The following is a 115343-nucleotide window of genomic DNA, read 5'->3' as shown; positions in this document are numbered from 1 at the left end:
CGCGAAGGAACTGAAACGACAGCACTGTTGTGACCACCATCGCGCCGGTAACCGAGATCCCGTAGGCCGTTGCCAGCGCTTCCGAGCTGCCGAAGGAGAGGATCAGGGCGAGCACGCCGATCAGCAGCACCATGTTGACGGCGGGAACATAGATCTGGCCGGTATTCGAGGCTGATGTGAAGCAAATCTCCAGCCGCGGCAGGAACCCGAGATGGATGGCCTGGCGGGCGAGCGAGAAGGCTCCCGTGATCACAGCCTGGCTGGCGATGATCGTTGCGGCCGTCGCCAGAAGCACGGCCGGCAGCAGCGCCCAGTCTGGGAAGAGCAGGAAGAATGGATCGGAGGCCGCGGCCGGGTTCTTCAGGACGAGTGCGCCCTGGCCGAGATAGTTGAGGGCGAGCGACGGGAAGATCACGGCGAACCAGGCGAACTGGATCGGTCTGCGCCCGAAATGTCCGAGATCGGCATAGAGCGCCTCCGCACCGGTGACGGTCAGGAACACGGCGCCGAGAATGATGAGGCCGACAAAGCCTGCATGGGTGATGAAATCGAGCGCATAGTACGGATTGAGGGCTGCGAGAATGGCGAAGTCATCAGCGATGTGCAGCAGGCCGGCTATGCCCATGACCACGAACCAGACGAGGGTGATCGGTCCGAACAGCCTGGAAACGGCGGCCGTCCCGACCGACTGCATCAGGAATATGGCGAGCATGATCGCCACCGCGATCGGCAGCACATAAGGCGAGAAGACAGGCGTCACCAGCTTCAGCCCTTCGAGCGCGGAAAGGACCGAAAGCGCCGGCGTGATCATCGCGTCGCCGATAAAGAGCGCGGCACCGATGATGCCTGCGAAGAAGAAGATCGTCGCGTGCGTTTTCGTCTTCTTCATCAGAAGGGCGAGCAGCGACAGCGTCCCGCCCTCGCCGTCATTGTCGGCCGTCAAGAGAAAAAGCACGTATTTGAACGTGACGATGATGGTCAGCGTCCAGATCATCAGCGAGATCAGTCCGATGACCTCGGGCGGGGTCACCCCATCATGGGCAAAGGGCCGAAGGGCTTCGCGAAAGGCGTAGAGCGGGCTGGTGCCGATGTCACCATAGACGACCCCGATCGCACCGAGCACCAGCCCCGCGAATTGTCGCGAACCATTTGGGCTGCTGGCGTCATGGGCTGTCGCAGTCATCGGGCATCCTCGGCTTTTGGTCCAGACCAAGGATATGGTGCGGCCATCGCGTTTTGAAACGGTATCGGAGCCCAATCGATCGTCACCCGGATTCAGATGACGTGGCCTAAGCCGGCTCTTAGCCCACTCCGCATCCAAATCCAAGAAATAGCGATCTCGCCCGAAACCCGCTTGACCTACGCTCTGGCGAGCTTCCGGTTCAGCGCGGCGACGACCAGGGGCAACGCCGTGGTCGCCACGGACCCCAGAGGCAGCCGGCGGATGCCTCGCGCAACGACGAATGCCGCCGCCATCGCGCCTGCCAGCTTGAGCCATGGCTGGTCGCCGAGCTGAGCGTGGGCGCTCGCATCGGCCCAGCGGACGTTCTCCGCAACCACAGTCGTGGCCTGCTCCCTGATGACGTGAAGGCGAGCCCGGAGGTTTTCGAGCTCCTCTCTCAACTCCCGCAGCCGAGCTTCCAGCATATGATCCTCGGAAACAGGGAACAGCACCTCGACATAATCCTCGCTCGGGGGCGGGACATCTGCGCCAAGCGTGGCAAGATATGCTCGGTAATCAGCTTCGCTTGCAAACCCCTCACGCCGCAGCAGAGTGGGATTGATGTCCGCCTCATCTCCATTTGCCATTGGGATGCCGGCGTCGTCGTATCTCTTCTCTGTGCCGGCGGGCTCGTCCTTCACCATGATGCATCTCCCATTGTTTCCGGAGGAAAACGCTCAATGGCTCTAATTGATCCGCCCGCCGGCCAGGAGTTGCGCTGCAGTTTTGACCTCAGCGTTGCGATGGACTGAAGCGCCCCGGCCGGAAGCCCGCAAGCAGTGGGTGGCGGTGCCCGGTGGCAATCTCGTCCGCCAGCAGTTCGCCGGCGATCAGTCCGAGAGTGGCGCCGCTATGGCTGAAGGCGACGAAATAACGAGGAATCGACGGCAGTTCGCCGAAGACCGGCTCGCCGTCACCCGGGATCGGCTTCGGGCCGACGCCGTAATCTTCCATTTCCAGCGACGGATTGCCTTCGAGAACGTTCGAAGCCTCGCGCAGCAGCCCGTCCAGCGTCGATTGCCTGACATCATAGCTGCCGTCGGGCTTGATGCTGACCTCCTCCTCCGACCAGGCGGAATCGAGCGCGAAGCCGCCATTCGGCGTCGGGCGGATGGCGACGCGGGGCGTGTTGAGCACCGCCTTCAGCGGGTGACGGATCGGTTTCGTCCTGACGAGAAGGGCGACCGGTGTCGCATCCCCGATATGCTGGCCGGCCTCAGCCACGATTGCGGGAACCTCACCGCCCGCAGCAAGCAGCACGGCATCCGCTGCGCGGCGCGTACCACCCGCCATCACGATGCCCCGGGCGCGTCCGCCTTCGATATCCACCGTCGCACGTCCCGCCTCGGTGACGATCTCGCCGCCGAGCGAACGGAATTCCCTGGCAAGCGTGTCAATCAGCGAGGGAAGATCGACCCAGCCTTCCCCGGGGTTGAAGATCGCGCCCTGCGGCGTCACGGCGCGCGCATCGACCCCGGGCGTCGCCCCGGCAATTTTTTCCGGTGCGAGCCATTGGGCGTGATAGCCGAGATCGCGCTCGTAGCCGAAGACCTCGGCGATCTCGTTGCTGGTGTCGTCAGGATCCCAGGTCAGGCCGCCATCGAAACGAAGCCAGGAAGCATCTGGATATTGGGCAGCGAGCGTACGATAGCGGTCAATGCCGGCCAGGCGCAGCCGGTGATAGGCGTCGGAGCGCTTCCGGGCCGAGTTGAGCCAGGCAAGCGACCGGCCGGAAGCGCCGTTGGCGAGCGGCCCGTCATTGATGAGCACCGTGGCGATCCCGAGCCGTGCCAGATGGACCGCCGTCGAGACGCCAAATATGCCGCCGCCGATGACGGCGACCTTCGAGGGTTTGTTGAAGGCATTCATGTCGATAACCTTGTTTCCTGCTCTGCTTTGTTCGAATGAGATCCAGCGCATGCGTTGCGCCTGTGGTGTCAGAGGACTTCCGCCAGGAAGCGCTGAAGCCGCTCGCTTCGGGGATTGTCGAAGATCTGCTCGGGACATCCGGCCTCGACGATACGGCCCTCATCCATGAAGACGACCTGATCGGCCACCCTGCGGGCAAATCCCATCTCATGGGTCACGACAGCCATCGTCATGCCCCGGCGGCCGAGAGTGGCCATAAGGTCAAGAACGCCCTTCACCAGCTCGGGATCGAGCGCGCTCGTCACTTCGTCGAACAGGATCACTTCCGGGTCCATACCGAGCGCACGCGCGATGGCGACGCGCTGCTGCTGCCCGCCCGAAAGGCCTGCCGGCCGATGATCCCTACGCGCGGCAAGACCGACCTCGGCCAGGCGCGCCTCGGCGATGCGCTGCGCCTCCCGCCTCGGCATCTTCTTGATTTTCGTCAGCGACAGCATGACGTTCTCAAGCGCGGTATGGTCGGGGAACAGATTGAAGTGCTGGAACACCATGCCGACGCGCCTGCGCAACCTCTCCGGCTTCATGGCAAGGATGCTGTCGCCATCGAGCAGGATGTCGCCGCCCTTCGGTTCAACGAGCCGGTTCAGGCAGCGCAGCAGCGTAGATTTGCCCGAGCCGGAAGGGCCGATGATGCAGGTGACGGTGCCGGCAGCGATGTCGAGGTCGATACCCTTCAGCACGTCGAGTTCGCCATAGGCCATGCTGAGATTGCGAATATTGAGCGCGCCGCCCCTGAACCGCTGCGCATTTCCGTCGGCAGCCCCGACGGCGGGGCCGGCGGCAGCCTGCAACTCGCCGACCTCGATCAAACCGCTCGCAGCCCCTGAACCGCGCCCCTGCTTTCCCATCCGAAGCCTGGTGTCGATGAAGTTGACGAAATGGGTCAGCGGCACAGTGATGACGAGATAGAAGACGCCCGCCAGCAGCAGCGGCGACAGATTGCCGGTGACGACGGCCTGATCCTGGCCGACGCGGAAGATCTCCCGCTCGGAGGCAAGCAATCCCAGGAAATAGACGAGGCTGGAATCCTTGACGTTGCCGATGAACTGATTGACCAGCGCCGGCAGAACGCGCCGAACACCCTGCGGGATGACGATCAGGCGCATGCCCTGCCCGTAACTCATGCTCAGCGCCCGGCAGGCTTCCATTTGTCCGCGCTCGACGCTCTGGATGCCCGATCGGAAAATTTCGCCGATATAGGCGCCGGCAATCAGGCTGAGCGCGAGGATGCCGAGCGGAAAAGGCGACGGTCCGAAGATCTCCCGTCCCATCCGGGCAAAACCCTGTCCGATGATCAGGATCGTGACGATCGCCGGCAGTCCGCGAAAAATATCGGTGTAGATGCGCGCCGGCAACCGCAACCAGCGCGACTGCGAGATGCCCATCACGGCAAGCACCATGCCTATGACGACGCCGAGCACGGTCGAAGCGGCGGCGGCCGTTCCGGCATTATCGGGGTCGTGGTCGGCGATATCGAGAATGCCTTCTTCAGCCTGGCGGTACGCGGCATCAGCGATGCGGCGCGGCTTGCGGGCTACAACGTCATCATCGCCAATTCCGGCGAGAAGCTCGACGCGGAGAAATCGGCCGTCGATCTCCTGATCGGCAAGCGTGTCGATGGGCTGATCGTGACGCCGGCCCGCTGCGACGGCATGGATCATCTGCACCATGTCCGCCGCGCCGGCGTGCCCCTGCGTCCTCTTCGACCGAAGCATTCCGGAGCTCGGCGTCGACGCGGTGACCGGCGACGACCGCGATGCTGCCATCACGGCGACCCGTTACATGGTGGACCAGGGGCATCGCCAGCTGGCCTACGTCTCAGCCATGGACGATGAGGATGGCGGGCTGATCGATACCGGCCGGATTTCGAATTCCGCCGTGCGCGAACGCGTCGAAGGCTTCGTCAGCGTCCTGAAAGAGGCAGGCTTGCCGAACCCGCTTTGCTCGGTGCGGTTCGGAGCCACCGACCAGCAACAGACGGATGCCGTCCTCAGACGCCTGCTCTCAGAAGCATCGCCACCGACGGCGCTGCTGGCATCCGACAGCCTCGTCGGACTGAGGATCTTCAGGTCGCTGCAATCGCTCGGGCTGTCGATACCGAGCGACGTCTCGATGATTTCCTTTCTGGATGCCGACTGGACCAGCGTCACCGTTCCCCCGATCACCGTCATCGACCAGCGCGTCTACGACATGGGCAAACTCGCCGGCGAGCGGCTTGTCGCCCGCATCGAACGAACGCCGCTTGCCGTCGAACGCCTGCGCGTTGGCACGAGCCTCGTTGTGCGCGGCTCCGTCGCAGCACCCGGCAGGTGATGCCTGCTAATCGAAAAGCTCGCCGTGGCCGATCTGCTCCCGTTTGCCGGGCGCGTCGCTCATGTCAGGATCCTTAGCCGGATCGGGATCTTTCTTGTTGGCATCGTTCAGAAATTGCGCGGCCTTGAGAAGCGCGACCGAGATCTCCTCGGTTCCCCATCCGGCTTCGTTGGCGGCTGCAATCAGCTTTTCCAGGGCATTGCGCGCGGCAGCGGTCGCCTCTTCGAAGCGTTGCGCGGGCGCCTCGGATTTGGGCGATGGAAATGTCATCGGCGTTCCCTCCATGGATCTGACTATCGGGGATGAACGCGGCTCGACGGAAATGGATGCACCATCCGCGATGATTTAATTTGCGGATGGTCCGCCCGCACTGGGCCTGAAGGCCGGCGACAAGGGGTCAGATCACCGTTTGCAGCAGAAAGGGAGAGCGCTCCAGCGGCTGCTGGGCGAGAATCCTCAGAATCGCAGGGCCCTGTATGCCCGATGTCGTGCGCGAACGTCCGTCGTGATAGACCACCGTCATCATCTGGCTGTGAATATCGTAGCGAATCTCCGCGATCGTCCTCGTGTGAACCGGAAAGATGAATTCCTCGGTTTGAGGTTCCTGCTTCAATTTTTTCATGCTCATCGCGATGCCCCAACGAAACGATGACGAGCGAAAAGGACAGGCCCAATACCCGGCCTCCAGTCCTTCATCGGCGTCTCCAACATGCTTAAAATCGATCAAATATCGAAACGGCGAATTTCGGCGATCCAACCAAAAGCCTTTAGATCCACGCCTATCAACCACATATTGCTGCTATGGTCGCGTGACATCAGCGTGACATGCACTCAGCGCATTGGAACGCGGGCACGTACTTCATGAACTCCCAACTCCGAAGGCGCTGATGCCTCAATGCAATGTCGTGTGCAGTCCGTGTTCCGCAGCCGTCTGCGGCAAGCGTTCAGCCTTGCATGCGAGCGATCGGATGGCTTCGTCAGCGGCGAAGAGCACATTCCTGAGCCGTTCGATCTCGCAATCGAGTTCGTAGATTTCGATCTCATCGAAGCCTCCGCCATGGAGCAGGCGCATCGTCGACTCGATCAGGAGCTCCGTGCGGCCGACGATATCGAGAGTGCTTCGTATGAGGACGTCGAGCATGATTTTCCCTCGCCTGAGGGAATAAGCGTCGGTCATTATCGACAAGATGACAATCCTGAAATCTTGTTAGCCCGCCGGAGCATGCCTTGAGATCCCTTTCGGGGCGACATCCGGCGGAGGATCGTTTCCTCAGCGGTCGTCGAGGGAGAAGACCGGCCGGTAGTGGCGCTGGGCGATCAGCAAGGTCCGGTCGGGCCGGATGATGTAGATTTCCTCGACCTGCCGTCCCCATTGATCCGTGAAGCTGTGCGGGAAGGAAGAACCCACCGGCGATTTCGTCAATTTGGTGCGAGGCTGACCGTTATAGGTGATGCTGCCGGGAATGGGAGCGAGCCCCGCCGACGCATAACTGGACGAATAACTGCCTGCGCCGGTCGTGCAGCCCGTCAGCGCAACGGCCAGAACCAGCCCCAATCCTATGCTCCTCTTCATCGAATCCTCCAGCTGCTTCGGCCTCTGCCACTCGCCCGGATATAACGAGCGGACAGTGTTCCGGGAATTCCGCGACCGCACAGGCCGCTATCACCGCCGGCGTCCTGGCCTGAGGCGGTTACCGGCGAGCCTGAGAGCCGCCTCAACGCTCGTCCCTGCGACGCTTCACGGCATGCTTCAGCGCCAGCAGGTGCCTGCGCCGCTCCAACATGTAGTCGGCGTAGCCGACACAGATGAACAGCAATGTCGGGCCGGCAAGGGTGACGATGAGAGCCAATGCAAGAAGGATGAATGCGGTCGTCATGGTCTGTTTTCCCTCATAGTCGTCATCGGGAAGCGATAGGCCTCCTGCCATCGCGCTTTTCCTATCGCGTCGCGCCGCTATGTTTCCGGATGGCACGTGCGACGATTTTCCCGGGTTCCGCGAGTTAAACAATTATAGCCCGAGGAGGTTCCGCCCGCACAGTAAATCGCGTGATGGGTTCACCCGATTTTGATCCGGGAGGAACGAAGTCGGGATTTTCCGGTCTGCCGGCTGGCGCTCCCGTCGCGATGCGTCCGCTTCAGGATCGGCGGCGTCCAACAATTCGACTTTCAACGCCGACGGGATCTTGCGTTTGGCCTCGTTGGAGATCGCGGGCAAGCCTGTCGAGGCCGCAGATCCTTCGATCGCCCTCCCCCGCGCTCACGCCTCGCTGATGCTCCAGATCACCGTCCAGGGCGCAAGACCGGCACTGTCGCGATGGCCCAGACGGAAGATCGTCTCGCCCTCGTCCTGCTCTTCGGAAATAACCGCCACCTCATGGCCGAGATTGGCGCGCAGGTGAAGGCGTCTGTTGCCGGCCAGCGTCCAATCCACCGCGATAGCGTTTCCCGCCGCGCGATAAACCGCACTTCCCGCGCCATTCAGCAAGGGAATGATCTTCCGATGCCGGAGGTCAAGAAGCGTCCTGTAGAAATCGAGGGTTCTGGAGGAGGCGAGTTTCGACCAGTCGAGCTTGGCGGCGGCGAAGGTCGAGGGCGCCGTCGGGTCGAGAAGATCGTCGGCATCGAAGCCCGGCAAGCGCGAAAGCTCCTCGCGGCGGCCCTTCCTGACCTTCTCGTTCAGATCCTCGTCGAAGTCGCAGAAAAACGGAAACGGTTCTTCGGCACCCCACTCCTCGCCCATGAACAGCATAGGGATTTCAGGCGCCAGCAGATAGATCGACGTGACCGCCCTGACGGCATCGGCCGGGCTCGAAGCCATGACACGGTCGCCGAACGCCCGGTTGCCGATCTGGTCATGGTTCTGGATGAAGGATACGAAAGCGGTCGGCGGCAGATGGCCGCTCCGCTTCCCCCGGCTTCCCTCGCGATAGGGCATGTGCTCGCCCTGGAACACGAAGCCTTCCGCCAGCGCCCGGCCGAGATTGCCGGCATCGCCGGCGTAATCGGCGTAGTAGCCGAAGGTCTCGCCGGTGGCGGCGATGTGCAGCACGTGATGGACATCGTCGTTCCATTGCGCGGTGAACAGTCTCGCTTCGCCGTTTTCGTCGCGCTGCAGGAGATCGCTGTCGTTCTCCTCGTTTTCGACGATCAGGTGAACATGCCGGTTTCCGGCCGCGGCCCTGACGCGGCGCGCAAGCGCGTGGAGAAGATGCTCGGTGCTGTCATCCTTGATGGCGTGGACGGCGTCGAAGCGGAAACCATCGAGCCTGAATTCGGTGATCCAGTAGATGGCGTTCTCGACGATGAATTCGCGGATCATCTGCGAACCGTCGCCGTCGTAATTGATGCCGTGGCCCCACGGCGTCTTGTGATGATCGGTAAAGAGCGGCGCATAGGCCGGGATGTGATTTCCATCCGGTCCGAAGTGATTGTAGACCACGTCGAGGAAGACGCAGATGCCGCGTTCATGCGCCGCATCGACCAGCGCCATGAAATCTTCCGGCCGCCCGTAGCTGGCATCGGGCGCATAGGGAAGCACGCCGTCATAGCCCCAGCCGTAACGGCCGGGGAATTCGCCGAGCGGCATGATCTGCAACGCCGTGACGCCGAGCGACCTGAGATGGTCGAGCCGCTCGATGGCGGCTTTGAAAGTCCCCGCCGGCGTGAAGCAGCCGATATGCAGCTCGTAAATGACCATCTCCTCCCAGGGCCGGCCCGTCCAGGCGCCCGTCTTCCAGCGATAGGAGGAAAGGTCGACCACTTCGCTCGGCCCGTGCACATCCTGCGGCTGGAACCGCGAGGCGGGGTCGGGAACGCCGCGGCCATCCGGCAAGAGGAAGCGATAGCGCGTGCCGGGACGGGCATCCATGACCGTGCACCGATGCCAGCCGTCTTCTTCCGCCTGCATCGGGCGCGGATCATTGCCTTCGATTTTCAGCGACACGCTTTCATGCAGCGGAGCCCAGAGGCGAAACAGAGTGCCTTCTTCGGTGAGTGCGGGGCCAAACGTCATTTTGGTTAAGCGGAAACCTTCGATGAAGTGACGACGGGATTTGGGTAACTGTCACGGGCGCAAAAAGTTTCGTAGCGCGGGTCGGGTTCCGGAAGCGATCGGGTCATGCCGACGTCGCACGCAACGCCGGCGCATAAGCGCTTCTGTCAGTCGAGCCAGGTCGCCGGGAAGGGACGAAATCCTACGCTAAGCCCTCTATGAGGCCATTCTTGCAATGAGGCATGCTACAAGACCTCGCTCGTCCTCGCGCATGGCGAGTGTGAGCCGCACTCCTTGTCTTTCTGCTGCCGCCTTGGCGATCGCCAACCCCAAACCGCTGCCCTCGCTATCCTGAGGCCTTGCCCTGAAAAATCGTTCAAAGACGCGTGGCATCTCGTCTTCCGCTATGCCGGGGCCGGTGTCGCGGATTTCGATCCGTGCTTCTTGCCCAGCGACGACCACCGCGACGTCGACGGTTCCGCACGGTGGCGTGTACCTCACGGCGTTGTCGATCAGGTTACCGAGGATGATTTCGAAATCGTCCAGAGAACCGATCGCAATGGCCTTGTCCTGACGCGTGATGCCGAGGTCAATCCGGCGGTTCTCCGCGAGTGGGTTCAGGCGCGCAACACTATCGAGTGCAAGCTGGACGAGGTCTATCGGCTGCGGCGCGGGCGCGGTCTCGTGAGCGTCGTAGCGCGCGAGGCGCAAAAGCTTGCTTACAAGGCCAGTGGCCCTGCCGATTCCGGCTTCGAGCTCGGTCAAACGCTGAGAAAATCGGCCATCCCGGTCGTCGTGCCGAAGGTTATCTATTTGAATCTGCAGCGCCGAGAGCGGTGTGCGCAATTCATGGGCCGCATCCGAGATGAACCGCCGCTGTCTCCCCAGCAATGCGCGGAGCCGGGCGAGCAACCGATTGATTGAACTCACGAAGGGAATGAGCTCAGCAGGCACGTCGTCGATCGGAACAGGATCGTCCGCCGCTGCGTCTCGGGAGGCGACCGCGACTGCCAAGCGATTGAGTCGGGCCATGATCCGATCGATGATCCAGCTCAGCGTCAGCAATGACAATGGAATCAGAACGATGATCGGAAGCGCCGCTTGGAGCGCCGCATCGGTCGCCAGTTCCTCACGGACCATCGTGTCCTGGGAAACCTGAACGGTTCGATCCGGCGCGGCCAGCGTGTAGACGCGCCAATTGTCACTGCCGGTCGAAATGTCGGCAAACCCGGTCGCCTGTTGCCGAGGAATATCAACGGCGGGATGCGATAGTCGCAACGGCTTGCCGGCCACATCCCAGACCTGGATGACGAAGTCGTCCTCGGGATCGTGAGGGGCACCGCTATCCGGACCCGTTGCGGGGGATGAACGCGCATCCCCGACATAGAGCGCGATCTGCCGCAGTTGATTGTCTAGGAAGTCGGATGCCTCGTTCTGAACGAGGAAGTATGATGCTGCCGCAGCGCAGACGCCGATGGTCGCCATCAGGCCGGCGAGCCATAAGAAGGCCGTGCGTCGGATCGATATGGTGTTCGTCACTTCGGGACCATCCAGCCGGCCCCACGGACGTTTCGTATAATGTCCTTGTCGAACTTGCGTCTGACATAATGAATAAGCACGTCGACGGCGTTGCTCTCCACCTCCTCGCCCCAGCCATAGAGGCTTTGCTCAAGCTGGGCTCGGGATAGAATGGTTCCGGGACGCTCCAGCAATGCCTGAAGCAACGCAAATTCGCGCGCCGGCAATACTTCGCTGCATCCGCGATATTTCACCTCATGGCTAGATAGATCGAGTTCGATCTCGCTCGTGCAAAGGATCGAAACCGCCTGGCCGCCGTGTCGGCGCAAGACCGCACGCATGCGTGCGAGTAGTTCTTTGACCTCGAACGGCTTCACGAGGTAGTCGTCGGCCCCGAGGTCGAGCCCCGCGACCCGATCGTCGAGTTCGTCACGGGCGGTGATCACCAGGATCGGCCTCTTGTCACCGGCCGCCCGTAGCGAGCGCAGGATTTCCAGGCCCGAACGACCGGGCAAGCCGAGGTCGAGCAACACAAGACCATGCCCGCCAACGGCAACGGCTTCGTCCCCGAGTTGTCCGTCACGCACCCAGTCCGCCGACATGCCCGCATCGTCGAGGGCTTGCACGAGGGCTCGACCGAGCATGACATCATCTTCGATTACAAGAATACGCATGTTTCAAAATAACCTAAACGCGTGCAGCTGCACAGATTTTGGTGCAGGCCGATATGCCTGATCCTCTAAGCCCCTCCTAATTCTGCTGGCGTCACATAGCTTTCTCGAGTTCGCAGGAGCATCAATCATGACTGTCCGCTATCGCATATCCGCCGCATTGACCGTGCTGTTCTTGATGTCATCCGGCGCGTTTCCTCAAGCTTTGGCGCAGGAGAAACTTGTTGCGCCTGAGACGAACCCGCCGGGTGACATTCCGGACAATCAGGTCTTCATTACCTACAACTCTCCTGATGGATTTGACCTAAAGGTGCCTGAGGGATGGTCACGGACCACGATCGACCATGGCGTTCGGTTCGCCGATAAATACGATGAGATAGATGTCACCCTTGGTACTGCGAGTGCTGCTCCAACGGTTTCTTCAGCCAAGGCCCACGAGATCCCGGACCTCAAGGCAGCCGGGCACGCCGTCAAAGTCGCCGCGATCAAAGATGTGAAGCTCGCGGCCGGACCGGCTATCCGCATCAGCTATGTATCGAATTCCGCGCCAAATCCGGTCACAAATAAGCAGATCAGGCTCGAACACGAGCGCTTCATTCTCTTCAAGAATGGCAAGATGGTCACCCTTGATCTTGCCGCTCCGGCGGGTGCTGACAATGTAGACCAGTGGCAACTGATCTCCAACTCCTTGCAGTGGAGGTGAGTTCATGTCCGCTCTGGAGGCGACCGAGCTTTACCGCTTCTTTCATGCCGGCGACGACGAAGTTGTGGCTTTGCGTGGGGTTGCCCTCATCCTCAATGCAGGAGAATTCACCGCATTGAGGGGTCCCTCCGGCAGCGGGAAATCGACGCTGCTTGCCTGCCTTGCCGGGATCGATGAGCCAGACGGCGGCGTGGTGTCGGTCCTGGGCGAGCGCATGACGCGACGCCCAGAACCGGAGCGGGATCGGCTTAGGGCGCGTCATTTCGGCATGCTCATGCAGTCCGGCAATCTGTTCGATCACCTGACGGTGCGGACCAACATCCGTCTCCAGATGGAGATTTCCGGCCGCGGCCGACCGGACGAGATCGATGATCTTGTCCGCAGCCTGGGCCTTGACGGCCTTGCCGATGTACTACCTGCCCACCTTTCGGGCGGCGAGGCGGCACGCGCTGGCTTAGCAGTGGCGCTCGCGGCAAAACCGGCAATCCTGCTGTGCGATGAGCCGACCGCCGAAGTCGATGCAGCGACAGAAAAGCTCGTCATCGATCGCCTCATCGAAAGTTGCCGGAGCGGCGCCGCCGTCCTGGTCGTGACGCACAGCCCAGCGCTCGCCGCGCGGGCCGATCGCATTATCAACATCCGGGATGGAGGCATCGTGCATGACTAAGACCTTGGTCGTGGCCGCCGATCTGTGGCGCAGCTTCCAGCGCGAGCGGGGCGTCGTAGCGGCTGTTCAGGGCTGTTCCTTCAAGATTCACGCAGGGGAAACCATCGCCATCATGGGACCCTCGGGTTGCGGAAAGACGACGCTTTTGAACCTGATCGCAGGGCTGGACGTGCCAAGCTCAGGACGAATGGAATGGCCCGGGCTTGGTTCCCCCGACACATTGCGCCCCGAGCGGATCGGCGTCGTCTTTCAATCCGCGAACCTGATGCCTGCGCTCACCACCATCGAGAACGTCGAGCTACCGATCCTTCTCGGTAGCGGTACCGAAGCCAAGGCCCGCGCCCTGGCTGCGCTTGCCATTTTCGGGGTCGAAATCCTGGCGTCGAAGCTTCCCGAGCAGCTCTCCGGCGGCCAGGCCGAGCGGGTCGCCGTAGCCCGAGCCATTGTGACCAATCCGGAATTGATTGTCGCTGACGAGCCGACAGGCCAACTCGATCAGGCTGGTGCCGCGATATTGGTCGATCGGCTCCGCGCCTGGGGGCAGCAGACCGGAAGCGCCATCATCATCGCCACGCATGATGAGCGTGTGGCTGCAAAGATGAACCGCATCTGGCGGATGCGTCACGGCAAATTCGAAAGCATGGTTGAGAGGTCCGCATGTACGGGCACTGGTTGATCGGACTTGTCCGAACCCGTTCCGGCCGCCTAGTCGGCACCATCGGCGGTGTAGCACTGACAGTCGCTTTCATCGCGTGCCTTGGCGCGTTTTTGCAATCCAGCTCGGCCGAGATGACGGCCCGGTCGGTCGCCCAGGTACCCATCGACTGGCAGGTCCAGTTGCTGCCGGGGGCGGATCATGGTGCGGTCGAGGCCGAAATTCGCTCTGCCGCGCCCGTTATCGGCTCGCAGTTGATCAACTATGCCGACGTACCAGGCTTTGAGGCGAACACGGGAGGCACCGTACAGACGACAGGTGGCGGCACGGTACTTGGCATCGGACCGGGCTATTTCGAGCAGTTCCCGGGACAGGTCCGACGGCTGGTTGGATCGATCGATGGCATCTTGATAGCACAACAGACTGCCGCCAACCTGCATGTGGCGGTGGGGGATCAGATCGCCATCCACCGCGACCAGGCGCCCGACGTTAAAGTGACGGTTGCCGGCATCGTCGATTTGCCGAACGCCGATGCGATGTTTCAGGCGATCGGTGTCCCGGCTGGCGCCGCACCGCAAGCCCCGCCCGACAACGTTCTGCTGTTGCCAATATCTCTGTGGCAGCAGGTGTTCGAGCAGCAAGGCGCCAGCCGGCCCGATACCATTCGGACCGAGTTCCACATCAAGCTCGATCATCGCGATTTGCCCACCGACCCGGTCGCTGCGAGCACCTGGGCAACTGAGCGCGGCCGCAATTTCGAGGCTCGCGCCGCTGGAACCGCGCTGCTTGCAAACAATCTGGCCGCCCGATTGGAGGCAGTCCGCGAGGATGCCCTCTATGCACGACTGGTTTTCTTGTTCCTCGGCGCCCCTGGGGCCATCCTCGCCATGCTGCTTACGGTTGCGGTAGCGGGAGCCGGGCGGGACAGGCGCCGCCGCGACCAGGCATTGCTGCGCCTGCGAGGGGCAACGGTCGATACGGTTCTTCGCTTGGCCGTGTCCGAAGCGATCGTCTCGGGTGTTGGCGGTGCGATCCTTGGTATTCTCATTGCTGCTCTTGTCGCGAATTTCATTCTCGGGGTAGCTCTCTTGAGCAGCGCAGCGGTTCCGTTGCTCGGCGGCGTGGCGGTGGCCGGGATCGCGCTTTCGCTCGCAGCGATCCTGATCCCTGCCTGGCGCGATGCCCGCGGCTCGACCATTGCGGCCGCCCGGCGAACAATCGGCGAGCACCGGGTGCCGCTTTGGGTCCGCTTCTATCTCGATCTGATGTTACTGGCGCTGGCAGCGATGCTCTACTGGCGTTCGGCAGCGAGTGGATACCAGGTTGTCCTCGCACCGGAGGGCGTGGCAGCGACGGCAGTCGACTACACTGCCTTCCTCGCCCCCGTTTTGCTGTGGATCGGCCTGGCGCTATTTTCCATGCGGCTCGTCGGGGCCGGGTTGCGGCTGGGCCGGCCGATTGTCGCCAGGGGCTTGGGACCCATCGCTGGTCGTCTGGCGGATGTGGTGGCAGCCACATTCGGACGGCAAACCCCACGGCTGACCGCTGGCATCGGCCTGACGGCGCTTGCCTTTGCCTTCGCCGCCTCGACCGCGATTTTCAATGCGACCTATATGGCGCAGGCACGGGTCGATGCCGAACTCACCAACGGTGCCGACGTCACTATCACGGGGACATTCGCCGCGCCTGCATCCCAGGCGCTCGACCGTCTTTCCAAGCTGCCGGGCGTGGTTGCCGCTCAGCCGATGCAACACCGATACGCTTACGTTGGAACCGACCTTCAGGATCTTTACGGCATAGACCCGGCGCGCATCGGGACAGCCACGGCGATGTCCGACGCCTATTTCGCCAATGGCGACGCGAGCGCAACACTCACCGACCTCGCACGAACACCCGACGGCGTGCTGGTCTCTCAGGAAACGGTCAACGACTATCAGCTCAGCCGCGGCGACAGCATCAATCTTCGCCTGCAAAACGCGGCCGATCACCAATATCATGTCGTGCCGTTTCACATCCTTGGCGTGGTCCGCGAATTTCCGACTGCGCCGAAGGATTCATTTCTTGTCGCCAACGCAGCTTACATCGCGCAGCAGACCGGTTCTGCGGGAAGCGAGATTGTCCTGATCCGATCGGCTGACGATCCCGCCCGCGTCGCTCTGGCTGCCCGAAACGCGACTGCGAGCTTGCCTGGACTCAAGGTCAGTCAGATCGGCGATGCCATTGCCCTGATCGGGTCGAGCCTCACCGCAGTTGATCTGGCCGGTCTAACGCGGCTGGAACTTATCTTCGCGCTTGTCATGCTTGCCGGCTCGGGCGGACTGGTGCTTAGCCTTGGTTTTGCCGACCGCGAGGGCTCCTTCGCAGTTCTCGTGGCTCTCGGAGCCCGGCAACGACAACTCGGCGCCTTCGTCTGGAGCGAAGCGGCATTGGTTGCCGGCAGCGGCATGGTCCTGGGTCTCATCGCGGGCACGCTGATTGCCTATGTGCTCGTCAAGCTGCTGACTGGAGTGTTCGACCCGCCACCCGACGTGCTTTCGGTGCCGTGGTTCTACCTCGTTGCCCTCATCGTCACGGCAGCATGTGCCGCTTTGTTGGCCGCGACGGGTGAGGCAATGCGCAGCCGGACACACGTCACGGAGAAACTCAGAGGCGGGTGAAAACCTGCTTTCCTCGCAACTCATGTCGCCATTGCGGGAAAGATAGATATCGGCGGCCGAAACATTGAAAGGAAGAAGAGAATGAAATCGCAAATGATCATTGCCGCGATGCTGGTGCTGGCGCCGATCAGTGCCGCATTCGCTGCCCACGTGTCCGGCACGATTAGTGCAATCAGCAAGAATGCCGACACGATCACGCTGTCGGGCGGCAAAACCTACACCCTGCCCGAAGGGATCGAAGACACCAAACTCCGTATCGGCGAGAAGGTCCGGCTAACCTACGCGGACAAGGGCGGTAAGGCGGTCGTCTCACATCTGGTTCCGCAGAAGTGAGGGTTGCGGCGGCCGGTGTCATTACCGGCCGCCGCTTTCGCGCGCGATTGGCAACCGACTGATTGTTCCCGGCACCACGCCGACCTCCGCCCTAATTCTCAGCTAATTGAACCCGCGTAATCACGGTGGGCGAACCGACCGTCACCGGGAGAGCAGCGAGCGTATCGCGCTACCGCGGGCGGGCCATTCAACCGGCGAACGGAAGTGATGCCTTCCTTGCATCGCCAGAATTCAGGGGAAATCCACTGATGAGACAGATTTTTCTTGCCATCGCGCTCATCGCCGCTCCGGTGGCGGCCTTCACGAGTTTTGAACTTTACGCCAGTACCGCACCCGCCAAAACGGCGAGCCTCGGCGATCTGTCGCCATTTAAGACGATCATAGCTGATGTCCAGACCCTCGCTTCCAAAGGTGACCTCGCCGGCGCTGCAAAGCGTATCACCGACTATGAAACGGCGTGGGACCAGGCCGAGACCGCCATCCGGCCGCTAAACCAGAATGACTGGAACAATATAGACGCCGCCTCTGACGCGGCGCTGAAGGCACTGCGTCAATCCGCTCCGTCGGCTGACAAAGTCAGCAAAGCGCTCGCCGCTCTTATGGCGGTTCTCAACAATCCGGCTCAACCTGCTCAATAGGCAGGCGGCTGCTCGCCGTCGAACTGCCCTCCGAGACGTTCAGCGCCCATGCAAGGATACTCGCTATGTCTGCACCGACCACCAAAGCTGCTGTTTACAATCGCGTTCCCCGCGTCACGACGGATTTCTGGCTCATTAAACTGATGGCTGTCACCATGGGTGAAACGGCGGCCGACTATCTCAGTGTGCAGATGGGTTTAGGGCTGACGGCGACATCGCTGATTATGTCCGCAATTCTGGCGGTCGCATTGGTCTGGCAGTTTGCGCAGAAGAAATATGTTCCCGCCGCCTACTGGCTTTCCGTGGTGCTGATCAGCATCGTCGGCACGTTGATTACCGACAATCTGGTCGACAACTTCCATGTGCCGCTGCCGGCTACGACGACTGCTTTCTCGATCGCCCTGGCGCTGACTTTCCTGGTGTGGTTCCAGACCGAGCGGACTCTTTCGATCCACTCCATATTCACCGGGCGGCGCGAGGCTTTCTATTGGCTCGCCATTCTGTTCACCTTCGCGCTCGGCACGGCCGCCGGCGATCTGGTGGCCGAAAAATTCGCGCTGGGATACCTGGCTACCGGCGTCCTGTTCGGCATGATCATCATCTCGCTTGCCATCGGCTACTTCTTCTTGGATCTCGATCCGATACTTGCCTTCTGGCTGGTCTACATTCTGACAAGGCCTCTGGGTGCTTCGTTCGGCGACCTGATGTCTCAGCCCGCACAATATGGCGGCCTCGGTTTCGGCACGATCATAACGAGTGCAATCTTCCTCGCCGCGATCGTCACGATCGTAGCCTTCATGAGCGTGCGGCATGAAGGCGAGGAGCTGGCTGAGATCGACGAGGATGGCAAATTGACAAAGGCCAGCCACAGCCAAAGGTTCACTGTCGCCGAAGAAGAACTCTGAAGCGGCCTAGCGTTTCATTGTCACCGGCGCGGCGTCCGAGTTCATCAAGCCGCCGCGACTTTGCCAGACAGTGCCTTGTCCATCGCCACCTGAAGCTGTTCCTGCGTGAACGGCTTCGTCATCCTGAGCATCCGGCCGAGCGCATTGTCTTCGGAGAGTTCGGCATAGCCCGAAGCGAGGATGACGGGCAGGCCGGGGAAGGAGGAGCGAAGGTGGCGCGCGAGTTCGGCGCCGGTCATGCCGGGCATGGCATGGTCGGTGATGACGAGGTCGCAATCCTGGCCGCCGGACAGAAATTCCAGGGCCTGCGAAGCGGAAGAGGCTTCCCGCGGCAGGTGGCCGAGATCTTCCAGCATCGCCACGGTTCCTGTCCTGACGAGCGCGTCGTCATCGACCACCAGAATGGCGAGGGATCTCGACACCGGTTTCGGCGGCTCCGCCATCGGAGGCTCGGCGACAGGAGGCGCCTTCGCGAAGGCCTCGGCGACGGGAAGCCAGAGGGAAACGGTCGTGCCTTTTCCTCGCGTGCTCGATATCTGGATCGAGCCGCCGGATTGCGCCGCCAGGCCGTGAACCATCGACAGGCCGAGACCGGTGCCCTTGCCGACACCCTTCGTGGTAAAAAACGGTTCGGCGGCGCGTGAGACAGTTGCCTCGTCCATGCCTTCGCCGTCGTCCGACACCGATATTCTGATGTAATTCCCGCCCGCAAGACCGGGCAACGGCGCCTCTTCCGCCCGAGCGGCGGCCACGGTCACAGCACCGCCGCTTTCCAGCGCGTCCCGCGCATTGACGAAGAGATTGAGCAGCGCCAATTCCAGCTGATTGCTGTCCACCAGCAGTGGCGGCAGATCGGCCGGGATGCGCTTGCGGATTTCGATGCGCGGGCCGACCGCCTTGGCGAGGAGATCCTCGACGTTTTCGAACAGCCTGAGAAAATCGACCGCCTGTGGCTTCAGTTCCTGCCGGCGGGCGAAGGCAAGCAGGCGCTGGGTCAGCGCCGTGCCACGCTCGGCCGCCTGGATCGCGTTCGTCACCAGGCGTTCGCTGCGTTCATCGGCAGGAAGCCGCTTCTTCAGAAGGTTGAGGCTGCCAAGCACCGCCATCAGAAGATTGTTGAAGTCATGCGCCACGCCGCCCGTCAAGTGGCCGATCGTGTCGAGCTTTTGCGCCTCGAAAAGCTGGGCCAGCGCCTCCTCGCGCTCGCGCGTCCTCTGGTCGATCCGGTGCTCGAGATCCTCGTTGAGTTCACGCAGCTGCGCCGCCGAAGTTTCGAGTTCGGCGGTGCGCTGGCGCACCCGGGCTTCCAGATCGGCATTCAGGCGTTCGAGTTCGCGCGTCTTCCTATAGAGATCGGCAAAGACCCTGACCTTGGCCCTCAGCACTTCGGGCACGATGGGGACGGAGACATAGTCGACCGCACCCACCGCATAGCCGCGCAGCCGGTCAGGCTCGGCCAGCATGACGGCGGAAACGAAGATGATCGGCGTGTTCTGGTAGCGCGGATGCTGGCGGATCATGCCGACGAGCTCGAAACCGTCCTGCTCGGGCATGCAGACATCGACGAGGATCACGGCGATTTCGGTGCGCAGCAGGTGCTCGAAGGCCTCGCGGGCGGACTGCGCCTTGATGAGGTTTTCTTCGAGTTCTTCGAGGATAACCTCATAGCTCAGGAGTTTCGCGGGCTGATCGTCGACGAGGAGGATGTTGACGGGGTTCATGGCCAGGCCCTCAGCGATGCAGCCACATGCGAAGCGCCGACAGAAGCTGCTCGGTGTTGACGGGTTTCGCCAGATAATCCGACGCGCCCGCCTCCAGGCATTTCTCGCGGTCGCCCTTCATCGCCTTGGCCGTCAGCGCCAGGATCGGCAGCCGCCGGAAGCGCGGCTCCGAGCGGATGACCTGCATCGTCTCGTAGCCGTCCATTCCCGGCATCATGATGTCCATCAACACGATGGCGACGGAGGGTTCGTTGTTGATGACGTCAATCGCCTCGCTGCCGGTCGTTGCGGTTAGCACCCTCATGCCGCGGCGTTCGAGGACGCTGCTCAACGCGAAGATGTTGCGGGCGTCGTCGTCGACGAGCAGCACGGTTTCGCCGACGAGATCCTCGTCGGAGCTGTGCAGCTCCTGCAGCGTCGCCTGCTTTGCCGCCGGCAGGTCGGCGACGACCCGGTGCAGGAACAGCGCCGTCTCGTCGAGCAGGCGTTCGGGCGACTCGACGCCCTTCACCACCACGCTGCGGGCCATACTGTGCAGCGTCGCGTCCTCCTCTGGGGAAAGCTCGCGGCCGGTGAAGACGACCACCGGCACTTCGGCGATCTCGTCATTGTCACGTATCTGCTCCAGCACTTCGAAGCCGGACATATCGGGAAGGGAAAGGTCGAGCACGACACAGTCGGCGGAACCTTGCCGGAGAATGGCGAGCGCCTCCGATCCCGATCCGACGCTCGTTATGTCGATGTCGTCGTGCCCGAGAAGCGCTGTGACGCTCAGGCGTTCGGCTTCGTTATCCTCCACGAGCAGCAGGTGCTTGCGGCGCGGCTCGGCATAGGCCTTCAGCCGCGACAGCGCCTTGCCGAGTCCCTCAGGCGTCGTCGGCTTGCTCATGAAGGCGAAGGCGCCGCGCGTCAGCCCATGCTGGCGGTCTTCGTCGAGGCTGATGATCTGCACCGGAATGTGCCGCGTCTGCGAATTCTGCTTGAGCTGGCTCAGCACCGTCCAGCCGAGCATGTCGGGCAGGAAGATATCGAGCGAGATCGCCGCCGGCCTGTATTCCTGCGCGAGAGCGAGCGCGTCGCTGCCGCGCATCGCGACCAGCACCTTGAAGCCGTTGTCGCGGGCGAGATCGACGAGGACGCGGGCGTAATGCGCATCGTCCTCGACGACGAGCAGCACGGAGTCGCCCTGTTCGATCCGGTGACGGTCGTCCGCGACATGCTCCGTGGTTTTTTCGGCACGGCGGCTCGCCGCCGCCTCGGCGAATTCCACGACATTTGCCGGCGCAGCAACAGGCTTTGGCGCGACCGCGCCGGCGCCGACATAGGTGAGCGGCAGGTAGAGGACGAAGGTGCTGCCGACGCCCGGCGTGCTGCGCAGCTGGATCTCACCGCCGAGCAGGTTCGCCAGCTCGCGGCTGATTGCCAGACCCAGGCCAGTGCCGCCATATTTGCGGCTCGTCGAGGCATCCGCCTGCTGGAAGGCCTCGAAGATGATGCGCTGCTTCTCCGGCGGGATGCCGATGCCGGTATCGACGACCTCGAAGGCGATGACCGAGGGCGCATGCCGGAGCGAAGGATGTTCGGGCGACCAGCCACTCGTTGCCGATGCGACGCGCAGCGTGACGCCGCCCTGCGCGGTAAACTTGAAGGCGTTCGACAGGAGGTTCTTGAGGATCTGCTGCAGTCGCTTCGAGTCAGTGATGATGCTCTTCGTCACATCGGCGCCGACCTCGACCGCAAAGGACAGATTGCGGTTTTCGGCCTCGTGCCGGAACGGCCGTGCCATGACTTCGAGCAGGTTGCTGACGAAGATTTCCTCGGCATCGACCGAGACCGTGCCGGACTCGATCTTGGAGAGATCGAGGATGTCGCTGATGAGGTTCAAGAGATCGGTGCCGGCGCCGTGGATGGTCTTGGCGAACTCGACCTGCTTTCCCGACAGGTTTCCATCGGGGTTTTCTCCGAGCTGCTGGCCGAGAATGAGGATCGAATTCAAAGGCGTGCGCAGCTCGTGCGACATGTTGGCGAGGAATTCCGACTTGTACTTCGATGTCAGGGCAAGCTCGGTTGCCTTTTCCTCGAGCGCGCGGCGGGCCTGCTCGATTTCCTGGTTCTTCGCCTCGACCTCGACGTTGCGCTCTTCCAGCTGCTGCGCCTTCTGCCCGAGCTGTTCGTTGGTCTGCTGCAGTTCGCGCTGCTGCGTCTGCAGTTCGGCGGCAAGCTGCTGGGATTGCTTGAGCAGGCCTTCGGTCTGCATGGTCGCTTCGATCGAGTTGAGGACGATGCCGATCGATGTCGTCAGCTGGTCGAGGAAGGAGAGCTGCAGCTCGGTAAATTCGCCGGCGGAGGCAAGCTCGATCACCGCCTTCACCTGGCCCTCGAAATGCACGGGCAGGACGATGGCGCTTCGCGGCAGAGTGGTGAACACGCCGGAACTGATCGGGACGACATTGTCGGGAAGGTCGGTGACCAGGATGCGGCGGGCGTCGCTCGCGCATTGCCCGACGAGGCCCTGGCCGAAGTCGAGCCGCGGCGGATGCGCAGCCTCGACCCCTTGCGCATAGACCGACAGCAGCGACAGGAACGGCTGGCTCTCGTCGGCATCCACCTGGTAGATGACGCCCTGATGGGCTCCGACGAGCGGCGCCAGCTCCGAGAGCAGCATCTTGCCGACCAGCGTCAGGTCACGCTGGCCCTGCAGCATGTTGGTGAAGCGCGCCAGGTTGGTCTTCAACCAGTCCTGCTCGGTGTTGCGCTCCGTCGTCAGGCGCAGGTTGTCGATCATCGTATTGATATTGTCCTTGAGCTCGGCCACTTCGCCGCGCGCGTCGACCTTGATCGACCGCGTCAGGTCACCCTTGGTGACGGCGGTCGCGACTTCGGCGATGGCGCGCACCTGCGTCGTCAGGTTTGCGGCAAGCAGGTTGACGTTGCCGGTCAGATCCTTCCAGGTGCCGGCGGTGCCGGGAACATTCGCCTGGCCGCCGAGGCGGCCTTCGACGCCGACTTCACGCGCCACGGTGGTCACCTGATCGGCGAAGGTCGCAAGCGTGTTGGTCATGTTGTTGATGGTTTCGGCAAGGGCCGCCACCTCGCCCTTGGAGGCGACGGTGAGGTTCTGCTTGAGATCGCCGTTCGCGACCGCCGTCACCACCTTGACGATGCCGCGCACCTGCTCGGTGAGGTTGGCGGCCATGACGTTGACGGTGTCGGTCAGATCCTTCCAAGTGCCGGCAACGCCAGGCACCTGCGCCTGGCCGCCGAGCTTGCCTTCGGTGCCGACTTCGCGGGCGACGCGCGTCACTTCGCCGGCGAAGGCGTTGAGCTGATCCACCATGGTGTTGATGGTGTTCTTCAGTTCGAGAATTTCGCCCTTCACGTCGACGGTGATCTTGCGCGAGAGGTCGCCGCGGGCGACAGCCGTCGTCACCTCGGCAATGTTTCGAACCTGGGTCGTGAGGTTTGCGGCGAGCAGATTGACGTTGTCGGTCAGGTCCTTCCAGGTGCCGGCCACACCGGGAACGACGGCTTGGCCGCCGAGCCTGCCGTCGGTGCCGACTTCGCGGGCGACACGCGTCACTTCGCCGGCGAAGGAGCGAAGCTGATCGACCATGGTATTCAGTGTATCCTTCAGAAGCAGGATTTCGCCGCGCACGTCGACGGTGATCTTGCGTGAGAGATCGCCATTGGCGATCGCGGTCGCCACCTCGGCGATGTTGCGCACCTGCGCCGTCAGGTTGCCGGCCATCGAGTTGACGCTGTCGGTCAGGTCCTTCCAGGTGCCGGCGACACCCGAGACCTGGGCCTGGCCGCCGAGCTTGCCTTCGGTGCCCACTTCGCGGGCAACGCGCGTCACTTCGCCGGCAAAGGCGTTGAGCTGATCCACCATCGTGTTGATGGTGTTCTTCAGCTCGAGGATTTCGCCTTTCACGTCGACGGTGATCTTGCGCGACAGGTCGCCGCGCGCCACGGCGGTCGTGACTTCGGCGATGTTGCGCACCTGGCCGGTGAGGTTGGAGGCCATGGAATTGACGTTTTCGGTGAGGTCCTTCCAGGTGCCGGCCACACCCGGCACCTGCGCCTGGCCACCAAGCTTGCCTTCGGTGCCGACTTCGCGGGCGACGCGCGTCACCTCAGAGGCGAAGCGGTTCAGCTGGTCGACCATGGTATTCAGCGTTTCCTTGAGCTCGAGGATTTCGCCCGAGACAGACACCGTGATCTTCTTCGACAAGTCGCCATTGGCGATCGCAGTCGAAACTTCGGCAATGTTGCGCACCTGCGCCGTCAGGTTGCCCGCCATGGAGTTGACGCTGTCGGTCAGGTCCTTCCAGGTGCCGGCTACACCAAGCACGTTCGCCTGGCCGCCCAGCCGCCCTTCCGTGCCGACTTCGCGCGCCACGCGCGTCACCTCGCCGGCAAAGCCGTTCAGCTGATCGACCATCGTATTGATGGTTTCCTTCAGTTCTAGGATTTCCCCCGACACGGTCACAGTGATCTTCTTGGAAAGGTCTCCCTGCGCAACCGCGGTCGCGACTTCGGCGATGTTGCGCACCTGACCGGTGAGGTTGGAGGCCATGGAATTGACGCTGTCGGTCAAGTCCTTCCAGGTGCCGGCGACGCCGCGCACGTTCGCCTGACCGCCGAGCCGGCCCTCGGTACCGACTTCGCGGGCGACGCGCGTCACTTCCGAGGCGAAGGCGTTCAGCTGATCGACCATCGTATTGATGGTTTCCTTGAGTTCGAGAATTTCGCCCTTCACGTCGACGGTGATCTTCTTCGACAGGTCGCCATTGGCGATCGCGGTCGAGACTTCGGCGATATTGCGCACCTGCGCCGTCAGGTTGCCGCCCATCGAGTTGACGTTTTCGGTCAAGTCCTTCCAGGTGCCGGCCACACCGCGCACGTTGGCCTGACCGCCGAGCCGGCCTTCCGTGCCGACTTCGCGGGCGACGCGCGTCACTTCCGAGGCGAAGGCGTTCAGCTGGTCGACCATTGTGTTGATCGTTTCTTTCAGTTCCAGGATTTCGCCCGACACCGTCACCGTGATCTTCTTCGACAGGTCACCATTGGCGATTGCTGTGGAGACTTCGGCGATGTTACGCACCTGTGCCGTCAGGTTCGACGCCATGGAATTGACGTTGTCGGTCAGGTCCTTCCAGGTGCCGGCAACGCCCGGCACCTGCGCCTGACCACCGAGACGGCCTTCCGTGCCGACCTCACGCGCCACGCGCGTTACTTCGCCGGCAAACCCGTTCAACTGGTCCACCATCGTGTTGATGGTTTCCTTGAGTTCGAGGATTTCGCCCGAGACGTCGACGGTGATCTTGCGTGACAGGTCGCCGCGCGCGACCGCTGTCGTCACCTGGGCGATGTTGCGCACCTGGGCTGTGAGGTTGCCGCACATGGCGTTGACGGAGTCGGTCAGGTCCTTCCAAGTGCCGGCAACGCCAGGCACGAGCGCCTGGCCGCCGAGCTTGCCTTCGGTGCCGACTTCGCGCGCGACGCGTGTCACTTCCGAGGCGAAGGAGCGCAGCTGATCGACCATGGTGTTGATCGCTTCCTTCAGCTGCAGGATCTCGCCGCGCACGTCGACGGTGATCTTCTTCGAAAGGTCGCCGTTCGCAACCGCGATCGTCACTTCCGCGATGTTGCGCACCTGCGCCGTCAGGTTCGACGCCATCGAGTTCACGCTTTCAGTCAGGTCTTTCCAGACGCCCGTCACCTCCGGAACCTGCGCCTGACCGCCGAGCTTGCCGTCCGTGCCGACTTCGCGGGCAACACGCGTCACCTCAGAGGTGAAGACGCTGAGCTGCTTGATCATCGTGTTGACGATATCGGCCGAGCGCAGGAATTCGCCTTTCAGTGCCCGCCCGTCGACATCGAGCGGCACGGTCTGCAGCAGGTCCCCCTTGGCAACCGCGGTAATCGTGCGCGTGACGGCCGTCGTCGGCCAGAGGAGATCGTCGATCAGGCCGTTGATCGAGCCTTCCATTTCCGACCAGGAACCATCCGACAGGCCGAAGCGCACCCGCGTGCTCGTTCGCCCGTCTCGGCCGACGACCTGGCCCACATGTTCGAGCTGCTGGGCCATGCGCTGATTGGCGGCGATGATGTCGTTCAGCGCGTCGGCGACCTTGCCGGTGACGCCGGTGAGGTCCGAGCGCATGCGCACGGAAAAGTCGCCGCGCCTGACCGCGACAAGGACTTCCAGAAGGGCGCTGGCGTCGTCGAACGCCATGCTTTTGTGGTCATGCCCGTTGAGGCTCTCTGCCACGGCGTCGTCGCGCGAAAATTCACTGGTTTGCTTGCTCACGGAAACCCCCTGTTCGAAACGAAGTAATTAGTGCTCCACTGGAAAAAGTGTATGGGGGCTCTGCAGGGTTGCAGAGGTCGAGCTAACCCAACGTCAAGCGCCAAACTTTGCCGGTGCGGGAACAGTTTACCGCCGGTCGTCGTTCCGTTCCGACAAGGAGAACGACATGTCGAACGTCTCAAGGACAGGCAGGCAAGACATCAACAACGCGACCAGCCCGACCACCTTCGGAAGGTCGGTCGAGAGCCAGGCGCAGATGCACGATGCGGCAGCGGAAGCATCGCCCGAAACCGGCAGCGAGATGCTCAACATCTACCGGCTGGAACCGATTGCCAGACCCGACGACCCCAGATGGGGCAATGCTCCGAGCCACGGCACCATCGTCGTGGCCGCCCGGACGCCCGGCGATGCCAGGATCGTTGCCGCGGCGCGCGAACTCGACTTCATGGAAGTGGATGCGGCTCCCGCCGAGGACGTCACGACGGTCAATGCCAGTGCTTTCCGCGACGACAAGCTCTATACTGTCATCGAGATCGACCGGAACAGGCGCGATCTCAAGCGCGGCATTCTCGACGGCACGGTGTCAGTCGACACCATCCGCTCGGTCCAGCCGGAATAGGGTTCCTTCCTTTTCATCGGAGTTCTCATGAATACGGCCAATCTGCAGCTCAAGGGCCTGATCATGGCGATGGCCTCGCTATGCGACGCAATCGCCGAGAAGGAATTGCTCACGCGTGGCGAAATCGATGCCGCGCTCTCGAAAGCTCGAAGGGCGATCGAGGAGGATGACGATCACGATCTCTCCGGCGCCAACCAAGCGGCGATCTTGTTTCCGATCCGCGTGCTGCAGCTCGCCGGCGAAGCCGGCCGGAAAGGCGAAGGGGCCACGTTTTCGGATTATGCCAGGCTTGTGGGCAAGCTCGGCTGACCATGTTCGAAGGCTTTGCTTGCGGCCCCGGCGATCATAAGCCGGCGCCGGCATTCGGTTTTCGATTTTTGCGATAAGTTGATCATTTTTGTCTTGTTTTAAAGCCGCTCCTGCGGCTATACCCCCGGCCGCACATATTCACGCACCGGGATAACTACGTGACCAGCCTCAAATCACTCCTGGCCGCTTGCGGCCTCTCCGCCCTGATCGGCCTTGCCGCAACCCCGTCATTCGCCGGTTCGACGACCTATCCGCTGACGCTGGAAAATTGCGGAACTGAGGTGACGTTCAAGAAGGCGCCCGAGCGGGCGATCGGGCTTGGCCAGAACAGCGCCGAAATCCTGCTGCTGCTCGGCTTGGAGGATAAGATGGTCGGCACCGCCTTCTGGCCGAGCAAGGTCCTGCCTGAGCTCGCCGAAGCCAATGCCAAGGTCAAGCTGCTCACGGTCGAAATGCCGACCTTCGAGTCGATGCTCGCCGAAAATCCCGACTTCGGGGCGGTGGCCTTGCCGAGCCTGGTCGGACCGAACAGCAAGATCGCCAAGCGCGAAGATTTCGACAAGGTCGGCGTCGCCACCTATCTCTCGCCGAGCACCTGTCTCAGCACCAAGGACGTCAAGGACCAGTACGGCAGCCGCGGCGAGCTGTGGAATATGGATCTTCTCTACAGGGAGATCGACGAACTCTCTCAGATTTTCGACGTCGCCGATCGCGGCCAGGCTGTGATTGCCGACTTCAAGGCGCGAGAAGCCAAGCTTCGCGCGAGCGTTTCCAAGGACGGCAAGAACCTGTCCTATGTCTTCTGGTTCTCCAGCCCCAGCCCGTCGGCGGATGCCTATGTCGGCGGCAAGAACAGCGCTTCCGGCTTCATCGCCGACCTGCTCGGCGGGCGTAATGCCATCGACGCGGCGGCGGAATGGCCGACGATCGGTTGGGAAGGCATCATCGCCGCCAATCCCGACGTCATCGTCGTCGCCAGCCTCGACCGCAACCGCTGGGAACTCGACAAGCCCGAGGCCAAGATCAACGTCCTGAACACCGATCCGGCCGTCAGCCAGATCCCGGCCGTCAAGAACAAGGCAATCGTCGTCATGGACGGCCAGGCCATGAACCCGACCATCCGCACGATCTACGGCGCCGAACAGGTGGCCGAGCAACTGAAGGCTCTCGGTCTTCTGAAGTGACGGAAGCGGGCAGTCTCTTCCGGCAGTTGGGAGCGGTCACGGCACTGCTGCTCGCCTCCCTCTGCCTGATCGCGGTCGCCATTGGCGTCAGCGTCGGGATCGGCGACCTGCCGATCCCGTTGGCGACCACCTTTTCGGCCGTCACCAACCGGCTCGGATGGACCGCGGTCGAGCTGAACCGCATCCACGAGACTGTCATCTGGGATTATCGCCTGAGCCGGGCGCTCGTCGCCGCCTTCTGCGGCGCGGGCCTTGCGCTCTCGGGCGCGATCATGCAGTCGCTGCTGCGCAACCCGCTTGCCGAACCCTATGTGCTCGGCATCTCCGCCGGCGCCTCCACCGGCGCCGTTGCGATCGTCATCCTGGGCATCGGCTCGGGCGCAGTCTCGCTATCGGCTGGCGCGTTTGCCGGCGCCTTCGCAGCCTTCTTCTTCGTCGCGCTGCTGTCGAACGGCACGCGCGGCGGCGCCGACCGCACCATCCTTGCCGGTGTGGCCGCATCGCAGCTCTTCAATGCCTCGACCTCCTATATCGTCACCACCTCGGCCAATGCACAGCAGGCTCGCGACGTCATGTTCTGGCTGCTCGGCAGTTTCGGCGGCGTGCGCTGGCCGGAATTCGCGCTGGTCTCGATCGTCGTCGGCCTCGGCCTCGCCGCCTGTCTGTTCTACGCCCGTGTGCTCGACGCCTTCGCGTTCGGCGACGAGGCGGCATCCTCGCTCGGCGTCAATGTTGGCCGCGCCCGCATGGTGCTCTTCGCGCTGACCGCCATGATGACGGCGACGATCGTCAGCATGGTCGGTTCGATCGGCTTCGTCGGCCTCGTCGTGCCGCATGTCGCCCGCTTCGTCGTCGGGCCGCTCCATATCCGTCTCCTGCCGGCCTGCGCCATCGGTGGAGCGATCTTCATGGTGGTCGCCGATATCGCCGCGCGTGCCCTCATTCCCAACCAGATCCTGCCGATCGGCGTCGTCACGGCGCTGGTCGGCGTTCCCTTCTTCTCGATCATCCTCTACCGGTTCCAGCGCGCGTCATGAGCATCAAGGCCGACAACATCACCTGGAAAATTGGCAGGAAGACCATTCTGGACGGCGTTTCCCTGGAGGCGCCGCCTGGCCGGATGCTCGGCCTGCTTGGACCGAACGGTTCGGGCAAGACCTCGCTGCTCAGGCTTCTGGCCGGCCTGAAACGGCCGCACTCCGGCCGCGTCACGCTCGACCGCAGCGACATCGGCAAGATCAGCCGCCGCTCGATCGCCCGCCGCATCGCCTTCGTCGAACAGCACGCCACGACGAACGCCAATCTGAAGGTCGTCGATGTCGTCAAGCTCGGAAGGTTCCCGCACCGGTCGATCTTCTCAAGCTGGACGAAGGTCGACGAGGAAGCGGTAGAAAGTGCTCTTGCGCGCGCCGGCATGGCGGAGAAGCGCGACGATCGCTGGCAGAACCTCTCGGGCGGCGAGAAACAGCGCACCCATATCGCAAGGGCGCTCGCCCAGTCGCCGCAAGAGCTGATCCTCGACGAGCCCACGAACCATCTCGATATCCAGCACCAGATCGGCCTGATGCGGCTCGTCTCCGGCCTGCCGATCACCAGCATCGTCGCCCTGCACGATCTCAACCATGCCGCCATGTTCTGCGATGAGCTTGTTATCATGCAGCAGGGCAGGATCGTCGCCTCCGGCGCACCGCAGGACGTGCTGAGCGAAGACCTTCTGCGCGACGTCTTTTCCGTCGAAGCCCGCATCGAAGCTTCGCCCTACCATTCGCGCCCGCAGATCCACTATCTCAAGTAAGAGCGGCTGGAGCCGCTCTCACGTCACGATCTGCAGCGGCAAGGCGGTCGTCTTCTTCAGCGTCTTGAGGACAATGCTCGATTTGACCAGTGCCAGATTGTCGGTGACGCGGATCATCCTTTCCAGAAACTGGCTGAGATGTTCGAGGTCGCGCGTCATCACCTTCATCAGAAAATCGGCGTCGCCGGTCTGCGAATAACACTCCAGAATCTCCGGCGCGGTCTCGATAAAGCGATGAAGCTGCTCGTTTCCGCCTTCGGTATGTGCTCTCAGGCTGACAAGCGTATGAGCAACGACCGTGAAACCCAGTTTTGCGGGGTTGAGGATGGCAACGACACTCTGGATATATTGCTCTTTACGCAGCCTTTCCAAACGGCGCGCGCATTGCGTGGCGGAGAGATTGACCTTTTGAGACAGCTCTGCCTGCGTCAGCTCGCTGTTTTGCTGAAGGGCGGCAAGCAGTTTGATATCGAACGGGTCAAGCATAGCTCCTCCTCTAACGGTGAATTTCTGCACATCATAGCCACACCACGCAGATTGTCTGCACGGATACGTCGCCACAGGGAGATAATCGCAGAAAATCATCGCGAAATTTCAGTTAGCCTCCAGGCCAGACTTAGGAAAACGAGGTGGACTTGTGTTTGACCAACTGAACAGCCGGCCAGCCGACAGCCTGCTTGCACTCATCAAGGCCTTCCAGGCCGACGATCGCGCGGGAAAGATCGACCTCGGCGTCGGGGTCTATCGTGACGCCATGGGACGCACGCCGGTGATGCGTGCCGTCAAGGCGGCGGAGCAGTTTCTCCTGGAGACCCAGGACAGCAAGAAATATCTCGGCCCGGAAGGCGATCTGCAATTCGTCCGCCTCCTTGAGCCGATCATTTTCGGGAAGGCGCCTGATTTCGGTCATCGCCTCGTCGGCATCCAGACACCGGGCGGAAGCGGCGCTCTGCGTCTCGGCGCCGAACTTATCCAAACGGCACATCCATCGGCGACCATTCTGCTCGGGACGCCGAGCTGGCCCAACCATGCGCCGATCTTCGGCTCGGCGCGACTGCCGGTCAAGGAATACGCCTTCGTCGACCTGGTTTCGCAGCAGGTGAAATTCGAAAGCGTCGTCGCCGCCCTGTCTTCCGCCCGGGAAGGCGACGTCGTGCTGCTTCACGGTTGCTGCCACAACCCGACCGGCATCGATTTCACCATGGAACAGTGGGCGGAGATTACCAAACTCCTCGTTGCGCATCGGCTGGTGCCTTTCATCGATCTTGCCTATCAGGGGCTTGGCGATGGCCTCGAACAGGATGCCGCACCGGCACGCATGATCCTCGAAGCGGTCGACGAGGCGCTGATCGCCTATTCCTGCGACAAGAACTTCGGCCTTTATCGCGAGCGTGTCGGCGCGCTCTATGTCATGGCCCGCAATGGGGATGACCTCCGGAAGGCCGAAAGCAACATGGCGGCACATGCCCGAGTCAACTGGTCCATGCCGCCCGACCACGGGGCCGCAATCGTCAGGACCATTCTCGAGAGCGATGAGATGTCGGCAATGTGGCGCGCCGAACTCGAAGAAATGTGCCAGCGCGTCAATGGCAATCGCGCAGCACTCGCCGCCGCCGCTCCTGATCTCGCCTTCATCGCCCGCCAGCGCGGCCTGTTTTCCAATCTCTCCATGTCGAGGGATACGGCAGTCGCGCTCAGGGCGAGCCACGGCATCTACTTGGCGGATTCCGGGCGCATGAACCTTGCCGGCATGCAGCCGACGGATGCCGACGCCATCGTTGCGGCGCTTCGAGCCGAAGGCTGCCTGACATCATAGACATGGGAGCCTCCAAATGAGCAGGAAAGAAACGACCGGCCAGGCGATGACCCGTTCGCTTGTCGCCCATGGGATCGACACGGTCTTCGGCATCCCCGGCGCCCACATGTATGATTTCAACGACGCCCTCTATGGCGCGGGCGATAAAATCCGGTTCATTCATACGAGGCACGAACAGGGCGCCGGATACATGGCCTATGGCTATGCCAAATCCACCGGCCGGATCGGCGCCTATACCGTCGTGCCAGGCCCCGGCGTCCTCAATTCCGGAGCGGCTCTCTGCACCGCCTACGGCGCCAACGCGCCGGTGCTTTGCGTGACCGGCAACATCATGTCCCACCTGATCGGCCAGGGCAGAGGACAGTTGCACGAACTGCCGGATCAGCTCGCCACCATGCGCGGGATCACGAAGACGGCCGAACGCATCGATCACCAGTCCGAAACAGGCCCCGTCATGGCTGAGGTCATCGGCAAGATGCTCTCCGGTCGCCAGGGTCCGGGAGCCGTCGAAGCGCCGTGGGATGTGTTTGGGCGATCCGGCCCCGAGATTGATCTCCCCGTTGGTGTCAGAGCGCCTCATCCGGCCGTGAACCCCGACGAGATCGCCGCGGCGGCGGCGCTGATATCGGGCGCCAGGAATCCGATGATCATGGTCGGCGGCGGCGCGGCGGATGCCGGACCCGAGATCGCCGCCCTGGCGGAACTGCTGCAGGCGCCGGTTACCTCCCATCGCTCCGGCAAGGGCATCGTCGCCGACGACCACCCGAACTATCTGAATTTCGTCGCCGCCTATGAATATTGGAAGAAGGTAGACGTCCTGATCGGGATCGGCAGCCGGCTCGAATTGCAGTTCATGCGCTGGAAATGGCTTCCCAAGGGTCTGAAGATCATTCGCATCGATATCGATCCGACGGAGATGGTCCGCCTCAAGCCTGACGTCGGGATCGTCTCGGATGCGAAAGATGGAACGCAGGCCTTGATCGATGCGCTAGCAGGGTCCGGCCGCGCCGACCGCAGGCGCGAATTCGCCGAACTCAACGAAGAGGCCAGGTCTCGCTTCTCGGCGGTGCAGCCGCAGCTTGCCTATCTCGATGCCATCCGCGAAGCCCTGCCAAGGGACGGTTTCTTCGTCGAGGAGATCTGCCAGATGGGCTTTACCGCCCGGTTTGCCTTCCCGGTCTACGGCCCTCGCCAGTACGTGACATGCGGCTATCAGGACAATCTGGGTTTTGGCTTCAACACCGCTCTCGGCGTAAAAATCGCCAATCCCGACAAAGCGGTTATCTCGGTTTCAGGCGATGGCGGCTTCCTATTCGGCGTCCAGGAACTCGCCACATCAGCCCAGCACAAGATCAATGTCGTCGCCATCGTCTTCAACAATTCCGCCTACGGCAATGTGCTGCGCGACCAGAAGCAGACCTATCAGGGGCGTTATCTCGGCTCGGATCTGACCAATCCTGATTTCGTCGCCCTTGGCGAGAGCTTCGGTATTCGATCGTTCAGGGTGACGAGCCCAGGCGAACTGAGAAGCGTTCTTGAGAAAGCGCTCTCTCTCGATGGGCCTGTTCTGATCGAGGTTCCGATCGAAAAGGGATCAGAGGCAAGCCCCTGGCCCTTCATTCATCCGGCTCCGCACGCCGAATGAGGGGCCGGTGGCGCAGAGAGAGCTTGAGATTTCGTACCGCCTCCGGCTAATTTTCACCTTCCCGGGAGGTGATCCATTTGGCTGCTGACGGCACATCCGTGCTTCGATCGATATTCTTCGCCGCAACCCTGTCTGGATGCGTCGCATGCCTCGCCTCCTGGAGCATCGAGACCGATCGCTCCACGCCTGAAAAGCATGGCCTGTTCGAAATCCGCGAGGAGGCCAGGCGCTTCATCGAGCAGGAGAACGCCAGGAAGCATCAGCAATGGGACGCGCTGGAGCCCAACGCGAAAGTGCTGGTTCCCCGTTGTGCGGTGCCCCTCCAGGCACAATGGACGCCGAAGAGCCTCGGACGCTCGCAACCCAGCGTGATGGTGATCTGCCCCGCCGCCGTGCCGAATACCGTGATGAACCACTGGGATGTGCATGTTCCCGTGGAGCGGAAACTGCGGCGCCCTTGATGGCGGCATCCGAACAGGATTTGATGTAATGGATAAAAGCAGCGCGATTGCAACAGAGGCAACCCGACGTGAATCCATCGGTGGAATTGTGCTCCTATCCCGGACTTGACGAGCGGATCGTGATCGTCAGGGCGGGTGACGAAGTGGACGGCGTGTTCGTTCGGACGGAGCGGTTCAATATCCTGATCGATACGCTCGGCACGCCGGAGCAATGCAGGATGGCGCTCGATCTGCTTAGGGAAAAGGCAGAGGCTCGCCCCTTGATCGTCATCAACTCGCATATGGATTGGGATCATTTCTGGGGCAATGCCGCCATTGCCGGGCGTGCGCCGATCATCGCGCATGCCGTAGCACTCGACCGCCTGCGTGATCCCTCCACGCAGCAGGTGCTGAAAGACAAGGCGAGCCAGGAAGCCCGGTTTAGCAATGTCGAACTCATCGGCCCCGATATCACTTTCTCCGGCTCGATGGTTCTGAACGGCGGCGATCTGACGCTGGAACTCATCCATACGTCGGGACACACGCCCGACCATGTCGCCGTCTGGATTCCCGAACTTCGCATCTGCCTGGCCGTCGATGCGGTGGAATATCCCATTCCCGAAGTCTGGAGCAGACGGGCCGATGATCTTCGGCTGATCCGTTCCTCGCTGGCGCGCATCCGCGACCTCAATGCAAGACTTGTCATCCCCGCGCATGGCAGGACATCTTCGCCTTCGACGGTGGATGAGAACCTCGCCTACTTCGAAGCCCTGGCTCTTCGCGTCGGCGGTTTGAGCGAAAGCCGGCTTGCAGACCCGCAACTCGGCAGCGCAAACGGGTTCCGGCTCGAAGACTTCGTCGCCATCCCCGACGGGATGCCCGCCGATGTGGCCACGTTTTACCGGAACTGCCATGAGACGAACCTTGGCGCGACGGTTCAGGCCCGTATCGAAAGCTGAAATCCGCATAGAGGGATCGCACGCGGGAGGCAATGGCGTGAAAGAGTTGGAGGGCGGACGAACCGGGCAGATCTGGCGCAACGGCGATACCGTCGTCCGGCCGTCGGGCGCATGGACGCCGACGGTGCATCGGTTCCTGCGCCATCTCAAGCGCAGAGGCTTTCGGGGAGCGCCTGATCCCATCGAGATATCAGGGGAAGGCCAGGAGGTCGTCAGCTACGTCGCCGGGCGGGTCTGCGAAGACCTTGGCGATCCCTCTGTCGGATCGGAGCGCATGCTGATTTCGGCGGCAAGGCTTCTCAGCGATTTTCATTCGGCATCCAGAGGGTTTCTCGAAGCGGATGGCGAGGTCCAGACCTGGATGTTGCCACCACTGGAGCCGCGCGAGATCATCTGCCACGGCGACTATGCGCCTTACAACGTCGCTACCGCAGATAACGAGACTGTCGGTATCATCGATTTCGACACGGCCCATCCCGCACCGCGCCTGTGGGATCTCGCCTATGCCGTCTATCGCTGGGCACCTCTCTCCGATCCCGCCAATCCCGGCGTGGCATTCGGCCTCGACGAACAGTTGCGGCGGGCGCAAATCTTCTGCTCCGCTTACGGCGCGACGGCGGAAGACCGCCTCCAGCTGCCCGAGGCGATCTGCAGGCGGCTCCAGGCGCTCGTCGATTTCATGCTGGCGAGTGCTGCGGCCGGAGACGAGACCTTCGCGGAGGACGTCGATGCAGGAGATGCCCGGCTGTATCTCGGCGACATCACCTATATCGGCAGGCATCGGGACCGGCTGCTGGATGCACTGCGCTGATTAAAGCCACTTCCTGCGGCGGAAGAAGGCGAAAAGGCCAAGGCACAGGACGGCGATGACGCCGAGCACGACGAAATAGCCATACTGGAATTTCAGTTCCGGCATGTCGCTGAAGTTCATGCCGTAGATGCCGGCGATGGCGGTGGGAACGGCGAGGATCGCCGCCCAGGCGGCGAGCTTGCGGGCGATCGCCGTCTGCTCCGTCTGGCCGATCATCACGCTGGCCTCGAAGGCGAAGGCCAGGACCTCGCGTAGCGCATCGATATCTTCCTGAACCCGGCGCACGTGATCGGTCACATCGCGAAACAGCGACTGGAGCGTCGGATCCATGCCGGGAAGATCGATGTGCTCGTATCGCCGGCAGACGTCGACCAGCGGCACCACGGCGTTGCGCAGCCGCAGGAGCTTGCGCCGCAAAAGATAAAGCCGCTCGATATCGGACTTTCCCAGCTGTTCGCGCAGCACCAGATCCTCGAGCTTCTCGACTTCCTCCTGCACCACCTCGATGACGGGCATGTAATTGTCGACGATGAAATCGAGGATCGAATAGAGAATATAGTTCTCACCATGGGCAAGGGCGGCGGGCGTCGCCTCGCATCGCTGCCTCACCGCCAGATAGGAGGAGGATTCTCCGTGGCGAACGGACACGACATAACCGCGGCCGACGAAGAGATGCGTTTCGCCGAAGATGATTTCGTCGTCCTTCATGTGGGCGGTCCGGGCGACGATGAACATCGCCTCGCCATAGATCTCCAGCTTCGGGCGCTGGTGCGGCTGCGCCGCGTCCTCGATCGCCAGCGGATGGAGATTGAACTCGGCCTGGATCTGGTGCAGCAGCATTTCATCCGGTTCGTGCAGACCGATCCAGACGACGGCGTTCTCCCGGTTTCGCCATTCGCCGGCCTCCTCGATCCTGATGTCGCGAATGCGCTGCCCATGCTCGTAAACGGCGGCAGCCACGACACCGGGCCGTTGTTCAGGACGAGGCGACGCCGAAGCGCTGCCTTCCCGCGTGGGAACACTCTCCAGATCCTTCAGCCGTTCCAATCTGTGATCCTCCCCATTCCCAGGATCGCCTATTCGCGGTTCCCGGAGTCACGCGTCCGCGACCAACGCCGGCCAGACGTTACGCCAATCATAATGCCATTTCGTAAAACATTCATCCGTCTCGGCGCGAGCGGTCGATTGACCGTCCCTGCCAGGCAAAGCAGGGGAACCGATAGCCGAAGGGTAGCGCGCTTCCTTCTTTACCCGTCGCGACCTGAAAGCCATGCGCGGATATCCTCCAGCGAACGAATAAGGATCGAGGCGTTATCTCGCGACGGTATAAAGCCCCAATCTTGCCAAAATCGCTCAGCTTCTTCATCGATCGCCCGGACGACGATGGCCCGCCCACCGACGATATCGGCTCCGGCAACGCAGCGAAGAAAGGCATCCTTCACGAGCGCCGATCCGATGCCTTGGCCCTTGTAGCGGCTATCTACGGCCAATTGCCCGATCAAGAGGCATGGAATTGGATCAGGCGGACGTCCTGTCCTGATCTTGCGAGGCACGATGTTGGGTTCGATGACGGTTGGTGCGAGGCCGTAATAGCCAATTACCCTATCGTCGTCACAAACGACAAAGGTGCGGGTAAATCCACGCTGCTGGTTCGACCCTGCAAAGTTCTGCAACCAAGAATCCAGTGGCGGCTTGCCGCAAGAGAACCCCTGAAGTCGGTGACGCCCGTCGAGAAGTTCAACATTCGACAGCACCACCGGTCAGTTTTCCCATGGCGCCTTGCGCTGCAAGCGCTCTGCTACTTTCGACGGCGGTGCAGAGGGCGCAGCTTCGATTGCTGCAACAAAGGCATCGAAAGCATCCGGAGATAGGCGGATAACGCTTTCACTCAGGATCGCCATCTGCGCCTCATGCACCGCGGCACGTCGCATAAACTCCGTGCGTGAAAGACCGGTGAGCGCTGCACCACGGTCAATGACTGCCAGATCATCATCGCGAAAGCGCATCGATACTGGTATTTCCTTGCGGGGAGCAGTGTTTGCCATGGTTTTCCTCATGCGGCATCAGGAAACTATATAGAGAAATGTAACGCGGAACGCAATACATCGGAATGCGCTTCATCAATTCCGGCTCCTGTCATCGATGACGATGCATCGATAGACGGTTTTTGCGCTATTGGGATATCCCTGCGCAAAAAGGCGCTGGGCATTGGGGAAAGGTGGTAAAACGGCATTTTAGGTCCTGCGCAAATCGTTAAATTTTTTTTGGTAGAAATCTCCCTATCAATCCGGCCTGAAACCGGAATTTCGATTGAGGGTTCTCTATGCGCCGACCAAACATCAAATCGAGTTTGTTGTTGATTTTCAGCGGCATAGCTCTTCTTTTCGGTCTTGTCGCCTATCTTGCGGTCGACGGCCTTCGCAATACCAACGGCTCGACCGAGGAAATTGCGACCCGTTGGCTGCCGAGCGTGCAGGCTTCGCAGACGATCAATCTCAACATGACGAATTTGCGCCTTGCCTACCGCGATCACATCATCGCGCAGACGGAGCCCGAAAAGAAGACGCGCGAAGAGGCCATCGCCAGCGCCGAGAGCACGATCCGCAAGTCGGTGGACGCCTACATTCCGCTGATCTCGTCTGACCGCGAGCGCGACCTGCTCAAGACGATCAAGGAAAGCGTGGAAGGCTACATCGCCAGTAGCGCCCAGCTGCTCGTCCTTTCCCGCGCCAACAAGACAGAGGAGGCCGGGAAGTATCTGGGCGGCGAGATGCGCGCCTATTCCGACAAGCTCAAGGAAGCCACGGCGACCCTGGTCGAATTGAACGTTAGCGGCAGCAACCAGGCCGCTGAACTCAGCAAGACGGTCTTCGCCTCCATGGAATTCTACCTGGTTGCCGCGATCGGCTTTGCCGGATTGCTCGTTCTCGGCGCGGTGTTCTTCGTGCTGACGGGCATCGCCAATCCGATCGTCGGCATCACCACCGCGATGCGGCGGCTCGCCGAAGGGGACACCGCTTCGGAAATTCCGTTTGCCGGCCGCGCCGATGAGATCGGATCGATGGCGGAAGCGGTGGAGATTTTCCGCCAGGCCGCGATCACCAACAAGCGGATGGCAATGGAAGCCGATGCAAGCCGCAGCCGGACGGAGGCCGACCGTATTGCCGCCCAGAACCAGGCGGAGGCCGACGCCTCGGAACGGCTGCGCATCGCCACCTCGGGGCTTGCGGCCGGCCTGAAGCGACTGGCCGACGGCGATCTCGCCTTCCAGCTCAACGAGACCTTCGCACCCGATTTCGAGGCGTTGCGCCACGACTTCAACCAGTCCGTCACCCAGCTCGGCGCAACGCTGAGAGCGATTTCCGAAAGCATCGGCACGATCGACGAAGGCACGCGGGAAATCTCTTCGGGCGCAAGCGATCTTTCCAAGCGCACGGAGCAGCAGGCCGCTTCGCTCGAGGAAACCGCCGCCGCATTGGAAGAGATCACAGCGAACGTGTCCAACTCCACCAAACGGACCGAGGAGACGCGCAAGGTCGCCACAGAGGCAAATCACAGCGCCGTCATCTCCGCTGACGTCGTTTCCCATGCCGAAGAGGCGATGGAACGCATCGAGACCTCGTCGCAGCAGATTTCCAACATCATCAGCGTCATCGACGAGATCGCGTTCCAGACCAATCTGCTGGCGCTGAATGCCGGCGTGGAGGCGGCGAGAGCCGGCGAAGCCGGCAAGGGCTTTGCCGTCGTCGCCCAGGAGGTGCGCGAACTCGCCCAGCGCTCGGCAAGTGCTGCCAAGGAAATCAAGGGGCTGATCCAGAATTCCTCGAAGGAAGTGGAAAGCGGCGTCAAGCTCGTGCGCGACACCGGCCAGGCGCTCAAGACCATCGGCGGCTTCATCACGCAGATCAACCAGCACATGGATTCGATCGCAACCTCGGCGAAGGAGCAGTCGATCGGCCTCAGCGAAGTCAACGGCGCGGTCAACCGGATGGATCAGTCCACGCAGCAGAACGCCCACATGGTGCAGCAGTCGACGGCAGCATCCGACTCGCTGGCGCAGGAAGCCCAGAAGCTTCGCGAACTCGTTGCCCAGTTCAGGCTCGACGATGCGGGCTTCAGCCAATCGGCAGCCCTTCGCTCGACGGCAAGATCAATGGCGCAGCCGGCAGGCCGAACAGCCATCCAGGCGGTTGCCGGGCGTCGCTGAACGGCGGCCCGCACCAACCGCCGCTCATAACCTCATGTGAGGCGCCCGGCATTGCCGGGCGCCTCTCGTTTGTCAGGACGCGAAGGCCGGATTGCGCCGTGCGCCCATCCTCAGCACGAAATAGATCGCTCCGCCGATGCCGACGCCGAAGAACCAGCCGTAGGTGCCCCACCAGTCCGGAAGGATGCTGGTGAAGGTCGGCAGGATCGAGGAGAAGAGCGCACCCACCACAAATGCAATGAAGGCGCTGGCGTGCCATCCGTTCTGGAAGCGGAACTCGCCGTTCTCATGGTAGAGCGCCTCGACGTTCAGCTGGCTCTTCCGGATGAGATAATAGTCCACCATCATGATGCCGAAGATCGGTCCCATCGTCGATCCGATGAAGTTGACGAAATGCGCCGCACCCGTCTCCCAGGGAGCAAACGGATAGAGCACGAGAGCGATCAATGCGGCGATGTATCCGCCGCGTTTGAAATTGATCTGGCGCGGGAAGACATTGGCGAAGTCGAAGGCCGGCGACACGAAGTTGGCCACGACGTTGATGCCGAGCGTTGCGATCGCGAATGTCAGCGCGGCAAGCAACGCCAGGAACCAGCTTTCGAATTTCGCCGATATCATTTCGGGATGCAGCAAGACCTCGCCGTAGACCGTGAAGGCGGCCGTGGTGGTGACGCCTGCGACGAGGCAGAAGGCCAGGAGGTTGATCGGCAGGCCCCAGAGATTGCCCTTCCGCAGCGCCTTCTCGCTCGTCGCGTAACGCGAGAAATCGCAGAAGTTCAGGTAGAGTGCTGCGAAATAGGTGATCCAGGTGGCGGAGACGGCGGCAAGTGCCGCAAAGGAGCCGGGTTCGCCCGGCACGCCGGCATCCTTGGTCTTTTCGATCAGCACATCGCGCGGGATCTCGGAACCGAAGGAGAAGGTGCCCGATTTGACGACCAGATAGACCGCAAGGATCAGCATCATGATCCAGACGGCCGGCCCTGCCCAATCCTGGAACTTTCGGACCGTCTCCATCCCGCGCTGGATGATCAACAGCTGCAGCGCCCAGACGATGACATAGCAGATGACCTCCAGCGTCGAATGGCCGAGCAGGTGGCTGTTCTGGTGGAAGGCGAGCAGGCTTTCGTTGCGGATCAGCAGGGCGACGATGGCGCCGGATGCCGCAGCCGTCTGCGCCCCGTACCAGAAGCAGGCGACCACCGCCCGGACCAGTGCCGGAACATTGGCGCCGAACGTGCCGAAGGAGGCGCGCGCCAGCACGGGAAAGGGCACGCCCGTGCGCACGCCCGCATTGCCGACCAGGCTCATCAGGAAGAAGATGACGAGAGAGCCGATACCGATGGCAATGACGAAATTCACGAAACTGCCGCAGAGCAGGAACAGGCTCGCCGCCAGATAGTAGCCCCACAGGCTGTGGACGTCAGACGTCCAGACGTTGAAGATGCTGAATGCACCCCATTTGCGCTCCGCAGCGGGTGCAAGATCCTCGTTATGCAACGAGGGAGACGGATTTCGTATGCTCATGTATGCCCTCCGATATCCTCGCGGTCAAATTCGACCACAGGCGGAAGTCTGCTCTTCATTTATGCATCTGACAATTTAATAGTCACATTATGCACATGCTCTTTTGAAGGCGATTATTGCGAACCAACGACGCGCCCGGCCAGACGGAATGGGCTTGAGATGGCGGCACCCGCGGCATCGAAGACGAAGGCGCCGACATCTCCTGGGCTCGAACGCTTGCCGTTTTCGAAGCTGGCAATCTGTGCGCCGAATTTGACAAGCGATGCATAACGGTCGTGCCCCAATCCGTCGGACGCCTGGATCGACGTGATGTCGATGACCCGAACCCTTTCCTTCAACGCGGCCTCCCGAATGACGGGATCGTCGATATCGAGCCGTCCGACGCGCGCCCGCTCCTCGGCGATGAAACTCGAAGCGACGAGCGCCCCGTCGTCTTTGGAAACGAGAAGGGAGATCGGGATCGGCATCTTGCCGATATCCGCCAGCTGGGACCGGAAGACATCGACGTCTATATCGGGGGCGGCAAGCACCACAACCAGCTTTCCGACGACATCGTCGCGGTGCTGCAGCTTGAGCTGGCGCACCGTCTCCATCACCAGGAACCCGCCCATGCTGTGCCCGAACAGGATGATGCGCTTCACCTTGCCTGAAGCAGAGAGCGATGTGACGAGGGAATTGAGTTCGCTGCGGGAGGAAAGTGCTGCATCGCGATCGGCGACATATCCGGTGACGGATGCGGCCGAAGGCCAGGAAAACAGGATCGGCGCGCCCTGTATATTGGCGTCCGCGGCGATCTGGGCGGTGCGATAGAGCGCCTCCTGATAACTGTAATTGTAGCCATGCACGAAGATGCCGATCGTGCCGTCCGCCTGCACGGAGGCGAGTGCCTGCCGCACGAAAGCGTCCTTCAGAAGTTGCTTGCGCTCGACGACGGCAAATTGCCGTTCCGGGTCCGGCTTCGCCGTCGGGTAAGTGATGGCGGTGTCCTTCCTGCCGGGAGGAACCGAAAACGCGTACTCCTCATAGGTCAGCTTCTGGGCCCATGTGCCGCCGAAGCCGCCCCGCAAGCTGTCGGGAGATCTGTTGGTCGCAGCGAGCACGCTCACCCTGTCCGGGGCCGCTTCGGAACCAACCGGTGCGCTCAGATGAACGGGCTTCAGGACTTCAGGCGATGGTCTGGTGGTGCAACCCGTCAGCATTGCCAGGCCGATCGCGACGATGATGGCGGGAGCTGCCTTCAGCTGCCGGGGGCGTTCTTTCGTCATCGATCCGTTCCCCCTGGGGACCAAGGGCTCCCGGGCGCATCGGCCCATCTCGTTTTCAGGCAAGTCATTCCAGTTCCGGTGTGGGACGGCATCGCCTACGCCATCCCACCCATTTCGTCGCGGCCCGTGTTGCAGCGGCCGCGGGGCGGCCGTAGGCGATGGCCGACGAGGCCTGTTCCTCATGCCTCTGCCGCAGCTTCTGCCCGAACGCCTTCGTCCCTCGGGATCCTGAACCAGGCGACGTAGAGCGCCGGCAAGAACAGCAGGGTGAGCGCGGTTCCGACAACGATGCCGCCCATCATGGCGTAGGCCATCGGCCCCCAGAAGATCTCGCGCGAGATCGGGATCAGCGCCAGCGTGGCGGCTGCCGCCGTCAGCATGATCGGCCGCATGCGGTGTTCGGTCGCCTCGATGACCGCCTGCCACGGCGCCATGCCCTCGGCGCGCAGATGCTCGATCTGCACGACCAGGATGACGGAGTTGCGGATCAGGATGCCGATGAGCGCCAGCACGCCGAGGATCGCAACGAAGCCCATAGGAGCATTGCTGAGCAACAGTGCCGCGACCACGCCGATCAGTGCCGTCGGCGCGACCGCGAAGACCAGGAAGAGGCGGCTGAAGCTCTGCAGCTGGATCATCAGGATCGTCGCCATCGTAAAGAGCATCAGCGGAGCGACAGCGGCGATCGGCCCCTGAGCCTCGGCGCTGGATTCGACCGCGCCGCCCACTTCCACCTTGTATCCGACAGGAAGCTTCTTCTCGAACTCTTCAACTTTCGGCTTCAGCTGGTCGACGATCGTGGCGGGCTGCGTCGAACCGATGACGGCTGCCTTGAGCGTGATGGTGGGTTGCCGGTCGCGCCGCCAGATCGTCGGCTGCTCGAGCTCGTAGCGGAAATTCGCCACGGCCGAGAGAGGCACGACCTTGCCGTTGGAGGTGGAGAGCTGCAAATTCTGCAGCGTCTGGACGGAGTCACGCTCGGATGCGCTTGCCCGCCCGATGACGTTGACCAGGTAGATGTCGTCGCGGATCTGTGTCGCTGTCGAGCCTTCGACGATGCCGTTGAGGGCGGTTGCGATGTCCTCGGAGGAAACGCCGAGTTGGCGCGCCTTGTCCTGCAGGACATCGACCTTCACGACGCGGGAAGGTTCGTTCCAATCCAGCACCATGTTCGACAGTAGCGGATGCGAACCGACGACGCCGGCAAATTGCTGGGAGATATCACGAACCTTCTGAATATCGGGGCCGCTGATCCGGTATTGGACCGGCTTTCCCACCGGCGGGCCGATGTCGAGAAGCTTCACGAAGGCGTCGGTGCCGGGGAAGGTTTTCGTCAGGTAATCCTGCAGCTGCGCCCGCACCTTGTCGCGCACGTCGAGCCCTTTCGTGACGATGATCGTCTGTCCGAAGGTGACATCGGGCGTCTGCACGTCGAAGGACAGGATGAAGCGCGGCGCGCCCTGGCCGACATAGGTCGTCCAGTGATCGATATCCTTGTTGCCGGCCAGCATTTCCTTTTCGAACCTGGCCATCTGCCTGTTGGTCTCGGCGATCGAGCTGTTATGCGGCAGGTTCCAGTCGATGACGAGCTCGGTCCTGTCCGAGTTCGGGAAGAACTGCTGCTGCACCAGCCCCATGCCGCCGACCGAAAGAGCGAAGACGCCGACCGTCAGCACGATGGTGACCCAGCGCCAGCGCATCGCCAGCCCCAGAAGCCAGGAAAAGACGGCAGCGAAGCGGCCCTTCTTCTCGTGATGCGACTTCATTGTCTTCGGCAGGATGGTGACGCCGAGAAGCGGCGTGAAGAGCACCGCGACGATCCAGGAAACCACCAGCGAAACCGCGATGACCACGAAAAGCGTGAAGGTGAATTCGCCGGCGGCGCTGCTGTTGAGACCGACCGGGATAAAACCCGCGACGGTGACGAGCGTTCCCGTCAGCATCGGAAAGGCCGTCGACGTATAGACGTGGGTGGCGGCCTTCCTGAGATCGTCGCCCGCCTCCAGGCGGGCCACCATCATCTCGACGGCGATCATAGCGTCGTCGACGAGCAGCCCGAGCGCGATGATAAGCGCGCCGAGCGAGATGCGCTGAAGCGAAATGCCGGAATATTCCATCACCACGAAGGTGATTGCCAGCACGAGGGGAATGGAGATCGCCACCACCATGCCGGCGCGAAGGCCGAGGCTGATGAAGCTGATGACGAGCACGATGACGATCGCTTCGAAGAGCGCGCGGGTGAAGCCCGAAACCGCTTCGTCGACGACGGCAGGCTGATCGGAGACGCGGTGGACATCCACGCCGATCGGAAGATCGCCAACGACCTGTTTCATCCGGGCGTCGAGCGCCTCGCCGAACTCCAGCAGGTTGGCGCCCTGCTTCATGCCGATCGCGAGCCCGATCGCAGGCTGGCCGTCGTAGCGGAACAGCGACGACGGCGGATCCACGTAGCCGCGCTTGATCGTGGCGACGTCGCTCAGCGGGAAGAAGCGATCATTGATGCGAAGGTTGATCGACCTGAGGCTCTCCTCGGAGGTGAACTGTCCGCTCACCCGCAATGCGATGCGCTCCGGCCCGGCATCGACGAAGCCGGATTGCGTGACGGCATTCTGGGCCTGCAGGGTCTGGATCACGGACTGCTGGTCGATGCCGAGCGCTGCGATCTGGCGCGTGGAGAATTCGAGATAGATCGCCTCGTCCTGGGCGCCCATCACATCGACCTTGCCGACATTGGGCACGGTCAGAACCTCCGAACGGGCGTTTTCGACGAGATCGCGAAGCTGCCGCTGGGTCAGCCCGTCGCTGGTGAAGGCATAGATATTTCCGAAGACGTCGCCGAAGCGATCGTTGAAGAAGGGACCGACGACCCCGCTTGGAAAATCGCCCTTGATGTCGGCGATCATGTTGCGAATGCGCAACCAGGTCGGCGCCACATCTTTCGCCTTGGTTGTTGGCAGCAGCTCGACGAAGACGGTGGTCTGGCCTGCAACGGTCTGGCTCTTGGTGTAGTCGAGCGATTCCAGTTCCTGAAGCTTCTTCTCGATCCTGTCGGTCACCTGCCGCGTCACCTCCTCGGCGGAGGCGCCGGGCCACTGGGCGGTGATCACCATCGTCTTGATGGTGAAGTTCGGGTCTTCCTCGCGGCCGAGGTTCAGGTAGGAGAAAGTGCCGGCGAGAATGAAGACGATCATGAAGTACCAGACGAGCGAACGGTGTTCGAGCGCCCAGTCGGAGAGATTAAAGGACTTCACTGGCTAATCTCCTGGTCGATCCGGATGGCCTGGCCATCGTCAAGTTTATGCACGCCTGCCACGACCACCCTTTCTCCGGGGGAGAGCCCTTCGGTGACGCGGACGGAGCCGCCGTCGACGACATCGCCGTCGATCTTCACGCGGCGCAGCGATACTTTCCTGGCCGGTGCGTCGACGATCCAGACGCTCGGACCGTCGCTGCCGGCAAGGATGGCGGAAGACGGCAGCATGATCTCGGGATCTGCTGCGATGGTTGCAGAGGCGGTGATGACAGAACCGAGCCTGAAGGCTTCAGGCGGGTCGGTCAGCGCGATCTTGGTCCTGCTCGTGCGGGTGGCGGTTTCCGCCTCCGGCGCGATCTCGCGCACGATCCCCGAAGTGCGGATCGTTGGATCGAGCTGCAGCGTCACGTCGAAGGGGGCGCCGATCTTCAGTTTCTGGGCGGCGGCCTGGGGCACGTCGACCACGGCGTCGCGCTTGTCCGGCCGGGCAATGGTCACGACGGTCTGGCCGGCCGACACGACCTGCCCGACTTCGGCCGAGGTCGCCGTCACCACGCCGTCGAATTCCGCCTGAAGCTGCGCATAGCCGAGCTGCTCCTTGGCCTTGTCGAGGTTGGCCTGCGCCTTGGCAACGGCGGCCGCGGCCGTCCGCCTCGCCTGCTCGGCCTCTTCGAGCGAGGCTTCCGTACCGGAGCGCGATTCCAGGAGCGCGCGCTGGCGCTGCTCCGTGGTCACCGCGTTCCTGAGCTGGGCGTCGCTGTTTTCCACATCGGACTGGGCGCTGCGCACGGCAAGCTCCAGTGCCACCGGATCGATGGCGGCAACGACATCACCCCGCTTGACGATATCCCCGACATTGACGTTCCGGGCGATCATCCGCCCGAGAATCCGGAAGCCGAGCTCGGTCTCGATCGTCGGTTCGATCGTGCCGGTCAGCCCGAGTCTGGTCGCGGGCGTCTGCCTGACTGTCACAGACAGCACGGGACGGGGCGCCTCCTCCTTGCTTTCTTCCTGCTTGGTGCAGGAGGAGATCAGGGCCGTACCCATCATCAGTGCGATTATCTTGGGTCGAATACTCACTTGGAAGCTTCCTTGACATAAGACACGATTTCACCGGGCCTGAGAAACTTGGTCCCGTCGGTCACCACGACATCCCCTGCCGACACGCCCGACTTCACGATGAAGCTGCCGGTCTCATAACCGGCGACATCGATCGCCTTGACCGAAACTGCGGACGATGCGGGATCGACGATCCAGACGGCGGGCTTGCCCTCCTTGGAGGTCATTGCCGACCAGGGAAGCTGGATGACGTCCTGCGAGAGGTAGCGGAATCTGCCGACCACGGGAGCGCCAAGCGGAATGGGGGCGTCGCTCGATATCGCAACCTTGACCCGGATGGTTCCGGTGGAGGCGTCGATCGTCGGCGAAATCTCACGAACCTTCGCCGTGATTTTCTGCGAGGGGTCTGACAATAGGTTCACTGCGCCATCGCCATCGATCGGGCGCAGGAATGCGCTTTCCACAACTTCGAAGACGGCATCCCGGTCGCCGTCATGGGCAAGGGTGAAGACGACCTGCGCTGCCTGCGCCACCTGTCCGGCCTCGGCATTGCGGGCGGTGATCACGCCGTCGGAATCTGCCTTCAGCTCCGTGTAGGACAGGGTATCCTGGGCGGTTTCGAAGAGCGCCTGCGCCGACTTGGTCGAGGCCTGCGCGGTCAGAAGCGCTTCCTGTGCCTGGTCGAGCGCGGCGCGCGTCGTCACCTGCGTTCGAAACAGGCTCTGCTGGCGGTCGAATGCAAGCTGCGCCTGGGTCTGCTGCGCTTCAGCCGACTGAAGATTGGCCGCCGCCACATCCAGGTCGGCCTTCTGCTCTTCGGGATCAATGCGCGCGAGCAGCTGCCCCGCTTTCACGGACTGCCCGACTTCCACCAGCCGCTCGGTGATCTTGCCGCTGACACGGAAGGACAGGTCGGTCTGGACACGGGCGCGGACTTCCCCGGTGATCGCGCCGCCCTGAACCAGCGGCTCGGGCTTGGCGACGACGACGGCGACCTGCCGCGGGGTGGGCTCGGCCGGCCCGCCGGCATCGCTGCATGATCCCAGGCCGACGGCGCATAGGATCGTTGTGGCGACCAGAATGGTTCTCATAGTTGACCTCTTGCTCTCAACGGCAGCTCATATATAATTGACTGACGCATTAGTCAATGAAACTTTGTGCCGCAGGAAATGAGGGCGCACACGACAAGGGAAGCGAGAAAAATGGAAGCTCAGAAGAAGCTCACACGCGCGGAACAGAAAGCGCTGCGGCCCATCCAGATTCTCGATGCCGCCTTCGAGGAATTCGTCAGATGCGGCTTCGCGGGCACGCGCGTCGAAGACATTGCCGACAGGGTCAACGTCACCAAGGGTACGGTCTACGTCTATTTCGAGACGAAGGAAAAGCTCTTCGAAGCCATGATCAACCACTTCTCCGTACCGTTCCAGGAACTGTTCGCGATCACCGAGAGCCTCAGCGGCAGCGCCACCGACAGGTTGATTTCCATTCTCGGCCTGCTCTACGACCAAATCGCCGAGGATCGCACGACCCGCGAACTGACGCGGCTCGTCATTGCGGAAGGACAGCGCTTCCCTGACCTGATCGACCGCCACCACGATCAGTTCATCGCGCCTATTATCGCCAAGGTCGACGCTCTCATTCTGGAAGGGGTTGCATCAGGGGAGTTTCGCGTCGTTCCGGTGGAATTCTCCGACATCGTGATCGCACCCATCCTGACGACAACGGTTCTGCGGTTGATATTCGACAACCGCCGCGTACCCACTCCCGACAAGGAGGCCTTCCTGCGGACCTATCTCGACCTGCTGTTCAATGGCCTGCTCGCCGAGCCTCGCTGATCGTCGTTGGCTTCGCCCGCCGTCGATCATCGAAGCCGCCGCGCCGGGTGGCCGATTTCTGTGCCAACGAGGTTTGGAAGGACGTTTTTAAGGAGGCCCAACATTTTTAAAAATGCGCAAAACATCGACTGCGGATCTTTGTTGCATCCATTTTTTTAAAATGTTTGGTCTCCTTAGAAACCTCTTTGCCACTTATAACATATTGAATCTATTCATATTCAGTGGCAAAGAGGTTTTTAAGGGAGCGATTTCCCGAAAATTTCGGCGAGCATATCTGCAGAGTATATGCAGACGCCGCCGCTCCCTTCGTCGCACTGCGGGGCTCGGTTTGCGACAGCGCTGCGGCCCGTCTTCGCCGAAAGAGGAAAATACCGCGCAACGCACGTAGCTTTTCTGAAGTCTTTATGTGAAAACATCGAGTTAGCTTATGCCTTCGAAGGCACGACCTGAATTCGTGACGGAATAACGTGGAACGCAAAGTCAATCTCAAGGATGTCGCGCGCGACGCTGATGTATCGCTGAGCACGGCCTCGCATGCGCTGAACGGAACCGCGCCGCTGACGATCGAAGTGCGCGAAAGGGTTCTGGATTCGGCCAAACGCCTCGGCTACCTCGAACGCCGCAGGAAAAAGGCGACGATTGCGACGTTGCGCGTCCTGCTCCTCGCCATTCCCGATGACGCCGCGCCGGAGAGCGATCTCAACCTGGTGAGCTGGACGATCCTCAACGGTCTTCGCAAGGAATGCGAGCGACGCGGCATCAGGATCGTACCCTATGTCAGCACCGGTCGGCGTATCGACGGCCCTCAGGTCAGGCAGATCGCTCTTTCCGAGCGTGCCGACGGCATCGTGGTGTTGAACGACGATCAGCCGGAACTCATCCGCAGCCTCGCCTCATCAGACATGCCCGTCGTCATCGTCAACGGCGAGGATCCGGCGATGTTGGTTGACACCGTGACGCCGGAAAACCGCTTCGGCGCCCGGCTCGGCATCGAGCATCTGCTCGGGCTCGGCCATCGCCGCATCCTGCACCTGACCTGGAAGGGCCGCACGACGATCCAGCGCCGGTATGACGGCTTTTCCGACGCCTATTTCGCCGCCCAGCTTGCCCTTCCCAAAGACTTGATCGTGGAAGCCGAGGGATATGAGCCGAAACATGGCGAGGCCGCCATCAACGCCCTGCTCGACCGCGACCCCACGATGAAAGGCGCCACCGCCGTCTTCTGCGCCGCCGACAACCTGGCGCTCGGCTGCCTGAAGGCCCTGGCCGAGCGCGACATACGCGTGCCCGACGCAATCTCGGTCCTCGGTTTCGACGACATCGTCCCCGGCGAATTCAGCCGCCCGCCCCTTTCGACGGTCAGTGTGCCCACCGACCGCCTCGGCGCCGCAGCACTCGCCCTCATTGAACAGCGGCTGATCGCCAACGACCCGCAACGCCCGGCCCACCGCCTGGAACTCGGCTGCCACCTCGTCCTGCGCGGCAGCATCGCGCCGCCGCGTTAAGCCAGTCATTAAAACGAAATGAGCGGCTCAGGCGATCGAGCCTGAACCGCTCCTCTTCGCAGCGGAAGAAGCGCGCCGCGTGGGTTCGATGCGGCGCGCTTCATGCGGTTCTACGGCTTGCGAGGACGGCTTTCAGCGCCCAGTGTTATACGCCGGCCTCGTTCACTTCATGCCCGTTCCGGCAATACCCGTCGTGATGTATTTCTGCAGGAACAGGAATACGACGGTGACCGGCAGCAGGCTGAGGAAGGTCATTGCCAGGATATAATGCCACTGCACCGAGAACTCGCCTTGGAAGGCGTTGAGGCCGACCTGCAGGGTGAAATTCTCGCGGCTGTTGAGGACGATGAGCGGCCAGAGGAAGTCGTTCCACCGCCAGAGCACCGAAAAGATCGCCAGCACCGCAAGCGCCGGTGCCGTCAGCGGCAGGATGATGCGCCAGAAGATGCAGAATTCGCTCGCCGCATCGACGCGCGCCGCCTCTATCAGCTCGTCGGGTATGGTCAGCATATATTGCCGCAGCAGGAAGACGGCCGTCGGCGAGGCGATCGTCGGCAGGATGACGCCCCAGAGATTGTCGGCAAGCCCGACGCCGACGATGACGAGATAGGCCGGCACCATGACGACGGCGAGCGGAATCATCAGGGTCGAAATGATGATGACGAAGACCGTGGTGTCGCCGCGAAATTTGTATTTCGACAGCGCAAAGGCCGCCATGGCGTTGACAACAAGCGTCAGAAGCGTTGCAACCACGGTGACGAACACCGAATTCCTGAGGAAGGTCAGGAAGTTGAAGCGCGTCAGCGGATCGGTGTAGTTCTCCGTCGCCATGGTCAGCCGCTGCACCGGCGTGATCTCCTTGACGTCGACGCTGACGGGCTGGCCCGGATTGGCCGGATCGACCATCTGGGCCTTGAGGCCGACGCGCCGGATCAGGGCCATTTCGCGTGGCTTGCCGTCGACCGTCACCTGCCAGAGGCTGAGCGGCTTGTCGTAGCCGGGCACGGTCTGCTCCACGGCGGCGCGGGGAAGCAGCGTCGGCGGGAAGCGGGTGATCTCGGCCGCCGGCTTCAGCGAAGAGAGCCCCGCCCAGACGACGGGAACGAGCACGGCGAGCGTTCCGCCGATCAGCCAGACCCAGGACAAGATGTCGGTGATATCGATGCGTCCGGCCCGGCGGGTGCGCGCGAGAAAGCTGATCGGGTTCATCTCAGGACTCCATTCTCTTGCCCAAGCGCAGTTGTATGAGGGTGAGAACCAGAAGCACCAGCCCCATGAGAACCGATGCGGCGGAGGCAAGCCCGAAGAGACGAAGATCGCTGCTGAATGCCATCTGGTAGATGTATTGGACGATGAAGCTGTTGGCCGTGCCCGGGCCGCCGCCATTCGTCAGAACCCAGGCTTCGTCGAAGATCTGCACGGATTTGATCATCAGCAGGATGAAGACGACGAGCAGGTTCGGAGCAAGGAGCGGAAGCGTGATCCTGAACAGCGTGCGACGCGGCGAAGCGGCGTCGATGGAGGCGGCCTCATAGAGTTCCTTGGGTATCGCCTGCAGGCCGGCGAGCAGAATGAGGGTGTAAAAGCCCATGTGGAACCAGACCGACACCACGACCACGAAGAAGCGCGACCAGCCGACATCAAGCAGGAAAATTTCAGGAGGGACGCCGAGCATCTGGAAGAAGGCGTTCAGCAGCCCGTTGCGATCGAGGAACCACTTCCAGATCAGGCCGATGACGACGGGCGACAGCAGAACCGGATAGAAGAACATCGCCCGGAAGAAGCCCCGCGCAAAGATCGCCCGATTGAGGATCAGCGCCGTGATCAGCGCCACCAGCAAGGTGGCGACGACATTGCAGGCGACGAACCAGAGCGTGTTCCAAACGGCCGTCCAGAACAGCGATTCCTGGCAGGTTCCGGGCTGCAGATAGTTGCCGCAGGAAAGCAGGGCGCGGAAATTATCGAAGCCGACGAAGGGCCGCTCCGAGACGAAAAGATTGGTGCCGCCGGTGAAGGCGTAACCGACTGCGATCGCAATCGGCAGGAACGTGAAAATGGCGAACAGAACGAGGTTCGGCGCCAGGAACAGCCAGGGCATGCGTTTGCGGCCGAAGACGCGCTCCACCGCATTCATCGGAGCCTCGACCACCCTCATCGCCGTCTCGCCTGCCTGGGAGAGCAATACACCAGCCGCCATGGTCAGAGCCTCCCCTGTCCCGATCGGCGGGCAAAGGCAAGTTCGGTTTTGGGATCGAACAGATGAACACGTGCCGGATCGGCATCGATGACGAGCCGTTCGCCCTGAACAGGGGCGAAATGGCCTGCCTCATGGATGATGATCTGCTCGTCCTGTCCTTCGAGATTGCCGTAGACATAGGTCTCGGTGCCCAGGCCCTCGTGATACTGAACGACGAACGGCAGGCCCTGCCCGCTGGACCGCGAGAAATGCGCCGGTCTTATGCCGGCGAGAACCGCCTGCCCCACGGCAATGCCGGCGGGGTCGACATCGCTGACGATCCTGCCGCCGCTGGCGACATCGATGGCGATGCCGCTTTCCGTGATGGCAGCGACCTTGCCCTTGATGATGTTCATGCGCGGAGAGCCGAGGAAGCCGGCGACGAAGAGATTGCGCGGATGGTCGAACAGTTCGAGCGGCGCCCCGACCTGCTCGACGCGCCCGGCGCGCAGCACGACGATCTTGTCGGCCATGGTCATCGCCTCGACCTGGTCGTGCGTGACATAGATCATCGTCGTCTTGATCTCGCGGTGGAGCTTGGTGATCTCGGCGCGGGTCTGGACGCGCAACGCCGCGTCGAGGTTCGACAACGGTTCGTCGAAGAGGAAGATATCGGGCTCGCGCACGATCGCCCGGCCGATCGCTACGCGCTGACGCTGGCCGCCCGAAAGCTGCTTCGGGCGCCGGTCGAGGTAGGGTTCGATCGCCAGCATTCTCGCGGCTTCTGCAATCCGCGCCTCGATTTCGGCGCGCTTGAACTTCAGATTTTCAAGGCCGAAGGCGAGGTTCTTGCGCACGCTCATATGCGGATAGAGCGCGTAGGACTGGAAGACCATGGCAATCTTGCGCTCGGCCGGCGAGAGCGCGCTGACGTCGCGCCCGCCGATCGCGATCTTGCCCTGCGTGACCTCTTCGAGACCGGCGATGACGCGCAGCAGGGTCGACTTGCCGCATCCCGAGGGGCCGACGAAGACGACGAATTCGCCGTCCTTGATATCGAGTTCGACGTCATGCAGGACCTTGACCGTGCCGTACGCCTTGTTGACGGTGGAAAGTTTCAGTTCTGCCATGCCCCACTCCCATCAGGTGCCGCCGTTTCCACGACGTCGATTTCGTTCCAGCCTTGCGGCAACGGTGTCGGCCTCGTGATCCGCACCTCGTTCATCAGTATCCCGGTGACGTCAGCCACGTAGACCGCCGGCATTCCTCCCGGATAACGCTCAAGACCGATCACCCGCCCGTTCGCGCCGCGGGTCCACGCATTGGCGCGTCCACCGCCATCAGCCTTCGGGGCGAGATCGGCGTTGGTCGGGCGCAGATCGTAGCTCTGCCCGGTGCCGAGCTGCCCGGGTTGCTGGTCTAAACCGATGCGCCTCAGCCATATGTTGCGGATGCCGGCCGGCGCGGCGGCGATGACGGTGATCGCCCCCTCCATGTGCCCGGTCACGTCCTCGACGATGAGATTTTCGATGGCGCCCGCGGGGCGTTCGGCAACGCGGTCGACAACATTGACGGTCAGCGCCTCCCCCGAGCCCCAGAAACCATCCGGTGTTTCCCGGCACTCTACCGTAATCCGCGAGAACCTTATGTTCGAGATCCGCCCGCCGTCGCGCGAGAAGATGCCGAGCGCCCTGTTGGAAGCCGAGACGCTGCAATCTTCGAACACGACATTGGTGACATCGCCATGGGTTTCCGTGCCGATCTTCAGTGCGCAGCTCAAGCTCTGAACAGAGCATCGGCGGACAAGAATGTTCTCGCATCGCCCGATGGCAACGCCTTGAGGGCCGATGCTTGTCTTCAGGCAGATGCCGTCGTCGGCCGTCGATATGCTGCAATCCTCGATGACGGCGCCGCGGCAGGCGTCGAGCACGATGCCATCCGTATTGGGAAGGCGGCGGTCGTTTTCGATGGTGACGTTGCGGACCGCGACATCGGTGCAGTTGACGAAGTGCAGCGTCCACATCGGCGAGCGGCTGACGTGGATGGACCTGATCTCGACCTCGTCGCAACCTTCGAAAACGACGACGCGGGGACGGAATTCGGCTGGGATGAAGGTTCCCACGGTCTCGTCGTCACCTGTGATGAAGCTGTCGCAACCGGCTTCGATGCGCCCTTCCCCCGTCAGGCTGATCCGCCGCGCATCCCTCGCGACGATCATGCCGCGATCCGATTTTTCCGCGATCACCGAAACGCGCGTATGCGCGTAAGCCGCATAGTCGGGAACGGGACGCAGGATCGCGCCGACGGCAAGATGCAGATCGACGCCGGAGTGCAGCCGAAGCCCTCGGCAGAGGTGGATGCCGGCGAGCAGCTCGAGGCGCCCGCCGCCGGCAGCCGAAAGGCTGTCGATTTCAGCCTGCAGCCGGTCGGTATTGTCGCCGTCGAGCGCTTCAATCGCGACGAGAGAGGTGGCACTCATTGGCGACGGCCGCTTTCGATCAGGACTTCCGTCAGGAGCAGCATCGTCAGCGCCTGGCCGTAAGGCGTCGGCAGGTTCGGGATGCGCCGGTAGAAATCGAGGTCATGGCCCATCGGCGTGCCGTCCGAAACGCCGTGCACGACGCCTTCCTCGTCGATCTCAGCCAGCACCGCCGCAAGCGCGCGCTCGGCATGAACCTTGTCGCTCTTGTCGAGAATGCCGGCATCGATGGCGCGCAACATGCCATAGGCGATGCCTGCCGTGGCCGAAGTTTCCAAGGGCGAGGACGGATCGTCCAGAAGCGTCGTGAACATGCCGTCCGGCCGCTGGTATTTCTTCAGCGAACGCACCTGGCTGACGAGGACGTTCGACAGGAAACGCCGGTCCTTCTCGCTGAGCGTCGACACGAGATCGAAGAGTTCGGGGATCGCCACCGTGATCCAGGCATTGCCGCGCGCCCAGAAGGCATTGGCGAAATTGTGCCGGCCGTTGAAAGTCCAGCCGTGATACCAGAGGCCGCTCACCGGATCGGAGAGGTAGCGGGTGTGGATCACGAACTGGTAGACGGCCTCGTCGATCCAGTCGTTGCGCCCGCAGAGCACGCCGGCCTGGGCGAGGAAGAGGCCAGCCATGAACAGCGTGTCGTCCCACAATTCGCCGTCGTTGAGGCGCTCCTTAACGACGTGCTGGAAGCCGCCGTCTTCGGTCTTCGGCAATTCCTTGACCAGCCATTCGGCCCAGTCTTCGACGAGGGCGCGGAAATCGGGGCGGTCGACATGCTGGACGAGGATGGCCAGCGGGAGCATCGGCGCCGTGCTGTTGATCTGGCGCGGCGGAAGGCCGCGTTCGATCTGGCCGCTGTACCAGACGACGAGTTCCTGCAGCGCCTTCTGGTCGTTGGCGGAAATTGCGCGGCGCAGGAATCCGTAAAGGCCGACGCCGACTTCCCAGTCCCATTCGTCGAACTGGATTCCGGATGCGGCGCTGTCGGCCACCAGACCTTCCTTGATGCCTCTGAGCCGGCTGAAAGCCGTCGCCACGCGATCGATCGTCGTCAGGAGGGCGGCGTTATCGACAGATGTTGTGTTCATGCTGGAGACCTATGTTCAGGAGTAGAAAGGCCCGTCAGTGCCGGCGCCGGATGCCGCACTGTCGTGGGTGAGGATCGGATGCGGCTGATCGTGCGTGAACGGCCGGGCCGTGCCGCCGATCGAAAGACCGTCGGCATAGGAGAGAGAGATCGCCGGGCCCCCCGGCGGTGTCAGGGAGAGACGCCGAAGCGCGGGATCGAAGAAAACCGCCGTCTGGCACAGGCGTTCGATGAAGGCCTTGAAGGCGTCGCTATTGCCGCAGCCGATGATTGCAGCCCAGCCGCAGAGCGCCCCGTAGGAGCGTGCCTCGCGCCCAGCGGTCGGGCCGTCGGTGATCAGCTCCAGCCCGTTCGACGCCCAAAGGGCCGAAAATCCCCTGCCCGATCGCGCAATCAGCCACTTGTCTTCAATGATGAGATCGTCGAGGCCGTCGCGGCCGACATAGGCGTGCGTCCACGCATGCCGCGCATCACCCGTATCTTCGATCAAGAGAGCGACGTCGCGAAGCTGGGCGACGCGCGGCAGAATGCCGTTGCCGGCCCAATAGGACGGTCTTTGATTGCCCCAGGGATCGTCTTCACCGGGATGGTTGACCCAGAGCCTCGCCATCGGGTGGCCGGCCAGCCTGACATCGAGGACATGCTGCTGGTGTCCCTTCTGGCCGGTCTTGTGATCGACGACCGTCGAAAGCTGGGCTGCCTCGTTCTTGAACAGCACGAGCTTTCCGCTCTCGAGCCCCTGGCGGTAGCGCGCCTCGACGTTTCGTCCTCGCGGAAGTGCTGCAAGCCCGGCGAGATCGGCGGGCGGCTCGTAACCGCCGGCGCAGAACATGGTCAAAGCCGCCACGCCGTTGTTGAGGAAGCCGGTTCCGAAGGCGACCTGGGCGAAGGGCGCCAGCTCGGTCAGCGGGCCGGCGCGCAGCTCCTTGTCGTAAGCGCGCCCCTGCGATCCCGCCGGTACGCCGGCGAGCGTGTGAAGGGCGATCATGCGGAAGATGAGATCGATCTGGCCGCGCGCCCGATCGGCGATCCCGCTCTCTGCCCAGCGCTCCAGCGCCAAGAGGCCGATGAAATCGATCGGGTAATAGGCGGCCGAGTTCCACTCCGCCAGGCCATGGGCTTCGACGCTGTCGAACCAGCGCCCGAGACGCTCGACGGCGAGTTCGGCCTGCTGCCGTCCCGTCCTGCCGGAGGCTGAAAAGACCTCGTCGGGCAGGAGAAGCCCGGCCAGAAGCTGGCTCGTATGGAAGCAGAGCACGTGGTTCTCGCTCCAGAACCACATCGCGTCGTTACCCGGCTCGTCGACCCAGTAGCGGTAGGAGAGAACGGAACGGCGGATGCGATCGACCGTGGCCTCGGGCATCCGGTCGCCATAGGCGCCGAGCAGCCACAGGAGCGGCACCATGATGAAGTCAGAGCAATCTTCCCGCGCGTCGATGGAGGCGAGCGTCGCATCGACGATGCGGTCGAAACTTTCCCGGTCGCTATAGTCGGTTTCCATCATCGCGATGAGGCGCCCGGCGCGGTTGGCGCCGAAGCGGGCGCTGTATTCCAGCGCCTGCCGCTTGCGGGCGGCAAGCGACGCCTCGGCCGGCAATGGAGAAACGCTGCTCATGAAGGCCGCGTCAATGACGCGCGTGACCGAACCGGGGCCGGAACCGATCGTCATGTGGATACCGTGATAACCGTCGGCAATGCCGCAGACGTCATCGACGGTCAGGCGGTCCTGATGGGCGCGCAGGGTCAGTTTCGCATGGGCGAGGATGGGCCGCTCGTGACCATGGCCGACGACCTTGAGTTCCACTGGCAGGTCGCGCGCGGGCGCCGTGTCGAAAATGATCTCCAGCGGCTGATTGACGAAGACATCGCGCGCTGGCCGCACGCCGCGCGACAGGGCCTCCAGTTCACGGACCTCGTCCTGGTCGAGCGATACCGGCAGCAGCACCGAAAGCGGCTCCTCGTCCAGCATTTCGAGTTCGAAGAACCAGGTCGTGTCGCGCTCGGCAAGGTCTTCGGTGTGGACGAGAATCTCGTTGTCCCCGGCTTCGAGCGCCAGGCGTATTCGGGTTGCGCTCTCGACGTTACGCCTAAACGGCTCGAAGCACACCGCTTCCTGCCCGTTGACCCATATGCGAACCCCGCCGCAGGTCTTGAGCGCGAGATCGAGCGTGCGTGGGGCCTCGGTCCTGAACGTGCCCTTCAGCCATTTCCTGACATGCGTCGGCACATGCCAGAAGCTGGTGAATTCGACGCGGCGGTTCGAGCCGGGAAGATAGAGGCTTTCTGTCGGCCAGGATGTGTCGGGCAGAAGCGGCCGCCCAACCATGGTCGACCAGAAGGCCTTGCGGCAGGGCAGGTCGCCGACATCGACGAAACCATTGATGAAGCGATAGTTCACGCGATCTTCGGCCGGGGCCGGCACGCCGGGAAAATAATTGGCGATGAGACCGGACACGGCCCATGCCGTTATCGTCTGACCCTTGGCGACGCCATAGGCTGGCGCCATGTCGTCCGGCTGCTTGACGCTTTCCGTCTGCACAGATCGCCTCCTCCGCAATCATATGAAAATATTTTCATTACTTTATTTCACTGCGTCGCTTTGAAAATTGCTCAAAAACATCGCGATTGCCGTAGAAAATAGCTTGACGGCAGGAATGTCAAGTATATGAAATTCGTTTATCGATGGCTGAGGCCGCGATTGATGAAAATGTTTTCATGGGAGGATGAAAATGAAAACCTATTTCTCAGGGGCTCTCGCACTGGCGCTGGCCACCGTTTCTTTCGCATGGTCCAGCGTGGCCATGGCGGAAACCCAGACGATCACCTTTCTCTTCACCGACGACGACCAGGCTTACGTCGAACGGATGGAAGCGCTGAGCAAGGAATTCGAGACGGCGCATCCCGACATCAAGGTGAATTTCGTCTCGTCGGGCTATGATGCCGTCGCCAAGCAGCTGCCGGTGCAGCTCGCCATCGGCGAAGGCCCCGACATCGCCAAGATCACCGACTGGCAGCTGGCGCCCTATTACCTCGACATGCGCCCGCTGATGAAGGATCCGGACGGTTTCGCCAAGCTGCACGGCGACAGCCTGAACACGCTTCGCTTCCCCGGCGTCAACGATCCGAATTCGATCAACGGCTATGTCGCCTCGCAGACCTTCAACCTGCCGTTCGTCAACAAGACGCTCTTCGAACAGGCCAAGGAACCGCTCCCGAAGCCGACCGCCACGCTGAAGGAGATCGTCGAAGCTTCCGCCCGCGTCGCCAAGGCGACGGGCGCCCAGATCCCCTTCACGATGGACCGTTCGGGCCACCGCTTCTCGGGTGCTGCCTTCTCCTACGGTTCCAACTACGTCAAGGACGGCAAGTTCCAGTTCCCCGACGATGCCGCCAAGCGCTACATCACCGATCTCTACAACTGGACAAAGGACGGCTCTTTCCCCAAGGAAATGTGGGGCGCTGCCGGCGGAACCCAGTACAAGAACATGGGTGACGAGTTCGTCAACGGCAATGTCGTGACCTATATCGCCGGCAACTGGATGGTCAATCCGTTCCAGCAGAAGATCGGCGACAGCTTCGACTGGACGGCAATCAGCGCGCCTTGCGGCGATGCCGGCTGCTACGCGATGCCGGGCGGCACGGCGATCGTCGGTTTCAAGCGCACCAAGTATCCGCAGGCCGTCGCCTCGTTCATCGAGTTCCTCGGCTCTGAAAAGGTCCAGCGTGAGATCGCCGAAAACTACGTGATCCTGACCGGCGCCAACATCAAGGATCCGCAGTACAAGCTGACCAGCAAGAACGCCAAGGACGCCATGGCCGTCTTCCTCGCAGCCCGCGACAGCGCGCCGCAGGCCGCCCGCGACCTTGAACGCCTCAAGGGATCTGGGGCCATGTATCAGCTGATCGTCCAGCGCATGAGCCAGCTGATCGTCGGCGAGCTCTCCCTCGAAGACACCTTCAAGGCGATGAGCGCAGACGTCGACAAGATCAACGTGGCGCTCACCGCCAACAAATAACCCCACAGATTGCGCGCTGCATCAGCCACGACCTCGCAACGGGCCGTGGCTGATCGTTTTTTTGTACACGCATGCGCCGCTCGAAAGCCTAACTGCCTGGCGCTCCCTCTGAACGGTCGAGCAATGTTGCCGGAATTACTGCCCGATCAAGTATATTCAGGCGGTCTTACGCTCTGGCGGAGAAGTCGTCGTGACACGCGCCGCGGGAGAGGCTATAGGCGTCGTGATCAGTTCAAATGCCGGCAGGCCCGGCCACGTCCAGCGACCGTCTACCGTACAGAGGTGCATTTCCATGCCGATGGGCTCCGAGCATCCGCTGCGAAGGGAACTTCACAACGAGCTGCACGCGCGGCCGTCGCTTTATTTCGATGGCGACACCGATGTCTGGCATGTCGCAATCGTCGGTGACAACGCCCCTCCTGCAATGCCGCAGTTCCTGCCGGGACTGGAGGATGTCTCCACCACCACCGAGGGCAATCACGGCATCGGCCGCTTCGGCGATGGCCGGCTGAAGTGGGAGGCGCATACCGAGTTCCTCACCCTCACCTTCGTCACACCGGCAGTCTCAGCCCCCGGCAGCCATCCGCCCGAGGCCTTTCAGGCCTGCTGCGACAGGATCGACGGAAAGGTGATCGCCGCCGTCCGGGTGCTGGTGCGCGACGAAAAGGACGGGCAGGCGCTCGAGAAGCCCAAGCTCGATTATGTCGCCTCCAAGGTCGGCGGCGGCGATGCCGAAGTGCATTCGAACTTCCGCCTGAGCGACAGCGGTTTCGTCGAATTCCTGTTCTTCAACCGCAACCTCAACGCCTATCGCACCGGCCGCATGGTCCGGCGTTTCCTGGAGATCGAGACGTACAGGATGATGTCTCTGCTCGCCATGCCGATGGCGCGCGAGACGCTCTCGCAGCTCTCGGCCTTCGACCGGCGCCTCGATCTCCTGATCGCGCACATGCAGAGCGCCGTCAAAGTCGATAAGGCGCTGCTTTCCGAAGTGACCAGGCTTTCCTCCGACGTCCTCAACTTCTCCGCCCTTGCCCGCCATCGTTTCGGGGCGACGAAGGCCTATGCCGAGATCGTCGCCAGCCGGCTGTCGGAGCTGCGCGAGGAACGCGCCGAGCAGCGCCAGCGGATCGGCACCTTCATCGACCGGCGGTTCCAGCCGGCCGTACGCTCGGTGCGCGCCGCCGAACGCCGTCTCGATGAACTCGCCGAACGGGTCAGCCTCGCCGGCGACCTCCTGAGAACCACCGTGCAGGTTCAGCTCGAGGATCAGAACGCCTCGCTGCTGACCTCGATGGAGGAGCGGGCGCGCATCCAGGTGCATATCCAGCAGGCGGTCGAAGGCTTTTCCGTCATCGCCATCACCTATTACACCGTCGGCCTCGCCAAGATCTGCCTCGAAAGCATTTCCGAACTGGGCGTCGATCCGCATATGGCCAAACTCGCCGTGCTCGCAGCCATCCCGCTCGTGCTCTTTGCCGTTTGGACCGCCGTTCGACATGTCCGCAGAAGCATTGCCAGCGCACCGCACAGCCCGGTATCCGGAAGCCACTGACGCTGCGAGGCGTGGTGAAGCGAAAATTCCCTTTCGCCGGAAAGGAAATCTGCGAGACCTGGAACAAGGCCGGGCCGAACCCCGTGCGCGTCATGGACGGCAAGCGCGATCTCGGCCTCAATTCATGGTGATCACCGAACCGGCTGGACCGGCTATTCCCCCTTTTCGTCGGTCTCCTCCGCCGTGGGCTTGGTGCTGAAGAGGCTCTTGAGCGCGTTGGTCTTGGATTTTTGCGCCTTGCTCAACTTCAGCGCTCGATTGGCGGCCTTGGCCTGTTCCAGCATCATTTCGATCTGGATCTGCTGGATCTCGGTCAGCCGTTCCCACTGCCGGTTCAGCAGGTGATCGACCTTTTCATGCAGGTGGCGGATTTCCAGCTCGGCCTTGAGATTGACCTTATAGTCGTTGAGCGCCCGCAACCGATCCTTTGCTTCCTGGCGGCGCTGGCTCATCATGATGATCGGCGCCTGCAGGGCGGCAATGGTCGAAAGGATAAGGTTCAGCAGGATGAAGGGATAGACGTCGAAGGCAGCCTTCTCGCCCAGCAGCAGGTTGATCCCCATCCAGACGGCGAGGAAGAAGCAGAAGGAGATGATGAAGGTCCAGCTTCCGCCGAAGGTCGCGACGACATCGGCGACACGATCGCCGAGCGAACGGCGTTCCTCGTAATCCTCTTCGATGTTTTCGGCGAGCGTGTCGTGGGTCTTCAGGCTCTCGACGACTTCGTCCTCGAGGTTCGAGAGTTCACCGCGTTCGTCGCGCAGCAATTCGGCGATGTATTGGCCGCGATAATCATCGACCAATTTACGACTGATATAGTCGTCCGAGCGGATGCCGGGGTGTTTCTGCCGCACGAAATCCGCAAGCGAGGGGCGCAAATCGTCAAAATGGAAGGCGTCCTTCTTCTTCAGTGCCGCGCCAGTGATCGCGTCCACCAGCTTGACCGACTTTGCCTTGGCCTGAGCCAGGCTCTTGGAATAGTCGTCCATCTCGACGGTGGCGGCCTCCCCGTGCCCGGCATCGAAGTCAACGATTTCTCCTGTTAAATCCAGGGGTTTCCCTTCTGCCATCTGCTGATCCTCGCTGCCGATTTTTCGCCCGTCTAGACATCAATTCCAACAGGATTGTGACGTCAATCCTGCCGTAATTCTAAGGGCCTGATGCAGGTGCGATAGTGTGTCGCGCAGCCGCTCTGCGCGTGCGGCCAACCTGCGGTCCCACGGCACAAGAAGGTCATTCGGCGGGGCGATGCGAGCCGGGCCCGGGCGGGTTGCCTCCTGCATCCACGATCGCTCGGACGACGAGCGCAATGCGTTCGTCACGCATGCCGGGCCGAACGCGGCCCGACCGTTCTAGCTCGGCAAGTCCGTGAAGGGCTGCCCAGAAGGTCTCGGTCACGATCTCCGCATCGGCGCAGAACGGAGATACCGCTGTTGCCAGCACCTCAAAACCGGCCCGAAGTTCCGCTTTCGTGTCAGCCTCCGCGAACCGCAATTGGGTCGGGAGGATAAACATGGCCTCGTAGAGCGACGGGCGGCTATGCGCGAAGGCAATATAGGCCATGGCGACATCCCTGAGGGCATCTCGTCGGCTGTTCGCCCCGTCCACCGCCGCCCGAAGAACGGCCGTGAGCTCCTCGAAGCCCTCGACTGCGACTGCTGCTACGATGGCGTCCCTGTTTTCGAAATGTGAATAAAGGACCGGCTGGCTGTACTCGATCTCCTTGGCCAGACGGCGGATCGTGACGGCATCCCATCCCTCGCTCTCCGCAATTGCACGGGCTGCCGCGACTATACGATCTTCGCGATCGGCACGTTCACGGCTTTTTCGCTCTGCGATACCCATTCCCAACCTCCATGCCCTGCCCCGCTGACATCAGGATCATATCACGGCTTGAATATCTAGCAACGCTAGCCTATATCTAGCGCTGCTAGATTATTTCAAACCGCTAGAAGGATGGCGTGATGGATTGGCTTCTGAATGGGATCGGCCTGCTTGTGGCCCTCGCAATTATCGCGATCGGCACCGGCTATGTCGCGACCCCGACGACCATGGTGCGCAGTTTTGGCCTGCCGCTTCCTGGAAATGACCCTGCTATCCCCTGGTGGCTTCGCCTCAAGGGCATTCGCGACATCGTGGCGGGATTGCTCGTGCTAGCATTCATGCTGTGGAGTGCCCAACGCGAAATCGGCATCGTCCTGCTGGTCGAGGCAATGATCCCTATCGGCGACATGCTGGTCATTCTCGCGGCGAAAGGCTCCACCAGGAGCGCCTTCGGCGTTCATGGCCTCACGGCCGCGATCATGGTCCTGGCTGCCATTCCCATGATCGCAGCTGCGCACTGAGATGGCTCATATTCTTTCACTCTGGTTCTTAGGCGTCGCATTGTCATGCGCGGGGATCGTCAATGCGATCGGCACATCGGGCACGCGAAGCGATTTTGCCCGGTGGGGCTATCCGCGCTGGTGGGGTATCTTGACGGGCGGACTTGAAATATCGAGCGCCGCCCTGATTGCGTTTCCCGTCAGCCGCATTCCTGGCCTGGCGCTTGGGGCAGTCGTCATCGCAGCCGCGATATTCACCGTCCTGCGCCACCGCGACTATCAGCACCTTCCGCCGCTGAGTGTCTTCGTCAGCCTGATCGCTCTTGCCACGATTTCATCTTGAGCGAGGCGCTTGTCCGCTTTGGAGCCGGTAGTAGAAGACGTTCAGATCAAGCGCGAAGTTGTCAGGTCGGGATTATGGCACACAGGCAAAAGGCTCAATCACCATCTGCCGATGTAGCACCCTCAGCTCTTGCAAAGGATCGAGCCACGTTTCCTCCAAATAGCTGCCTTCAGCCCTCCAGAATTCCCGCAATCCTGACCAAGTCTGCAACCGACGAAGCGTGCATTTTCCGCATCATGTGACCGCGGTGAAGCTTCACTGTGGCCTCAGCGAGTTGAACCTCTGCCGCAATTTGTTTGTTCAGCTTCCCGGCGACAACCAATGTCATAATCTGCCGCTCACGCTCGGTAAGTTTGGAATATCTTAGGCGCAGTGCAGCCGATTGGTTTGCCTCTTCGCGTCGAGCGCTATCACTTGCCAAAGCGCGGTTCACTGCTTCGAGCAGGTCCTGCTCCCGCACTGGCTTGGTCAGGACATCGATAGCTCCGGCCTTCATGGCGCGGACAGCCATCGCCACATCGACATGAGCGCTGATCAGCACCACAGACCTTGGGTGCCGGCCTTTTGCGAGCTCCTCTTGAAACTCCAGGCCGCTCTGGCCCGGCAAGCGAATATCCAGGACGATGCAGCCTGCACGATCATGGTCATCCGCTGTAAGAAACTCTGCCACCGAGCCATGAGTTTCAGCGACAAGTCCGACAGATTCGAACAATCCTCTCAGAGCTTCGCGGACACTTTGGTCGTCATCGATGATGATGACTGTCGGCCGGCCTCTCTTGCGATTATCTATCATGGACAACAGCGCCCTCCGCCATTGGCAAGGTGAACGTAAACAGGCCCCCGACGCTGCTCTCCCCCACTGAAGCCCAAATACGACCACCATGCGCTTCGACGATTGAACGGCATATCGATAAGCCCATTCCGATACCGTCGGCCTTCGTGCTGTAGAATGCTTCGAAAATCCGGTCCAGCTCACCGATCGGGACCCCACGCCCCGTGTCTGAAACACTCACGCGGACAAGCTGCTCCTCCACAGCGCATCTGATGTTGATGCGTTTTGCTATTGAAGAAGCTGTCATCGCTTCGGCGCTGTTCATGACCAAGTTGAGAACAACCTGTTGCAGTTGCGTCCTATCTCCAACAACTTCGATAGGGTGTTCTGCCATTTCGAGACCAACCTCTATCCCGCGCCTTTGAAGTTCGCCGGTCAACAGATTCAGCACCTCACGTACGGCGGGTTTGAAGTCCGTTTTCTCAATTTTAGCAGGCAACTTCTGAGCCATTGACCGGATGCTGGCGATAATGTCGCCCGCGCGGTGTCCGTCCCTGACGATACTTTCGGCTGCCAGACGCGCCCGCTCCAGATCGATGTGACCCGGCTGTAACCAGCGCAGACATGTTCCGGCATTCGTGACGATTGCCATCAGCGGCTGGTTGACTTCATGGGCAATCGAAACGGCAAGTTCACCTGTGGCCGTCATCCGGGTCACATGCGCGAGGTCACTCTGGCTTTGCCGCAAGGACTCTTCCGCCCGTTTACGATCCTCGATATCCACGACGACGCCATACCATCTCACAACATTTCCATCTGAATCCAGAAGGGGACTTTGTCGAAGGTTAAACCACCGATATTCGCCATCGGCGCGTCTGATACGGGCATCTACCGGGCGGCTTTTTTTTGAGGCTACGATATCGTCCCAGACCACACGCATCGGCTCGACATCATCAGGATGAAACATGCGATAAAAACCGAAACCGACGATCTCTTCAAAAGGTAGACCGACATAATCGATCAAGTTTCGATTAAAATATTCAAGCCGGCCATCCGAGGTGCAGGACCAAGCCATGGCGGGTATCGTGTTGATAATAAGACTGAGCTTGTGTTCACTCTCCCTGAGCGCAGCTTCGCTTTCCCGAAGAGCATTCTCCGCACGTTGCAGGTCTTCGATATCGATGTTGACACCAAACCAACGAACGACGCCGGTGGCATCGACTAGCTTTCGCCCTGAAAAGTAAAACCAACGGTATTTACCGTCTGCTCCGCGAATGCGTCCTTTCAAAACAGTGTGGTCGGAATGCTCAAGGTCTCTCTTCCAGATGTCCACCATACCGGCAATATCGTCTGGGTGATAAAGCTCCAGGAAGCCCCAGTCGAGAATTTGGTCAGCAGGACGGCCTGCATAGTCCAGCCAGCTTTTATTGACAAAATCGGCGCTGCCATCCGGTCGCGCTGACCATACGAGAACAGGCAGCGAATTGATGATAAGGCTAAGGTTCTGCTCGCTGGCCGCAAGTGCAGTCTTCGTTTCCTTCAAAGCGTTTTCGGCCTGTTTGCGGTCTTCGATATCGAGGACCACACCATACCATCTCAAGACAGTTCCTTCGGCATCGAGCCGCGGCTTCTGCCGAAGCGTGCACCAACGATATTGGCCATCTGCGCGCCTCAGCCTGCCCACGACCTCTCTGGCATGCTTCGAGGCCATGATGTCATGCCATTCCGAAGCAAGATGTGACGTGTCGTCAGGATGAAATAGCTTATAGAATCCCACTCCAGAGATTTCCTCAAGCGGCGCCCCGATAAACTCGAGAAAGTGCTGGTTGGCAAAATCGAGCATGCCTTCCGACGTTGCGGACCACACCATGGCGGGGATCAGATCAATAATGGGATCGGTTTCCGGCTCTCGTTCCACCGCACTCTCCGTTCAGAGTTTGAGACGTTCCGCAGCCTGGAAGTTCCGACTCAATGTCAGGAAATAGAGAAGGATGGCCGATCGTCCGCCGGAAATAGTTACGGGATTTCCAGGCGTTGCGTAAGGATGAATCGATATACGAAGGTCTATGGTTGCAATGCCATCGTCTAGTTGCACGTGACCTAAATCGCAATTGAGAGCGATCAGAAACCCGCTTACTCCTACACATAGAGGCCCTTGATGAATGGCGACGTCGGCAGGTCCGTCCTCGCCGTCACATCGAACGTGCATTGAAATTCTACATCACTGCCATTTCCTGACCTGAGGCAACAGCCTCCGGTGACGTTGTTTATCGCGACGGCGTTTGCTCGGTCTGAACGGCCCAAAGCAGCCCTCACTCGAAACCAATTTTCGTTTCATCTCGACTTATGGGGAGACTATCATGCGTAGTTTGATTATGTGCCTGATGTTGGCGACAGCCAGCATGACCGCGGCAACAATGGTAAGCGCGCTTCCTGCGCACGCCGCGACTGACGTTCGCGAAGCTCCGGTTCCCATCCACTACCGAACTGCGAAGATCGAGGGCCTCGATATCTTCTACCGGGAAGCCGGTCCGGTCGACGCTCCGGTCGTGCTGCTACTCCATGGTTTTCCGACATCCTCCCACATGTTCCGGAGTCTGATCCCGCTTCTTGCAGACCGATACCACGTCATTGCGCCGGACTATCCGGGTTACGGGCAAAGCGAATCCCCCGATCGTAGCAAGTTTGCCTACACGTTTAGCGGCGTCGCCGATATCGTCGACAAGTTACTGAATCAATTGGCGGTCAAAAGCTACGCGATGTACGTCATGGATTATGGTGCACCGGTGGGCTACCGCGTGGCGCTGAAACATCCGGAACGGGTCAGTGCGCTGATCATCCAAAATGGCAACGCCTATGATGAAGGGCTGAAGGAATTTTGGGATCCCATCAAGACCTACTGGTCCGATGGGTCAGAGAAGAGCCGTGAGGCGCTCTCCGGTCTGGTCACGCTCGAAACGACCAAGTTCCAGTATACCGATGGCATGGAAGACGTGTCGCGCATCAGCCCTGACAACTGGGTTCACGACCAGGCGCTTCTGGACCGACCGGGCAACAAGGATATCCAGCTCGATATGCTGTATGATTATCGCACCAACGTGCCGCTTTACCCTGCGTTCCAAAGTTTCTTTCGCGAACGCAAACCGCCCACGCTCATCGTCTGGGGCAAGAACGATTATATCTTTCCCGAGGCCGGCGCTCATCCTTATCTCAAGGATCTTCCGGATGCCGAAATTCATATCCTGAACTCAGGTCACTTCCTGCTCGAAGAAAAGCTGGACGTGGCTGCTCCGCTAATCAACGACTTCCTGGATCGCAACGTCGCAAAGAAGTGACCATCAGGCATGGTCACCGGCGGTGCGACCAAGGTTCCGCCAAGCCGAGGTCGCACCGCTGAACAGCAGTTACTAAATTCCAGATTTTGGAGATCCCCATGGTGTACCATTTTTTGGAAGTTGCAATCACGCCGAATGTACGGCTTGCACAAGCTGAAATGGGTGCCGATCAGATTTGGTTAGGCGACCACCATCGAGAATCCGACAACTTCACCGACAGCGAGCTGGCTTTCATCTCCGCACGGGACAGCTTCTACATTGCCTCTGTGTCGGAAACCGGCTGGCCATATGTTCAGCATCGCGGTGGGCCAAAGGGCTTTCTGAAAATCGTCGACAAGAAAACGCTGGCTTTTGCCGACTACAGGGGCAACCGCCAATATATCAGTACCGGAAACTTTGCCGCAAATGACCGGGCCTGTCTCTTTCTGGTGGATTACCCGCGACGAGCACGCCTCAAGATATATATGCATGTCGAGAAGCTGACACTCGATGCCGACCCGGCACTGACCGACCTTGTTTTCGACGCCGGCTACCGAGCAAAGGCAGAACGGATTTTCCGGCTGCGGCTGAAAGCCTTCGATTGGAACTGCCCTCAACATATCACACCGCGTTACACCGAACACGAGGTCGAGAAAGCGGTAGCACCGTTGCGGGAACGCTTGGCCGAATTGGAGCTGGAAAATGCACAATTGCGTACTCGGCTCGAGGCCATGGGAGGAACATAATGGAGCCCCCATTGCCGCCCGCGCTTGCAACCTCAGCCTGCATCCTCCGTTGCTGACTTCGCTGGGGTGAAGTCTGTTTGGCTTGTTGATAGTTAAGGACACTCCCATGAATCGCCCGTCAGCATCACGCCAAACGGTGCCGGAAGAAGATATCATCGAAGCGAAGGCTTTTGTCGACCTGTTCATGATCGCGCCCCAGACGCTCGTCGACCAGGCTGAGTTTCGCTGCATGCAATTAGCTGCAGGTTGCGCAATATCGCTACCCAGCGCGCCCGCCATCGGTCTCAATCGTGTGCTCGGCATTGTAGCACTTGAAGATCTCGACACGGCCTATGAATGGATGAGCAAAAAGGCAGGCCGCCGCTACTTACAAATGAACGCTGCCACCGCACCTCAACAGACACACGATTGGACAAGGAAACGGGGCCTTGTTCCACAAGGTAACGGATGGGCAAAGCTACGGCGAGCAGCGCCTTCTACGCCACTCATCCATTCTGGAGAGGTCGCTACCCGGCAGGTCAAAGTCACCGAAGCCGAAATCTTCGGCTCGATGATGTGCGCCGGATTTAACTTTCCGGCAAACCTGACACCGCTTTGGTCAGCGATCGTCGGGAAGGGCGGTTGGAGCTGCTTTTTCGCGGAATTGGACGGCAGGCCGATTGCGACCGGCGCGATGTATGCGGCAGACGGCTTTGCGTGGCTTGGCGGTGGCGCGACCGTTCCCGACTTTCGCAATCGAGGGGCACAGAAGGCACTCATTACCGCGCGTCTGAACCAAGGTACCGGTCAGGGCGCGCACACATTCGTCGTCGAAACCGCCCAGCCTTCGGCCGATGAGCCGAATATCTCTTACGCCAATCTCATCGTGGCAGGATTCGAGCAGATTTATACGAGAATGAATTACCGGTTTCCGGACGGTTCATAAGGGACGTCAGGCACCTTGGGTCTGCGACGCGAGCGGTTGCTGTCTTCCAATTGTCGCGCTTGCCGGATCAGTGCTTCGAACTCTGAGAGAATGTCATCTGCTTCTGTATCAGCCTGCAAACCCACTCCCAAGCACCGCCACCGGCCCTACCCGAAAGGATTATCGACGTCGTGGGCTGTTGCGAGACCGTCCGCCAGGTCATACGTTTCTCTGATCCAACCTCAGAAGGAGCAGCAGATGCAGATCGACCTCGCAGGCAAGACCGCTCTGATTACCGGATCTACCGAAGGCATCGGCTACGCGATCGCCCGCCAGCTCGCGAGGGCTGGCGCGGACGTGGTGATCAACGGGCGGTCTGAAGAAAAGACCGCAAAGGCCGCCGAACGCCTGAAAGGCGAAGGTGCCGAGGGCACCGTAGCCGCCGTCGCAGCCGATGTCGCAACCGCTGAAGGGTGTGGCGCTCTCGTCGCCAAGGTTCCTCATGTCGATATCCTGATCAACAATGCGGGCATCTTCCAGCCGCTCGACTTTTTCGAGGCCAGCGACGAGGTGTGGGATCGCCATTGGCAGGTAAACGTCATGTCGGCCGTCAGGCTTTCGCGTGCCTACCTTCCGGGCATGCAGAACGTTGGCTGGGGTCGCGTCATCTTCATCGCATCGGAATCCGGCTTTAACATTCCGGTGGAGATGATTCATTACGGCGTTAGCAAGACCGCCGATATTGCGGTTGCCCGTGGGCTCGCCAAGCGCATGGCTGGTACGGGCGTTACCGTGAACTCGGTTCTCCCCGGCCCGACACTCTCCGAAGGCGTCGAGGCAATGCTTGCCGAAGAGCGTGCGAAGACGGGCAAGCCGATCGAGGAGGTCGCGGCGGACTTCGTCAAGAAGCATCGTGGCAGTTCGATCATCCAACGAGCTGCAAGCGTCGAGGAAATCGCCAACCTCGTAACCTATCTGGCGTCGCCTTTGGCATCCGCGACGACCGGAGCTTCCATGCGCGTGGACGGAGGACTGATCGACACGCTCTGAGGTGATCCCTCACTGTTGATTTCCACGCGGAACTGAGCCGGTTTTTCCACCGAGAAGTGAGCCACCTCTGAGTATGGTTTTCTGATCAGGATTTGGTCAAGGGATTAGCTTTTTCTCCTCTCTTCTGGGCCGCGACTGCCGAGCTGGCTTTGAAGCGAAAGCTATCGTTGCCGGTTTCGAGGATATGACAACGATGGGTGAGACGGTCGAGGAGAGCGGTGGTCATTTTGGCATCACCGAAGACGGTCGCCCATTCGCTGAAGCTGAGATTGGTCGTGATGATGACGCTCGTGCGCTCATAGAGCTTGCTCAGCAGATGGAAGAGCAGCGCTCCGCCTGAGGCACTGAACGGAAGGTATCCGAGTTCATCGAGGATCAGTAGATCGAGGCGCACCAATGTCTCAGCAATCTGTCCTGCCTTGCCCTTGGCCTTTTCCTGCTCAAGGGCGTTGACCAGTTCGATGGTCGAGAAGAAGCGGACTTTCCGGCGATGGTGCTCGATCGCCTGAACGCCGAGAGCGGTTGCTATGTGGCTTTTGCCTGTGCCCGGTCCGCCGACGAGCACGATATTCTGGGCTCCGTCCATGAACTCGCATCGATGCAGTTGGCGCACCGTCGCCTCGTTGATCTCGCTGGCTGCGAAGTCGAACCCGGAGATGTCCTTATAGGCCGGGAAGCGAGCTGCCTTCATGTGGTAGGCAATCGAGCGAACCTCGCGCTCCGCCATCTCGGCTTTCAGCAACTGAGACAGGATGGGAACGGCCGCATCGAAGGCCGGAGCCCCTTGCTCGATCAGGTCTGTGACGGCTTGGGCCATGCCATACATCTTCAGGCTACGCAGCATGATGACGACAGCGGCGCTGGCAGGATCATGACGCATTACGACCTCCCGCGATCCGGACACGCAGGCCATCATAGCGCTCTACGTTTGCCTTGGGTTCATGCAGCAAGGTCAACGCCTGTGGGGTATCGATGTCGGGACCGTCAGTCGTTTTGCCGTCGATCAGCCGATGCAGCAGGTTCAATACATGCGTCTTGGTTGCCACGCCCGCATTTAGGGCCAGCTCCACAGCGCGAAGGACAACCTGTTCGTCATGATGGAGAACAAGGGCAAGGATATCGGCCATCTCACGATCACCGCCGGGGCGGCGAAGCATCTGGTCCTGCAATTGCCGAAAGGCCAACGGTAATTCCAGGAAGGGTGCACCATTGCGCAAGGCACCGGGCTTGCGTTGGATGACCGTAAGATAATGCCGCCAGTCGTAAATCGTTCGTGGCGGTTTATCGTGACTGCGCTCAATCACCCGCAGATGTTCGCAGAGAATATTGCCCTCGGCCACTACGACCAGCCGCTCCGGATAAATCCGCAGGCTGACAGGCCGGTTAGCAAACGATGCAGGCACGCTATAGCGGTTCCGCTCGAAGGTGATCAGGCATGTCGGCGAGACGCGCTTGCTTTGCTCGACGAAGCCATCGAATGCGGCTGGGAGCGCCATCAATGCTGGTTGTTCAGCGGACCAGACGTCTGCGATCGTACCAGGCAAGGTGCCGTGCGCTGTGTCGCGCCACAGGTCCTGGCAATTCTGTTCCAGCCAGCCATTCAACGCCGCCAGATCCGGAAAGTCCGGCATCTGTTGCCACAACCGTGGTCGGGCGTCCTGAACGTTTTTCTCGACCTGGCCCTTTTCCCAACCCGCGGCAGGATTGCAAAACTCAGGCGCAAAGACGTAGTGGTTCGTCATCGCGAGGAAACGGATATTGACCTGCCGTTCTTTACCGCGGCCGACGCGATCGACCGCGGTCTTCATGTTGTCGTAAATGCCGCGACCTGGCACGCCACCGAACACGCGGAACCCGTGCCAGTGAGCGTCGAAGAGCATCTCGTGCGTCTGCAGCAGGTAGGCCCTGATCAGAAACGCCCGGCTGTGTGATAGTTTGATGTGGGCAACTTGCAGCTTCGTGCGATCGCCGCCGATCACAGCATAATCCTCGCTCCAATCGAATTGGAATGCTTCGCCTGGGCGGAAAGACAGAGGAACGAATATGCCGCGGCCAGCCGTCTGTTGCTCAACCCGCCATTCACGGGCGAACGCGGCGACCCGGCCATAGGAGCCGGTAAAACCCAGAGCCATCAGATCGGCATGAAGCTGCTTCAAGGTCCGGCGCTGCTTGCGCGTTCTCCCGGCCTCGGTCTTCAGCCAGCCAGAGAGTTTGTCGGCGAACGGATCAAGCTTGCTTGGTCGTTCCGGTACCCTGAACGTCGGCTCGATTGTACCGGCACTCAAATACTTCGCGATGGTGTTGCGTGACAGCCCAGTGCGCCGGCTGATCTCTCTGATCGATTGCTTCTCGCGCAGCGCCATCCGGCGGATGATGTTTAAAAGTCCCATGTGGATCACTCCGTTGCCCCCGCCGCTCACCGCGTTGGAGGGAAGGTCACATGGCTCAATTCTCAATGGAAATTATGCGCCTAACCGGCTCAGTTCTGCGTGGAAACCAACACCCTCACCTCACCTGCCAGTTGTTCAGAGGGCGGAGCCTTCCGATCGCCTCATCGACCATGCCCACCATCGGCTCGTGGATGGGCGCAGTACAGAGGCGGTCGACAGTGGAACGGCCGCTTCCTGGATGGTAGCACTGAAAGCGTAGTGGGCCGGACTGAAGGGACGACGGCCCTTACTTCACCGTGATGGCAATACCGCTGAGATCGGCGTTGACTTGCAGGCCTACCTGCTTGCCTGAGAGCTCGAGTTGGGCGCCCTTTTCATTGGTCATGACGATCACCTGGGCGCCTTTGCCGACGGCGCCGCCACCGCCCGCCGCACCGTAGACCCCCGTCACGTCTCGGGCGCGGCGAATGTGGTGAACGGTACCATGGAAATAGGTCTTAGAAGCCCCGAAGGCGAGGCCGCCCGAGATGCCGCCGACAGAGACGGGATAGCGGCGACCATGGAAGGTCAGCGTGCCCTCGCCTCCAGAACCACCGACAAAGAAGGCAGCCTTGTAGACTGAGAAGCTGATCGTACCGCTGTCGGCATGCGCGGCGCCGGCAAAGCTGATTCCTGCTGCAGCGATAACCGCAGCCGCGACCGAACGAAATCTCGACGAAATCTTCATGATGCGAGTCTCCTCAAAATCGAGGCTTACCCAGCCAGGAGGGCACGTAAGCGTCAGGCCAAAGTTACTGCTGAAACATTCTCGCCCGTCATTAGTTCCAAGCACGCGGCCAGAATCCGGCTGCGAGAAGGCCACCACGAAACGAGGCGGGTGGCAAACATAGTCTCGGTGGCAGAGCCGGTGGCAGCCAACGCCCGGCTGACTCAGGCCCAACATGGGGCGCTTTTCAGCCCTCACGCAATCATCTGCTACGGCTTAGATCGTCGATTTCAAAGGTTTCTTGGCCGGAGGCTTGAGACGAATACGAACGGGACGTCCTTCAGCATGATCCACCTCGAACGAATTTGTCTTCTTCACCAGATCGCTCAATTTCTTGAAACCGAAGGTCCTTGGATCGAAGTCAGGTGCCAGGTTCGCAAGTCGAGTCCCAACCGCGCCCAGCGGCACCCATCCATCCTCGGTCTCCATCTGCGCAATCACCCTCTTGATTATCGGTGTGGCAGCGCTCGGCGGCTCTAGTGAGCGCGCTGCCTGTACAGCATCTGCTTCGTTTGTCGCGACAGGTGGAGCTAAGTTTTCGGTGTAGATGAATCGGCGACAGGCTTGTCGGAAGCTTTCCGGTGTCTTCTGTTCGCCGAATCCGAAAACGTCGATGCCTTGCTCCCGGATGCGTGATGCTAAGCGAGTGAAGTCGCTATCGGAAGAGACCAAGCAGAAGCCGTCAAATCTTCCACTGTGCAGGAGGTCCATCGCGTCGATGACGAGCGTGATATCTGAGGCGTTCTTACCCGTCGTGTAGGCAAATAGTTGTTGCGGAATTATCGCGTGCCGAGCGAGAACGTCGATCCAAGCCTTGGAGCGAGTACTGGCGAAGTCGCCATAGATGCGTCGCACGCTCGCCTCGCCAATTTTGGCAATTTCCTCAAACAGACCGTCGACAATTTTCGCGGACGCGTTGTCAGCATCTATGAGCACCGCGAGACGTGGCGAACGCGTTTCAGACATTTAGAAGCTCCGCAGCAACGTTTTGATCCATTCACGATGGCCGACGTCCCAGTCGGTTGCAATTGGCCGAGCGCTATTTGTCGAATAATGATGCAAGCCGGAGACGAGGACTCACACGCTCCCGGCATCAAACAGGTTTGGGGGCGGCGTCGTGAACGACGGCGCGCCCCCATTCCCTGGCTTGGTATAGGCGTGCCCCTTGCCTACACTTCGCCTACGCCCCCTCAATTCGGCTCGCGGATCGCATCATCCAGCCCGCGCAGCAGCGGATAGAGGAAATAGGAGATCACCGTGCGGGTACCCACCTTGATTTCCGTCGACACGGTCATGCCGGGCAGCAGTCTTACCGGCGCTCCGGCAGCATTCAGCCTGGTATCGGCCAGCAGGATGCGCGCCTTGAAGAAGGGGGCGGATGGCTGGCTCGGGATGGCGGTCTGTTCCGGTTGGCCGGTGAGGAAGGTGTCCTCGCTGATCGTTCGCACTTCGCCGGTTGCCGTACCGTATTTCTGGAAGGGATAGGCGTCGAGTTTGATGCGGGCTTCCTTGCCGACGGCCACGCGGCCGATGTCGCGGGTGTTGATCGAGACTTCGGCTTCGAGCGGCACGTTGATCGGCACCAACGTCACGACGGGCTCGGCCTCGCGCACGACGGAACCGACCGAGCGCTGGGCGAGATCGAGCACGACGGCATCGGCAGGTGCGGTCAGCGCCACCATGTTGCGGCGCAGCTCCATCTTCTTCAGTTCTTCGCCGGTCATGTCGCGCTGGCCGCGCAGATCCACCAGCTGCTCCATCGCGGCGCGGCGGAAATCCTCGATGAAGGCCTGGCGGTCGGCGCGCAGTTTCGCATAGGCGTGGACTGCCTCGTCGGCCTTGCCGCGCACGGCGGTGATATCGGCCTCCACATCGAGGCGGGCGTCGCGCGAGCCGAGCATGGTGAGCAGCGAGCCGCTTTCCGAGTCATAGAGCTTCTTTCGCGTCGCCTCGATCTGCGAAAGGGTGTCGCGCCGGTCGTTCAGCACGGCCTCCTGATTGCGGTTTGCCGCAAGCACGGACGATTGGCCGGCGATCTGCTGTTCGAAATTCTGCAGCTGCGCCGTGTAGAAGGCCCGCCGCTGGCCGAAGAGCTGCAGCTGCAGCTGCTCATCCTGCGTGTTGCCGGCGATCTTCGAATAGTCCTCGCCGGTAAGCTCGGCCTCCAGGCGCTTCACCTGAGCGTCGAGGGCGGAAAACTTCGCCCTCAGCTGCCCGACGTCGGCCTGGCTGAAAGTGGCGTCAAGCGTCGCCAGCGTCTGGCCGGCACGCACCACCTCGCCGGCCTTCACGTCGATCGTGCGGATGATCGAGGTTTCGAGCGGCTGGACGACGATGGTCGGCTGGGTGGTGACGAGTTTGCCCGGCGCAACCACCACTTCGTCGATGGAGGAGACCGAGGCCCAGGTGATCGCCGCGGCAAGCAGCGCCGTGACGCAATAGAGCGTCATGCGGGCAACACGCGGCGGCGCGCGTTCTTCGAGCTCGACGGCATCGGACTGGAACTCGGCAATTGCCGGCGGCAGTGGCGGGCGGGCGATGAGTTCCTTGCCCTTCTCCGGGCCCTTGTCTGATGGCCCCTTGCCTGAAGGGACCGGCAGGTTATCGCTGGGTTTTCCGACGTGCGCGTTCATGCGACCTGCCTCATCTGCTGTGCCCAGAGGTGGCGGTAGGTCATGCAGCGCGACACGAGCTGATCGTGCCGGCCGATATCGGCGACCTTGCCGCGATCGATGACGAGAATGGCATCGGCATCGACAAGCGTCGAAAGCCGGTGCGAGACGATGATAACAGTGCGGCCGGCAGCGATCCGGCTGAGATTGTCGCGGATGATCGCCTCGCTGTCAGGGTCGAGCGCGCTTGTGGCCTCATCGAAGATCAGCAGCCTCGGGTCGGTAATCAAAGCGCGGGCAATGGCAAGCCTCTGCCTCTGGCCGCCCGAGAGGTTGGCGGCATTTTCCTCCAGCATCGTATCGAAGCCGCGCGGCAGGCGCTCGATGAACTCTTCGGCGCCGGCGATGCGGGCGACCTCCATGATCTCCTCGATGCTGGCATCGGGCTTGGCGGCGGCAATGTTGTCGCGCACCGAGCCGCGGAACAGGAAATTATCCTGCAGCACGACGCCGATGCTGGTTCTGAGATGCACGAGGTCGATCTCGCGGCTGTCATAGCCATCCATGCGCACCAGCCCCTCCTGGCTCTGGTAGAGCCCCTGGATGAGCCGGGTGATCGTCGTCTTGCCCGAGCCGCTCTTGCCGACCACGCCGAAGACGCAACCTGCCGGAATGGCGAAGGAGACATTGTCGAGCGCCGGCGCGGCATCAGGCGCATAACGGAAGCTGACCTTGTCGAATTCGATGCGGCCCTGCAGATGCGGCCTCACACCACGCCCGCGACCCGCCTGCTCCGGCCGCTGGTTCATGATCTCGCCGAGCATGCGCACGGAGAGCGCCACTTCCTGATATTCATGCACCATGGTGACGATCTGCACGAGCGGCCCCGAGACGCGGCCGGCGAGCATGTTGAAGGCAACCAGCGCACCGATCGTCATCGCGCCGCTGAACACGTCGAGCGCACCGAGGCCGATGATCGCAACACTCATCAGCTTTTCCAGCAATCCCGTCAGCGACTGGGCGATGGTCGAGATCTTCTCGACGCGGAAACGCACGGAGATCGATTGGGCCGAATAATCGTCCCACACCTTGCGCTGGCGCGGCTCCAGCGCCAGCGATTTGACGGTGCGCATGCCGTGCACGGTTTCCACCAGCAGGGCCTGCCGGTCGCCTTCGGCCTGGTAAAGCGCCTTCAGGCGGCGCTGGAAAGGCCCGACGAGCATCATCACCACGAGGCCGACAAGCGCTGCGAAACCGAGCACCACGAGCGTCAGCTTCACGCTGTAGAGAAGCAGGATCGGCACGAAGACGAAGAGCGAGACACCGTCGAGAAGCGTCAGGAACAGCCGGCCGGTCAGGAATTCGCGGATGCGCCCCGTCTGCTGCATATGCTTGACGAGAACGCCGGCCGAGGCCTGCTCGAAGAGCGCGATCGGCAGGTTGAGCAGATGGCCGAAAGTGCGGGTGGCGACGCGGATGTCGATCCTGTTCGTGGCGTAGAGCAGCAGATAGCGCCTGAGGAAGCTGAAGGTCGCGTCGAAGACGAGTGCGATGGCAATGCCGATCGTCAGAACCGTCAGCGTCGCATAGCTCTGGTGCACGAGCACCTTGTCGATGACGAGCTGGAAGAAGATCGGCGTCATCAGCCCCAGGCCGTAAAGCACGAAGGCGGCAAGCGCGACATCGCGGAAGAAGCTTCGCTGCTTGATGACCTCGGGGATGAACCAGCGGAAGCCGAAGGGCCGGTCTTCATCCGACATGCGATAGTTGCGCTTCAGCAGAACCACTGAGCCGAGCCAGGCCTTGGCGAACTGCTCCTCGCTCAGCATCATCACGTCTGGGCGGGTGGCGAGCGGGTCGAGAACCCGGATCCTCTCCTCCTCGCCCTCCCCGACAGCGCCGGCGATGACCACCCAATTGCCGTTAGTGAGTTCGGCGAGCACCGGGAAGGCCTCGCCGAGCTGGAACAGGCTTCGCCAGTTGAGATCAAGATGCTTGGCCCTCAGGCCCGCATCCTTTGCCATGCGCAAGAGCTGCCGCACGGCAACGGGATCGTTGCCGACGGCATAATCGTGCTGCAAGCGCTCAGGAGAAAGATCGACGCCGTGATGACGTGCGACGAGCGCAAGACAGTGCAGGTTTGTATGCAGAAAACCACTCATGGCCCACCCGAAACATTACGACCGAAGCGATATTTGTTTATCAGTTGAAGTTCGGCGAAGCGTTCGAAGCGCCGGCCTGCCCCGCCTGGATATCGGCGGCTGCGGCAGCCGACATATCGCCGACCCGGCGAACCGCACCCGCCTCGACCAGGCCGCCAAGCGCCTTCTGCATGAGATCGACCGCATTGGCGAAGGCGTCGACCGGCATGATGATGCGCTGGCGGAAGACCGGCTTCGGATTGTTGTTGGCGTCACGGTCGGTCGCCGACAGCGACATCAGGTCGATGCGCACGATCGTGCCGGTGATGGTGATTTCGCCGATGCCGTCAGCATAAAGTTCGTTGCTCATTGTTCTCTCCTTTGGTTGATCTCAAAAACTTGTTCATCTTCGGTCCGATGCGTGCGTATCGTGCCGCCATGCCGGAAACGGATCGCGAAGGCCGATGGCGGTCTCCGGATCGAAGCCCGTCTCCTCCCCGGCCAGGCAATCGTCGAGCGCGCTGCGGATGGCTTGCCCGTCGAATCCGGAACCGATGAAGACGAGCTCCTGGCGGCGATCGCCCCAGACATCGTCCCAGTGCCGCTCGATCAGCTGGCGGAACTGCGGATAACGCGGCCATTGCGCCCGCGGCACGGAAGCCCACCAGAACCCCCTGGTATCGATGCGGCATTGGGTGCCGGCAATCGACAGCAGGCCGATCTCATCAGGCCTTGTGGCCAGCCAGAAATGGCCCTTTGCGCGGATGAGGCCCTGCCATTTCCTGGCCAGAAAATCGCTCAGCCGCGCGGGATCGAAGGGCCGGCGGCTGCGATAGACGAAACTTGCAATGCCGTATTCCTCGGTCTCCGGCACATGGTCGCCCCAGCCGAAGAGTTCCTTGTGCCAGAGCGGATGACGAGCGGCCTTCGCCTCGCTGAAGAAGCCGGTATCCATGATCGCGTCAAGCGGCACCTGGCCGAAGACCGCCTCGATGACCCGGGCATCCGGATTGAGCGCCGCGACCACCCGGCGAACCTCGGCGAGCGTTGCGGGCGGCACCTCGCCTGCCTTGTTGATGATGACGACATCGGAAAACTCGATCTGCTCGACGAGGAGTTCGACGAGCTTGCGCTCATCATCGCCGTCACGTCTTTCGCCGCGATCGGCAAGGAATTCGGCGCTTTGGTAATCGGCAAGCAGATTGACCGCATCGACGACGCAGACCATCGTGTCGAGCCTTGCCACGTCGCAGAGCGCTGCCCCGCTCTCGTTGCGGAAGGAGAAGGTGGCTGCGACCGGCAGCGGCTCGGCAATGCCGGTGCCCTCGATCAGCAGATAATCGAAACGGCCGGCGGCGGCGAGCCGCCGGACCTCGTTCAGGAGATCATCGCGCAGGGTGCAGCAGATGCATCCGTTGGTGAGCTCCACCAGCGTCTCGTCCGTGCGCGAGAGGTCTGCGCCCCCCTCGCGCAAGAGATCCGCATCGATGTTGACCTCGCTCATATCATTGACGATGACAGCTACCCGGCGACCTTCACGATTGCTCAACACATGGTTGAGCACAGTCGTCTTTCCGGCGCCGAGAAACCCGGCGAGAACCGTGACCGGCAATCTATTGTCTGTACGCATCGTCGATACTCACCTTTTACAGCATGCCTTGCATACTCGCGGGCTTTACGCCGCGAGCTGCGGTTTGAACGCCACGTCCACATAGTAGTTTGTGCTGTTGTAGCTGCTCGTCGGGAACAACCCGCCCGATCCGTAGGCATAGACGCCGTTGTTGCCGGCGGGTGCCTTCAGGTCGCCGTTCGTCACGTCGCTGGCGAAGTAATTGCCTGTTGCCGAGTAGTTGCCTGATGTCGAGTAGGAAACGACGTAGGTCGTATCCGCCTGGATCGCGACCTGCTGGGTAAGCTGCGCGGTCTGCCAGCCGCTGGCCGTCTCATTGTTGAAGGTGACGCTGCCGAGCAGAGTGCCCGACGCCGTCCACAGATAGCCGCTGTGCGGGCCTGTATTGTTTGCCCCCTTGTAGAAGCGGATGCTGGTGATCCAGCCTGCCGTATCGGCCTGGAATTTCATGCCGAGATTGACCGGCTGGTTGTCGTTGACCGAGGCGACCGAGGGCGTCGCATTGGCGGCAAAGACGTTCTGCTCCGGTCCTGCCGCCGGGTTGTTGACGGTGAGCGCAACATTGGCTGCCGCCGTGCCGCCCTTGCCGTCTGATATGGCGTAGCTGAAGCTCGCCAGGCCGGAATAGCCGGCCGTCGGCGTGAAGGTCACCGTCTGGTTCTGGGCGTTGTAGGCGACCGAGCCGTTAACCGCGCCGCTGACGCCGGTGATCGACAAGGGATCGCCATCGGCATCGGTATCGTTTGCCAGCAGAGCCGAAGCTTGGATGGTCACAGGCGTTCCCGTGTTGGTCGTAAAGCCGCTGTCATTGACGGCGACCGGAACCGCATTCTGCGCGCCCTGTTTATAGAGCACGTCGACCCAGTAGTTGGTGGCATTGTAGGAAGCGGTCGGGAACAGGCTGCCCGTGCCATAGGCATAGACGCCGTTGCCGCCGCTGACCGAACTTGCCGGCGCCGTCAGCGCGCCGCTCGTATGATCGGTCGTGAAATAATTGGCCGATGCCGAGTAGAAGCCGTTGGAATGGTAGCTCGCCACATAGGTGGTGCCTGAGGTGATGCTGATCGGCTGGGTGAAGCTCACCGTCTGCCAGCCACTCGCCGTCTCGTTGATGAAGGTTGCCTGCCCGAGCAACTGGCCGCTCGCGCTCCACAGCGAGCCGATATGCGTGCCGCTATCCCCGGCGCTCCTGTAATAGGTGAGCCCGGTGATCTGGCCATTGGCGGAAGCGATGAACTTGACGCCGAGTTCGACAGAGTTGGCGTCATTGGCGCCGGCAACCCCCGACGTGTCTGCGCCGGTAAACAGGCTCGACGTCGTGCCCCCGCCGGGCGGCGTGCCGACAGTGAGGCTGACCGTGGCCGACGCCGTTCCGCCAAGCCCATCCGAGATCGAATAGGAGAAGCTAGCCGCACCCGTATAACCCGCCGTTGGCGTGAAAGTGACGGACTTGGTCTGGCTGTTGAAAGTCACCGTTCCGTTGACCGCACCGTTGACACCGGTGATGCTGAGCGGATCGCCATCCGCATCGGTGTCGTTTGCAAGCAGGCTGGCTGCGGCAATCGACAGCGCCGTGTCGGAATAGGTCGTGTAGCCATTGTCATTGGCGGCAACCGGCACCGCGTTGCCCGTCGCCTGGTTGTAGACGACATCCACCCAGTAGTTCGACGATTGGTAGCTCGAAGTCGGAAATGCCGAAACCCCGACCGCGTAGACGCCATTGCTGCCGGCGAGCGCCGTCAGCGAGCCATGGGTATGGGCTGACGTGAAATAATTTGCCGTCGCCACATAGGAGCCTGTCGTGCTGTAGGAGGCGACATAGGTCGTGCCGGCTGTGATATGCACCGGGTTGGTGAATGTCGCGGTCTGCCAACCGCTCACGGATCCGCTGTCGGCGAAACTGACGGTCGCAACCAGCGTTCCGTCTGCCGTCCACAGGGAGCCGGTATGGGGCCCGCTATCGCCGGCCGCTTTGTAGTAGCGGATGCCAGCAATCGTGCCGCGGGTCGAAGCGACGAACTTCATGCCGAGTTGCATCGACTGGCCGTCGTTGAAGCTTGCGCCCGTCGGCCCTTCGCTTGACGTAAACAGCGTTTCCCCGGCAGGGCCTGGGTTGACAGTAAGGCTGACGCTGCCCTGATCCGTGCCGCCACGGCCATCCGACAGCGTATAGGTGAAGCTTGCCGGCCCCGAATAATTGTTGGTCGGCGTGAAGATGACGGTGCCGTTCTGCTTGTTGAGCGTCACCGTGCCGTTGACGGCATTGCCGACGGCCGAAATCGTCAGCGCATCGCCATTGGGATCGGTATCGTTTCCGACAAGCGAGGCGATCGAGATGACAACCGTGTCGTTGCCGGAGATGGTCAGGCCCGTATCGTCGGTCGCGACGGGCGCGCTGTTGGGGCCGGCATCGAAGACCACGTCGACCCAGTAATTGGTGCCGGTGCCGGGGCTTTGGCCGGGGAATATGCCGGCAGTGCTGCCGTAGGCGAAGACGCCACCGCCATCGACGGCCTTCACCGCGCCGCTGGCATAGGTGCCACTGGCGAAATAATTGCTCGTCACCGAGTAGTAACCGCTGCTGTGATAGGAAGCCACGTAGGTCGTGCCGGCCGCAATCTGGACCGGGCTGGAGAACATCACCGTCTGCCAGCCGGAGAGCGATTCATCGACGGACACGCCAGTCGCCAGCAACGTTCCGTCGGCCTTCCAGAGGCTGACAACATGGTCGCCGATATTGTAGAAGCCCTTATAGAAGCGGATGCCCTGCACGGAACCTGCGGTCGTTGTCTGGAAGCGCAGGCCGAGCTCGACCGGATCGCGATCGATCGCCACTTCGGTCGCCGGCTTTTCCGCGAGCGTCCACAGGCCCGTCGTTCCCGGCAGCGTGACGGTGACCTGCTTGCCGGCCGATGGCGCCTCAAGATTGACGCTGTCGTCGACGGCGCGCGACATGATCGTGTAGGTGCCGCTTGCCTGGACGACCCAGTTATAGCTCCAGTTCTCGCGGCCTGTCGCCTTGAACCAGTGCTGGCCGCCATCGGTGGAGACTTCCACGCCGGCAATGATGCCGCCGCCGAAATCCTGCGCCGTGCCGGTGATGGTGACGTGCTGACCTTCGAGGAAGCTTGCCCCAATGATGGGCGACGAGATCGACGAGGTCGGCTTCAGCATGTCGGTCGATTTGGTCGCGAGGATCAGGCTGGCATCGAGCGTGGTCGGCTGGATGCCCATGTCCGCGAACATGTTGACCATCGCCTGCTGCACGTTGCGATCGGTTGACGTGGCCGGGCCCTGGTGGTTGTCGCTCAATCCCCAGGACCAGAAGACGGTGCCGGCGCCGAAGACGAGCGCGCCACTTTCCGCCCGGTACATGGTGAGACTATGGGTGGCGACTGCAGAACCGACCGTCGTGCCGTAATCGCGCAGATAGGTATCGACCGAGACCGACGAGAGCGACAGGTTGATGAGACCATCCGGCCGGAAGCCGTTCTCGACATCGGAATCCCACTCATAGCCGAGCAAGTTCTGCACCAGACTGTAGGTCTGGCCTTCATTCAGCTGGGAGACATCGGTATTGCGCCAGAAGCGCAGGTTCGAATAGTCGTAGGGGATGGAGATCGTATCCTGGCGGTAGGCGTCCACCTGGAACATCGTGCCAGACAGCGCATTCTCCGGCTCCTGCCCCGGATCGGCATAGCGCGGATCGCGCCAGGTGCCGGTGCCGACATTGCTCGGATCCGTGCTCGTGCCCCAGGTCTCCTTGTAACAGACCATGGTGCGATAGGCCTGGCCGCTGCCGTCGATGCTGCTCTGCCAGCGAACCTTCCAGTAGCACTCATTGCCGCTCCAGAAGGCGAGGTTCACACCCGCATCGCGGGCCGCCTCGACATTGGCGCGCTGCTCGGCAGACCAGTATTCGTCATGGCCGACGGAGAGATAGGCATCGTGGTTGAGCAGCAAGCTGCCACTGCGCGCCGCATCGACGCCTGATATATAGGAAACGTCGTAGCCGTTCTGCTCCAGCCACGAGATGGCGGAGGATTCGACGCCGAAGATATAATCGTGGGAGCCGCCGACCGGGCTCGTATTGGTGATGATCGGCCTGTTATAGCTGACCGCCGAGGCACGGCCGATCGCCTGCAGGCCGCAGCTGCAGTTCGGCGGCAGGTAGCCGATCATGGCAGCCGGATCGACGGGCACTTCGCCATAATAGAGGCTGGCGCCGCCCCAGGCATTATAGGCCTGCCATGTCGTATCCGAGGTCTGGAAGACGATATTGCTGGTGGAGGCGTCGTCGCGCACGACGAAGGGGATGATGCTTGCGTCCGCGGTGCCGTCCTCGCGCACCAGCTTGGCGAAATAGACGCCCGAGACGGCATCGGCAGGGATCTGCCAGCTGGCCGAGACCGACCAGTTGCCGCAATCGATGAGACCGAGCGACATGTCGACGATCGGATGCGGCTGGATCTGCGCCGTGGTCAGCGATTTCTCGATCGAGTCGACCTTGCGCGCACCGGCCCCGCCATAATAGCCCATGCGATAGATATCGATGCGGTAATGGGTGGAATCCGTGGCGATCTTGAAATCGACCGTCTGGCCGATATTGGTGCTGATTTCGGTGGCAAAGCCCTGGATGGTGCCGTTGCCATCGCCCGTCAATCCCCATTCGCTGATGGGGTTGCCCTGCTTCATGTTCTCGAGCGCGATCTTGTTGGGCGTCGCCGCAGTTGCAGCAGCCGCAGCCGCCGCCACCGGTGCTGCAAGCGCCGCAGGCGCCGCAGCCGTGTCGGCGGAAGCGTCCTGGCTTGGCCCCAGCGAGATGGAGGCTATCGAGGTCTGAAGGCGCAATGACGTCGTGCCGGAACCGGCGGCAGGATCGGCCGGCGGCGTGGTAGCGCCTCCCGTGCCGGCATCGCTGGTAACACCCGTCAGCGTGGGCGCCGCAGGCAGCGTCGCAGCCTCCTCGTACGGGTCGGGGCCGAGCACGGTGCGCTCGGATGGCGTGGTCGTCGTCTGCAACACCGTCGCAACCGACGCCGTCTTGGCGGACGTGTTCTGCGCGCCGCCGTCGCCTGCAGGCGCAGGCATCGCCGTCGGTGGTATCGAGGCAGTCAGCACGCCGCCCGATGAGATCGGCGCGGCGGGCTGCATGATATTGCCGGTAAAGGAACCTGTGAAGGAGGACGGGACGGCAGCCCCGTCGAGATTGGCAAAACTGAGGGAACCATCGGTACTCGTGGAAGATACAACCGTCGCGGTTCCCAGCACTGCGCTCCAGGCTGACGGTGCACGACAGATACTCAACGCTCCACCAAATGTACTCAGGTACTCACGGTTACTAACGCGAATTCTCCGCATCAGCGGCATCCCCTTCCGCATCGGCCGGCCCTTCGGCCGCATAGCAAGACGTTCATTCTGGCACCTTTGCTAAGGGAACGTACGACAGCAATCAGGGGTATGAGGGAGGTATCCCCTACGCCGATATGATGATCCTCAACGCATACCGGCCGACAAAGTCGCAAAGCTGCCTGCGGCTATTGCCAGGGCCTTTCCGGGCTGGAGATGCCCGGCCCACCGGCTCTCAATCGACCTTGACAAGCGCCTCCAAGTCGAGACGCTATTGGGCTCGCAACGTCGTAGAAAAACGAGGATAGGATGAGGTTCAGCAGACCGGTAGTCGCAGGCGTGGTTGGCGTGACAGCGTGTGTGTTTGGCGCGTGCCTTGCGGCATCGCCTGCGCTCGCACAGGAAGTCGAGCCGCCCGCTCCATGGGTTAAGCTCACCGGTTCGCATGCCGGAGCGGTCGGAACATGCTCAATGATTGATGCGAGCGATATCGAGGCTTGTTATATGGTCCGGTGCGACGCCAAGAACGGTCTCATCTTCGAGATTGGCGATGCCACTGTTGGTGATAACGGCCTGCGATTGGCGCGCTTCGAGATTGGGAGGTACAAAGAGACGATCCGCCTCGACGGGAACAGTTCCGATCGGCGAACGATTGTTCTCTCAAAGCATCCGAAGCTGCTTGCCGCCCTGACATCTGGCGCCGATTTCGCCACTATGTTCGCCATCAAGGCCGGTGAGATAGATTACAGCACCGGCTTTGAACTTACGGGTGCGCGAGACCAGATATCTCGCCTGGCAAGTGGCTGCCGAACCAAGCCGTGACGATGGGCAAGGGTGCCGACCTAGGTGGCTGACGCTGGTTGAAAAGGAATTCTGGGCCGGACCGGCTGCTCGAGCCGGTTACGTTGTCCTGCGCCGCCCGCGCTACCAGGCCGGAAACGGATCTTCGAGCGTGGCCCAGTCGCGCGGATCGGCGCTGGCGAGGCATCCGTCCAGTGCGGTCCGCACACCTGTCTCGTCCATATCAACACCGATGAACACGAGCTCCTGCCGACGGTCGCCCCAGGCGCTGTCCCACCGGCTCTCGAGATGCTGACGAAACTGCTGATGGTTCGGCCAGTCCTGCCGGGGCACGGCTGCCCACCACAGTCCCATGGGCTCGCAGCGCCGTTGGACGCCGGCAGCCGACATCAGGCCCACATGACGCGGGCGCGTGGCAAGCCAGAAGTGGCCTTTGGCACGCATCACCCCCGGCCAGGGCTCGTCCAGGAATGCTCGAAACCGCATGGGGTCGAAGGGACGCCTCGTGCGGTAGACAAAGCTCGACACCCCGTATTCCTCCGTTTCCGGCACATGGTCGCCCGGGCTGTACAGTTCCTTGTGCCACAGCGGGTGTGCGGCAGCCTTTGCTTCATCGAAGAGGCCCGTATTGAGGATGGTTGCCAGAGAAACCTTGCCGAAGTCCGTTTCCACCTGGCGCGCATCCGGGTTGAGCGCGGCAACGATCTTGCGGACATCAGCGCGGATCTCTTCGCTCGCCTCCGAGATCTTGTTGATCACGACAACATCGGCAAACTCGATCTGATCCACCAACAGGTCGATGAGTGTGCGCCGGTCCTCACCGTCACGCTGCATGCCGCGGTCGGCAAGCAGATCGGCACTGCTATAGTCGGCTAACAGGTTTGCAGCGTCGACCACGGTGACCATTGTGTCGAGGCTGGCGAAATCGGCGAGCGAGACGCCGTTCTCGTCGCGGAAGGAAAAGGTTGCCGCGATCGGACATGGCTCGGCAATGCCGGTCCCCTCGATCAACAGATAATCGTATCGCCCCTCTTCGGCCAGTCGCCGCACCTCCGTCAGGAGGTCGTTGCGCAGGGTGCAGCATATGCAGCCATTGCTGAGCTCGATCAATGTCTCCGTCGTATGCGAGAGGTTGCAGCCGCCGTCTCGGATGAGACTGGCGTCGATGTTCACTTCGCTCATATCGTTGACAATGACGGCGACCCGCAGGCCCTGACGATTCATCAGCACGTGGCTGAGAAGCGTCGTCTTGCCGGCGCCGAGGAAGCCGGTGAGCACTGTCACGGGTAGCCGGTCGATCCCGTTCATCGACGCCTCTCGGACATGGACGTGCGGGGCGACCAGCGCCGCGGCGAGCATTTGCGTCGTATGAGCCTCATTCCGATCCGGTTCCCGACCTCCTCGATCCGTCATGCGGCAAGCTGCGGTCGGAAGACCACATCGGCATAGTAGTTCGCTGAATTGAAGGTGCTGGTCGGGAAGAGACCTGCGGTGGCGGAGCCGCCATAGGCATAGAGGCCATTGCCGCTTGCCGGCGCCGTCAGCGGACCGTTGGTGACGGCAGCGGTGAAGAAGCTGTCGGTCGCCACGTAGGCGCCTGTCGTGTGGTAGGAGGCGACATAGACGGTGTTGGCGGCAATGGTGAAGGGCGTCGTGAAGTTCGCCGTCTGCCAACCGCTCGCCGTGGTGGTGGTGAAGGTGGCAGTGGCAAGCTTGGTGCCCGTGGAGCTCCACAGGTCGACGACGTTCTGGCCGTTGTCGTTGGCGCTGCGGTAGAACCTGATGCCGGTAATGTCGCCGGCGACGTTCGACTGGAACTTGACGCCGAGCTCGAGTTGCTGACCGTCATTGAGGTTCGTCTGGGCCGGCGTGCTGGAGGCGGAGAACAGGCTGTAGGTCGATGGCCCCGCCGCTGCGGCGATCGTGAAAGTCTCGTTGGTCGAGAGGCCGCCGATATCGGTTGCCGTGACCTTGACGCCATAGTTGCCTACTGTCGTCGGCGTGCCGGAGAAGGTGCGCGTCGTGGCGTTGAAGGCAAGCCAGGAAGGCAATGCGGTGCCGTCGGCAGCCGTTGCCGAATAGGTCAGCGTCTCGCCGCTGTCGACATCGGAGAAGGTGGTCGTCGGCACCACGAAGGAGAAGGCAGAGCCGACGGTGGCATTCTGGGTCGCCGTCTGGACGGCGAGCGCCGGCGCGTCATTGGCGCCATGGATGGTGATGGTGAGGTTTGCCGAGGCGGTGGTGCCGGCGGTATCACGCATCGTGTAGCTGAAGACATCGTTCAGCGTGTTGGTCGACAGGCGTAGCGCCTGCACGGCGGAATTGGTCTCGTTGATCGTATAGGTATAGGTGCCCGATGCATTGAGCACGAGGCTGCCGTAAGTGCCGTTCAGCGCCGAGCCGAGCGTGCCTGAGGTCGCGCCGAAGCTGACTGCGCTCACCGTCTTGGTGTCGCCGGAATCCGGATCGGTGTCGTTGGTCAGCACGTTGCCGCTGGCAACCACACCACCCGAACCATTGGCGACACCGCCCTTCTCGGTCGCATCCCCCGTATCGGCAACCGCCGTCGGCGTCGTGTTGCCGGGCACCGACACGGCGATGTTGAAGGTCTCGTTGGCGGCAAGGCCGCCGAGGTCTGTCGCGGTCACCTTGACGCCATAGGTCCCGCCTGTCGTCGGCGTGCCGGAGAATGTCCGCGTCGAGGCATTGAAGCTCAGCCAGGAGGGAAGTGCGGTGCCGTCGGCAGCCGTTGCCGCGTAGGCCAGCGTCTCGCCGCTGTCGACATCGGAGAAGGTGGTCGTCGGCAGCACGTAGGAGAAGGCCGAGCCGACGGCGGCATTCTGGGTCGCCGTCTGGACGGCCAGCACCGGCGCGTCATTGGCGCCATGGATGGTGACGGTCAGATTTGCCGTGGCGGTGGCCCCGGCGGTATCACGCATCGTGTAGCTGAAGACATCGTTCAGCGTGTTGGTCGACAGGCGTAGCGCCTGGACGGCTGAATTGGTCTCGTTGATCGTATAGGTATAGGTACCCGATGCATTGAGAACGAGACTGCCATAAGTGCCGTTCAGCGCCGAGCCGAGCGTGCCCGACGTCGCGCCGAAGCTGACCGCACTCACCGTTTTGGTGTCGCCAGCATCCGGATCGGTGTCGTTGGTCAGCACGTTGCCGCTGGCAACCACACCACCCGAACCATTGGCGACACCGCCCTTCTCGGTCGCATCACCCGTATCGGCAACCGCCGTCGGCGTCGTGTTGTTCGCATTCGAGGGACGAAAGACCACGTCGGCCCAGTAATTGGTGGCGCTGAAAGTGGCGTTCGGGAAAATGCCTGCGGTGGCGGAGCCGCCATAGCGGTAGACGCCATTGCCGCTGGCTGGCGCTGTCAGCGGGCCGCTGGTGGCGGCAGCGGTAAAGAAATTAGCGGTCGCCACGTATGCGCCTGTCGTGTGGTAGGAGGCGACATAGACGGTGTTGGCGGCAATGGTGAAGGGCGTCGTGAAGTTCGCCGTCTGCCAGCCGCTCGCCGTGGTGGTGGTGAAGGTGGCGGTGGCAAGCTTGGTGCCCGTGGAGCTCCACAGGTCGACGACGTTCTGGCCGTTGTCGTTGGCGCTGCGGTAGAACCTGATGCCGGTAATGTCGCCGGCGACGTTCGACTGGAACTTGACGCCGAGCTCGAGTTGCTGACCGTCATTGAGGTTCGTCTGGGCCGGCGTGCTGGAGGCGGAGAACAGGCTGTAGGTCGATGGCCCCGCCGCTGCGGCGATCGTGAAAGTCTCGTTGGTCGAGAGGCCGCCGATATCGGTTGCCGTGACCTTGACGCCATAGTTGCCTACTGTCGTCGGCGTGCCGGAGAAGGTGCGCGTCGTGGCGTTGAAGGCAAGCCAGGAAGGCAATGCGGTGCCGTCGGCAGCCGTTGCCGAATAGGTCAGCGTCTCGCCGCTGTCGACATCGGAGAAGGTGGTCGTCGGCACCACGAAGGAGAAGGCAGAGCCGACGGTGGCATTCTGGGTCGCCGTCTGGACGGCGAGCGCCGGCGCGTCATTGGCGCCATGGATGGTGATGGTGAGGTTTGCCGAGGCGGTGGTGCCGGCGGTATCACGCATCGTGTAGCTGAAGACATCGTTCAGCGTGTTGGTCGACAGGCGTAGCGCCTGCACGGCGGAATTGGTCTCGTTGATCGTATAGGTATAGGTGCCCGATGCATTGAGCACGAGGCTGCCGTAAGTGCCGTTCAGCGCCGAGCCGAGCGTGCCTGAGGTCGCGCCGAAGCTGACTGCGCTCACCGTCTTGGTGTCGCCGGAATCCGGATCGGTGTCGTTGGTCAGCACGTTGCCGCTGGCAACCACACCACCCGAACCATTGGCGACACCGCCCTTCTCGGTCGCATCCCCCGTATCGGCAACCGCCGTCGGCGTCGTGTTGCCGGGCACCGACACGGCGATGTTGAAGGTCTCGTTGGCGGCAAGGCCGCCGAGGTCTGTCGCGGTCACCTTGACGCCATAGGTCCCGCCTGTCGTCGGCGTGCCGGAGAATGTCCGCGTCGAGGCATTGAAGCTCAGCCAGGAGGGAAGTGCGGTGCCGTCGGCAGCCGTTGCCGCGTAGGCCAGCGTCTCGCCGCTGTCGACATCGGAGAAGGTGGTCGTCGGCAGCACGTAGGAGAAGGCCGAGCCGACGGCGGCATTCTGGGTCGCCGTCTGGACGGCCAGCACCGGCGCGTCATTGGCGCCATGGATGGTGACGGTCAGATTTGCCGTGGCGGTGGCCCCGGCGGTATCACGCATCGTGTAGCTGAAGACATCGTTCAGCGTGTTGGTCGACAGGCGTAGCGCCTGGACGGCTGAATTGGTCTCGTTGATCGTATAGGTATAGGTACCCGATGCATTGAGAACGAGACTGCCATAAGTGCCGTTCAGCGCCGAGCCGAGCGTGCCCGACGTCGCGCCGAAGCTGACCGCACTCACCGTTTTGGTGTCGCCAGCATCCGGATCGGTGTCGTTGGTCAGCACGTTGCCGCTGGCAACCACACCACCCGAACCATTGGCGACACCGCCCTTCTCGGTCGCATCCCCCGCATCGGCAACCGCCGTCGGCGTCGTGTTGTTCGCATTCGAGGGATTGAACATCACATCGACCCAATAGTTCGTCTGGTCGAAGCTGGTCGTCGGGAACGCGCTATTGCCATAGTTATAGACGCCGTTGCCGCTTGCCGGCGCCGTCAGCGGGCCACTCGTCACATTGGAGAGGAAGTAGTTGGCGGTCGTCGAATAGTTGCCGACATTCGTATGGTAAGATGCCGTATAGGTCTGTCCGGCTGTCAACGTCACCGGGCTCGTGAAAGAAGCGTTCTGCCAGCCGCTCGCAGTCTCGTTGGTGAAGGTGAGGGTCGCAAGTCGCGTACCCGTGCTTGACCAGAGTGACCCGGTATGTGTGCCTGTATCCAGGCTGCTCTTGTAAAACCGAATGCCGCTGACCGTGCCCGCCACGGAGGACTGGAATTTGACCCCGAGTTCGACGGCTGCAGCATCGTCGGTGTTGACGACCGCGGGCGTCGCGCCACCGAAGAGTGATGTAAAAGTCGGCCCGGTGACGGTGACGGTGCGTCCCGCCGAGGGTGTCTCGAGATTGATGCTGTCGTCCACCGCCCGCGACCGGATCGTGTAGGTACCGGCGATCGCCGGCACCCAGCTATAAGTCCAGTTCTCATCGCCTGTCGCCGGATGCCAGCTCGCGCCATTGTCGGTCGAAACCTCGACGCTGGCGATGACCCCGCCGCCCGTATCGGCAGCGGTGCCCGAAATCGTCACGGTGGATCCAGCGGTCACCGTGGCAGGTACCGTGATAGTGGAGGTCGGCGCAACATGGTCCGACGAAGCCGTCGTTGCAGTAAGCCCGGATTGCAGCGTCCCCGGCTGAATGCCCATATCGGCAAGCAGATTGACCATTGCCTGCTGCACGCGAGGATCGGTCGGGGTCGCCTCGTTATCGTGATTGTCGCTCAGGCCCCATGTCCAATAAACCGTACCGGCGCCGAACACCAGCGCACCGCTGGGGGCGCGGTAGAGTGTCAGATTGTGGGTCGCGTTCGCACTGCCGGTCGTATTTCCGTAGTCGAGCAAATAGGTGCTGACGGGCAGCGTCGTCGATGACAGTTTTACGAGCCCGGCCGGATCGAAGCCATTGTCAGGCGCTTCATCCCACTCGTAACCAAGATAATTCTTGGTGAGCGTTGCCGTCTGGCCGGGTTGAAGGTTTGCGACGCTCGTATTGCGCCAGAAGCGCAGGTTGGCATCATCATAGGCAACCTTGATCGCGCCAAGATTGCCGCCGACATCGTCGACCTTGAACAATTGGCCGGTCAGCGAGTTCTCGGGATTGCCGCCGCCGATGGCAGGCGGGCTGAGGCGTGGGTCGCGGAAGGTGCCTGTCCATTCATTGGTAGGATCGAGGCTGGTACCCGGAGGGCCCCATGTCTCCTTGTAGGAGATCAGCGTGCGATAAGGTGTTCCGTCGGCGCTGTAGGCATTGCCCCAACGGGTACGCCAATAGACCTCGTTGCCGCTCCAGAACATCAGGTTGACGCCCGCATCGCGTGCGGCTTCGACATTGGTTCTCTGCTGTCCCGACCAGTATTCGTCGTGCCCGGCATCGACATAGGTCTTGTGATTGAGCAATAGGCTGCCATAGCGGTCGACGTCGAGGCCCGACATATAAGAGACGTCATAGCCGTTCTGTTCCAGCCAGTAGATGCCCGCATATTCGGCGCCGAACAAATAGTCCTGCGGGCCGGCATAGGTGCCGACCCCGTCGCGGGTCGCAATCGGCCTGTTGTAGCTGAGCGCATAGGCGCGGCCTGCCCCCTGCCCCGTCGCCGGGCCGTTGCCGCCATAGAAGTTTGCGCCACCCCAGCCGTTGTAAGCTTGCCAGGTCTCGTCTGCGGTCTGGAAGACGATGTCGCTGTGGCTGGCGTCATCGCGCACGATGAACGGGATTTGATTTTCGCCGAAGGTGCCGTCCTGGCGCACGAGCTTGGCGATATAGACGCCCGAGACGGCATCACTTGGTACGGTCCAGGACGCCGAGACGGCCCAGTTGCCGGCGTCCACCGTGCCGGTCGTGGCATTGCGCAGCGGATTGGGCTGCGTCTGCAATCCGGTATGCTGTATGGTCGTGACCTTGCGGGCACCCATGCCGCCATAATAGCCGAGCCGATAGATATCAATCCGATAGTTGGTGGAATTCGTATTGATCTTGAAGCTGACCGTGTTGCCGTTGTCGACGCTGATGTCGGTCGCAAACCCCTCGATGTTGGTGCTGCCAGAACCGCTGATGCCCCACTCGCTCTCCGGATTGCCCTGCTTCTGGTTTTCCAGCACGATCGCATTGCTCGCCACCGCGGCGGCCGCCAGATCTTGCGTTGCCAACGACCGCTGCGCAGAAGGTGCAGGTGGTGTCGTCACCGAGCCGGAAAGGACAGCTCTACCCTTGGTGCCGGTTCCCGTTCCCATCTCTCCGCCGCCGGGCAATGATCCGTTGGAGATCGCCGAGTTCGTCCACTCTGCGGTTCCGCGCCAGCCCGCGAACGAGGATACGTCACGATCGACAAGCGGATCACTGACCGATGCGCCGATGGCCTTCTTGATCGTCGACACATAATCCGGCCCGTCGGTAAATTTGGTCCCCGGCAACTGACCGTCCTGCTGAAGCAGGCCGCTGCCGTGGGCCCAATCGAGAATCCGCGTGGGGGAGGTATAGTAGCCGCATCCGCACACACCATAGGGCATGCCAACCGCCAGCGCGGCTCCAGCATGATGCGCAGTAGACTGCGCTGATGGCGTCGATTCGAGAATGACGACCTTGCCCGAGTGAGAACGTTCGCCCCCCACGGCAGCAGAATCTTGCCCTGAAGCTGTCGGTGCAGGGCCTTGCGGCAAATACGAAGCCAGAGGATCGTCGCCTATGAAGCTCATTCCAGCGTAGGCGCGCGGAAGGGATGGTGTCGCCCCGAACGCAACTCTGTCCGCATCCGGCGCGAAATGTGCAAAACCCGGCGTATGAGCGGATGATGCGGATGCGGCCAGATCACCGCTGCGCTCTCCCATTTCGCGATTGATTTTGAAAGTGTCAGGCAAGGGCGGCGCTACGAGCCTATCGTCGGCCCGACCGTCCGCGTCGACGTTCACGCCCGCTGTCTGTCCAACGTCATGCTCGCTGAGCACCGCATCCTTATGGGGATCGTCCTTATGGGGATCGTCGACAAGGGCGCCCTGATTGGTTCCAGTCGCAGTTTGCACCGAGGCCGCAAGCTGAGCACTATCCTCGCGCGGTTCGGCAGGCTTGCGCGGCCTTTCCTTTCCGCCTCCGCCGACAGTGAACCATCGGGGAATCAACGAATCCACCAGGAGTGAGCGCGAAGTCCAGCGGCGAGCGTTGCGATACATAGCGGGTACCTCTCGCGAGATTATGAGGATCAATCTATGAGGTTCGCTTCATACGAAATCGCTTCATACGAGGCACTGAAGTATAGTCGAAAAAGAAGCGAGTATATCCTACGCCTTTTGCTCTATCGGCTGCATCCTTTTGGAACGGCCGTGCCGCATGGCCAAGAAATGGGCGAGACACGTGAAGTCACAAAATCGTGTACTGGACCGGTTCGGGTGATGGCAAAAGCCTTTGGGATCGCGGCGTCTTCGATCGGGCACGGGTCGGTCCAACTCCGTACCCGCTCGCCGTCCCTCACGGCGAGCGCGCCTATTTCTGCGTGCATAACCTTTGATTTTCCAGGGTAATGCCTCTTTGCCGCGCAGGGATATATGCTTCCGTTCGATACAGGGTGAAGCATCCGCCCCCACCTCATCAATAATGATGAGGCAAAGCAAACGGCCTCCACCTTCCTCAAGGCTTCGCCAGGCTGCACACTAACGATGCGGATTCGGACCTGCCGTCCGGCCGTCGAGTAGCGTCAAGGCATTGGACCGGCATCCGTTTAAGGATGTTTGCAGGCGAGATATGTACATGAATTCATCGCACCGCACGCTCCACCTCTTTTTTCGTGCGACAGCTGTCATCGGAGCACTCGTATTTCTTGCAGGAGCTGTGCCGCCGGCTCTCGCCGACAGCGCGCCCCCGGCTCCACAAACCTTGGCTCCACAAACGAAGATCCGCCTGACGATCGTCCAATGGATGCAATCCAGGGGCCAATATGAACGATGGGATGCGCTTGGCGGCGAATACACGGTGTCGGATGACGGCACGGTCCTTTTGCCGTTTCTTGGAACCCTTTCCATCGGCAATCTAGATAACGCCGACCTCACAAACGAGATAGCCAGGCGTCTGCAGGAAAAAATCGGCTTGGTTCAGGCGCCGGCGGTCACCATCGAAATTCTCGAATACCCGCCGATCTACGTCGTCGGAGACGTAACCACGCCTGGGCAGTACAGTTTCCGCCCCGGACTTACCGTCCTGCAATCCCTGGCAATGAGCGGCGGGCCGCGTCGCGCCAAAGAGGAGCAGCAAACGCATTCGATCCAGATCGTAGGGGAGTTGCGCGAAATCGATCACTCGATCCTGCGCAGCACCGCGAGATTGGCGCGACTCCAGGCGGAGATGGATGAAGCCGACGAGATTACCTTCGACCAGACGACCGACGTCGATCAGCAATTTGCTGCCGGGATATACAACGAGGAAAGGGTTATCTTTCGGGCTCGCGCCAATGCGATGGACAGGCAATCAAGGGCGTTTACGGAATTACGCGATCTTTTGATCAAGGAAATATCGACGTTGGAAGAGAAACTGTCGGGCGCAGACGACAATATCAAATCGGTCGAGGACCAGTTGGTCAGCGTCAAGTCCCTGGTCCAGAAAGGCCTGACGATCTCGTCACGGCAGATGGATCTGGAACGGTTGCTGACGACTTACCGCTCCGACAAGCTCGACCTTGTCACCGCCGTCATGCGGGGCCGCCAGGCGATCAGCGAGACAACTAGGAATCTCGAGGGGCTTTACGACGCACGCCGGAGCGAAGTGGCGACCGAAGCACAATCCGAACGGGCAAGTCTCGATCAATTCAAGCTGAAGCGCGAAACACTACAGAAGCTGCTCATCGCGGACCTTGGGAGCAATGACAGCGTCAAGAGCCTTACCGACGACCTCCCGCTTACCTTTAGCGTGACCCGTCGGAACGCAGGACAAATCAATCAGTTCCAAGCCTCGGAAACGACGGCGCTGGCACCGGGCGATGTGGTGAGGGTCATTCAGCCGCACATTTTGGACAATTCGCCTCAGGCCGACACAAGCCCATCTTTCGAGTCCCAAACGCTTGCAGATCGAGCCGGCCAGTGAACCGCGGCGTGCACGTGTTCTCAACAACGTGGGAGCGGAGGTTCGAGCGCCACCAAGGCGCTCAGGCCGTCTGCCTCAAAGAAATCGCTCTTGATATGGACCGGCCTGAAATTAACCTGGCAGCTAGGGTTGAGTGATGAACCTGCGTATGATCCCGCCCAGCGGTCAGACTTATACCCAAATCCTCAAATCGACGATGCTGATGGGCGGTTCCTCGCTTGTTAATGTCGCCCTTAGCATCATTCGCAACAAGGCGCTCGCCGTTCTGCTCGGTCCTGAAGGCGTGGGGCTTCTCGGCCTTTACGGGGCAATCCTCGATATCGCGCAGGCGATAGCTGGTTTGGGCGTGAGCAGCAGCGGTGTGCGCCGGGTCGCCGAGGCGGCGGGCGCCGGCGACGAAGAGAGGATCGCGCGGTCGGCGACGGCGCTCAGACGCATCTCGGTGGTGCTCGGGTTGCTTGGCGGGCTTTTGCTTGCGGCGCTGGCATTTCCGGTCTCGAAATTCACCTTCGGCGACTACCAGCACGCCGGCGCCATTGTGCTGCTCTCCCTGGCCGTATTCTTTCGGCTCATGGCTGCCGGGCAAGCTGCGTTGATCCAGGGCTTGCGAGGCATTGCAAATCTTGCCCGCATCAACGTGCTGTCAGGGCTCTTCGCCACGATCGTCAGCATTCCGTTGATCTATCTGTTCGGCGAAAAGGCGATCGCACCCTCTCTCGTGGCGATCGCGGCCGTCTCGGTCCTTCCCACCTGGTGGTACAGCAAACAAATATCCACGCAGCCGCCGCCGATGTCGGCGCGCGAGTTCGGCGGGGAAGCGAAAGCCCTGTTCAGGCTCGGCGTCGTTTTCATGGCAAGCGGACTTCTGACCTTCGGCGCGGCCTATGCCATCCGCATTATCGTGCTGAACGAAGGGGGCGTGGTCGCGGCGGGATTGTACCAGGCGGCCTGGGCGCTTGGCGGTCTCTACGCCGGTTTCATCCTGCAGGCGATGGGAACGGACTTCTATCCGCGCCTGACCGCAATCGCGAACAATCATGCCGAGTGCAACCGGCTGGTCAATGAGCAGGCGGAAATCAGCATATTGCTGGCTGGCCCCGGTCTGATCGCCACGTTGACCCTGGCGCCGCTCGTGATGAGTTTGTTCTATTCCGCGGAGTTTCATGGGGCTGTGGATCTTCTGCGCTGGATCTGCCTTGGGATGATGCTCAGGATTGTCGCCTGGCCGATGGGTTTCATCGTCCTGGCGAAGGGTGCGCAGACTATTTTCTTCTGGACGGAGGTCGCTGCGACTTTGGTGCATGTGGGGCTGGCCTGGCTCTTGGTATCGAAGCTCGGCACCACAGGGGCCGGCATGGCGTTTTTCGGCCTCTATATCTGGCATAGTATTCTGATCTACGTGATCGTGCGGCGGCTCACCGGCTTTCGCTGGTCGACCGCCAATTGCAGGCACGCGCTTCTCTTCCTGCCCGCATCGGGATTGGTCGTCTCGGCCTTTTTGCTCTTGCCGCCATGGTCGGCGATGGCGATCGGCTGCGTCGCCGTTGTTGTGACCGGGCTTTACTCGCTGCGCATGCTGGTCGCACTGCTTCCACCGGAGTCGATGCCCGCAATCGTCAGAGGATGGATCACAAAATCCGCATAAGAAAAAGCGCGCATCAGATGATACGCGCTTTCCTGATATTGTATCCCTATTCCGCAGTCTGCAGGTATCCCTTCAGGCAGGTACGGCGTCCTGCTCGGGCTGACGGACAATGCGCCCGGTGCTGGCGTCAGCGACGGCCTGGCGCAATGTCTCCACGACCCTGACGATCTCAACCTCCGTCATCTGAGCATAAAGCGGCAGGATGACGGTTTGCCGCTGCGCCGATACGCTTCGCGTCAGGCTGGTGGCGGCGCGATGGGAGCTCTGATCGGCATAGGCGCCTTCCAGATGAATGTTCATCACACCGCGTCGGGTCGATATCCCTTGATCGAGCAGCGCCTGCATGACTGCCCGCTGGTCGATCTCATCAGACAATCTCACGCAGAAGCTTTGCCAGTTGCTGCGTGCCCAGCGGGGCTCGGCCGGAATCGACAGACCTGGGATCGCCGACAGACGCTCGCAATACTGCGAGGCAATTCGCCGTCGCTGGGCAATCAGTTCCGGCAGCCGCCGCAGCTGCACCCGTCCGACAGCGGCCTGGAGGTCGGTCATACGGTAGTTGTAGCCCAGCTCATCATAGTCCTCGAAGATCACCTGCTTCGAGCCGTGGCGGACAGCGTCGGTGACGCTCATGCCATGCTGACGCCACAGCCGGAATTTCCGGTCATATTCCGGATTCACAGTCGTCAGCATACCGCCATCACCCGTGGTGACGACCTTTCGGGGATGGAAGGAGAAGCATGCAATGTCGCCATGCGGTTTGCCAATCTTTTCCCAACGCCCTTCCCAGAGGATTTCGCTTCCCGTCGCACAGGCCGCATCTTCGATAACCGGTATCGAGTGGCGCTTCCCGATCTCCACGATGGAGTGGAGATCACAAGGCATGCCGAGTTGATGCACGCAGAGAATTGCCTTGGTGCGGGGCGTGATTGCCGCTTCGATCAAGCTGGGGTCGATATTGTAGCCATCCGGCTCGATATCGACGAAGACGGGCACGGCATCGCAGTAGCGAACAGCGTTCGCGGTGGCGATGAACGAATGGCTGACCGTGATGACTTCATCGCCGGCGCTGACGCCGACCGCCATCAAGGCGAGATGAAGCGCGGTCGTGCAGTTGGAAACGGCGCAGGCATGCGGAGCGCCTACAAAGGATGCAAATTCGCTCTCGAAAGCCGCGACCTCGGGTCCCTGCGTCACCCATCCCGACAGAATGACGCGACGCGTGGCCTCGGCCTCTTCCTCTCCGAGGACGGGTTTGGCGACGGGAATTGTGGATTGAGGTGAGCTCATGCTGCCGCTCCCCCCGCGACGGTCTGCTGCTGCCACCAGGCAACGAGATCGCGAAGCCCCTGTTCCATTGATATCTCCGCCTTGAAACCGAGGAGCCGTTCGGCCTTGCTGATATCGGCGAGACGGCGGGTTACGCCGTTGACGGTCCGGGCCTCTTTGTGCTGTGGCTCGAGTGAAACGCCCATAACGCTGCTCAGCATCTGAGCGAGTTCCAGGAGGCTTATTTCCTGGCCGCTCGCGACATTGAAGACTTCGTCCGTGACGTCGCTCTTCGCGGCGAGAATGTTTGCCCGCGCGATGTCGCGTGCATCGACGAAGTCCATCGTCTGGCTGCCATCTCCATAGATGAGGGGCGGCATTCCGGCCGCCAGGCGCTCCATCCAGCGGATCAGAACCTCCGTATAGGCGCCGTAAACGTCCATTCGCGGCCCGTAGACGTTGAAATAACGTAGCGCGATATAGCGCAGGCCGTACATGTCAGCGAAGCTGCGAAGCAGCCCCTCGTTGAACGTCTTGGCCGCGCCGTAGATTGTCCGGTTATTGTAGGGATGATGCTGCTCGGTCGTCGGGAAGCTTTCGGCGAGCCCCAACACGGAGGCAGAAGAGGCTGCAACGACCTTCGACACGCCTGCCTTGACGGCGGCTTCGAGAACATTGAACGTGCCCTCGGCCAGAACATCGAAGGCGAGCCGCGGATCTTCCGCGCATTGCGTAATGCGGATGGCCGCCTGATGAAAGACGATGTCGACGCCCTCGAAGGTTTTTGCAAGCAGCGCTCTGTCGCGGATATCCCCCTCGATGATGTTGACGGAGCCACTTGATATTGCCGTGCTGAGATTATCCCGGCGTCCGCGCACGAAATTGTCGAGGATGATGATCTCACGCGGCTTTTCCAATGCGACGAGATCGGCAATATGCGACCCGATCAGGCCGGCTCCGCCGGTAATGAGTACTCGCTGATTTCTCACGATCTTCCTCCATGCGATATATCCAGCACAGGATCGGCCTCCGTGCGCCAGCGTATGAACTTCGCCGGCACACCGGCGACAACTGAAAACGGTTCGACATCGGAGACAACGACGGCGCCCGCTCCGACGATCGCCCCCTTCCCGATGCTCACGCCGGGAAGAATTGTGGCGTTGGTGCCGATATCGGCCCATGCGCCGATGCGGACCGGCTTGATTTCGAGATCCGTGCGAATGATGGGAACATCCACGGGTAGCGCCGTGTGGGTCGAGCCAAGCACCTTCGCGCCAGGCCCCCAGCCGACGGAATCCTCAATCACCAGGTCGCGCGCGTCGAAATAGGCCATCGGGCCGATCCAGACATTATCGCCGATCACGCAGGTGCCGTCGAAGCGCCCCTGGATATAGGCCTGGGCGCCGATGAACACGCCATTGCCGATTTCGAACGTTTCAGGGTGTTTGAAACCGGCACCGCCTGCGACCTGCAGCCCCGTGCCGCAACGCCGGGCGATAGCTTGCCAGATGGCTTTCCGCATCAGGGTGTCGACGACACCGTCACCGCTGGCGAAACGACCGTAAAGTTCGATCAAGCCAGCGCGCCCGTATGATTGCCTGAGCTCTTCGGCCAACCCGGCCAGGTAGGCAGGATCTACCGGCGCTCCATGACGGCCGTGGACCGCCTGCACGACCCGGGCCTCGCCCGCACGATCAGCTGACATAGGCGTACTCCAGCGCGGCGGCCACCTGATCGACGTGCCACACCGGCATCTCGGGATAGATCGGCAGCGAGAGGACCTCCCGTGCGGCGGCTTCCGAGATTGGGAAATCGCCGGTCTGGTAACCAAGGTCGGCATGGGCCTTCTGCAGATGAACCGGGATCGGATAGTGCAGCCCGGACTGAATGCCCTCCGCGCTCAGGACACGCTGAAGCTCGTCGCGATCGCGGCTTCTGATGGCATAGACGTGGTAGACGTGGCGACGGTCGGCTTTCTCGACAGGCGTCGTTAAATTTGCCGAGCCGCCAAGCAGCGACGAGTAGCGGCGGCCATGGGCGCGTCGCGCTTCGGTCCAGGCTTCGAGATGCCGGAGCTTGACGCGCAGGATCGCACCCTGAATGGCATCCATGCGATAGTTGAAGCCCTTCAGCAGGTGGTGATAGCGCTGTTCCTGACCCCAGTCGCGCAGCATGCGCATCGTCTTGGCTTGTTCGTCGCTGTTCGTAACGACGATACCCCCCTCGCCGCAGGCGCCGAGATTTTTGCCGGGATAGAAGCTGAAGCAGCCTGATGTGCCGATGCTGCCGGCGCGCGAGCCTTTGTATTGCGCTCCGTGCGCTTGGCAGGCGTCCTCGATGACCGGTATCCGGTGATGGTCGGCAATCGCTTTGATCGTGTCCATCTCGGCCATCTGACCGTAGAGATGGACGGGAATAATGGCCTTTGTCCGGGGCGTAATCTTTGCCTCGAGCTGAGCCGGATCCATCGTGAGCGTCACGGGCTCGACATCGACGAAGACCGGTCGTGCACCTGCATAGCAGATCGCCGATACGGTCGCGACAAAGGTGAATGGCACGGTGATGACTTCATCGCCGGGCCCGACGCCCGCCGCAAGAAGGGACAGATGCAAAGCGCTCGTCCCTGTATTGACGGCGATCGCATGCTTGACGTTGCAATAGTCCGCGAATTCCTGCTCAAGGCGGATGACTTCCTCCCCCAGGACGTATTGCCCCGAGGCCAGGACGCCGAGCACGGCGGCGTCGATTTCGCTCTTGATCGATTGATATTGTGCTTTCAGGTCCAGGAACGGGATCATGCAATGCGCCTCGCCTCTTCGAGCTCGATGATACGACCGCGCTGGGCGAGCGACCGGCTTGCTGCTTCAAGGATGCGAACGACACGTAGTCCGGCCTGGCCGTCCGTAATGGGGCGCGAACTCTGCTCGATGCACTCGACGAACTGATCCAGTTCGCGTTTCAATGCCTCGGTCATATCGAGCTTGGGCGCCCACATGTCGCCGCTGCGGTAGCCGACCATCATCTGATGCACGTTCTCGCCATAGGCCTGAGAATTCGGGTTTAGCGTGATGCCCTTGTCGTAAACCTTGATTTTTTCGCTGGGCTCCAGATCGTCGTAAACGACCATCTTGTTGCTGCCGCCGATCAGCGTGCGGCGCACCTTGACCGGTGCCAGCCAATTGACGTGGACGTGGGCGATAAGCTTGCTTTCGAAGAAGAGCGTCAGATAGGCGATGTTCTCCGGCTCGCCGAGCACATGGCTCATGCCCGTCGCTGAAACTGCCACCGGCCTTTCCTGCACAACATGGTCCAGGATGGAGAGATCATGCACCGCAAGATCCCAGATAACGCTGACATCGTGCTGGAAGAGCCCCAGATTGACCCGAACGGAGTCGTAATAATACATGTCCCCCAGGCCGCTTTCGACCAGTTCGCGCATCTTGCGGACGGCGCCGGTGTGGACGAAGGTATGATCCACGGCCAGCACGAGGCGTCGGCGCGCAGCTTCCTCGACCATCCGCGAGGCTTCCTCCGTCGTCGAAGCCATCGGTTTTTCGACGAAGACATGCTTTCCGGCCATCATCGCCTGCATTGCGAGCTTGAAATGGGTGAAGACCGGCGTCGCGATAGCGATGGCATCCACTCTTGGATCGCGCAGGACTTCCTCGAAATCATCGGTGATCGTCACTGCGGGGTAGCGACTTTTGACAGCCGCCAACCGTTCGACATTGAGATCACAGACTGAAATGAGCTGCGCGCCGGCCGCTTCCGAGATGTTGCGAACCAGATTCGGACCCCAGTACCCATACCCAACAACGGCGATACCGATCATTGCACTTCTCCCAACGCTTGCATGTTGACTGATCGGTCATGAACGCGACCGATGATCCTGGCCGGAACGCCGACGACAATGGCGCCGTCGGGCACATCCTTGGTTACGACAGCGCCGGCGCCGACCTGCGCGGCCTCTCCGATGATCACGCCAGGCAGAATGGTGGCGTTGCTGCCGATCGACGCGTGGCGCTTGACCAGAGTGGGGATGACGACCCAGTCGGCTTCGGTCTGCAGACCGCCATCCGAATTGACGGCGCGCGGGTACGTGTCATTGGTGAACATGACCCCATGGCCGATGAAAACGCCGTCTTCCAGCGTCACGCCTTCGCATAGGAAGGAATGGCTGGAGATCTTGCAGTCTTTTCCGACGAGGACGTTTTTCTGGATTTCAACGAAGGTGCCGATGCGCGTTCTCGCGCCGATCGTGCACCCGTAGAGATTCACGAGATCTCGATGATGGATGACGCAGTCATCATCCAGCTTAACGTTCGATGCAATCATTACGCCTGCACCCCTTCAACAAGCCCCGCTTTTGGCTGAAAAACGATGGCCGCATGATGCATCCAAGGTTTCGTTTCAGCAGAGCGAAATATTTCTTCCCCTTCAAAAAGAATTGTTTTCTCCACTCAAGTAAAGAAACAAAACGTTTAAACTAATCCTCCTAAAGGAGTAGGGGCTTACGAAGGTTGGATGAGGATCGCATGCCGAAGTTTATGGTCATCGCCCAGCGACGACGAAAGATCACGCCCCGTTCGATTCCGTCCATAAACCGAAGACGGGTATGGTTTACATGGGTTTAGCGAAGTCAATTGAATATATACGGCAGCTTCATATAGAGACATGCCAACGACTTAGAAACTGAATGATCAGTTTAAAAACTTAAACCGTATTATGGGACTTAAGTCTTGGGGTAGCCACTATTGGTTACTGTTAGAACCACGGAAGTGTGGTATTAAATCAGCACTTTTGCTAAAAAAACTCCCTTGTTTACAAGGGGTATGAATATTCGACTTTTGGTTTAGGGCGTGAAAAAACTCGGGAGGATCGGGCTTTGGATTCAGTAAATATAAACCATAGACAGGAAAACATATCTCTTCCCATAGAGATAGAAAACGGTTCGGCAGTGCTTGCCCGGCCGTCAGGTCCAAAACATTCACTTGTCATTCTTGACAAGAGGGAGCTTGACCGGCACTGCCTTGCGCAATGCATGGCCGCCAACACGAAAGATTTTCTTGTTCTTGCGTTTGGATCCATTGAGGAGTGGAAGCAAAAGCGCGAAGAATATCCTCCACTTTCGGCAATCATCTTGAACGTCGGTGGCAGGATGGTCGACGATCCTGTCGTTTCGGAGCAGATCAAGAACCTTTCGTCCGAATTTGCGTCGACACCGGTCATCATATTGGCTGATAGCGACGATTTCGCCCAAATCGTCAGGGCGATCGACTTTGGAGCCAAGGGCTACATACCGGCCACCGTCAGCATTAGCGTCTGCATGGAGCTGATCGCGCTATCGGTAGCAGGAGGACTTTTCGTTCCCGCAAGCGCCCTGTTCGCCATGCGTCACTTGCTGCAGTCGAGCAGCTCGACAGTGCACCCGATGGCCGGGATATTCACAGATCGTCAGGCCGAAGTCGTAGCGGCACTGCGGCGCGGAAAGGCAAACAAGATCATTGCCTATGAGCTCAATCTGCGGGAAAGCACCGTCAAGGTGCATGTTCGCAACATCATGAAAAAGGTCAAGGCAACGAATAGGACCGAGGTCGTGTTCAAGCTCAACGATCTCTATCCCGATAGTCTCGCCGGCTCGGGGATGAACAGGGAACTGTGCTGATAGCGCAGCCAATCAAGTCTCTTTCACCTCACAAGCACATCTTGCCTTAAACTGTCCTCGGCGGCCAAAGCGAATTTGCCGCCGAAGCAGCGATCCGATTCATGTCGCCCGGAAGAATGCCGACAGGCGTGAAAACAAAGAGCTAAAGCGCGTTGCACGAATCCAGTTCGATGCGGCGCGCTTTAGCGCCGCGTTGCGTCAGGCCGTGCAGCATCGGCCGGAGTTTGCGGAAGTCGTGACGCGCGGCTTCGCTGGTGAGGCCGCCTCGCGTACATAAGTCAATTGCCAGCGATCACGAAGAAGGCCTGGAAAGCGCCATTCGGATCTTGCGCAACCGAGTTCTTTGTGAACGGGGAACCAGGCCCCTTGCAAGATACCTGACATATCGGAACTCCGGCAAAGGTGGCACGTTCGGCCTTAGGCTGTTCAGACGCAGTTTGATCATCAGGCCATCTATGCCCAGGAAGAATCGCAGGGGCCAGCCAAGATCACGTTTGAAGCGTCGAGATCCCACACGCTCGCCAGTTTCGGTCACGGCAACGGGGACATGACGAAGAGCGTTCGCAAGATCCGGCTTCTGACAACGCTCAAGAATATCGGCAACCCATGAAAGCCATTCGTGATCGCTGCGCCTGGGAAGCTGGTGGATGCTTTTTCGATCATTCCGAGGCCTTCCTGAAGCAGCCCGATCGCCCGGCTGCTCGAGGATGAGGCGCACGCGCCTGAGTTCGTCGTGGGACAGGCACGGATAGAAGTCCTGCAACCTCCGCGCCCGTTCGAAATGCCCCTTGCAGACCAAAGCAAGGAGGAAATAAGCCCATTCGATCGGATCCGGGTCAGTCGCCCCATAGTCGATCATCGTTATCGTGATCAGGTTCACCATAAGGTCATAGGCGTGATCAGCATCGCCCTCGCGCAATGCGCAGATGGCAAGACGGAGTTTAGCCTCCGGCAGATAGGACACATAGCCCAGACAGCTGAGGTAGCAGCACTTGGCCTCCTCCACCCTGCCCTGCTCGAGAAGCAAATCGCCCTGCTTCAGCAAGGCGCGATCGCTCGCCTCGCCAACAACATGGATGCTCTCTTGCTGTGAGGTGCGTTCGACCTTTATCAGATCGGCGAAAGGCCCGAGCTGGATGATCTTTTCGCCAGATCGCAGGCCTCTGTTCAGCATGAACCATTGATATATTTGGGGTCTGTGGTTCAGCGTGTGACGCGCGTGGACCAAACTATGACCCGCCGCCGAAATGCGCTGTATCTCGGCGGGATGGGCAAGGAGGTATTCTAATCGTTCAACCACGTCGCGGTGGTCGGTAAAGACGCAATTCTCCATGTCGACAAAGCCGGCAGCCTGCAGCCCGGCCGTTCGTTCCGTCACGAGACAGGAATTCGCCGCGGGTATCTCAAAATGCTTTCGCACGACTTCGCCGGCCATGGTTCCACATGTCGGCACGAAGAGGCTGGCGTTGAGCGCGCGCGCATAGGCCTCTCCTGACAGCAGCTGGGAGGCAAGCTTGCTCTCATAGCTATGTTGCGGCGAAACGAGGCAGGGGTAGTGGTCGCGGATGATCGGAAAGACCTTCTGCCGCCAGGGGTAAAGGCCGTTGACCTGGCCCGTGAGCGTCACAGGTATGATCTTGTGATGGTGATAGTCTTGAAAGACTTCGGGATCGATGAAATTCGGCCAGACGAACAGGTTGTCCTTCAGCTCCGGCATATATTCCGGAGCCAGGGTCGCAATAGAGAAATATGTCTCGATGCCCCACTGCTCCATATCGGAGAGGAAGCCGCTACGCCGGTCGCACCATGGATCGGCGTTATGAAGTCCCAGTTTCGGAACGCCGGCGTAAGCACTGGTATTGGTGATTCTTATCCGCCGTGAGCCGTGTGACCGGTAGCCGCTCTCAAACAACGTCAGATCCGGCTCGTACCTTTCACATATCTCTGCGTAATCACAGTCACGGTTTACGACGACGACATCAAAGTGCGTGCTGAGGCATTTGACCTGCTGCTGCATATGCAGCAGCAGGTAACCGGCTGCGTTTGCATTGGGCTGATGATCCCATTGAAAGAAAACGAGCTTCGGTTTGCGATGAGTGTCGATACTGTTCATGTCCCTATCGCGTGGCTTCCGAAACAGGAAGACCGACCGCCGGAACAGGCAGATGCGTGTAAGCCGGTTGCGCAGGCCTGACGCTAGGCATGTTCCTCGATCCGCCGGAGAGCTTCCACTCGAAATAAGCGATCGTTTTCTCAAGCCCTTCACGCAGGTTCACCGTCGGCTGCCAGCCCAGTTCCTGCTTTGCGCGGCTGATATCCGGTTTGCGCTGCGTCGGATCGTCGACCGGCAGAGGCTTGAAGACAATGCCTGACCTCGACCCCGTCATTTCGACGACCATTTCGGCCAGTTCCCGAACCGTGAACTCTCCTGGGTTGCCGAGATTGATCGGGCCGGTAACGCCATCAGGCGCGCCCATCAGGCGAATGAAGCCTTCAATCAGATCATCCACATAGCAGAAGGAGCGTGTTTGCGTACCGGCTCCGAAGATGGTGATCGGCTCGTTCTGAAGCGCCTGAACGATGAAATTGGAGACGACGCGGCCGTCATTGGTCTGCATTCGCGGCCCGTAGGTATTAAAGATCCGCGCCACCCGAATTTCCACGCCATATTGGCGGTGATAGTCGAAGAACAGAGTCTCGGCGCACCGCTTGCCTTCGTCGTAACATGCCCGCGGGCCGATGGGATTAACGCTGCCTCGATACTCCTCGGGTTGAGGGTGGACTGCCGGATCGCCATAAACTTCGCTCGTGGATGCCTGGAAGATCTTCGCCTTGGTGCGTTTGGCCAAGCCGAGCATATTGATGGCACCATGCACATTGGTCTTCACGGTCTGCACCGGATCGTGCTGATAGTGGACCGGAGATGCCGGACAGGCGAGATTGAAGATCTCGTCGACCTCCACATACAGCGGGAAGGTAATGTCATGGCGAAGGATCTCGAAGCGAGGATCGTCGAGAAGATGCAGCACATTGTCGCGCGAACCGGTGTAGTAATTGTCCACGCAGAGGACGTCGTTGCCCTCTCGCAAAAGCCTTTCGCACAGGAATGACCCCAGAAATCCGGTGCCGCCGGTGACCATAATTCGCTTGTGTCCGTGCATTGGTGTGCTCCGTTGTTGATGATTGCCTTCAGGACGAGAAACAGGTCAGCAAGCTCCCTTGCCCTTTAAGACCGCAGGAATTGTGCTGAGAAGGATGTGCCAGTCGAACCACAAGGATCGGTTGTCGATGTAGAACCCGTCGAGTTGCTGCTGCAGCTCGATATCCGCATCGCTTCGTTCGGATATTTGCCAAAGGCCCGTGAGACCCGGCGTGACGGACCGGCGCTTGTCTCGAAATTCGCTATCCATCGCCGAGAGGTGATATTCCGGAAATGGACGTGGTCCGACGATGGCCATCTGGCCCGCGATGATGTTCGCCAATTGCGGGAGCTCGTCGATGCTCGAAGAGCGCAGCATATGTCCGATGACCGGAAGGATGCGCGGATCATCCTTGAGCTTGAAGTGGCTCAACCACTCGGCGCGCATGGCAGGATTGTCTCGGAACAGTGCTTCAAGGCGCTGTTCTGCATCCTGGTACATCGTCCTCAATTTCAGGACGTGCACCGGCTTGCCGAACCGTCCTTCCCTGGTATGCCGGAAGAAGACGGGGCCCGGATCGATGGCATAGATTGCGGCCGCTGCAATCCCGATGAAGGGCGTGACTACGATCGCTGCAGGGATGGCGATTGCGAGATCGAAGATCCGGCGAACCAGATCCGAGTTGACCGAACTCCCGCCGGTGGTCAGGCGAATACCGATCTCTCCGCCGACATCGGCAGGCCGCAATCCGCTTACCTTGAGGCTCGGCGTGTCGCATAGCAAGATGACTTCGGTGAACTTCCGACGCATCGCCGCCAAGTCGGGCACAAGCGAACCTGCGTCGCCCGCAATGACGGCAATGGATGGTCCGCCATCGGGCAATGCCTCCAAAGTATCGGGGGAAAAGGGCTCGGGCCTGATGCCAGACTGCCAGTGGTCCGTGAAATGCGCCACGAGTGCCGGAGTAAGGTTGCGCCCTCCGATCACAACCGCGCGCTCCCCCCACATTCCAAGTCTAAAGCACAGGGCTCGTGCGAGCCAATGTACAAATGGCTGAATAATCAGCCCGAGACCGAGGAACACGACAATGGCAAGCGGCAATCGTTCCGCCTCCGGCAGGACAATTGCTCCGAATGCCGCCAGGACAGCCACCTTGACGGCAGCTATCGTGCGCCGCCGCAGATGTTCGTGGTCATGCAACCGATATCCAGGATAGAGGCCGGCCGATGCGTAGAGAATAATCGCAGCGAGTGCTGCGATCGTGAACGCGCGCTCAGCTATCGTGCCCTCCAAACCACCGGGGAGAAAGGACAGCAGAACAAAATATGCAATCAAATAGCTTGCAATGTCGCCGGCGACCAGAAAGGACGACGTTGCAAGCCGAGGAAAGCGGCGCCGTAGTGCGGCTGAAGTATTCAACCCTGCCTGTATAAAGGGATCGACGGTTGTGGCTGCTATAGGCGGCACGGAACTTGCCGGAATCGCCCGCGACGTCATGTCATTTGATGTGGATGCCTTCGACCGGCCTGTTGTCATCGCTGACGGCGCAAACATGACGCTTTTACTCCCCTACTACATTTGTCCCGACGCGCCCGATCCAGAAACGGCCTCTTCGATCGGAAACTTCCGAAGTCCCAGTCTCTGGAATGCTGTCAATGAGATGAAGGTCGGCACGACGAGCGCATAGCGCCGCCACAGCCGTCGCGGCTCGCACAAAAGACGAAACGCCCATTCGAAGCCGCTTCTTTGAATGAACCTTGGAGCTTGCCGCTTGAGGCCGGCGTGGAAATCGAATGCAGCTCCGACACCGATGAGCATCGATGCTTCCAGGCGATCGCGCATGCGCGCCATCCAGAGCTCCTGCTTGGGACTGCTCAGCCCGACCCAGATGATATCGGCGCCGGACCGATTGAGCCGGTCTGCAATATCGGCTTCCTCTTGCGGTGACAGTTTATGGAAAGGCGGCGCATAGGAGCCGGCTATCTCAGCGTCCGGGAATCTCGCGAGAAGGCGCGCCTGCAACTGCTGCAGCGTCTCGGCCGTTGCGCCGTAAAGGAAGTGGCGTATACCCCTCGATGTGCCGGCCTCGAAAACAGACAGCATCAGGTCAGGTCCGTAGACCCTGTCGCTCTCCAAATGGCCGGCGCGCTTCAATGCCCATACCAACGGCATGCCGTCGGGGGTCACGAGAAACGCCCGGTTATGGATCGACCGAAGCTCCGGATCATCTTGACACCGGACGACGCCGTGTGCGTCGCGAACGCACACATATTCCTTCCTGCCGTCTTCGATCGCTTTTTGAATAAATCCCGTCGCGCTTTTGAGATTTACTGCCGAAATGCGAACACCAAGGACATTGGTCCATCCCATGGAGCCCTTCGGATTAAGAACTGAAGTTTGGCCGCTGTCTTCTGTTTGTTTTCTCATGACATGCGCTTTCGCGTTCTAAACTGTCATTAGAATATGCTTTCAAAGCGTTTGCCTCCATACTTGCAGTTCCAACTATTGGACGTAGATGCGACTTCATATTTCTACGCCTTACGCCGGGATAAGTTACAATATTAGAAGTAAGGTAATGTACCCCTACTACTTTTGCCGTTGCTCTTTTTGATGAGTACCGTCCCGAAAGAGCGGTTTCATCTTCGCAAAGCCGCAGAAGATAGCCGCTATCGCGCGAACAAAGCCGGGAGAGAGAGATGGGGAACCCGACAGGCGAGATGATGATGGCCTGGCTGACGAGCCGTGAGCTGCCCAGTCGGAGAAGGGTCGTAGCCAAGCGGGTTTCCCCGTCGGGAATTTGATGCAGATACTCTGTATCGGCGTATGCCTGCGAATACCGCTCGTCGCGGCGCCCTTTTTGTTAGTCGGCCGGCGCGACTACGCTTCCGGTGTCCGCCCCAGCCTTCTGAAGATCCAGCAGACTGCCAAATTCTCCTGAACGCATGATCCCTGGAGATATTCGGAAGCTCTTGTCGTTCAAATTGCCGATGTAGCGGTTATGTGCGAACTGTACGTATCCGGGCCCGTGGTCAGGAGCGTAGACATAAGCTGCAAGCCCACTGCTACTGTCGATCGACACGGTATTGCCTTCGATACGATTCGGGCTTGCCCATGGCGGACGCCAACCCCGGCCGGTACTGTCATCAACGCGAAAAGCCGCGCCCGATCCGTCTGTGATGACGTTTCCCACCACCAGGTTGCTCCAACCGCCGTTGATGCCGATCGCAGTGATGTTGCCGGAGAGTGTATTTCCCTCGATCCGCAGCCCGCTCGCCTTCCCATCCGTATAGATCGCCCAGCTGATAGGAGACGGCCATTCGCTGGTATTCTCATATCCGGGAGGCCAGAACGTCCCATCGACCCTGTTCATGAGGTGACCTGTCCCGGTCACGAGATTGTAGCGGATGGTGCTGTTCAGCGGGTCGGCTTGCTCGCCCATCATCTTGATGGCGCCGCCATCTGCCGTCTGCTGATTGGCGTTATGGATCACGTTGTGTTCGATCACAGCGTTATAGACGGCGTCGTTGGAACCCCACAGCGAACCGCCGGCGATTCCGAACTGCGCCGTGTTTTCGATCAGGTTGTCGGCGATCCTGACATTGTCAGCCGCCTGGAACCATATTCCGGCAGTTTCAATGTAAACCTTTCCGATGTCATGGATATGGTTTGAAAGGATCCTGGCGCCGTTCGACTTACCGAACGTGCCATAATTTGTGCCGACGTAAATCCCGTTGCCGGCCACATCCGCAATCACATTGCCGGCAATCAACGCATCCTTGCTTTCCGACACATGGACACCGACGCCGACATTTTCGATATTGTTGCCGAGAATCTTAACGCCATCAGCGCGTTCGATCCGTATGGCGCCAAATCCTCTGGTCTCCGTAGAGAACTTGCCGCTGCCTTCAGGAGCTCCATCTCTGAGCTCGAGCCCTGAGATAACCATCCCACTGGCGCCGTCCAACTTGAAGAATGTCGGCAGAACCCCGGCAACAACGACGGAATTGGAGAACGCCTGTTCGACAGGGATATAATAAAGCTGGCCCGCGCCCAGGTCGTACCACCACTCTCCGGGAGCATCGAGCAAGGCCTTGGCTCCGCTCAGGAAATAGCGGCTGCCTTCAGCGGTAAAGAAATAGCCTGTGCCTTTCGTATAGACAGTCCGGCCCGGGCCATCGATGGATACGACCGGGAGCGTATCATTGCCCCACTGGCTTCCGGGTTGATACCCTCCAACGATGTCCACGACCAGTCCGCTTGTATCCCCCACTGTCGGAAGATCGCCGGCATGGAAACAAAAGCGCGTGTTTCCTTCCCGCATGTCGATGGCTGGCTCGCACTTCGCGGCAAACAACCAGCCCTTGCGTGGATCGCCATCAGCGGGAGCGTTGGGGAATCGAGCTCGAGTTTGGCGTATCCCATTGACGAAGAGGTCACCCACCCCTTCATCCGGTGCCAATTTCAGCGGCGCCGTCCAGTGGCCATCAGCCTGCTGCGCCCAGTCGCGCACGCGCGGGCCCCCATGCAAAATCGGTGCTTCATTGCATCTTGCCGTGAGGATCAAACCCGCATCGCGGGCGTCAAAGACGATCGGCTGCGCAAGGTAGTAATCGCCTTGACCCAACGCGATCGTGTTGGTGCCGCCCTTCTCGCGGGCAGCATCACGCGCTCTTTCAATGCTGGCGAAGGGGCCGTCGCCCCCCTGCTGGTCTGTCGTGGGAAGGCGGCCACTCCAGCTGTCTTTGCCATCGGGAGAAACGTAAAATATCGTCCGCGCCGCAGTGCTGCCGCTCAATAGGCCGCCTAGAGAAGTCCCATTCAATTTGTCCAACGAAGTCGCGGAGGCTTCCGCGCAAGTCGCCTCCCTGACGAGCATCTGAAGGTGCTCGGGCGCATCTATCTCTGTCCCGACCGAAGCCGGATTGCCGGACTGCGGAAAAAGCATAACAGGCAAAATGCTCAGGATCGGTCCAAAACGCCGCCTCATGATATCTGCAACCCGCTCGTAAGGCCACGCGTGGGCGCCTGCCAAGATGGCGAACGGCTGGTCGATACCACGGGCGCGTACAGCGAAAACATGATGATGGCTGCGGCAAACAGGATGAAGATGGCGTCATTCTGAGCGAAAAAAATACTCTCGGTCAGATTCATCACGAGAATCATAATCGTAAAAACATTGAGCCAGAGCCAACCGTACTGCGGATCATGACATTGAAGGCTCGCGCCCTGGCGGATTGCATGGAGAATTAGCATAACAAACGGGACCATTCCCATGATTCCAAAGCTCAACAAGATATCGCGATATCCATTATGCGCGTGGGGCGCCGCCCATCCGAGCATTAACCAGATGTGCGTCGCTTCCGGGTTGTCGACTGTCCAAAAGGCCTGGTAGCCATAGCCGAGCATCCAACGATTGGATATTTCGCGATCAACCAGCTCCCACAATGGCACCCGCCCCGTCAAAGTCGCGTCCTTGCCGAGCGCTTCAAGGGCCGGAACCAGGAACTCGTGAAGCGAAATCAGAATGCCGACAGCCAGCTGAACGAAAAACAGGACGATGACGACGCGGCCAATGCTGCTGCTTCTTTGCAGCAGGGAATAAAAGCCGATCAGGCAATAGGCCACTGACGTTGCAATGGTCGCGGTCATCGATCCGGAGCTTGCAAGGCAGATCACGCCCGCGGCCAGCAAGATGAACGCGGTTCGCCGCAGGCCGAGCGTCCCGTCGATCAGCACGGCCGACGCCACCAAGATCATCAGAGACGCGTACCAGCCCAGGACGTTCTTATGAATGAAGACGCCCCGCATAGTACCATCCGGCATATTGGCAAGGCTTGGTGACACCACTGACATAACCACACTGAGGACAATACAGGCTCCCAGGGTCACAAATAACAGGAGCAGCAGCTGCCTTGGCGTGAAACGTATCGCCAGGACATAGGAAAGAAGCACGCAAAACAAAAGGCCGATTGCCCGCCTCAAGCTCGTTGGAGGTCCTATTGACCACAGGGTAGACAAAAACGGCAAGACAAGGATCGAGGGAACAATCAGATTTCGCCTGAGCGCCGTTAGAAATTGCGGGAAATGGCGTATCAGGATCACGATTGTAAATGCATACACAGGAAAGCAAGGAAGACGCAGTATAGATTTGGCAGATTCGCTGAGTGTCCCGTCGGCATCTGCCAGCATAAGCGGCAGGATGGCGCCCGCCTGAAGAAAAATGGATATGCCGGCGCCCCAGCATTCTATGGTCCGCCAACTAATGCTTGGTCCGCCGGCAGTTTTGAGGCTATCTACTCTCATTATCCGTCTCGACTGACTTGAACAGACAAGCGACTATTGATCGCGGCGGATCAAAAACG

At 61.0% G+C, this 115343-nt stretch carries 89 protein-coding genes and 1 pseudogene (1 of these 90 running past the window's edge); 34 read left to right on the top strand and 56 right to left on the bottom strand.

Going from position 1 to position 115343, the window contains the following annotated elements; all coding sequences use genetic code 11:
• From EFB14_RS21595 to EFB14_RS33770, 4 genes are all read right to left on the bottom strand, one after another.
• Positions 1-1183, bottom strand: partial view of a potassium transporter Kup gene (locus tag EFB14_RS21595; RefSeq protein ID WP_126828817.1) — the 5' portion only. Its footprint begins 716 nt before the window's first position; only the first 1183 of its 1899 coding nucleotides appear in the window; the start codon lies at positions 1181-1183; its stop codon lies off the left edge, out of view.
• A gap of 176 nt (positions 1184-1359) precedes the next feature.
• Positions 1360-1866, bottom strand: coding sequence for a hypothetical protein (locus EFB14_RS21590; RefSeq protein WP_126828816.1), 507 nt, complete (start codon positions 1864-1866; stop codon positions 1360-1362).
• A gap of 88 nt (positions 1867-1954) precedes the next feature.
• The gene (locus EFB14_RS21585) at positions 1955-3091 is read right to left on the bottom strand and encodes an NAD(P)/FAD-dependent oxidoreductase (protein WP_126828873.1); all 1137 of its coding nucleotides are present in this window, start codon (positions 3089-3091) and stop codon (positions 1955-1957) included.
• 68 nt (positions 3092-3159) lie between these two features.
• A complete protein-coding gene (locus EFB14_RS33770) occupies positions 3160-4632 on the bottom strand; it encodes an amino acid ABC transporter permease/ATP-binding protein (RefSeq protein ID WP_312894108.1) in 1473 nt (490 codons plus the stop codon).
• On the opposite strand from EFB14_RS33770, the pseudogene EFB14_RS33815 reads away from it, so the two are divergent.
• Positions 4612-4782 (top strand): annotated as a pseudogene (locus EFB14_RS33815) (LacI family transcriptional regulator); the annotation flags it as partial. The gene EFB14_RS33770 and the pseudogene EFB14_RS33815 overlap by 21 nt on opposite strands.
• A 37-nt stretch (positions 4783-4819) precedes the next feature.
• Positions 4820-5464: a substrate-binding domain-containing protein gene (locus tag EFB14_RS21575; RefSeq protein ID WP_312894106.1), complete on the top strand. Its 645-nt coding sequence runs from the start codon at positions 4820-4822 to the stop codon at positions 5462-5464.
• Positions 5465-5470: 6 nt separating this feature from the next.
• Here EFB14_RS21575 and EFB14_RS21570 read toward each other — a convergent pair whose 3' ends face one another.
• The 8 genes from EFB14_RS21570 to EFB14_RS21535 form a co-directional block, all read right to left on the bottom strand.
• Positions 5471-5734, bottom strand: coding sequence for a hypothetical protein (locus tag EFB14_RS21570; protein WP_126828815.1), 264 nt, complete (start codon positions 5732-5734; stop codon positions 5471-5473).
• 127 nt (positions 5735-5861) lie between these two features.
• Positions 5862-6092 carry a hypothetical protein gene (locus tag EFB14_RS21565; RefSeq protein WP_126828814.1) on the bottom strand — a complete coding sequence of 77 codons (231 nt, stop codon included), beginning with the start codon at positions 6090-6092 and terminating at the stop codon, positions 5862-5864.
• Between the two features lie 264 nt (positions 6093-6356).
• Positions 6357-6605, bottom strand: coding sequence for a hypothetical protein (locus EFB14_RS21560; RefSeq protein WP_126828813.1), 249 nt, complete (start codon positions 6603-6605; stop codon positions 6357-6359).
• A gap of 129 nt (positions 6606-6734) precedes the next feature.
• On the bottom strand, positions 6735-7037 hold the full coding sequence (locus EFB14_RS21555) for a hypothetical protein (RefSeq protein WP_126828812.1): 303 nt from the start codon (positions 7035-7037) through the stop codon (positions 6735-6737).
• 142 nt (positions 7038-7179) lie between these two features.
• Entirely contained in the window at positions 7180-7392 is a 213-nt protein-coding gene (locus EFB14_RS21550; RefSeq protein ID WP_126828811.1) for a hypothetical protein, read from the bottom strand.
• A 330-nt stretch (positions 7393-7722) separates the two neighbouring features.
• Positions 7723-9477 (bottom strand): malto-oligosyltrehalose trehalohydrolase, encoded by a 1755-nt coding sequence (gene treZ / locus EFB14_RS21545; protein ID WP_126828810.1) that lies wholly within the window; start codon positions 9475-9477, stop codon positions 7723-7725.
• A 195-nt stretch (positions 9478-9672) separates the two neighbouring features.
• Positions 9673-10995, bottom strand: coding sequence for an ATP-binding protein (locus EFB14_RS21540; RefSeq protein ID WP_183604893.1), 1323 nt, complete (start codon positions 10993-10995; stop codon positions 9673-9675).
• Positions 10992-11648 (bottom strand): response regulator, encoded by a 657-nt coding sequence (locus tag EFB14_RS21535; protein ID WP_126828809.1) that lies wholly within the window; start codon positions 11646-11648, stop codon positions 10992-10994. Before EFB14_RS21535 ends, EFB14_RS21540 begins: the two co-directional genes overlap by 4 nt.
• A 127-nt stretch (positions 11649-11775) precedes the next feature.
• Here EFB14_RS21535 and EFB14_RS21530 point away from each other — a divergent pair, with 127 nt between their 5' ends.
• The 7 genes from EFB14_RS21530 to EFB14_RS21500 all read left to right on the top strand — a co-directional run bounded on the left by EFB14_RS21530 (position 11776) and on the right by EFB14_RS21500 (position 18203).
• Complete coding sequence (locus EFB14_RS21530; protein WP_126828808.1) at positions 11776-12348, top strand: hypothetical protein; 573 nt, start codon at positions 11776-11778, stop codon at positions 12346-12348.
• Positions 12349-12352: 4 nt separating this feature from the next.
• Positions 12353-13015, top strand: coding sequence for an ABC transporter ATP-binding protein (locus EFB14_RS21525; protein ID WP_126828807.1), 663 nt, complete (start codon positions 12353-12355; stop codon positions 13013-13015).
• Complete coding sequence (locus EFB14_RS21520; RefSeq protein ID WP_126828806.1) at positions 13008-13691, top strand: ABC transporter ATP-binding protein; 684 nt, start codon at positions 13008-13010, stop codon at positions 13689-13691. Before EFB14_RS21525 ends, EFB14_RS21520 begins: the two co-directional genes overlap by 8 nt.
• A complete protein-coding gene (locus EFB14_RS21515; RefSeq protein WP_126828805.1) occupies positions 13673-16327 on the top strand; it encodes an ABC transporter permease in 2655 nt (884 codons plus the stop codon). Before EFB14_RS21520 ends, EFB14_RS21515 begins: the two co-directional genes overlap by 19 nt.
• An 81-nt stretch (positions 16328-16408) precedes the next feature.
• The gene (locus EFB14_RS21510) at positions 16409-16660 is read left to right on the top strand and encodes a DUF1344 domain-containing protein (protein WP_125844318.1); all 252 of its coding nucleotides are present in this window, start codon (positions 16409-16411) and stop codon (positions 16658-16660) included.
• Positions 16661-16908: 248 nt separating this feature from the next.
• Complete coding sequence (locus EFB14_RS21505; protein WP_126828804.1) at positions 16909-17298, top strand: hypothetical protein; 390 nt, start codon at positions 16909-16911, stop codon at positions 17296-17298.
• Positions 17299-17363: 65 nt separating this feature from the next.
• The gene (locus EFB14_RS21500) at positions 17364-18203 is read left to right on the top strand and encodes a COG4705 family protein (RefSeq protein ID WP_126828803.1); all 840 of its coding nucleotides are present in this window, start codon (positions 17364-17366) and stop codon (positions 18201-18203) included.
• A gap of 44 nt (positions 18204-18247) precedes the next feature.
• Here EFB14_RS21500 and EFB14_RS21495 read toward each other — a convergent pair whose 3' ends face one another.
• A complete protein-coding gene (locus EFB14_RS21495) occupies positions 18248-19924 on the bottom strand; it encodes a response regulator (protein WP_126828802.1) in 1677 nt (558 codons plus the stop codon).
• Positions 19925-19934: 10 nt separating this feature from the next.
• Positions 19935-26237: a HAMP domain-containing protein gene (locus tag EFB14_RS21490; RefSeq protein ID WP_126828801.1), complete on the bottom strand. Its 6303-nt coding sequence runs from the start codon at positions 26235-26237 to the stop codon at positions 19935-19937.
• 166 nt (positions 26238-26403) lie between these two features.
• Here EFB14_RS21490 and EFB14_RS21485 point away from each other — a divergent pair, with 166 nt between their 5' ends.
• The 5 genes from EFB14_RS21485 to EFB14_RS21465 all read left to right on the top strand — a co-directional run bounded on the left by EFB14_RS21485 (position 26404) and on the right by EFB14_RS21465 (position 30144).
• Positions 26404-26856 (top strand): hypothetical protein, encoded by a 453-nt coding sequence (locus EFB14_RS21485; protein WP_126828800.1) that lies wholly within the window; start codon positions 26404-26406, stop codon positions 26854-26856.
• 27 nt (positions 26857-26883) lie between these two features.
• Positions 26884-27165 (top strand): hypothetical protein, encoded by a 282-nt coding sequence (locus tag EFB14_RS21480; RefSeq protein WP_126828799.1) that lies wholly within the window; start codon positions 26884-26886, stop codon positions 27163-27165.
• Between the two features lie 158 nt (positions 27166-27323).
• On the top strand, positions 27324-28349 hold the full coding sequence (locus EFB14_RS21475; protein ID WP_126828798.1) for an ABC transporter substrate-binding protein: 1026 nt from the start codon (positions 27324-27326) through the stop codon (positions 28347-28349).
• The gene (locus tag EFB14_RS21470) at positions 28346-29386 is read left to right on the top strand and encodes a FecCD family ABC transporter permease (protein WP_126828797.1); all 1041 of its coding nucleotides are present in this window, start codon (positions 28346-28348) and stop codon (positions 29384-29386) included. The genes EFB14_RS21475 and EFB14_RS21470 overlap by 4 nt, the downstream gene beginning before the upstream one ends.
• Positions 29383-30144 carry an ABC transporter ATP-binding protein gene (locus EFB14_RS21465; protein ID WP_126828796.1) on the top strand — a complete coding sequence of 254 codons (762 nt, stop codon included), beginning with the start codon at positions 29383-29385 and terminating at the stop codon, positions 30142-30144. The genes EFB14_RS21470 and EFB14_RS21465 overlap by 4 nt, the downstream gene beginning before the upstream one ends.
• A gap of 18 nt (positions 30145-30162) precedes the next feature.
• Here EFB14_RS21465 and EFB14_RS21460 read toward each other — a convergent pair whose 3' ends face one another.
• Positions 30163-30630 carry an Lrp/AsnC family transcriptional regulator gene (locus tag EFB14_RS21460; RefSeq protein ID WP_125844302.1) on the bottom strand — a complete coding sequence of 156 codons (468 nt, stop codon included), beginning with the start codon at positions 30628-30630 and terminating at the stop codon, positions 30163-30165.
• A 151-nt stretch (positions 30631-30781) separates the two neighbouring features.
• Between EFB14_RS21460 and EFB14_RS21455 the strand changes: the two genes are divergently transcribed.
• The 5 genes from EFB14_RS21455 (at position 30782) to EFB14_RS21435 (ending at position 35815) form a co-directional block, all read left to right on the top strand.
• Complete coding sequence (locus EFB14_RS21455) at positions 30782-31960, top strand: amino acid aminotransferase (protein ID WP_126828795.1); 1179 nt, start codon at positions 30782-30784, stop codon at positions 31958-31960.
• Positions 31961-31976: 16 nt separating this feature from the next.
• Positions 31977-33605 (top strand): thiamine pyrophosphate-dependent enzyme, encoded by a 1629-nt coding sequence (locus tag EFB14_RS21450; RefSeq protein ID WP_126828794.1) that lies wholly within the window; start codon positions 31977-31979, stop codon positions 33603-33605.
• A 98-nt stretch (positions 33606-33703) separates the two neighbouring features.
• Entirely contained in the window at positions 33704-34066 is a 363-nt protein-coding gene (locus tag EFB14_RS21445; protein ID WP_126828871.1) for a hypothetical protein, read from the top strand.
• A gap of 68 nt (positions 34067-34134) precedes the next feature.
• Positions 34135-35004 carry an MBL fold metallo-hydrolase gene (locus tag EFB14_RS21440; protein ID WP_126828793.1) on the top strand — a complete coding sequence of 290 codons (870 nt, stop codon included), beginning with the start codon at positions 34135-34137 and terminating at the stop codon, positions 35002-35004.
• A gap of 37 nt (positions 35005-35041) precedes the next feature.
• Positions 35042-35815: a phosphotransferase gene (locus tag EFB14_RS21435; RefSeq protein ID WP_126828792.1), complete on the top strand. Its 774-nt coding sequence runs from the start codon at positions 35042-35044 to the stop codon at positions 35813-35815.
• Here EFB14_RS21435 and corA read toward each other — a convergent pair whose 3' ends face one another.
• The 3 genes from corA to EFB14_RS21420 all read right to left on the bottom strand — a co-directional run bounded on the left by corA (position 35816) and on the right by EFB14_RS21420 (position 37860).
• Positions 35816-36862 carry a magnesium/cobalt transporter CorA gene (gene corA / locus EFB14_RS21430; protein ID WP_126828791.1) on the bottom strand — a complete coding sequence of 349 codons (1047 nt, stop codon included), beginning with the start codon at positions 36860-36862 and terminating at the stop codon, positions 35816-35818.
• Positions 36863-37062: 200 nt separating this feature from the next.
• Positions 37063-37569 carry a GNAT family N-acetyltransferase gene (locus tag EFB14_RS21425; RefSeq protein WP_126828870.1) on the bottom strand — a complete coding sequence of 169 codons (507 nt, stop codon included), beginning with the start codon at positions 37567-37569 and terminating at the stop codon, positions 37063-37065.
• Between the two features lie 6 nt (positions 37570-37575).
• Positions 37576-37860 (bottom strand): type II toxin-antitoxin system TacA family antitoxin, encoded by a 285-nt coding sequence (locus EFB14_RS21420; RefSeq protein ID WP_126828790.1) that lies wholly within the window; start codon positions 37858-37860, stop codon positions 37576-37578.
• Positions 37861-38138: 278 nt separating this feature from the next.
• Here EFB14_RS21420 and EFB14_RS21415 point away from each other — a divergent pair, with 278 nt between their 5' ends.
• Positions 38139-40022 carry a HAMP domain-containing methyl-accepting chemotaxis protein gene (locus EFB14_RS21415; protein WP_126828789.1) on the top strand — a complete coding sequence of 628 codons (1884 nt, stop codon included), beginning with the start codon at positions 38139-38141 and terminating at the stop codon, positions 40020-40022.
• Positions 40023-40094: 72 nt separating this feature from the next.
• Here EFB14_RS21415 and EFB14_RS21410 read toward each other — a convergent pair whose 3' ends face one another.
• The 5 genes from EFB14_RS21410 to EFB14_RS21390 all read right to left on the bottom strand — a co-directional run bounded on the left by EFB14_RS21410 (position 40095) and on the right by EFB14_RS21390 (position 48214).
• Complete coding sequence (locus EFB14_RS21410; RefSeq protein ID WP_125844278.1) at positions 40095-41546, bottom strand: NCS1 family nucleobase:cation symporter-1; 1452 nt, start codon at positions 41544-41546, stop codon at positions 40095-40097.
• Positions 41547-41659: 113 nt separating this feature from the next.
• Positions 41660-42811, bottom strand: coding sequence for an alpha/beta hydrolase (locus tag EFB14_RS21405; RefSeq protein ID WP_126828788.1), 1152 nt, complete (start codon positions 42809-42811; stop codon positions 41660-41662).
• A 179-nt stretch (positions 42812-42990) separates the two neighbouring features.
• Positions 42991-46062: an efflux RND transporter permease subunit gene (locus EFB14_RS21400; protein ID WP_126828785.1), complete on the bottom strand. Its 3072-nt coding sequence runs from the start codon at positions 46060-46062 to the stop codon at positions 42991-42993.
• Positions 46059-47144 carry an efflux RND transporter periplasmic adaptor subunit gene (locus EFB14_RS21395; RefSeq protein WP_126828781.1) on the bottom strand — a complete coding sequence of 362 codons (1086 nt, stop codon included), beginning with the start codon at positions 47142-47144 and terminating at the stop codon, positions 46059-46061. Before EFB14_RS21395 ends, EFB14_RS21400 begins: the two co-directional genes overlap by 4 nt.
• The gene (locus tag EFB14_RS21390; protein WP_126828779.1) at positions 47141-48214 is read right to left on the bottom strand and encodes an efflux RND transporter periplasmic adaptor subunit; all 1074 of its coding nucleotides are present in this window, start codon (positions 48212-48214) and stop codon (positions 47141-47143) included. Before EFB14_RS21390 ends, EFB14_RS21395 begins: the two co-directional genes overlap by 4 nt.
• Positions 48215-48325: 111 nt before the next feature.
• On the opposite strand from EFB14_RS21390, the gene EFB14_RS21385 reads away from it, so the two are divergent.
• Positions 48326-48958, top strand: a complete 633-nt coding sequence (locus EFB14_RS21385) for a TetR/AcrR family transcriptional regulator (RefSeq protein WP_126828777.1) — start codon at positions 48326-48328, stop codon at positions 48956-48958.
• 467 nt (positions 48959-49425) lie between these two features.
• A complete protein-coding gene (locus EFB14_RS21380) occupies positions 49426-50463 on the top strand; it encodes a LacI family DNA-binding transcriptional regulator (RefSeq protein WP_126828774.1) in 1038 nt (345 codons plus the stop codon).
• 162 nt (positions 50464-50625) lie between these two features.
• Here the strand turns inward: EFB14_RS21380 and EFB14_RS21375 are convergent, their stop codons facing one another.
• Genes EFB14_RS21375 through EFB14_RS21350 form a run of 6 tightly spaced genes read right to left on the bottom strand, consistent with a single transcriptional unit; the run spans position 50626 to position 58747 of the window.
• Positions 50626-51672 (bottom strand): carbohydrate ABC transporter permease, encoded by a 1047-nt coding sequence (locus EFB14_RS21375; RefSeq protein ID WP_126828772.1) that lies wholly within the window; start codon positions 51670-51672, stop codon positions 50626-50628.
• Between the two features lies 1 nt (position 51673).
• Complete coding sequence (locus tag EFB14_RS21370; RefSeq protein ID WP_126828770.1) at positions 51674-52660, bottom strand: carbohydrate ABC transporter permease; 987 nt, start codon at positions 52658-52660, stop codon at positions 51674-51676.
• 2 nt (positions 52661-52662) lie between these two features.
• Positions 52663-53769, bottom strand: a complete 1107-nt coding sequence (locus EFB14_RS21365) for an ABC transporter ATP-binding protein (RefSeq protein ID WP_126828767.1) — start codon at positions 53767-53769, stop codon at positions 52663-52665.
• Entirely contained in the window at positions 53757-55118 is a 1362-nt protein-coding gene (pglB, locus tag EFB14_RS21360; RefSeq protein ID WP_126828765.1) for a polygalacturonase PglB, read from the bottom strand. The genes EFB14_RS21365 and pglB overlap by 13 nt, the downstream gene beginning before the upstream one ends.
• A complete protein-coding gene (gene bglB / locus EFB14_RS21355) occupies positions 55115-56209 on the bottom strand; it encodes a beta-galactosidase BglB (protein ID WP_126828763.1) in 1095 nt (364 codons plus the stop codon). The genes pglB and bglB overlap by 4 nt, the downstream gene beginning before the upstream one ends.
• A 15-nt stretch (positions 56210-56224) precedes the next feature.
• A complete protein-coding gene (locus EFB14_RS21350) occupies positions 56225-58747 on the bottom strand; it encodes a hypothetical protein (protein WP_126828761.1) in 2523 nt (840 codons plus the stop codon).
• A 190-nt stretch (positions 58748-58937) separates the two neighbouring features.
• Between EFB14_RS21350 and EFB14_RS21345 the strand changes: the two genes are divergently transcribed.
• The gene (locus tag EFB14_RS21345; RefSeq protein ID WP_126828758.1) at positions 58938-60224 is read left to right on the top strand and encodes an ABC transporter substrate-binding protein; all 1287 of its coding nucleotides are present in this window, start codon (positions 58938-58940) and stop codon (positions 60222-60224) included.
• A 292-nt stretch (positions 60225-60516) separates the two neighbouring features.
• Positions 60517-61779, top strand: a complete 1263-nt coding sequence (locus EFB14_RS21340; protein WP_126828756.1) for a DUF3422 domain-containing protein — start codon at positions 60517-60519, stop codon at positions 61777-61779.
• Positions 61780-61931: 152 nt separating this feature from the next.
• On the opposite strand, the gene EFB14_RS21335 is transcribed toward EFB14_RS21340, so the two are convergent.
• Entirely contained in the window at positions 61932-62849 is a 918-nt protein-coding gene (locus EFB14_RS21335; RefSeq protein WP_125844244.1) for a DUF1003 domain-containing protein, read from the bottom strand.
• Between the two features lie 163 nt (positions 62850-63012).
• Positions 63013-63624, bottom strand: coding sequence for a TetR/AcrR family transcriptional regulator (locus EFB14_RS21330; protein WP_126828754.1), 612 nt, complete (start codon positions 63622-63624; stop codon positions 63013-63015).
• 119 nt (positions 63625-63743) lie between these two features.
• Between EFB14_RS21330 and EFB14_RS21325 the strand changes: the two genes are divergently transcribed.
• Together EFB14_RS21325 and EFB14_RS21320 are read left to right on the top strand one after the other, a co-directional pair.
• Positions 63744-64124, top strand: coding sequence for a DUF4267 domain-containing protein (locus EFB14_RS21325; protein WP_126828752.1), 381 nt, complete (start codon positions 63744-63746; stop codon positions 64122-64124).
• A 1-nt stretch (position 64125) separates the two neighbouring features.
• Entirely contained in the window at positions 64126-64446 is a 321-nt protein-coding gene (locus tag EFB14_RS21320) for a DoxX family protein (protein ID WP_126828750.1), read from the top strand.
• A gap of 169 nt (positions 64447-64615) precedes the next feature.
• Here the strand turns inward: EFB14_RS21320 and EFB14_RS21315 are convergent, their stop codons facing one another.
• Entirely contained in the window at positions 64616-65239 is a 624-nt protein-coding gene (locus EFB14_RS21315) for a response regulator transcription factor (RefSeq protein WP_126828869.1), read from the bottom strand.
• Positions 65229-67136: a PAS domain-containing sensor histidine kinase gene (locus EFB14_RS21310; RefSeq protein WP_125844236.1), complete on the bottom strand. Its 1908-nt coding sequence runs from the start codon at positions 67134-67136 to the stop codon at positions 65229-65231. Before EFB14_RS21310 ends, EFB14_RS21315 begins: the two co-directional genes overlap by 11 nt.
• Positions 67137-67578: 442 nt before the next feature.
• On the opposite strand from EFB14_RS21310, the gene EFB14_RS21305 reads away from it, so the two are divergent.
• The 4 genes from EFB14_RS21305 (at position 67579) to EFB14_RS21290 (ending at position 71232) form a co-directional block, all read left to right on the top strand.
• Positions 67579-68553 (top strand): alpha/beta fold hydrolase, encoded by a 975-nt coding sequence (locus tag EFB14_RS21305; RefSeq protein WP_126828748.1) that lies wholly within the window; start codon positions 67579-67581, stop codon positions 68551-68553.
• Positions 68554-68651: 98 nt separating this feature from the next.
• Positions 68652-69278, top strand: a complete 627-nt coding sequence (locus EFB14_RS21300; RefSeq protein ID WP_126828746.1) for a pyridoxamine 5'-phosphate oxidase family protein — start codon at positions 68652-68654, stop codon at positions 69276-69278.
• Positions 69279-69384: 106 nt separating this feature from the next.
• Complete coding sequence (locus EFB14_RS21295; protein ID WP_126828744.1) at positions 69385-70203, top strand: GNAT family N-acetyltransferase; 819 nt, start codon at positions 69385-69387, stop codon at positions 70201-70203.
• Positions 70204-70440: 237 nt separating this feature from the next.
• On the top strand, positions 70441-71232 hold the full coding sequence (locus EFB14_RS21290) for an SDR family NAD(P)-dependent oxidoreductase (protein ID WP_125844228.1): 792 nt from the start codon (positions 70441-70443) through the stop codon (positions 71230-71232).
• Positions 71233-71317: 85 nt separating this feature from the next.
• Here EFB14_RS21290 and istB read toward each other — a convergent pair whose 3' ends face one another.
• The 9 genes from istB to EFB14_RS21245 all read right to left on the bottom strand — a co-directional run bounded on the left by istB (position 71318) and on the right by EFB14_RS21245 (position 86153).
• Positions 71318-72112 (bottom strand): IS21-like element helper ATPase IstB, encoded by a 795-nt coding sequence (gene istB / locus EFB14_RS21285; protein ID WP_126828741.1) that lies wholly within the window; start codon positions 72110-72112, stop codon positions 71318-71320.
• Entirely contained in the window at positions 72102-73622 is a 1521-nt protein-coding gene (gene istA, locus EFB14_RS21280) for an IS21 family transposase (protein WP_126828738.1), read from the bottom strand. The genes istB and istA overlap by 11 nt, the downstream gene beginning before the upstream one ends.
• Positions 73623-73908: 286 nt before the next feature.
• Positions 73909-74349: a lipid-binding SYLF domain-containing protein gene (locus EFB14_RS21275; protein ID WP_125844227.1), complete on the bottom strand. Its 441-nt coding sequence runs from the start codon at positions 74347-74349 to the stop codon at positions 73909-73911.
• Positions 74350-74604: 255 nt separating this feature from the next.
• Entirely contained in the window at positions 74605-75354 is a 750-nt protein-coding gene (locus EFB14_RS21270; protein WP_126828736.1) for an NYN domain-containing protein, read from the bottom strand.
• 224 nt (positions 75355-75578) lie between these two features.
• The gene (locus tag EFB14_RS21265) at positions 75579-77021 is read right to left on the bottom strand and encodes an HlyD family type I secretion periplasmic adaptor subunit (protein ID WP_126828734.1); all 1443 of its coding nucleotides are present in this window, start codon (positions 77019-77021) and stop codon (positions 75579-75581) included.
• A complete protein-coding gene (locus EFB14_RS21260) occupies positions 77018-79162 on the bottom strand; it encodes a peptidase domain-containing ABC transporter (RefSeq protein ID WP_126828731.1) in 2145 nt (714 codons plus the stop codon). The genes EFB14_RS21265 and EFB14_RS21260 overlap by 4 nt, the downstream gene beginning before the upstream one ends.
• 40 nt (positions 79163-79202) lie before the next feature.
• Positions 79203-79511: a hypothetical protein gene (locus EFB14_RS21255; protein ID WP_126828729.1), complete on the bottom strand. Its 309-nt coding sequence runs from the start codon at positions 79509-79511 to the stop codon at positions 79203-79205.
• A 33-nt stretch (positions 79512-79544) separates the two neighbouring features.
• Positions 79545-80771 (bottom strand): GTP-binding protein, encoded by a 1227-nt coding sequence (locus EFB14_RS21250; RefSeq protein ID WP_125844217.1) that lies wholly within the window; start codon positions 80769-80771, stop codon positions 79545-79547.
• 45 nt (positions 80772-80816) lie between these two features.
• A complete protein-coding gene (locus EFB14_RS21245; protein WP_183604892.1) occupies positions 80817-86153 on the bottom strand; it encodes a DUF4082 domain-containing protein in 5337 nt (1778 codons plus the stop codon).
• 438 nt (positions 86154-86591) lie between these two features.
• Between EFB14_RS21245 and EFB14_RS21240 the strand changes: the two genes are divergently transcribed.
• Positions 86592-86942, top strand: a complete 351-nt coding sequence (locus EFB14_RS21240) for a hypothetical protein (protein ID WP_245438275.1) — start codon at positions 86592-86594, stop codon at positions 86940-86942.
• A gap of 102 nt (positions 86943-87044) precedes the next feature.
• Here EFB14_RS21240 and EFB14_RS21235 read toward each other — a convergent pair whose 3' ends face one another.
• Both EFB14_RS21235 and EFB14_RS21230 read right to left on the bottom strand, forming a co-directional pair.
• Entirely contained in the window at positions 87045-88229 is a 1185-nt protein-coding gene (locus EFB14_RS21235; protein WP_126828724.1) for a GTP-binding protein, read from the bottom strand.
• Between the two features lie 101 nt (positions 88230-88330).
• On the bottom strand, positions 88331-95362 hold the full coding sequence (locus EFB14_RS21230) for a DUF4082 domain-containing protein (RefSeq protein ID WP_126828722.1): 7032 nt from the start codon (positions 95360-95362) through the stop codon (positions 88331-88333).
• Positions 95363-95936: 574 nt separating this feature from the next.
• Here EFB14_RS21230 and EFB14_RS21225 point away from each other — a divergent pair.
• Both EFB14_RS21225 and EFB14_RS21220 read left to right on the top strand, forming a co-directional pair.
• Entirely contained in the window at positions 95937-97262 is a 1326-nt protein-coding gene (locus EFB14_RS21225) for a polysaccharide biosynthesis/export family protein (protein WP_183604891.1), read from the top strand.
• Positions 97263-97398: 136 nt separating this feature from the next.
• Positions 97399-98907 carry an O-antigen translocase gene (locus EFB14_RS21220; protein ID WP_126828718.1) on the top strand — a complete coding sequence of 503 codons (1509 nt, stop codon included), beginning with the start codon at positions 97399-97401 and terminating at the stop codon, positions 98905-98907.
• 72 nt (positions 98908-98979) lie between these two features.
• On the opposite strand, the gene EFB14_RS21215 is transcribed toward EFB14_RS21220, so the two are convergent.
• Genes EFB14_RS21215 through EFB14_RS21190 form a run of 6 tightly spaced genes read right to left on the bottom strand, consistent with a single transcriptional unit; the run spans position 98980 to position 104511 of the window.
• Positions 98980-100197, bottom strand: a complete 1218-nt coding sequence (locus tag EFB14_RS21215; RefSeq protein ID WP_126828716.1) for a DegT/DnrJ/EryC1/StrS family aminotransferase — start codon at positions 100195-100197, stop codon at positions 98980-98982.
• Positions 100194-101165 (bottom strand): NAD-dependent epimerase/dehydratase family protein, encoded by a 972-nt coding sequence (locus tag EFB14_RS21210; RefSeq protein ID WP_125844203.1) that lies wholly within the window; start codon positions 101163-101165, stop codon positions 100194-100196. Before EFB14_RS21210 ends, EFB14_RS21215 begins: the two co-directional genes overlap by 4 nt.
• Complete coding sequence (locus EFB14_RS21205) at positions 101162-101881, bottom strand: acyltransferase (RefSeq protein ID WP_126828714.1); 720 nt, start codon at positions 101879-101881, stop codon at positions 101162-101164. Before EFB14_RS21205 ends, EFB14_RS21210 begins: the two co-directional genes overlap by 4 nt.
• Positions 101871-102974: a DegT/DnrJ/EryC1/StrS family aminotransferase gene (locus EFB14_RS21200; protein ID WP_126828712.1), complete on the bottom strand. Its 1104-nt coding sequence runs from the start codon at positions 102972-102974 to the stop codon at positions 101871-101873. Before EFB14_RS21200 ends, EFB14_RS21205 begins: the two co-directional genes overlap by 11 nt.
• Entirely contained in the window at positions 102971-104008 is a 1038-nt protein-coding gene (locus EFB14_RS21195) for a Gfo/Idh/MocA family protein (protein ID WP_126828709.1), read from the bottom strand. Before EFB14_RS21195 ends, EFB14_RS21200 begins: the two co-directional genes overlap by 4 nt.
• Complete coding sequence (locus tag EFB14_RS21190) at positions 104005-104511, bottom strand: acyltransferase (RefSeq protein WP_126828707.1); 507 nt, start codon at positions 104509-104511, stop codon at positions 104005-104007. Before EFB14_RS21190 ends, EFB14_RS21195 begins: the two co-directional genes overlap by 4 nt.
• Positions 104512-105061: 550 nt before the next feature.
• Between EFB14_RS21190 and EFB14_RS21185 the strand changes: the two genes are divergently transcribed.
• Positions 105062-105841 carry a response regulator transcription factor gene (locus tag EFB14_RS21185; protein ID WP_126828705.1) on the top strand — a complete coding sequence of 260 codons (780 nt, stop codon included), beginning with the start codon at positions 105062-105064 and terminating at the stop codon, positions 105839-105841.
• 292 nt (positions 105842-106133) lie between these two features.
• Here EFB14_RS21185 and EFB14_RS21180 read toward each other — a convergent pair whose 3' ends face one another.
• The 6 genes from EFB14_RS21180 to EFB14_RS21155 form a co-directional block, all read right to left on the bottom strand.
• The gene (locus EFB14_RS21180; RefSeq protein WP_126828702.1) at positions 106134-107954 is read right to left on the bottom strand and encodes a glycosyltransferase; all 1821 of its coding nucleotides are present in this window, start codon (positions 107952-107954) and stop codon (positions 106134-106136) included.
• 4 nt (positions 107955-107958) lie between these two features.
• Entirely contained in the window at positions 107959-109002 is a 1044-nt protein-coding gene (locus EFB14_RS21175) for a UDP-glucuronic acid decarboxylase family protein (RefSeq protein WP_126828700.1), read from the bottom strand.
• 45 nt (positions 109003-109047) lie between these two features.
• Complete coding sequence (locus EFB14_RS21170) at positions 109048-110535, bottom strand: sugar transferase (RefSeq protein ID WP_126828698.1); 1488 nt, start codon at positions 110533-110535, stop codon at positions 109048-109050.
• An 18-nt stretch (positions 110536-110553) separates the two neighbouring features.
• Positions 110554-111408 carry a WecB/TagA/CpsF family glycosyltransferase gene (locus EFB14_RS21165; RefSeq protein WP_126828696.1) on the bottom strand — a complete coding sequence of 285 codons (855 nt, stop codon included), beginning with the start codon at positions 111406-111408 and terminating at the stop codon, positions 110554-110556.
• A 433-nt stretch (positions 111409-111841) separates the two neighbouring features.
• Positions 111842-113968 carry a right-handed parallel beta-helix repeat-containing protein gene (locus tag EFB14_RS21160; RefSeq protein WP_126828693.1) on the bottom strand — a complete coding sequence of 709 codons (2127 nt, stop codon included), beginning with the start codon at positions 113966-113968 and terminating at the stop codon, positions 111842-111844.
• A complete protein-coding gene (locus EFB14_RS21155) occupies positions 113965-115284 on the bottom strand; it encodes an O-antigen ligase family protein (protein WP_126828690.1) in 1320 nt (439 codons plus the stop codon). The genes EFB14_RS21160 and EFB14_RS21155 overlap by 4 nt, the downstream gene beginning before the upstream one ends.
• Positions 115285-115343: the final 59 nt, after the last annotated feature.

This window comes from Rhizobium fabae (assembly GCF_003985135.1).
Lineage (GTDB): Bacteria > Pseudomonadota > Alphaproteobacteria > Rhizobiales > Rhizobiaceae > Rhizobium > Rhizobium pisi.
The sequence above is the reverse complement of the archived record's forward strand: the minus strand, read 5'-3'. Positions and strand labels throughout refer to the sequence as shown.

Bases quoted from the DNA above. Each gene is read 5' to 3' on its own strand.
- EFB14_RS21155 (WP_126828690.1), bottom strand. From the start codon at position 115,284: ATGAGAGTAGATAGCCTCAAAACTGCCGGCGGACCAAGCATTAGTTGG.
- EFB14_RS21235 (WP_126828724.1), bottom strand. From the start codon at position 88,229: ATGAACGGGATCGACCGGCTACCCGTGACAGTGCTCACCGGCTTCCTC.
- EFB14_RS21485 (WP_126828800.1), top strand. From the start codon at position 26,404: ATGTCGAACGTCTCAAGGACAGGCAGGCAAGACATCAACAACGCGACC.
- EFB14_RS21410 (WP_125844278.1), bottom strand. From the start codon at position 41,546: ATGAGCATACGAAATCCGTCTCCCTCGTTGCATAACGAGGATCTTGCA.
- EFB14_RS21590 (WP_126828816.1), bottom strand. From the start codon at position 1,866: ATGGTGAAGGACGAGCCCGCCGGCACAGAGAAGAGATACGACGACGCC.
- EFB14_RS21165 (WP_126828696.1), bottom strand. From the start codon at position 111,408: ATGAGAAAACAAACAGAAGACAGCGGCCAAACTTCAGTTCTTAATCCG.
- EFB14_RS21330 (WP_126828754.1), bottom strand. From the start codon at position 63,624: ATGGGTATCGCAGAGCGAAAAAGCCGTGAACGTGCCGATCGCGAAGAT.
- EFB14_RS21225 (WP_183604891.1), top strand. From the start codon at position 95,937: ATGAATTCATCGCACCGCACGCTCCACCTCTTTTTTCGTGCGACAGCT.
- EFB14_RS21460 (WP_125844302.1), bottom strand. From the start codon at position 30,630: ATGCTTGACCCGTTCGATATCAAACTGCTTGCCGCCCTTCAGCAAAAC.
- EFB14_RS21550 (WP_126828811.1), bottom strand. From the start codon at position 7,392: ATGGCAGGAGGCCTATCGCTTCCCGATGACGACTATGAGGGAAAACAG.
- EFB14_RS21325 (WP_126828752.1), top strand. From the start codon at position 63,744: ATGGATTGGCTTCTGAATGGGATCGGCCTGCTTGTGGCCCTCGCAATT.
- EFB14_RS21265 (WP_126828734.1), bottom strand. From the start codon at position 77,021: ATGAACGCGCACGTCGGAAAACCCAGCGATAACCTGCCGGTCCCTTCA.
- EFB14_RS21370 (WP_126828770.1), bottom strand. From the start codon at position 52,660: ATGGCGGCTGGTGTATTGCTCTCCCAGGCAGGCGAGACGGCGATGAGG.
- EFB14_RS21220 (WP_126828718.1), top strand. From the start codon at position 97,399: ATGAACCTGCGTATGATCCCGCCCAGCGGTCAGACTTATACCCAAATC.
- EFB14_RS21500 (WP_126828803.1), top strand. From the start codon at position 17,364: ATGTCTGCACCGACCACCAAAGCTGCTGTTTACAATCGCGTTCCCCGC.
- EFB14_RS21170 (WP_126828698.1), bottom strand. From the start codon at position 110,535: ATGTTTGCGCCGTCAGCGATGACAACAGGCCGGTCGAAGGCATCCACA.
- EFB14_RS21520 (WP_126828806.1), top strand. From the start codon at position 13,008: ATGACTAAGACCTTGGTCGTGGCCGCCGATCTGTGGCGCAGCTTCCAG.
- EFB14_RS21290 (WP_125844228.1), top strand. From the start codon at position 70,441: ATGCAGATCGACCTCGCAGGCAAGACCGCTCTGATTACCGGATCTACC.
- EFB14_RS21345 (WP_126828758.1), top strand. From the start codon at position 58,938: ATGAAAACCTATTTCTCAGGGGCTCTCGCACTGGCGCTGGCCACCGTT.
- pglB (WP_126828765.1), bottom strand. From the start codon at position 55,118: ATGAGTGCCACCTCTCTCGTCGCGATTGAAGCGCTCGACGGCGACAAT.
- EFB14_RS21505 (WP_126828804.1), top strand. From the start codon at position 16,909: ATGAGACAGATTTTTCTTGCCATCGCGCTCATCGCCGCTCCGGTGGCG.
- EFB14_RS21305 (WP_126828748.1), top strand. From the start codon at position 67,579: ATGCGTAGTTTGATTATGTGCCTGATGTTGGCGACAGCCAGCATGACC.
- EFB14_RS21245 (WP_183604892.1), bottom strand. From the start codon at position 86,153: ATGCGGAAGGGGATGCCGCTGATGCGGAGAATTCGCGTTAGTAACCGT.
- EFB14_RS21270 (WP_126828736.1), bottom strand. From the start codon at position 75,354: ATGTCTGAAACGCGTTCGCCACGTCTCGCGGTGCTCATAGATGCTGAC.
- EFB14_RS21205 (WP_126828714.1), bottom strand. From the start codon at position 101,881: ATGTCAGCTGATCGTGCGGGCGAGGCCCGGGTCGTGCAGGCGGTCCAC.
- EFB14_RS21300 (WP_126828746.1), top strand. From the start codon at position 68,652: ATGGTGTACCATTTTTTGGAAGTTGCAATCACGCCGAATGTACGGCTT.
- treZ (WP_126828810.1), bottom strand. From the start codon at position 9,477: ATGACGTTTGGCCCCGCACTCACCGAAGAAGGCACTCTGTTTCGCCTC.
- EFB14_RS21255 (WP_126828729.1), bottom strand. From the start codon at position 79,511: ATGAGCAACGAACTTTATGCTGACGGCATCGGCGAAATCACCATCACC.
- istA (WP_126828738.1), bottom strand. From the start codon at position 73,622: ATGGGACTTTTAAACATCATCCGCCGGATGGCGCTGCGCGAGAAGCAA.
- EFB14_RS21510 (WP_125844318.1), top strand. From the start codon at position 16,409: ATGAAATCGCAAATGATCATTGCCGCGATGCTGGTGCTGGCGCCGATC.
- EFB14_RS21530 (WP_126828808.1), top strand. From the start codon at position 11,776: ATGACTGTCCGCTATCGCATATCCGCCGCATTGACCGTGCTGTTCTTG.
- EFB14_RS21450 (WP_126828794.1), top strand. From the start codon at position 31,977: ATGAGCAGGAAAGAAACGACCGGCCAGGCGATGACCCGTTCGCTTGTC.
- EFB14_RS21230 (WP_126828722.1), bottom strand. From the start codon at position 95,362: ATGTATCGCAACGCTCGCCGCTGGACTTCGCGCTCACTCCTGGTGGAT.
- EFB14_RS21525 (WP_126828807.1), top strand. From the start codon at position 12,353: ATGTCCGCTCTGGAGGCGACCGAGCTTTACCGCTTCTTTCATGCCGGC.
- EFB14_RS21175 (WP_126828700.1), bottom strand. From the start codon at position 109,002: ATGCACGGACACAAGCGAATTATGGTCACCGGCGGCACCGGATTTCTG.
- EFB14_RS21320 (WP_126828750.1), top strand. From the start codon at position 64,126: ATGGCTCATATTCTTTCACTCTGGTTCTTAGGCGTCGCATTGTCATGC.
- EFB14_RS21565 (WP_126828814.1), bottom strand. From the start codon at position 6,092: ATGAGCATGAAAAAATTGAAGCAGGAACCTCAAACCGAGGAATTCATC.
- EFB14_RS21560 (WP_126828813.1), bottom strand. From the start codon at position 6,605: ATGCTCGACGTCCTCATACGAAGCACTCTCGATATCGTCGGCCGCACG.
- EFB14_RS21515 (WP_126828805.1), top strand. From the start codon at position 13,673: ATGTACGGGCACTGGTTGATCGGACTTGTCCGAACCCGTTCCGGCCGC.
- EFB14_RS21190 (WP_126828707.1), bottom strand. From the start codon at position 104,511: ATGATTGCATCGAACGTTAAGCTGGATGATGACTGCGTCATCCATCAT.
- EFB14_RS21180 (WP_126828702.1), bottom strand. From the start codon at position 107,954: ATGAACAGTATCGACACTCATCGCAAACCGAAGCTCGTTTTCTTTCAA.
- EFB14_RS21250 (WP_125844217.1), bottom strand. From the start codon at position 80,771: ATGCGTACAGACAATAGATTGCCGGTCACGGTTCTCGCCGGGTTTCTC.
- EFB14_RS21365 (WP_126828767.1), bottom strand. From the start codon at position 53,769: ATGGCAGAACTGAAACTTTCCACCGTCAACAAGGCGTACGGCACGGTC.
- EFB14_RS21160 (WP_126828693.1), bottom strand. From the start codon at position 113,968: ATGAGGCGGCGTTTTGGACCGATCCTGAGCATTTTGCCTGTTATGCTT.
- EFB14_RS21240 (WP_245438275.1), top strand. From the start codon at position 86,592: ATGATTGATGCGAGCGATATCGAGGCTTGTTATATGGTCCGGTGCGAC.
- EFB14_RS21535 (WP_126828809.1), bottom strand. From the start codon at position 11,648: ATGCGTATTCTTGTAATCGAAGATGATGTCATGCTCGGTCGAGCCCTC.
- EFB14_RS21340 (WP_126828756.1), top strand. From the start codon at position 60,517: ATGCCGATGGGCTCCGAGCATCCGCTGCGAAGGGAACTTCACAACGAG.
- EFB14_RS21415 (WP_126828789.1), top strand. From the start codon at position 38,139: ATGCGCCGACCAAACATCAAATCGAGTTTGTTGTTGATTTTCAGCGGC.
- EFB14_RS21375 (WP_126828772.1), bottom strand. From the start codon at position 51,672: ATGAACCCGATCAGCTTTCTCGCGCGCACCCGCCGGGCCGGACGCATC.
- EFB14_RS21480 (WP_126828799.1), top strand. From the start codon at position 26,884: ATGAATACGGCCAATCTGCAGCTCAAGGGCCTGATCATGGCGATGGCC.
- EFB14_RS21585 (WP_126828873.1), bottom strand. From the start codon at position 3,091: ATGAATGCCTTCAACAAACCCTCGAAGGTCGCCGTCATCGGCGGCGGC.
- EFB14_RS21195 (WP_126828709.1), bottom strand. From the start codon at position 104,008: ATGATCGGTATCGCCGTTGTTGGGTATGGGTACTGGGGTCCGAATCTG.
- EFB14_RS21260 (WP_126828731.1), bottom strand. From the start codon at position 79,162: ATGAGTGGTTTTCTGCATACAAACCTGCACTGTCTTGCGCTCGTCGCA.
- EFB14_RS21465 (WP_126828796.1), top strand. From the start codon at position 29,383: ATGAGCATCAAGGCCGACAACATCACCTGGAAAATTGGCAGGAAGACC.
- EFB14_RS21385 (WP_126828777.1), top strand. From the start codon at position 48,326: ATGGAAGCTCAGAAGAAGCTCACACGCGCGGAACAGAAAGCGCTGCGG.
- EFB14_RS21555 (WP_126828812.1), bottom strand. From the start codon at position 7,037: ATGAAGAGGAGCATAGGATTGGGGCTGGTTCTGGCCGTTGCGCTGACG.
- EFB14_RS21390 (WP_126828779.1), bottom strand. From the start codon at position 48,214: ATGAGAACCATTCTGGTCGCCACAACGATCCTATGCGCCGTCGGCCTG.
- EFB14_RS21495 (WP_126828802.1), bottom strand. From the start codon at position 19,924: ATGAACCCCGTCAACATCCTCCTCGTCGACGATCAGCCCGCGAAACTC.
- bglB (WP_126828763.1), bottom strand. From the start codon at position 56,209: ATGAACACAACATCTGTCGATAACGCCGCCCTCCTGACGACGATCGAT.
- EFB14_RS21295 (WP_126828744.1), top strand. From the start codon at position 69,385: ATGAATCGCCCGTCAGCATCACGCCAAACGGTGCCGGAAGAAGATATC.
- EFB14_RS21200 (WP_126828712.1), bottom strand. From the start codon at position 102,974: ATGATCCCGTTCCTGGACCTGAAAGCACAATATCAATCGATCAAGAGC.
- EFB14_RS21335 (WP_125844244.1), bottom strand. From the start codon at position 62,849: ATGGCAGAAGGGAAACCCCTGGATTTAACAGGAGAAATCGTTGACTTC.
- EFB14_RS21275 (WP_125844227.1), bottom strand. From the start codon at position 74,349: ATGAAGATTTCGTCGAGATTTCGTTCGGTCGCGGCTGCGGTTATCGCT.
- EFB14_RS21570 (WP_126828815.1), bottom strand. From the start codon at position 5,734: ATGACATTTCCATCGCCCAAATCCGAGGCGCCCGCGCAACGCTTCGAA.
- EFB14_RS21315 (WP_126828869.1), bottom strand. From the start codon at position 65,239: ATGATAGATAATCGCAAGAGAGGCCGGCCGACAGTCATCATCATCGAT.
- istB (WP_126828741.1), bottom strand. From the start codon at position 72,112: ATGCGTCATGATCCTGCCAGCGCCGCTGTCGTCATCATGCTGCGTAGC.
- EFB14_RS21215 (WP_126828716.1), bottom strand. From the start codon at position 100,197: ATGAGCTCACCTCAATCCACAATTCCCGTCGCCAAACCCGTCCTCGGA.
- EFB14_RS21420 (WP_126828790.1), bottom strand. From the start codon at position 37,860: ATGGCAAACACTGCTCCCCGCAAGGAAATACCAGTATCGATGCGCTTT.
- EFB14_RS21405 (WP_126828788.1), bottom strand. From the start codon at position 42,811: ATGACGAAAGAACGCCCCCGGCAGCTGAAGGCAGCTCCCGCCATCATC.
- EFB14_RS21575 (WP_312894106.1), top strand. From the start codon at position 4,820: ATGTCCGCCGCGCCGGCGTGCCCCTGCGTCCTCTTCGACCGAAGCATT.